This is a genomic window from Marinobacter oulmenensis, assembly GCF_014201735.1.
Taxonomy (GTDB): Bacteria; Pseudomonadota; Gammaproteobacteria; order Pseudomonadales; family Oleiphilaceae; genus Marinobacter; species Marinobacter oulmenensis.
The window spans coordinates 1-115,002 of sequence record NZ_JACHFE010000003.1 but is presented as its reverse complement, the minus strand read 5'-3'; the positions used below and the strand labels follow the sequence as shown (position 1 = coordinate 115,002).

Here is a 115,002-nt window from a genome sequence, read left to right as displayed (position 1 = left end):
CTGCAGACGATTGAGCTTTTCTGCACGGACCAGAGCTTCTGCCAGTGCTTCCCGCCGAACGGGTTTGAGCAGGTAGGCAATGGCGTTAACCTCGAATGCCTGCAGGGCATACTGATCGTATGCGGTGCAAAAGATCACGGCTGGCGGGTTGGTCAGGGTGGTCAGCCGGTTGGCGGCGGTCATACCATCCATTCCGGGCATCTGGATGTCCAGCAGGAGGATATCCGGCTCCAGCCGGGCGGCCAGGGCGAGGGTGTCGTCACCACAGCCGGCTTCAGCGCATACGCCATAGCCCGGCAATGCTTCCACCAACCGGCGCAGGCGTTCCCTGGCGAGGGGCTCGTCATCCGCGATCAGTACCTGTTTGAGTGCGCTATCCATGAGCCTGTGCTCCACCGTCAACTGATTTTCGGGGCAAACGCAGGGTCACCGTATAGGTTCCGTCGTGCCGGCTGTGTTTTAGCACGGCCTGATCGCCGAACAGCGCCTGCAGTCGGGCGCGGGTGTTGTCCAGAGCCATGCGGTTGCCCTGGTGCGGGTGCCCGGCAGGTTCATGTTCCGGGTTATGCACCATCAAGTATACAAAATGACCGTGGCTGCTGACTTCTATGCCAATCCTGCCACCTTCCGGCCGCGACTGTATTCCATGATGAATGGCATTTTCCACCAGCGGCTGCAGGGTCAGGGGTGGAATGGCCTGGTGCCTTGTGTCGGGCTGGATCTGCCAGTCCATCTCCAGCCGATGCCCCAGTCGCAGCTTCTCCATCGCGAGGTACCGCTGGCAGAGATCCAGCTCCCGCTCAAGCGGGACCAGCGTTTCGCCGCTGCCCAGACTGGCCCGGAACAGTTCGGACAAGTCCAGTACGGCCTCTTCGGCCCGGTCCGGGTTGCTGGCGATCAGGCTGGCAATGGAGTTCATGCTGTTGAACAGGAAGTGAGGATGAATCCGCGACTGCAGGGCGATCAGTTGTGCCTGCATGCGGGATTCCCGCTGCTGTTGCCAGGAATGCTGGAGGTAGAAATAGCGCAGCAGCATGAGCAGGATCAGTAGTGCCACCAGCAGCTTGCGGGCAATGCCCTGCCAGCCAATGCCATCCGGGCCGGGGTGAAGCACCCGGTCTGCAAACAGGCTGAACGCGAGGACATCCAGTAGCACAATGACAACAATGATCAGTGTTGCCCGGGTGGTCGTCATCCGTGCCAGGCGGGGCCGAAGCGGACAGATCAGGGCGACGCTGGTGAGAGTGGTCCACTGCACGAAAAGTGACAGAAGCCCGAAGTAGCTCCAGTCAATCCATGTATCCTCCGCCTGTACCACCGCCAGCACCATCGCCAGCAGTTCACTGGTGAGGATCAACAGGAACAGGGGGCGGACACGACACAGGTCCGGTACATAGAACTCGGGGCTGTGGTTGCTTTGCTCGGCGTTCAGGGGGTGTCTCCTTAGCGGGGGCGGAATGCTATACTCAGGCCACTTTTTATCTGTCGGATGACCGATTCCATTTATCCCACACCGGCATGTTGATCATGCCGGGCTGTCAGCAGGAAAGATAGACCATGACGGATCAGAAAAAGTCTGACCAGACCACATCCTCGGAAAAACCCTGGGGTGGACGTTTCAGTGAACCCACCGATGCCTTTGTCGAGCGTTTTACCGCCTCGGTGGATTTTGACCAGCGCCTTTACCACCACGATATTACCGGTTCCATTGCCCATGCCACCATGCTGGCAAAAGTCGGCGTGCTCACCGACGATGAGCGTGACCAGATTATCGAGGGGCTCAAGGGCGTCAAAGCTGATATCGAGGCCGGTCGTTTTGAGTGGTCCGTCAGCCTGGAAGACGTGCACATGAACATTGAGGCGGCGTTAACCGACCGCATTGGCATTACCGGCAAAAAGCTGCACACCGGCCGCAGCCGCAACGATCAGGTGGCCACGGATATCCGCCTGTACCTGCGCGATGAAATTGACGTGATCGCCGAGGAGCTCAACCGTCTGCAGAACGGTCTGCTGGACCTGGCGGAGCGCGAAGCCGACACCATCATGCCGGGCTTTACCCACCTGCAGACCGCCCAGCCGGTCACCTTCGGCCACCATCTGCTGGCCTGGTACGAGATGCTGGTGCGCGACGGCGAGCGCCTGCAGGACTGCCGCAAACGGGTGAACGTCATGCCCCTGGGCGCCGCCGCTCTGGCCGGGACCACTTATCCCATCGACCGCAATCTGACCGCGGATCTGCTGGGCTTTGACCGGCCCACCGAGAATTCCCTGGATTCGGTCAGTGACCGGGATTTCGCCATCGAGTTCTGCAGTTCCGCCGCCCTTTTGATGACCCACCTGTCCCGCTTCAGTGAAGAGCTGGTGCTGTGGACTTCGGCCCAGTTTGACTTCATTGACCTGCCGGATCGTTTCTGCACCGGCTCCTCGATCATGCCGCAGAAGAAAAACCCGGACGTGCCGGAACTGGTGCGTGGTAAGACCGGCCGGGTGAACGGTCACCTGATCAGCCTGCTGACCCTGATGAAAAGCCAGCCACTGGCCTATAACAAGGATAACCAGGAGGACAAAGAGCCGCTGTTCGACACCGTCGATACCGTCAAGGGCAGCCTGAAAGCCTACGCGGATATGATCCCGGCCATCCGCTCTAAGTCCGCCAATATGCGGGTGGCGGCCAAGAACGGGTTCTCCACGGCGACCGATCTGGCCGATTATCTGGTCAAGAAGGGCGTGGCTTTCCGCGATGCCCATGAAATCGTGGGCAAATCCGTGGCCTTTGGTGTGGCTGAGGGGCGTGACCTCTCAGACATGACCCTTGAAGAGCTGCAGCAGTTTTCCGATTACATCACTGACGATGTCTTTGATGTGCTGACCCTGGAAGGCTCGGTTCAGGCCCGGGACCATCTGGGCGGAACGGCGCCCGATCAGGTGCGGGCCGCGGTGCAGCGTGCCCGGGCCGGCCGGAAATAACCGGCGGACGGAGGCCGTTTGAGCGTCCAGGCTGCGCCGATCGTCCTCGACTTTGAGGACGGCATTGATCGCAAGACCCTGCGCCGATTGCGGGATCGCTTCCTGCTGGTCAACCAGCAACGATGGGAGCGGGCCGCTTCGGCGCTGACCTGGCGTCAGCAGGTTGTCCTGGAAGTTCTGCCTCTGGTGTTTCACCTTAACCATCCGTCCCTGCCAGGCTACGTGGATGGTAATTGCCCCGTCGGGGTAAGTGGCTATACGCCCTCAGCTTCCACACTCAATGCCGCCCGGCGTCTGGCGCGCTCCTTCAACTACCGGGACAAAGGTGTTCGCAACCCGGACCTGGACGCCCTGTTTCTTATGGGCAGTCCCGGCACTCTGGGCCATTCCGTGGCCAGCGATCTGGATGTCTGGCTTTGCCATCGGGCGGACCTGCCCGAACAGGGCGTGCTCAGTCTTGAACGCAAGGCTGGCCGTTTGGCCGGGTGGGCAGCGACTTTGGGCGTGGAACTGCATGTCTTTGTATTCTCTGCGGCCGACTGGCGCGCGGGCCGGCAGAAAGCGGAGGTGACGGGAGAAAACTGCGGCAGCGCCCAGCACTACCTGCTGCTGGATGAGTTCTACCGTACCGGTATCCACCTGGCGGGGCAGTATCCGCTCTGGTGGCTGATCCCGGTCGACCAGGACCGGGCCTATGAGGACTGTCGGCGCCGCCTGGTCGAGTGCCGCTTCATCAAGCCCCGGGAGTACATCGACTTCGGGCCGGTGCCTGCTATCCCGCCCGAGGAATTCCCCGGGGCCGGTATCTGGCAGCTCTACAAGGGTATTGATGCGCCATGGAAAGCGATTCTCAAGCTGCTACTGATTGAATGCTACGCCACCGACGCCGATGGCCGTCTGCTGTCGGCGGATTTCAAACAGGCGGTGTACGAAGGGCGGCTGGATGCCGACCGTTTGGATCCTTATGTCATGCTTTACCGCCGTCTGGAGCGCTGGCTGCTGGCTCAGGATGCCTCTGACCGGCTGGATCTGGTGCGGCGCAGCCTCTATCTCAAATCCGGGCTGCCTTTGAGCCGTGCCGGCCTGGTGGGGGATCAATGGCGTACCGACCTCCTGCGACATCTGGTTGCAGACTGGCACTGGAGCCCTGAGCAGTTACAGAGGCTGGATGACCGCCAGCGCTGGCAGGCGGAGGAAGTCATCGGCCTGCGTCGCAGCGTCGTGACCGAACTGACTCACAGTTATCGGCTGCTGTCACGTATGGCCCGGGAGCAGGGCACCCAGGCCGCCATCAGTGACAACGACATCCATCTGCTGGGCCGCAAGCTGTACGCCGCCTTCCAGCGCAAGGCAGGCAAGGTGGAGCTGATCAATCCCGACCTGGTGGCGTCCCTGACGGAGGAAAACCTGTCGTTCCACCACCAGTCGGAACAGGGACGGGGTGGTGAAGGCTGGCTTTTGTACCGGGATCTGGAGGACCCGTCCGACGCCTTCTGGAAACCGGTCATCCGTCGTTCCGGCAATCTCGCCGAGCTGTTGGTCTGGTGTTACTGCAACGGACTGCTGGACCGGACCACCCGGCTCAATGTGCGGGCCGGGACCAGTGTCGCCACGGTCACCGAAGTCCGGGAGGTCCTGGAGACCTTGTCCACCTTTCTCCCCATGCCGATCAAGCCCGCTTCCCGCCAGGCGCTGTCAAAGGCGGTGCGACCTCTACAAAACCTGCTGCTGGTCAATATCGCCGTCGATCCGCTGCCACACCTCTCGGAGCGGGGGCTGCACAAACTCAGTTCCCGCAATGACTCCCTCGGGTTCAGCGGTGGCAGGGACAACCTGGTAGCCAGTGTTGATCAGGTGACGCTCAATAGCTGGCACGAAGTCAGCCTGCAGCATTACGCCGCCGGCGATACCCTGGTCCAGTGTCTGAAAAACATACTCGCCCAGATTGCCCTGAATCCGGGAGCGCTCCCGGATATTCGGGTCTTCGCTTCGGGCAGGGGGCATGGCAATGCCATCGCCCGGCGGGTGCAGGAACTGTTTGGCGACGTGCTCCGCCAGTTCTTCGCCGGAGGCCAGGGACCTCATGCGTTGCGTTATATCCTCGAGATGGATCGCCGCTACTTCCTGATGCAGTTCAATGGCCGCGAGCCGGGTTTTGTCGCGCTTGAGGACCGGGAGGCCCTGTTTGAGGCCCTGAATCAGCCAAAAGCTTATTACCTGCCGGTGGTGGCGGACCGTTATGCCCTGCGGGACGATCCCACCCTGCGGGCTGTGTGCGAAGCCTCGGAACCCGGCAATATCCAGCTGTTCTGGCGTCTCGCCGGTGACACCGGCACGCTCTGGGTGGTGGATGAGTGCGGCAGTGTCTGGACCCGGACCCAGCAGGTCGGACGCCGGCGCCACCTGCTCAGCCCCCTGCTGCGGTTTCTCGATAATCTGGTGGAGCGCCGCCTGTTGCGCCATCTGGACACCGCAGGGCCGGCAACCGACATCCGCTGTTATGAGCTGGTGCGCCAGGATGGTCAATGGCGGGCCCAGCCAAGGCCCGAACAGGAGCGGGGCTTCCCCCTGCCCGGGCTGGAGTTGCAGGCTGTGGGCTTCTACCGGGATGAGGCCCTGGCCTTTGACATCTACTGTCACGACCGGGAATTCACCGTGGATGAATACGGGGATCAGCTGATACCGGCTGTGGCCCATTACATCCGCTCCCTGCGCCGCACCAACGAGCCCTATCCCATCTACCTCAGCGACCTGCACCTGCCCCAGGAGCAAGAGTCCCAGCCACTCTGGCAGGAGGTCCGCACCTGCCAGTACCTGTACCACCGCAGCCGTCTGGAGGATGCCCTGAACCGCCACCTGCGTTAGCGATGGAGGCCGGGTGTCGGGTATACTTCGGCCAACAGTCACTCAGGGGTATGGGTATGCAGGTTGGACACAAGCGCCGGCCAGGATGGTTGGCACTGATCATGACGTTGATGCTCGTGGCGGGCTGCGGCCAGAAGGGGCCGCTATACCGTGACGGTGGCAACCCGGCTGCAGATACCCAGACCGGAAACACGACGGCCGCCGAGCAGCGCGCTGACTGACCGACGCCCCCGAATCTTTCAGGAACAGCATGGATCACTTCAATTACCGCAATGGCGAACTCTTTGCCGAGGACGTTCCAGTGGCGCGGATTGCCGAGCGTTTCGGAACGCCCGCCTATGTCTATTCCCGCGCCACCCTGGAGCGCCACTACCGGGCCTATGACAACGCGCTTGCCGGCCGGCCGCACCTGGTGTGCTATGCCGTCAAGGCGAACAGCAACCTGGCAGTGCTGAACGTTCTGGCCCGCCTGGGCGCGGGCTTCGATATCGTCTCTGCCGGTGAGCTGGAGCGGGTGCTGAAAGCCGGCGGCGATGCCGGCAAGGTGGTGTTTTCCGGGGTCGGCAAACAGGCCTGGGAAATGAAAAGGGCGCTGGAGGCCGGTGTCCGCTGTTTCAATGTGGAATCCGATACCGAACTGGATCGCCTGAACCAGGTGGCCGGTGAGCTGGGCGTGAAGGCGCCGATCTCCCTTCGGGTTAATCCGGATGTGGATGCGGGAACCCACCCGTATATTTCCACCGGACTGAAGGAAAACAAATTCGGCATCGACATTGCCGAAGCACCGCAGGTCTATGCCCGTGCTGCCAGCCTTCCGAATCTCGACATCCGGGGCGTGGATTGCCATATCGGCTCCCAACTGACCTCCGTGGCTCCCTTTCTGGATGCCCTGGACCGGGTGCTGGCCCTGATTGATACCCTCGCCGGGCAGGGCGTTGAAATACACCACCTGGACATCGGCGGTGGCCTGGGTGTCACTTACGAGGATGAGCAGCCGCCGCAGCCATCCGACTACGTGACGGCGCTGGCCGAACGTCTGGGCGACCGCCAGCTGGAACTGGTGATGGAACCGGGCCGTTCGATCGCCGCCAATGCCGGTATCCTGCTGACCCGGGTGGAACTGCTCAAATGCACGGAGCACCGTAACTTTGCCATCATCGACGCCGCGATGAATGACCTGATCCGACCGGCGCTGTACGGCGCCTGGCAGTCCATCATTCCCGTGCACCCTCACCAGGATGGCGACGAGAAGAACTGGGACCTAGTCGGCCCGATCTGCGAGACCGGGGATTTTCTCGGCAAGGACCGTCGTCTGCGCCTCAAGGCCGGTGATCTTCTAGCCGTGCGTTCCGCCGGTGCCTATGGCTTTGTGATGGCGTCCAACTACAACTCCCGTAACCGTCCGCCAGAGCTGATGGTGGACGGCGACCAGGTGCATGTGGTCCGCCGCCGGGAAACCCTGGACGATCAACTGGCACCAGAAAGCTGCCTGCCGGAATGACGGGGGAGGCGAACGTGAGTCAGCCAAGACGCAACCAGGGCCCGCTGCTTCGATTCACCAAGATGCAGGGGCTGGGAAATGATTTCATGGTGGTCGATGCGATCAGCCAGCCCTTCCGTCTGCGGCCGGACATGATCCGGGACCTGGCAGACCGGAATTTCGGTGTCGGCTTTGACCAGTTGCTGGTGGTGGAGCCGCCGGGGCTGCCGGATGTGGATTTCCGGTATCGCATCTTCAATGCGGACGGCTCCGAGGTGGAACAGTGCGGCAACGGTGCCCGCTGCTTCGCCCGCTTTGTCCGAGACCAGCGCCTGACCAACAAGCGGGTGATCCGGGTGCAGACGGCCAAAGGTGTTATTGAGCTGAAGGTGGGCCGGAACAACCTGGTGTCCGTCAACATGGGTGTTCCAGAGTTCAATCCGCCGGCCATCCCATTCGCTGCAGATTGCCGCAAGGAAGTCTATACCGTCGATGTGGGCGACCAGGTGGTCGAGCTTTCCGCGATTTCCATGGGCAACCCACACGGCGTGCTGCTGGTGGACGACGTTGATTCGGCGCCGGTGGCCAGTCTCGGCCCAATGCTTGAAAAGCACCCCAGGTTCCCGGCCCGGGCCAACATCGGGTTCCTGCAGATTCAGGACCGGGGACATGTCCGCCTCAGAGTCTTTGAACGCGGTTCCGGTGAAACCCTCGCCTGTGGCAGTGGTGCCTGTGCCGCGGTGGTGGCGGGTTGCCTGCGGGGCCTTCTCGACAATCGTGTTGAGGTGGAACTGCGAGGCGGCCGGCTGGTGATTGAATGGCAGGGTGATGGTACCCCTGTTATGATGGAAGGACCTGCAACCACGGTATTTGAGGGCCAGCTCAGGCTGCCGGCCGAGCCCCGTTCACGCCGTCGTAAAGGCCACGGAAAGTCCTGACACTCCAGGAGAGCACGATGACAGAACAAACGGCCCGGCAGAAGGCCGACGGACTCACCCGCGAGCAGGTCGCGGACTATCTTCGGGACAACCCCGACTTCTTTCTGGGGCAGGATGAGCTCTTGCGCAGCCTGACCCTTCCCCATGACAGCGGCCAGGCCATTTCGCTGGTGGAGCGTCAGGTGCACCTGTATCGCGAGCAGCGGGATACCCTGCGCCGGGAACTGGTGGAGCTGGTTTCCATTGCCCGCCACAACGACCGTCTGTTCGAGAAGAGCAAACGTCTGCTGTTGCAGGTCATCGAGACCAGGACTCTCAATGAGATGGCGGCTGCTGTCGACGACAGCATCCGGGGCGACTTCGGTCTGGATGCTGCCTCCATCCTGCTGTTCAGCGACACCGAGAACCCGGACCACGCCCAGGGTGCCCTGCACATCGTCAACGCCGACGAAGCGAGGGGACGCCTTGGCGGCCTGCTGGAAGGTGAACGGGCCGTCTGTGGCCAGTTCCGCGAGAGCGAGCGCCAGTTCCTGTTCCCGGACCGGGACGAGCCGATTGCCTCGGTTGCCCTGATGCCGCTGCGGCATCAGGGCCTGGTGGGTGTGTTCGCCGTGGGCAGTTGCCAGCCCGGTTACTTTGACCACAGCACAGGCTCTCTCTTCCTGGGGTATATCAGCGATACCCTGAGCCGTCTGTTGCCGCCCATGCTCCGTCAGCATGCCCGTACCGGCCCGACTTCCAGCATTGCTGTGGAGACCAGCCAGGGGTGACCATGTCCGGCCCGGAATTACCGGAGTCCCTGACCGGCCCACTGGCGGATTTTCTCCGTTACCTTGCCTCGGAGAAGCGCCACTCGGTTCATACCAGTGACAACTACCGGCGTGATCTCGAGCGGCTGGCTGCCTGGCTGGCTAGCCAGGACATCCATGCCTGGTCGGAACCGGGGATTCACCACATCCGTGGCCATGTGGCCAACCTGGCCCGTTCCGGTATGGGTTCCCGGAGCATTGCCCGTCATCTGTCCAGCATCCGCCGGTTCTATCAGTTTCTGTTACGTGAGGGCCTGGCTCGTGACAACCCGGCCCTGGATGTTCGGGCGCCCAAAACCGGCCGGCCCCTGCCCAAGGTGGCGGATGTGGATCAGGTTCAGCAGTTACTGGATACCCCGCCGGAGGATCCGCTTGAAGTTCGTGACCTGGCCATGCTGGAGTTGATGTACTCCTCCGGGCTGCGGCTGGCCGAACTGGCGGGGTTGGATCTGGAGGATCTGGACCTGCGAGCCGGAGAAGTCCGGGTACTGGGCAAGGGCAACAAGGAACGGTTGTTGCCGGTCGGCCGAAAAGCGCGCGAGGCCATTGAACGGTGGCTTGAAGTGCGCCGGCAATTGGCCCCGGAGCAGGAACCTGCAGCGTTCGTGGGCCAGCGTGGCAGGCGCCTGGGCCATCGCGGCATCCAGACCCGACTGGCTCGGTGGGGGCTGCGGGCAGGTGCTGACCAGCCTTTGCACCCACATCTGTTCCGCCACTCCTTTGCCAGCCATATGCTGGAATCCAGCGGTGACCTTCGGGCTGTCCAGGAGTTGCTGGGCCATTCGGACATAGCCACCACTCAAGTCTATACTCACCTTGACTTCCAGCATCTTGCCCGGGTTTATGACCGGAGTCACCCGAGGGCCAGGCGGCGAACTGGCAATATGAACGTGGATGACGACAATAACATGGACGATTTATAACGGAGCATTCCATGGCATCGGAAGAGTCCTGGAAGGATAAATACCTTCGGGAGATTGAGCAGTCAGAGCGGCAGGAAAAACAGTGGCAGGCAGAGCGTAATACCCTTGAACGTCTGTTGGTGCGCACCAGTCTGGCGTCGGAGGGGCAGTCAGAGCAGTTGGATGCGTTGCTTGCACAACTGCGTGAGGACCTCAGGAAGCGCAATGTGGATGTGGAAGCCTGGCGTAAGCTGCAGGAGGAGATTGACCTCCAGATTACCCTCTTGGACGAAAAATCCAGCAAGGATCATCGGGGAAAGCAACATGAAGCGCCTGATGATATGGAATTGGCTGATGCCGACGGCCAGCGCCTTCGGATTGCCCGACGGGTCGGCCAGTTACTCGGGCAGTTGCTGCGACAGGTGTCACTGGAAACGGAGGCCGAATCCCGGGCCCGGGGGCTTCAGAAAACGCTGATGTCCAGCAATGACTGGCCGGTCCTGCGTGAGGGGCTGGATCAGGTGGCGGATCTGGTGATTGAGACGGTGATCCGCAATCAGCGTGAGTTTGAGTCTTTTCTGAAGCGCCTGGACGATCGCCTGGAGGTCCTGCGCAAGCATTTTTCCGAGCAGTGCGATACGGTCGCCTCTCATCATGACGACACGGCAATCCTGGATCGGGAGATCCGGCAGGAATTGCAGCAGGTCAGTCAGGAAATCGCCGATAGTCAGGATCTGCAGGGGCTGAAGGCTTCGGTCAGCCGGCGCCTGGAGTTCATTGATAATGCGATGGAGCGTTTCCGTATCCGTGAGGAAGGCCGCGAGCAGTTCATCTCGAAGCAGGTGGATGCAATGCACGAAAAGCTGGCTGCTATGGAGGCACACTCCGAAAGCATGAAGGCCCAGATTCGCCAGGAGCGGGAACGGGCCATGACGGACCTGCTCACCCATCTGCCCAACCGTGAAGCCTGGCAGGAACGCCTGCTGTTTGAATACGAGCGCTGGCAGCGATATCAACAGCCACTGACGGTAGGGGTGATTGATATCGACCTGTTCAAAGTGGTCAACGATTCCTATGGACACAAAGCCGGTGACCGGGTGTTGCAACTGGTGGCGAGGGAATTACGCAGCCGGTTGCGCACGACGGATTTCGTCGCCCGGTACGGGGGGGAGGAGTTTGTGCTGCTGTTGCCCGAAACCACCCTGGAGTCCGCGCACGAGGTGATTGAACAGTTACGGGAGCATGTGGCCACACTGCCATTCCATTTCGGCGGGCAGCCGGTGAATATTACGTTCTCGGCAGGATTGACGGCCTTTCGGGAGGGCGACACTGAAGATTCGGTGTTCGACCGTGCGGACCGCGCCCTGTATCAGGCCAAGGACGCGGGCCGTAACTGCACGGCCATGGACTGATGGGGTCAGTGCCGCAGCAGGGCGTCGAGTTCGTCAATGAATTCGGCCCAGTCGCTGTCCTCCTCCAGACCCTCCTCCAGAAAGTGGGACTGGCCCTCGGACCAGAAAGGCGCATCCTGAATGGCCACCTCGCCGGGCAGGGGTGAATGCCGTGCCACGAAATCTTCGATACTGGCTTTGTCTGAAGGCAGGCCCAGTTGTTCGAACAAAGTGCTCAGATTGTGCTTGCTGGTATCCATGATCAACCCTCGTTTTAACGCTTTCGCTGAATGAAATCCCCGATCATTGCAGGTATGGTTTGCGGGATGCCGGACAACCTGCTGAGGATAACCCGTGACCTCTCGCTCACACCTACTGTATTGCCTGCTTTTGCTGCTTTTTCAAGGTCAGGTGCTGGCGGACCCTCCCCAGAGTTCGCCCGGACCTCAACTGAACGCCGATGATCTTGTCTGGCTGTCCGGTCAGGAAAGCTTCCGGGTGGACATCCAGCATAATCAGGTACCGCTGGTGTTCCAGGCCGGGGAGGAAGGGTTGGCCGGTATCTGGGTGGATTACCTGGATCGGCTTTCGGGCAAGCTTTCGGTTCCGGTCAATGCCTACCTCTCAGATGATACCCCGGAAACCGAAGGTGAACCGGATATTCTATTGACAACCCGGATCCCGGGGTCACCGGTTATTCCTGGCGTACGTCATACCGAACCGCTGATGACACTGACCTACGGAGTGTTTGTCAGCGCCGGCGATGTCGTCATCCGCAGTCTGTCGGACCTGGAGTCGATGAAGGTGGCCATTGTGGCCAATGACCCCAATCAGTTTCCCTTGCTTGATTCGGTGGAAAGCTTCACTCCGGTGACGGTGGACAGCCTGGGGGAGGCGGTCAGCCAGGTTCTTTCCGGCGAAGCGGATGCGTTCCTCGGGCCGGTTCCGGTGGTGTCTGATTATCTGGATTCGGCGATGATCAAGGGCATCGGGCTGGCGCTGGTTCTGGAGGATGAGCCTGTGGACGTGGTGCTTCAGGTGCCCACTGACAAAGAGCGGCTGTTCCGGGTCTTCGACCGGGCGGTTACCGCCCTCAGCCCCACGGAGCACCGCACGATCCGTCAGTCCTGGCTGGAAACCCGGCCGGTGGAGATGACCACCGACAGTCTGGAATTGAATGAGGCGGATCAGCAATGGCTGAAAAAACACCCCGGTCTTACCGTCGGGTTACGTCGCGACTGGCCGCCGTTCGAGTTTGAGCGGGATAACGGTCCTACCGGCTTGGTCTCTGACCTGCTGGACCGTCTGGAGCAGGATCTGGGCATCCGCTTCAACCGGATCGTGGTCAATGGCCGGGATTCGGCGGAGGAAATGCTGCAGAACGGGGAAATCGACATTATCCCCGGGATTTCCCGAACCCCGAGGAGTGAGCGGTCGTTCCTGTTCACCCGGCCCTATGTCACCGTACCCATTGCCCTGGTTATCCGTGATACCGGCCGGTTTATTGGTGACCTTCGGGAGTTACGCAATGAACGTGTCGGGGTCGTGAACCGCCACGCCAGTCATGACTACCTGCTGATCAATCATCCTGACCTGGATCTGTACCCACAACAGACGGTTGAGGATGGCCTTCTGGCCCTGTCCAATGGCGATCTGGATGCCATGGTGACCCATATACCGGCGGTGAGCTACACCGTGGCCCGGCTGGGTCTGTCGAACCTCCGGATTACCAGTATCACACCCTACGAATACGACCTGAGGCTGGCGGTGAGAACGTCCGACCGGGAACTGCACCGGATCCTGAACAAGGCCCTCAGTGGGCTGCGGCCGGAGGAGACTGAGGCCATCTACAACCGCTGGATTCATCTGGATATCGAGCAGGAAGCGGATTACACCGTTGTGCGCCGCATCATCATGATTGCCGTTCTGGTGGTGCTCATTTTCCTGTACTGGAACCGCAAGCTTTCACTGGAAGTGGATGAGCGCATCCGTTCGGAAAACGCGCTCCGCCGCAGTGAGGACGAACTTCGGGCCGCCAAGCTGGAAGCTGAACGGCTGGCCCGAGAGGCCGAAGGCGCCAGCCGAGCCAAGAGTGAGTTCCTGGCCAATATGTCGCACGAGATCCGCACCCCGATGAACGCCGTCATCGGCTACAGCGATCTGCTCTACAACTCGGTCACCGAGCCCCAGCAGCGCAACTACCTCAATGCCATCCGCGCCGGCAGCCGCAGTCTGCTGATGCTGATCAATGACATTCTGGATCTCTCGCGGATCGAGGCCGGCAAGATGCGTCTGGATTTTGCGCCGGTATCGGTGCGCCGGCTGCTCAGCGATGTCCGGCATATTTTCGATCTGCGGGCGACTGAGCAGGGGATTACCCTGGAAGTGAGCGTGGTTTCCGGTATGCCGGACGCGATGGTGCTGGATGAAACCCGGTTGCGCCAGGTTCTGTTCAATCTTGTCGGCAATGCCATCAAGTTCACCCATGAGGGGGGCGTGACGGTCCGTGCCAGGGCTACTGAGCTGGAGGAAGGTCGCACGGCAGATACCGACACCCGTTACTATCGGCTGGAGGTGACGGTCTCCGACACCGGTATTGGCATCCCGCCGGATCAGCAGGAACGTATTTTTGAGGCCTTTGAACAGCAGGAGGGGCAGAGTTCCCGTCGCTACGGTGGCACCGGGCTGGGGCTGGCGATCACCCGTAAACTGGTGGAAATGATGGGCGGACAGTTAACGGTGGAGAGCGAGCAGGAGGCGGGCTCCACCTTTACGGTCACCCTGCCAAGGGTGGAAGCTACAGTAGAACAGGCCCAGGACGACCAGGGTCCGCAGGAGTCGGAGCGCCTGCTGGCCCAGACCATGAGCATGCAGGAGCGGGGCTGGTTGCGCGAGCGTCTGGCGGATGACTTTGGCAACGAATGGCAGGACGTGCGTGAGAGTGGCGACCCGGAGCAGATGAAGGATTTCGCCCAGCGTGTACTGGCCTGGGGCGAGCACCACCGGTCATCCTCGGTGGTCAGTTATGCTGAAAAACTGCTGGCGGATATCGAGGCGTTCAATCTGGATGCGGTCAACAGTGCCCTGGACGCTTTCCCCCGACTGCTGGGTCGGGGGTAACCGGACAACAGACGGCGGGTGTCAGAGGCAGTCGAACTGGGAGCGACGGTCGAAGGCGACCGATACCATGTCGTAACCAGAATCCGACAGGCTACGGATTAGTTCACGGTTGCGCAGCAAGGCCATACAGGCTTTGTGTACGCTGGCCTGAAGCTGTTCGTTTTTGGGCTGTTCGTTGCGGAAACGGAAGTCCACAATCAGGTATTTCCGGTCCACAGTGGCGGCTTCGGGAATGTCCTGGCGTTCGACGCTTTCATAGCCGATATAGGTAACCTCGGCGCCTGCAAATACCTGGCTCATCAGTAGGTCGATGTTTTCCGCGCGTACCGGGCTGGCTGCAATCGCGGAGGTAATGGCGGTGATCAGGGCAAAGAATCGGATACGCATAGGCCTCTCCAGCGGGTCCGTCACTGGCTTCCGTTACATCCTGTAACGATTTATGTCGGAATTATGGCAGAGAGTGTCGCTCTGCGCTGCAGGTTTCAAGCTGTTTTTAAAATTTTTGCAATAATTGACGGTTCAAGGCCAAGCCAGTCCCTCGTTGCAGGGTCTGATCTGGTTGCGCTTTTCCGCTATGATGGATGCTGGAAATCGGAAAATGAGACGGGGAAATGGCATGTACCAGCTTGTGTTTAAAGGCGAGTGTACACCGGGGACCGATCCACAAGTGGCCAGGGACAACGCACGTAACCTGTTCAAGGCCAGTGTCGAGCAGATAGACCGGATGTTCAGCGGCCAGCCGGTGGTGATCCGCAACCGGCTTGAGCAGGTTCAGGCGGAAAAATACGAGGCGGTCATGCGCAAGCATGGCATGGTGGCCTATATCCAGCCGATGGCCGGAACCACGCCACCAAAACCGCCGCAAGCCCGTCCGGAAACGCCAACACAGCCGGCCTCCCAGAGCCGTCCCGCCGGAGATTCGGCCGGGTCTCCGGCTCCCTCTGAGACGACGTCCTCCTCTCAGCCGGTGGCCCGTGGCCAGGTACCCGACGTTGAGCCCGGCGACCGCCTGTCTCTGGCAGGTGAACGGGTGGACGATATTCTGGCCGGTTCCGGTCTTTCGCTGGACCCGGCGGGAGTGACGCTGGTGGAGCCGGAGGACGTGGCTGCCCCGGAATTCGAACATCTCGACGACTGGTCCCTGGCGCCTGCCGGTTCGGATATTGGTGTTGCGCGTGATCTGCCGCCACCGGCGGTGCCTGATGTGTCCCATCTTTCCCTGAAGGATGATGCCAACGACAACCAGAAGGAATCCTGACATCAATCGCCTGCCTCATACCCTTGTTCTTGCCCTGGCTTCCCTCCTGTTCTGTCTGCCGGGGCAGGCGGCTGAATCCCAGCGTCCCACGGTCGGTCTCGTGCTCAGTGGCGGTGGCGCCAAAGGTATGGCGCATGTGGGCGTCCTCCGGGTGCTTGAAGAGATGCGTATTCCGGTGGATCTGGTGGTCGGCACCAGCGCCGGCTCGGCGGTGGGCGCGCTCTATGCCACGGGGATGCCGGTGGAGGAGATCGAAGAGCGGTTTCTGGAACTGGACTGGCTGTCGAGCTTTCGTGACGATCCGGGCCGGGCTTTCAAACCGGTGCGCCGCAAACAGGATGACTGGCGGCTGCCGATGGTGCCGGGGCTGGGTGTGAGCAGCAACGGGTTTCACCTCGGAGGCGGCCTGATCGCTGGCCAGAACCTGGGGTTCATCCTCAATGAGCTGACCCGGAATGCTGCTCTGGTGGATGATTTTGACCGTTTGCCGATTCCTTTCCGGGCCGTTGCCACCGATCTGGAAACCGGCGAACCCGTGGTGATCGGGCAGGGCAATCTGTCAGAGGCGATCCGGGCCAGCATGAGCATTCCCGGCGTCTATGCCCCGGTGGAACGGGATGGTCACCTGCTGGTGGACGGGGGCGTTGCCAATAACCTGCCGGTCAGTGTGGCACAGTCCATGGGAGCCGATGTAGTGATTGCCGTGGACATCACCGATCCTTTGATGTCCAGTCAGGACATGCGTGAGGCCTTCACCGTCGTCGGCCAGCTCACCACCCTCCTGACGCGGCGCAACACAGAACGGCAACTGGAACTGCTCGATGAAGAGGATGTCCTGATCCGGCCGGACCTGGAGGGCTACTCCTCTGCCGATTTTTACGATGGGCCCGAGCTGTTTGAACTGGGTGCTTCTGCCACCAGGGATCATGCGGTCGCGATGAGCCATCTGGCGGTTTCCCGCGACGACTGGGACCAGTGGCGATCTGGTCTGGTCACCCGCAGTTGGGACAATCGACCGATCGCCCGGATCGAGTTGCGCCAGGATAACCAGTTGGCGAACAGGTTTCTCCGGGAACGTATCCGTCAGCGCGAGGGGCAGGTGCTCAATATTCTCCAACTGGAGGAGGACCTGAAACGGATCTATGGCCTGGGTTACTATGAAAATGTCTCCTGGTCAGTGGCCCCCTCGGATGAGGGGCCGGTACTGGTGATCCAGGCCCGGGAGAAAAGCTGGGGGCCCAACTATCTGGCGTTCGGTCTTAACTACGAGGACAACTTCGACGGCGACACCCGCCTGAATCTGGCTTCCGGTCTGCGCATGACCGAACTCAACAGCCTGGGGGCCGAGTGGCAGACCGGCCTGCAACTGGGCACCCAGCCGTGGGTGCGCAGCCAGTGGTACCAGCCGCTTGATTATGGCTATGACCGGTTTGCGGTTGCCGGTGTGGAATACCGACGCAACGATTACAGCCAGTACGAAAACGGCGAGCGGGTGGCCGAGATCGATGTCACCTATCGGCAGGTTGATCTGGCCCTGGGTATGGAACTGGGTGGCAGTGGCGAAGTGCGGCTGGGTTATGTCCGGGGCATTGCCACGGTGGACGATGCTCTGGGTGAGGCCGTGGTGCCGGACGATGATGTTCATCAGGGCTACCTCAAGCTGCAATTGGTGCACGATTCCCTGAGTGATGCTTTCTATCCCAAGCGGGGCGCATTCGCGGGTATTCGTGGGCGGATGGAGCGCGAGGGGCTAGGCTCGGACCGGGAGTTTGATGCCCTCAAAGGCATGCTGCTGGGAACCGGTAGCTGGCAACGCTTCAATTTCACCGGGCTTGCCTGGGCCCGCAAGGTGACCCGGGGGGAAGCCGGGATCGAAAATGCCGCCCGACTGGGTGGTTTCCGGCGTCTGTCAGCCTATGCGCCCGGGGCCATTACCGGTAACGATGCGGCCTTGATGTCGCTGTATGCCCGGCGTGAATTCGGAGGGCCAGTGATGCCCTGGTTTGCCGGCGTTGGTTTCGAAACCGGTAATGCCTGGGACAGTGTCGATGACGCCACCTGGTCCGGCCTGGTGCGCTCATGGAGCCTGTTTGCCGGTGTCGATACCTTCCTTGGCCCAGTCCAGCTCGCTGGGGCCTACAACAACGAGGACGACTGGGCGGCCTACGTGAATATTGGTTTCTCTTTCACCCAGCTGTTCTACTGATACGTCCGGACAAGGGTGTTGGTTACAGCAGGGGTGCCAACAGCCGGACCGCGCGGCAGCCAAGACGGAACGCCACCGAACGGTCCCTGTAATCGCTTTCGGTCATCAGTCGGGCGCTGCCGAAATCCTCTGTGAGCATGGTGTCCACCTGATTGATAAATCTCTGGCTGGTGTTGATGGCGCTGATCTCGAAATTCAGCCGCATGGAACGGTTGTCCATGTTGGCGGTGCCAATGGCTGCATAGCGGTTATCGACGAGGATGATCTTCTGGTGCATGAAGCCGGGTTGGTATCGATAGATGCCGACACCAGCCTGACAGGCCTGAACCAGATAGGAGTAGGCAGCCAGTCCGATCAGCCGGCTGTCGGATTTTTCGGGGATCATGATGCGCACGTCCACCCCCCGCAGGGCCGCCAGTTGCAGGGCATTCATTACCTGGAAATCCGGCACGAAATAGGGTGAGGCGACCCATATCCGGGTGTGGGCGTTGTTGATGCAGTTCAGGAAAAACAGCGTGCAGGTTTCCCAGGTGTCGGCCGGCCCCGTGGGCAGAATCAGAACCTCCTCGTCGCCTGGCGGCTCGGACACCGGAGACCAGTCCAGTTCCGGCTTGACGGCGCTGGCCCAGTTCCAGTCCTCCAGCCAGGCGAGCTGAAGGCCGGTCACTGCCGGACCTTCAACGCGACAGTGGGTGTCGCGCCAGGGTTCCTGGTCCATGGCCGTGCCCAGGTACTCATCCCCCAGATTGATGCCGCCGACAAAGCCCACGCGGCCGTCACAGATCAGGAGCTTACGGTGGTTGCGGAAGTTGATCTGGAAGCGTCGCCGGCGGATATTGCCGTTGCCAAACGAGGCCATGCGGGCACCGGCTTCAGACAGCTCCTTGCGCCAGCGCCTGGACAGCGCAACGCTGCCGATGTCGTCATACAGGAACCAGACCTGGACGCCCTGGGCCAGTTTGCGCTCGAGAATCGACTTGATCCGTTGGCCCACCCGGTCCGAGCGGACGATGTAGAATTCCAGCAGGATGTAGTGTGTGGCGTTTTCCATGGCATTGAACAAGGCTTCGAATGCCGCTTCACCATCCCGCAGCAGCGTGCAGTGGTTGCCGCCGGTAAAGGGCTGTCGGCCCAGGCGGGAAAGAACCTGCAGGTCGTTGTTGAAAGCCTCCTGTCCGGGGTGGGGAATGGAGGTGCTCTGGCTTTCAAAGCGGTCCAGCAGACTGGTTAACGCCCGGTTCCCCATTCGCCGGGCCTTGACGTAGCCGCCGAAACGGTGGCGTCCGAACAGCAGGAACAGGGGCACCGCCAGATACGGCAGCCCGATCAGGGCGATGATCCAGGCGATGGCTCCCTGTGCGGTCCGGTAGCTGAGCAGGATGCGGTAGATGCAGCCCGCTGCGGCCAGGTAGAGCAGGGCAAGGGGAATCGCCAGCAGGGTCAGGTTGCCGGTCATATGGGTAGGGCCCCGCAGTTATTTGCATGGATGGTTCCGTCTTTTTACCGGATCGCCCGGGCCAGCGCAAAACCTTGCCTCTATTACTGGGACTGGTACTGTAGCCGTTTTAACTGTCTGACCGGAGGCTTTCGGCCCATGAGTGTCGAACTGAATCATCGCGTCAGTGGTCACGGAGAACCACTGATCGTACTGCACGGACTTTTCGGTTCCCTGGATAATCTGGGAATCATCGCCCGGCAACTGGAGGACAGCTGGCAGATCCATGCGCTGGATCTCCGGAACCATGGCAGCTCACCTCACACCGATGACATGGATTATCCGTCGATGGCCTCGGACGTGGTGGCTTACATGGACAGTCAGGGCATCGACCGGGCCAGTATCCTTGGCCATTCCATGGGCGGCAAAGTGGCCCTCCAGGTGGCGCTGTCCTTTCCGGAGCGTGTGAGTGCCATCATTGCAGCGGATATTGCGCCGGTGACCTACCATCCCCGGCATGACAACGAGCTTGAGGGCATGAAAACCCTGGACCTGGCCGGGGTGAAGTCCCGCCGGGAAGCCGAACAGCAACTCTCCGAATACGTGCCGGAACCCGGCGTCCGCCAGTTTCTGCTTAAAAACCTTGAACGTATTCCCAAAGACCAGCAGACCGGAGACGGGCATCTGTTCCGCTGGCGCCTGAATCTGCCGGTTCTGGGCGGCTGTTACAACAATCTCGCTGCCGCTCCGGAGGGTGATGGGCCATTCGAAGGGCCGGTGCTGTTCATCAAGGGGGCGGACTCCGCCTATATCCAGGACAAACACAGGGACGCCATCAAGCGTCTGTTCCCGGCCGCCGAACTTGAGGTCCTGGAAGACACCAGTCACTGGCTGCACGCACAGAAGCCGGAAGCGTTCGCCGCTTTGTGCCGGCAGTTCCTTGAGGCATCCTGTCCCTAGGACGTTTCTGGTATGGTGAACAGACTCCGCAATGGAAGCGTACCCAACCCGCGAAAACGGATCTGGCGCTCATGATGAAATGGTTTCTGATGGCTTTGCTGGTGGTGTTTGTTCTGCTGGGGGGCTTTTTGCTCACACCATCACCGATTGACAGCAAGGCCTGGAAGACACCGGCACCGCCGGCAATGACCGGTACCCTGGCACCGAATGAGCGCCTGCGCCTGTCCGAGTTGCTGGCCCGGGGGCAGGTATCGGCTCCCGAGGATGTGGCCGTGGCGTCCGATGGCACGGTCTACACCGGTACCGCCGATGGCTGGATTGTACGGATCCTGCCGTCCGGTCAGACCGATCGCTGGCTGCAAACCGGTGGTCGCCCCCTGGGGCTGGTGTTTGATGGCCAGGGCAACCTGATCGTGGCGGATGCCGAACGGGGGCTGCTGTCTGTGACCCCGTCCGGTGATATCACCACGCTGACCCGGGAGGCCCGGGGCACCCTCTTCCGGCTGACCGACGATGTGGATGTGGCGTCGGATGGCCGGATCTATTTCACCGATGCCAGTTCCCGTTTTTCCCTGTCTGATTATACCTTTGACCTGCTGGAGATGCGCCCTCACGGTCGTCTTCTGCGCTACGATCCGGCCACGGGAAGAACCGAAGTGTTGCTCGGCAACCTGCATTTTGCCAATGGTGTGGTGGTCTCCCCCGATGGCAGCTACGCCCTGGTCAGCGAAACCTGGAAGTACCGTATTCTCAAATACTGGATCACCGGCCCGAGGGCCGGCCAGGCGGAGGTGTTCGCCGCCAACCTGGCCGGATTTCCGGACAATCTGTCAGTGGACAGCGACGGGCGTTACTGGGTAGCCTTTCCCGCGCTGCGGGACCGGAGCATTGATGCCATGCATGGAAGTCCCTGGCTCAAAGACCTGGTGGCGAAGCTGCCTGAGCGCCTGCGTCCGCAACCGAAAAGTTATGGCCTTGTGGTGGCCTACGACGACCAGGGCAAGGCACTGATCAGCCTGCAGGATACCCGGGGCAGCCACCTTGGGGCACTGACGTCGGTGACCCCGGTCCGGGATGGCCTGTATTTTGGCTCACTGCACAAGGACCGGATCGGCTGGCTGCCTTTCAAAGCCATCCCCGGCCTGGGAGAACAACCATGAGCGAACAGCCATCGCTGAACTGGGATCTGCCGGATCCTTTTACCATGACCATCACCGTTCGCCCGGACGATACCGATCGCCTGGGTCACGCCAACAACGTGGTTTATGTCCGCTGGCTGGAAGACGTCAGCTGGGCCCATATTGATTCGCTGGGCATGACCTGGGCACTGCACGAACAGACGGGCAAAGCCATGGCTATTACCCGCACCGAGGTGGATTACCTGATGGCGGCCAATGCCGGCGACGAGCTGGTGCTGGGGACCTGGCTGACGGACTGGGACGGGCGCTTCCGGTCTGCCCGCCAGTTCCAGCTGATACGGCCCGCGGATGGGCGCACGCTGCTGCGGGCCCTGTCCACCCACGCCTGTGTTGACCTCAGGTCCCAGCGCCCCTCGCGGGCGCCGGCGGAGTTCGCACGGATTCTGTCATCGGCCATGGTGACCGGCGGGCGAGGCTTTCCAGGCTGAGACGACCGCCCCCATTATCTGCTAGTCTGACCCATTGATGCCGGCCTCCTGGCCATCGCCCACACCTTCTGGAGAGACCCATGGAATCATCTGCTGCTAGCCAACCGAGCGTGATGCGTCACATTGAGTACGACCGCTTTGGCGACCGGGACGTGCTGACCCTGTCGGAATCTCCGATACCCCAGCCGGCGGAAGGGCAGGTGCTGGTGCGCCTGCATGGCGCGGGGCTGAATCCCATCGACTGGAAAACCCGCAAGGGGCTGGGCTTTGCCGCCCGGCAGATCGAGAGCCACCTGCCTTGGACCCCGGGTTACGACGCCGCCGGTGAGATTGTGGCTGTGGCCGAAGACGTCACCACCCTGGCCCCTGGTGACCGGGTGATGGGTATGATCGGCTTTCCGGCCGGCGGTGGCGCCTATGCCGAATACGCGGTGGCCGCGGCTGACGAACTGGCCATCGTGCCGGATGAGCTGGATCTGGTGACCGCCGCCGGCATTCCGCTGGCTGCGCTGACCGCATGGCAGGGGCTGTTTGAGGTGGCTCGCCTGGAGCCGGGTCAGAAAGTGCTGGTGCACGCCGGCGCTGGCGGAGTGGGGCATTTCGCCGTGCAGTTTGCCCTGGCCCGCGGTGCCCATGTGATTGCCACCGCCTCGGCGGCCAACCGCGACTTCCTGGCGGAACTGGGGGTTCATGAAGTCATCGACTACCACACCACGGATGTGGTGGATGAGTGTTACGGCCTGGATGTGGTCCTGGACCTGGTGGGTGGCGAGACCGGCAAACGTTCGCTGCACACCCTGGGCGAGACCGGCGTCCTGGTGACCATCCCCACAGTGACCGCCGACGACATCGTCAGCGAAGCCGAAGCCATGGGGCTGCGGGCCCACGGCATGACCGTCCGCCCGGATGCTTTTCATCTGGATGAGATCGCCGAGCTGATCGAAGGCGCCGAGGTCAAGGTCCACATCGACCAGAGCTTTCCTCTGGATCAGGCCAGTGCCGCCCATGAAAAGCTTGAGGGCGGCCATGTGCGTGGCAAGCTGGTACTCGACTGCCGCTGATCAACTGCTCTTCTGGGAGGCCTCCCGGGACTCCTGACTGACGCCCTCACGCTCTTTCTGGGGCTGGGGCGGCACCAGGCTGATCAGTTGCCAGTCGGGGCCGGGTTTCAGGTCTTCCATATCCCGGATCGGATGGATGTGCTCCCGGTCATCAATGGTGAACAGTACCAGGGCCTGGCCGTTGTGCCGTGCCAGAAACTGCTCGTAGCTGAATTCCTCGCGCAACTGGGTCGTCTTGATGGTATAGCCCTGGCTGACCAGGCTGGCCAGCTTGGCGTAGCTGACGCCATCAAACAGTCCGCGGGTGCGCTGAACCTTGCCCGCAGTCTGCAGACGTGCCCGCTGTTCCTGGTCTCCCTCGGCCAGGCTGAAGACCGAGCCTTCCCCGAACCAGTCCAGAAAGTGATAGGTCGCCAGTGAGTTGAGCTGCTTGTAAGGCGACAGCACCAGCAGATTGCCGATGCCTGTCAGGTCCATGTGAGTGGCGGCGTGTTCGGACACCGGGTTGCCGAAATAGACGCGCAGGTCTTCCATCCGGGCCTGGCGGGCGTTTTCCCAGTTGGTATCCGTCAGCATGACCGGGATGTCGTGTTTCTTCAGGGCCTGGGCAATGCGCCGGGCCACCTGATTGGCACCGAGAATCAGGAAGCCGTGAGCGGGCGGTTCCTGGACTCCCAGCAGGCGCGCCACCGGCCGTGCTGTCAGGCTCTGCAGGGTTACCGTGGTGATGATCAGCATGAACACCAGAGGTACCAGAATGCCCGCTTCCTCATAGCCGGCCCGTTCAAGCTGAAACGCGAACAGGGCCGACACCGCCGCGGCCACAATGCCCCTGGGCGCGATCCAGCTCAGGCAGAGCTTTTCCCGCCAGTTCAGGGAAGTGCCGATGGCCGACAGAAAGATGCTTGCCGGCCGGGCGATCAGCATCAGGCACGCCAGAACGCCCACCAGGCCCCAGCCCAGCTCGGCAATGGCGGTGAACTCGACCCGGGCTGCCAGAATGATGAACAGGGCGGAAATCAGCAGAACGCTCAGCGATTCCTTGAATTCCAGGATGCTGTCGATGGGCACCTGTTTCATGTTGGCCATCCAGATGCCCATGACAGTGACCGTCAGCAGTCCGGACTCATGGGCCAGTTCGTTGGACAGAGCGTAGACCCCGAGCATGAATGTCAGGGTGCCGGCGTTGTGCAGGTACTGGGGTATCCAGTGCTTGCGCAGGGCCAGGCCGTTCAGGTAACCCGCTCCCGCACCGACCAGGAAGCCAACCAGAACCGTCTTGAGGAAGATATAGACGGCGTGCCCGAAAACGTTGCCCTGGCCCCAGGACAGGATGCCCTCAAAGACGAGGACCGCGAGCAGGGCGCCCAGAGGGTCAATGATGATGCCTTCCCAGCGCAGGATGTTGGCAATGGTGGAGGTAGGGCGGACGGCGCGAAGCAGAGGGGCGATCACCGTCGGCCCCGTAACCACCGAAATGGCACCGAACAGCAGCGCGACTTCCCAGGAGGTATCCAGAATCCAGCGGGCCGCCAGGGTGCCGACCAGGCAGGTTACAACGGTGCCGACCGGGATCAGATTGCGCACCATGCGGCCATGGGCCCGGATTTCTTCGGCGCGCAGGGTCAGGCTGCCTTCAAACAGGATAATGGCTACGGCCAGGGATACCACCGGGAACAGCAGGTCTCCGAAAACCGCCTCAGGCTGCAGGAAGCCGGTGACCGGGCCAGCGACGATGCCGCCAGCCAGCAGAAACAGAATGGCCGGCATGCGCCAGCGCCAGGCCAGCCACTGACAGAAAAGAGAAATGACACCGATACTGGCCAGGATCAAGGCAATGCTTGCGGGCATGAAGAGTTTCCGTGTCGTTGATTACGGGTTGGCGCGCCGGGCAATGCGGTTGAGCAGCCGGGCGGCGGCGAAAAATCCGAAACTGGCGGTTACCGGACTGGCGGCCCCAAAGCCGGAGGCGCAGTCCAGCCGGACCGGGCCATCGGTGGCCGGTTTCTGCTGACAGACCCCACCATCGGCGTCGGGGTAGGTCAGCTGCTCCAGAGAGTATACCGCTTCCACACCAAAGCGCCTTTTGGGGTTGCGGGAAAAACCGTAGTGACGGCGCAGCATGTTACGCAGTTTTGCCAGAAGCGGGTCCTGGGTGGTCTTGCTGAGATCGGCCACACGGATCTGCGTGGGGTCCATCTGGCCGCCGGCGCCGCCGGCGCATACCACCGCGATTTTCTGCCGCTGGCAGTGGGCGATCAGTGCAGCCTTGGCCTTAACGCTGTCGATGGCGTCCACCACGCCGGTCATTTCGGGGGGGATCAGTTCCTGAACGTTGCGAGGGGTCAGAAACTCGAAATGCACCCGGATATCCGCTGACGGATTGATGGCCCGCAGGCGCTCGGCCATGGCGTCTGTCTTGGTACGGCCATACTGCCCCTCAAGGGCATGCAACTGACGATTGGTATTGGACACGCAGATGTCATCCATATCGATCAGGGTCAGCGTGCCCACACCACTTCGGGCCAGGGCCTCGGCAGCCCAGGAGCCGACACCGCCAAGGCCGACGATGGCAACATGGGCCTGCCGGAAGGCTGCAAGCCCCTCGCGGCCATAAAGCCGCTCGATACCCCCGAAGCGGAAACTGAAATCATCGTTGGCCTGATCGGGTGTCGTCATGGGTGTGCATTCGCCGGTCATGGATAAAAGAATTCAAAGGGGAATTTTACCTGACTCACCCCGCGCCCGGCCAAGGTTTGGCAAATAAAGTGTGGCTAAAGCAGAACTACGGTCTCCCGGTTGCCCGCTTCCCGGCGGGCAACCGGCCGCAGTTTGTTGAGCCAGATGGCCGGGTTGCCTGTATGAGGCAGGCCGTCATGTAACGGGAGGGATAGGAATGATCACGGCGATCACCGGATAAACGGATTCAGAAACCGGGTAAAGGTGCCGGTCAGCTTCAGCGGGGCGCTCAACACCGACAGGGTGATGCAGTCCTCGTGTCCGACCGCAACCGGGCGGTGTTCATCGTTGTGATCCAGGCAGACGAAGTCCCACTGGTTGAACACGCCGTTCTGATCGCTGAACGCGCCCTGAAGGATAATCGTGGTTTCGTCACCCCGGTGGGTGTGGGCTGGCGCCTTGCCACCGGCCGACAGTTTCTGCAGCACAACCTGTTCACTGCGGTCGCCGAATTTGGCAGTGATGTCCAGCACGCTGACATCGCCCAGCTGTCGCTTCCACGGCAGGTCATTGATGTCCTGTCCCAGCAGTTTCTGCAGCGGGTTCTGGCGCGGTTTGTAAGCCACCGGGGATGCCATCTCGGGGCCGGCATCAATGCGGGCCATCAGTTGTTCGAAGCTGCCGTCGTCCACGGAGACAGTTGGCTGGTGATCCATCATCACGGCGCCGAGGCTGTCCAGGGTATCCACCCGGCTGCGGCAGTGGGGGCACTGGTCCAGGTGCAGACGGATACACAGGGCACGGGCCTCACTGAGATTACCTGCGCTGTACTCCATCAGAGTTAGGCTGTCAGGATGGTGCCTTGTCATACGTTCTGATCCTGCAAAATCACTTTCAGTTTGTTCAGTGCCAGGCGAACCCGGCTTTTGACGGTACCCAGAGGAATGCCCAGCTCGTCCGCGACCATCTGGTGCGACTTGTGTTCCATGTAGACCTTGGCGATCACGGTGATCTGCTCTTCCGGCAGGTGGCTCAGTGACTCCCGGATACGACGCTCGGACATCAGACGGTGCAGGGAGGTGACCGGATCGTTCTCATTGTCACCGGGAATCTGCCACAGATCCTCGGTTTCGACGTTCATCTCGGCACTGCTCCGCTGCATCTTGCGCAGCATGTCGATGCGCTGGTTACGGGCGATGGTGAAAATCCACGTGGAAGCCGCTGCCTTGCGCCAGTCATAGAGACAGGAACGGCGCCAGATCGAGATGAACACCTCCTGCACCAGTTCCTCGGCATGGCTCGCCAGTCCGTTGGAAATGGCGTAATACTTGATCTGTGGTGCAAACTGCTTGAACAGGGCCTGGTAGGCCTCTCTGTCCTGATGTTTGCCGACGCGTTCCAGCAGGGCGCCCCAGGGGTCTTTTCGACCCTCGGACTTTGCCGGTTGCTGATCCAGTGTGGTCACCGGACGCTCCTTGACAGTCACGTGATGTGAGCGGGTTTTTGTGGCAATCATTCTAGGCACTCATCGCTGTTTTGTCAGTTAAGTCGATTACGTGCCTCTGCAATAAGTGGATCGCTCCGGAATGAAAAAAGTTCCCGAAACGCTGTCAGTCTTCCAGGTAGGTATACCCTTCCAGGCCTGCTGCCAGTTCTGCCAGTAGCTGTTGCTGGCGGGGGCCATCGAGGCTACTGGCGGCAAACTTCCGGCGGTAGGATTCCAGCAGAGCGGCGGGCTGGAAGTTGACGTACTGGAGTACCCGGGCAACGGTATCGCCGGTAAAACTCTCGCTGATGTCGTAATCACCCTGATCGTTGGTTCGGACATCCACCGAGTGGGTGTCGCCGAACAGGTTGTGCATGTCGCCGAGGATTTCCTGATAGGCGCCGGTCATGAAGAAGCCCATCAGCAGGGGCTGATCCGGCCGGTGCTCCGGCAATGGCAGCGTGGTTTCGATGCCCTGTCCATCCACGTAGTGATCAATCCGGCCATCGGAATCGCAGGTGATGTCCTGGATCACCGCGCGCCGGGTCAGGGGGCGGTTCAGTCCGTTGATGGGCATGACCGGAAAAATCTGGTCAATGCCCCAGACATCAGGCAGGGACTGGAACAGGGAAAAATTGACGAACAGTTTTTCGGCCAGCTTTTCGTTGAGCTCGTCAATGATTTCCCGGTGGGCCCGGTTACTGGCATCCAGCTGCCCGCGGAGCTGACGGCAGCAGTTCATGTAGAGGGTTTCGGCGTGTGCCCGGTGGGACAATGACAGCAAACCGTGGGCAAACTGGGCATGGACATCCGCCATAGCGTGAAGTACGTCATGGTGGATTTCGACCAGCGAACGCCCGGAGCTCATGTCGTCCAGGTTGGCCAAATCCCGCCAGAGGTCTTTCAGTGGCGCCGGGGCGTCCTCATCCGGTTCGACCGGTTGCTGCCGGACCGGCGTTTCCCGGTCAATGACATTGGTGATCAGAACCGAGTGATGGGCTGTCAGCGCACGGCCGGATTCGCTGATCAGATTCGGGTGGGGGGCGCCCAGCCGGTCGCACTCCGCCTGCATGACATGAACCACGTTGTAAGCGTATTCCGCCACGCTGTAGTTCATCGAGCAGCTGCTGCGGGAGCGGGTCCCTTCGTAGTCCACGCCCAGACCACCGCCAATGTCGACGGTGCCCACCGGGGCGCCGAGGGCGTGCAGTTCGGTGTAGAAGCGGGCACATTCGCGCAAGCCGGTCTGGATGTCGCGGATATTGGCGATCTGGGAGCCGAGGTGGAAGTGCAGCAGTTGCAGGCAATTCAGGGCGCCGGCGTTTTCCAGTGTCCGGACCACATCCAGCACCTGGCTGGCAGACAGGCCAAACTTCGACTTTTCCCCGCCGGTGTTCTGCCAGTTACCCTTGCCGATGGTTGCCAGGCGCGCCCGCACGCCAATCAGCGGGGATACACCCAGTTTGCTGGCTTCTTCAAGAATCAGGGGCAGCTCGGACTGTTTCTCCACCACGATGAATACTCGCAGGCCCAGGGACTGGCCGATCAGGGCCAGGCGGATGTATTCCCGGTCCTTGTAGCCGTTACAGACGACCACCGACCCCGCCTGGGGCGCCATGGCCAACACCGCCATCAGTTCCGGCTTGCTGCCGGCCTCAAGCCCGACCTGACCGCGGGCGCCGGCCGGCTCTGCAGCCAGCAGTTCTTCCACAACCCGGCGCTGCTGATTCACTTTGATCGGGTAGACGGCGGTGTAGTGGCCGGTATAGCCCTGTTCGTCGAGCACGCGGTTGAACGCGTTGCACAGGGTGTTGACCCGGTCGTGAAGGATGTCCGTGAAACGCACCAGTACCGGCAGGGCGATGCCCTCCCGGTGCAGGCGGGCCGCCAGATCCGGCAGGCTGATCCGGGCCGGGCCCTGTCCGCGGTCTGGGCGGATTTCCACGTCGCCGTCGGGGGTGACCGAGACGTAGCCATCGCTCCAGTGAGCGATGTTGTAGACCTTGTGGGCAGCGGGCACGGACTCTGGCATTGTTGCTATCCTGAAAAATAGGCGGGCAGGGTACAGGCGCATTGTAGGAGGTGACCGGTGACCCTACAATACGGGCCTTTCAACAGGCCGGTCACCGCCATTCAGGCAACCATTGGGAGACAGAGATGACGGCATTGAACGAAGGCTGGTTCACTGAGGTGTTTCAGGATCAGGGTACGGCTTTTTCCCTCCAGGTAAAGCGCAAGCTCCATGAGGAACAGACCCCGTTCCAGAAGCTTGAAATCTATGAAACCGAGACCTTCGGCAACCTGATGGTGCTCGACGGCTGTGTCATGCTCACATCCCGTGACATTTTCCTGTACCACGAAATGATGACGCACCCGGCACTGTTCACCCATCGCCAGCCCCGCAAGGTGGTCGTCATCGGTGGTGGTGACTGCGGTACCCTGCGCGAGGTACTCCGGCATCCCGACGTGGAGGAGGCCTGGCAGATCGAGATCGACGAACGGGTCACCCGCGCTTCCGAGAAGTACTTTCCGGAGCTGTGCGAGGCCAACGACGACCCCCGGGCCAACTTCTTTTTCGGCGACGGTGTCCAGTGGATCCGGGATATCGAGCCTGACAGCGTGGATGTGATCATCGTCGACAGTACCGACCCGGTTGGCGCCGCTGAAGGTCTGTTCGCACTGGATTTCTATCGCGACGCCATGCTGGCCCTCAGGGAAGGCGGCATCATCGTCCAGCAGAGTGAATCGCCCCTGCTGCATACCGACACCATCATCCGGGATATTCATACCGATATGCGAAAGGCGGGCCTGACCCAGGTACGCACCCTGCCGTTCCCGCAACCGGTCTATCCCACTGGCTGGTGGAGTTGCACCCTGGGCAGCAAGGAAAACCCGCTGATGTATTTCCGTGAGGAGGACGCCGACAACCGCGCGTTTGTCACCCGCTACTACAACAGTGGGGTTCACAACGGCGCCCTGGCGATGCCGCAGTTCATGGTGGATGCCCTGGAGGATGAGGTGCGGCCGGAGGAAGGCTGAAGGTCGGGGTGGGTCACAGCCCCGGCCTGACAGAAAGGTGATAAAAAAGGGGTGCCGTTGCCGGCACCCCTTTTTTGTTTCCCGGTTTTTGTTGGGGCTTATTTGCCGCCAACAAACTCCGGATAGGCTTCCATACCACACTCGGACAGGTCGACGCCTTCGTACTCGTCTTCCTCGGATACCCGAATGCCCATGACGGCCTTGAGGATCGCCCAGACAACCAGGCTGGCAACGAATACCCAGATGAAGATGGTCAGGGCACCGATGATCTGGCCACTGAAGGTTGCGCCGTCGTTGGTGAACGGTACCAGCAGCAGACCCAGCAGACCGCAGACGCCGTGAGCAGAGATGGCACCGACCGGATCATCGATACGCAGCTTGTCCAGGGTAACGATGCTCAGAACAACCAGGATACCGCCCAGGGCGCCCCAGATGGTGGCTGTCAGCGCGCTCGGTGTGGACGGCTCAGCAGTAATGACCACCAGACCGGCAATGGCGCCGTTCAGCAGCATGGTCAGGTCGGCCTTGCCAAACATGGCGCGGGCAGTGATCAGGGCAGCGATGGCACCGCCGGCTGCAGCTGTGTTGGTGTTCAGGAACACCATGGCAACAGAGTTGGCGCTGGCAACGTCGCCCAGTTTCAGGACGGAGCCACCGTTGAAGCCGAACCAGCCCATCCACAGGATGAAGGTACCCAGAGCCGCGAGCGGCATGTTGGCACCCGGGAAGGCGCGGATTTCACCGTTCGGGCCATATTTGCCTTTACGGGCACCCAGCAGCAGGACACCTGCCAGGGCGGCAGCAGCGCCGGCCATGTGTACGATGCCGGAACCGGCGAAGTCACTGAAGCCAAGGTCGCCCAGGTTGTACATGCCGAACACGTCAGCACCACCCCAGGTCCAGGCGCCTTCGAGCGGGTAGATGAAACCGGTCATGACAACCGCAAAGACCAGGAATGCCCAGAGCTTCATGCGCTCGGCCACGGCACCGGAGACGATGGACATGGCGGTCGCAACGAAGACAACCTGGAAGAAGAAGTCGGAAGCTGCAGAGTAGATGGAACCACCCTCGAAGCCGCCTTCACGGCTGGCGAAATCGCCCAGAACGCCGCCAACATCAACGTCAGCAATGCCGGACAGGAAGAAACCACCGCCGTACATGATGGCGTAACCGCACACCAGGTACATGATGCAGGCAATGGCAAAGAGCGCTACGTTTTTAGTCAGGATTTCGGTGGTGTTCTTGGCTCGCACCAGGCCGGATTCGAGCATGGCAAAACCTGCTGCCATCCACATGACCAATGCGCCGCACACCAGGAAATAGAAGGTGTCTATCGCGTACTGCAGGTGAAAAAGATTGCTTTCCATGGGAAGCCCTCCGCACAAGGCTTTTGAATTATAGAATTTTTGCGTTGGCCGGTTTCAGTTCAGCCTGTGATCAGACCGCTTCCTCGCCGGTCTCGCCGGTCCGGATGCGAATGGCCTGGGCCAGTTCTGTCACGAAGATCTTGCCGTCACCGATCTTGCCGGTGTTGGCTGCTTTGGTGATGGCCTCGATGACCTGGTCCAGGAGGTTGTCGCCGATGGCAACTTCAACCTTGACCTTGGGCAGGAAATCCACCACGTATTCCGCGCCACGGTAGAGTTCTGTATGACCTTTCTGCCGACCGAAGCCTTTGACTTCAGTGACGGTCACGCCTTGTACGCCAATCTCGGAAAGTGCCTCGCGGACATCATCCAATTTGAAAGGCTTGATGATTGCTGTCACAAGTTTCATTGCTTTCTCCTTATTAAGCCGTCCCAATTTGGGGGCCCGGCGGCCCGTTGTTGGGGTCGGGATGCTGCCACCTCGCACATCAATTGTGCGGATTGCGTACGAGGGCTATAGCATCGTATATGCCAACGCAAAAAAAGACTTCAAAAACAATTTGTTAGTATTTTTCTGTCCCATCTTGGCGCACTCATTCGCACCAGTTTGGGGCATTGCCGCGGATGCTGGCTCAAAACAGAGCAGCGCTGTTTTTCCGTCGCGCCATTATAGGCTGGACAGCGACAGTATGGCAGGGACAACACTGTGATACACTGATTTCTCAGGTGTTATCGTTTGGCCAATGGTCTGATAACAGTGAAACCGGATCCCGTCGATCAATAGAGGTGCTCAATGAAGGGGCCACAGGACATTTTTGCCCAGCTACAGGGCCAGTTTGGCCAGTTCGTTCCGGATATGGCCCGAGCGGCCCGGGACGACTTTGAGGCGCAGGCCCGTGCTGCCGCCATGACCATGCTGTCTCGCCTGGAACTGGTGACCCGGGAGGAATTCGACGCCCAGCAGGCCGTGCTGGAGAAAACCCGGGAAAAAGTGGATGCCCTCGAAAAGCGCGTAGCCGAACTGGAAGCCCAGCGCGAGTCGTAATGCATCCTGCCCTGCCACAGGACGTGGCGGGCCCAGCGACTGTTGCCACGGAAGGTTGTCATGTTTGCCACTGTTCATTCCCGCGCCGTTCTTGGCGTGTCTGCTCCCCCGGTCACCGTCGAGGTGCACCTGTCAGGCGGTTTGCCCGCCCTGTCCATCGTTGGTCTGCCGGAAACCGGTGTGCGCGAAAGCAAGGATCGGGTGCGCAGTGCCCTGCTCAATGCCGGTTTTGAATTTCCTGCCCGACGCATCACCATCAATCTGGCGCCCGCCGACCTGCCGAAGGAGGGTGGCCGCTTTGATCTGCCCATCGCGCTCGGCATTCTGGCAGCGTCCGGCCAGATCCCGGCGCAAGCTCTGGAAAACACGGAGTTTCTCGGGGAGCTGTCCCTGGACGGCGGGTTGCGACCGATCAAGGGAGCGTTGCCTGCCATACTGGCGGCCCGTGAGGCAGGCCGTGCTCTGATGGTGCCCCAGGACAATGCGGCCGAGGCTGCTCTGATCAGTGACGGGGATGTTCTGGCGGCCAGCCATATTCTGGCGGTTTGTGAGCACCTTCACGGTCGCGCCCGCCTGGTGCCTTTGGCGCGTTCTGAGCCGGGAGCGGCCCAGGGCGACCCGGGCGCCATGCCGGATCTGGCGGACGTGCGGGGGCAGCAGGTGCCCCGCCGGGCGCTGGAGGTGGCGGCGGCTGGAGCTCATAACCTTCTGTTTTTCGGCACTCCGGGCACCGGCAAAAGCATGCTGGCCAGCCGGTTGCCGGGTATCCTGCCGGCCCTGGATGACGCCGCCGCGATGGAAGTGGCCAGTGTCCACTCGGTTGCAGGCCAGTCTCTTCAGTCCGGGGGCTGGCGCCAGCCACCTTTCCGTTCCCCTCATCATACTGCCTCGGCCGTGGCCCTGGTGGGTGGTGGCAGCAGCCCCAGACCCGGCGAGATTTCCCTGGCTCATCGTGGCGTGCTGTTTCTGGATGAATTGCCGGAGTTTGAGCGACGGGTTCTGGAGGTGCTGCGGGAGCCAATGGAAAGCGGTGAAATCGTCATTAGCCGGGCCGCCCGGCAGGTGACTTTCCCGGCCCGGTTCCAGGTGGTGGCAGCCATGAATCCCTGCCCCTGTGGTTACAGTGGCCACCCCAGTATTGAGTGTCAGTGTACGCCCACCCAGGTGATGCGCTATCGGGCCCGGATATCGGGGCCGCTACTGGACCGGTTTGATCTGCATGTGGAGGTACCCGTGCAGACCGGGGACGTACTGCTCGGCCCGGGGGAGCCCGGGGAAACAACGGCCCGGGTCCGGGAACGGGTGTTGGCGGCCAGAGCCAGGCAGAACCGGCGCGGTGTGCTGAATGCGTTTCTCGCCGGCCGCAGACTCGAGGACGCCTGCCGTCTGGACGCCGGGAGTGAGCAGTTGCTCACCAGCGCCATGGAGCGTCTGGGGCTGTCCGCCCGGGCCCTGCACCGGATTCTGAGGGTGGCTCGCACCCTGGCAGACCTGGATGGCTCGGATCATCTCCGGCGGCAGCACCTGGTGGAAGCGCTGGGGTACCGGCAGCTTGATCGTCAGCAGGGGCAGGGCGCCAACGTTTCCGCCTGACTCTTTCCGGGACTCTGGTAGACTATCGGTAAATTCCAGCAGATCAGATCCGCTGTCGCGGTTAAGGGTAAAGTATGACTGACGAGAAAGAGACCGGTGACAATCCGGTGACCACTCGCCGAGGGGTACGGAGTTTTGTCCTGCGTCAGGGCCGGATGACCGAGGGCCAGAAGAAAGCCTATGACCGGAACTGGCAGAAGTACGGACTGTCCCGCGAGAACGGCATGATCGACCCGCGCCAGGTGTTTGGCCGTGACAACATGCTCAATCTGGAAATCGGTTTCGGCATGGGCCAGTCGCTGGTGGAAATGGCAGAGGCGGCGCCGGAGCAGGATTTTATCGGTGTCGAGGTTCATCTGCCCGGCGTCGGGGCGCTGCTCAAGGAGGTGGATGAGCGCGGCCTGGACAATGTCCGGGTTTACAACATCGATGCCAATGATGTCATCGACCTCTGCCTGCCGGACGCCTGTCTGGACCGGGTCATGATCTTTTTCCCGGACCCCTGGCCGAAGAAGAAGCACCACAAGCGCCGGCTGATTCAGGCCGAGTTTATCCAGCGCATCCGCCATAAACTGCGGGTGGGCGGCGTATTGCACCTGGCTACCGACTGGGAAAACTACGCCGAGCACATGATGGAAGTGATGAGTGAGTCGGAAGGCTTTGCCAATGTGCAGGAGAGCGGTGGTTATTCACCGCGCCCGGACGACCGGCCGATCACCAAGTTCGAGAAGCGGGGCGAAAATCTGGGCCACGGCGTCTGGGACCTGCTGTTCTACCGCACCAACTGATGCCGGCGCCTGGCATCGCCCGGCTCAGGCCGACGGGCTGAGCGGGTGACGCCGGGAGGCCCGGACGACGACCAGACCGGCAGCCCCGAGCATCAGGCCCGTGTACTTGGTCAGCGCCAGCAGAGAGGCGGTCAGGCTCATGGAGTCGGTGGCCGGCCCCAGGTTATTCAGCAGCGCGATATTCTCAGCAGCATCACTCAGGCCCGCGACCACAAACAGCACCCTGACGCCACGGGCGATCATCCGCTCCCGGACCCCGGGGCGGTCACGGGTGCACAGGCGCGTGAGCTGTAGCAGTGTAGCCAGGTAGGCAACGATAAAAAGGAAGTCCAGCCACAGCGCCATGCGGGCCAGGGTCAGCTCGCTGTCATTCCAGCCCCGCAGAATGGCGTGAGCCTGTTCAGCAGTGGCTGCCAGCTGGAAGCTGATCATGCCCTGAGGGGCTGCGGAAGAGTGCAGCGGCTGGTTCAATGCCAGAAGGATCAGCAGCAGCCCGGCGGACACCACCACGGATACCTTCATGGGCACTCCCATCGGGCGTTTGGGCAACAGGGTATGGTGGTGTTCTGTATCCATCAGAGAAAATGCTCCAGCACACTGTTCAGATAGCGCTGCCCCTGATCGGTCGCCTGAATGCGATGGTTGGTGAGCAGCCCCTGATTCCGCAGTTCTTCCAGTTTTACCGCAACTGATGACAGGGGTAAACCTGTACGGGCCCGGTACAGGCTCTCATCGACACCCTCGTGCAGGCGCAGCGCGTTCATCATGAACTCCAGCGGTCGTTCGTCAGGTGCGATGTCTTCGGTACCGGAGGTGCGTGAACCGATCCGGTTAAGGTAAGCGGCCGGCTGGCGGGTTTTCCAGTAGCGGAGAATGCGTCCGTCCTGCAGGCTGATTTTGCCGTGTCCGCCCGCGCCCAGCGCCAGGTAATCGCCAAACGTCCAGTAATTCAGGTTGTGCCGGCTCTCGTGGCCGGGCAGGCTCCAGGCTGACACCTCGTAATCCCGGAAGCCCGCGCGACGCAGTTCCTCCGCGCCCCGGCTGAAAATCTCCCACAATCCGTCGTCCTCGGGCAGTGCCGGTGGCCTCGAGTAGAACTCGGTGTTGGGCTCTATGGTCAACTGGTACCAGGACAGATGCGGCGGTTGGTGGGACAGGGCTGTGCGCAGGTCGCTTAGGGCCTGTTCCGGAGTCTGGCCGGGCAGGCCGTGCATCAGGTCAATATTGAAGTTGTCGAAGCCCGCGGCCTTTGCGGCTTCGATGGCCCGGCTGGCCGCCTCGGGATCATGGATGCGTCCGAGAGTCCGCAGATGGGCCGCGTTAAAGCTCTGTACGCCGATGGATAAGCGGTTGATACCGGCCTCCCGGAACTGCTCGAAACGGCCGGCTTCGAGTGTGCCCGGGTTGGCTTCCAGGGTGACTTCCGCTGTTGACGAAAACGCCAGTCGCTCCCTGAGTTGTGTGAACAGGCTCCGGTAGAAGTCACCACTGAGCAGCGACGGCGTGCCACCGCCAATGAAAACACTCTCGATCGGGCGGCCGTCTGCCAGCGCCAGGTCCTGATCGAGATCGTCCAGCAGCGCCTGCAGGTAGGCCTGTTCGGGAATCTCTCCGTCGGCTGCGTGGGAGTTGAAGTCGCAGTAAGGGCATTTGCGCACGCACCAGGGCACATGTACGTACAGGCTCAGCGGCGGTGACACCGCCGCCGGCCCGGCAGCGGCGTTCGGGTCAGCCATGGTGCCGGAGCTGCTCCAGAAGCCCGGCGAGCGCCCGGCCTCGATGGCTGGCCCGGCTTTTCTGTTCCCGGGTCAGTTGGGCGGCACTGCAGTCGGATTCCGGCACGTAGAACACCGGGTCGTAGCCAAAACCGCCGTCGCCCATGGGAACGGTCAGTATCCGGCCGGGCCATTGGCCATGGCAGATGATGGGCGTGGGGTCATCCGCGTGTCGCAGATACACCAGCACGCAGTGAAACTGAGCGCCCCGTTGTTCCTCGGGAAGGCCTTCAAGGGCCTCAAGCAGGGCCTGGACATTGTCTGCGTCGGTGGCATCGGGCCCGGCATAGCGTGCTGAACGCACGCCCGGCTGGCCGTCCAGGGCATCCACCGCCAGACCGCTGTCATCGGCAAGCGCGGGCAAGCCGGTATGGCGGGCGGCGTTGCGGGCCTTGAGCAGGGCATTTTCGACAAATGTGACCGCCGGCTCCTCGGCTTCCGGGACGCCCAGTTCGCCCTGGGCAACGGGGGCCAGGCCCAGAGGTTGCAGCAGGTCATGAAGTTCGGCAATCTTGCCCTGATTGTTGCTGGCGATAACGAGTTTCTGGCTCATGGCATCAGTCGCTGAACAGGGTGTGTGCAAAACGGATCGGGAGCTCTTTGTCAGCGCCGCTTGGGCGGGCTGTGATATTGAAGGTCATCAGCTCACCGGACTGGTAAGGGTACTGTGCAATGAAGTACACCGCGTCGCCTTCCTGGATCCGACGGAAGGCCATGAATTTCACTTGCTGGATATCATTGGAAACCTGGCCTTCCACCTGACCGCTGACCGGTTGGGGCTGGCCATTTTCGTCTTCCGTCATGATCGAGATGTTGACGATGCCGATGCCCTGGCTGCGCTGAAGGTTGTTGGCCTCGGCAACTTCCGGTGCCAGGAAAGTGCTTGGCAATACGCTCCAGTGAACCTGGTAGTCCCCGAAATCCTTGCGGTCCGCCTGGGCCGGCCCTGCGATCAACAGCAGTGCGGTTGTCAGCGTCAGTAGCAGGGTTCTGGCTTGTGTGATCATCATGATTCCTCCCGTGTAATGCGGTAAATGGCAATTTCGCCCAGCAGGTTTGGCCAGAGCCGAGCCAGCCAGCTGTTCTGGTGTTGGCCGTCCACCACCCGCCGGCTCTTGATCCGGATGCCTTTCTGTTTGCACAGCGCCTCAAAGTCCTTGAAGGTACACAGGCGGATGTTGGGGGTGTTGTACCACTTATACGGCAAGGCGTTGGATTCTGGCATCCGGCCGCTCAGGGTCAGCCCCCAGCGCAGTCGCCAGTGGGCAAAGTTGGGGAAGGTGACAATGCCTTCCCGGCCAACCCGCAGCATTTCCTCAATTACCCGGTCCGGCCGTCGGACCGCCTGCAGGGCCTGGGTCATCAGCACGACATCGAACATGCCGTCGTCAAAGTTATCGAGTCCCTGAGAGTCCAGGTTCTGTTCGATAACGCTGACCCCCCGACCCATGCAGGTGGTGATGTGTTCCGGGTTGATTTCCAGGCCGAAGCCACTGGCACCGCGTTCCCTTTGCAGGAAATCGAGCAGGGTGCCATCGCCGCAGCCCAGGTCCAGGACATGCTGGCCGCGCTGGACCCATTGCTGGATGATCTCAAGGTCCGGTCTCATGCGCCTGTCTCCCTTGCTACCCGGCCCATGTAGGCGGTGAAGATGTCGGTGTAACGCGGTGTCGGGATCAGGAAGGCGTCATGCCCCCAGGGCGCGTCCACTTCTGCGTAGCTGACTTTCTTGCGCGCGGAGATCATGGCGTTGACCATTTCCTCGGATCGGGCTGGCGAAAACCGCCAGTCTGTGCTGAACGACAGGACCAGGTACTCGCAGGTTGCCGGCGTCAGTGCCCGCGCCAGGTCCCCTTCGGTATGCCAGGCCGGGTCGAAGTAGTCCAGGGCCCGGGTCATCAGCAGGTAGGTGTTGGCATCAAAGGTTTCCGAGAAGCGTTCGCCCTGATAGCGCAGATAGCTCTCCACCTGGAATTCGGCGTCGTAGCCGAATTTGAAGGCCTCCTCACGCAGTTCCCGGCCGAATTTTTCGCCCATGGAGGCGTCGGAGAGGTAGGTGATGTGTCCGACCATCCGGGCCAGCATCAGCCCCCGGCGCGGTACGGTGTCGAAATCGTAGTAGCGGCCATCATGGAACTCGGTATCCGAGGTGATGGCCTGGCGGGCGACTTCATTGAACGCAATGTTCTGTGCGCTCAATTTGGGGGTGGAGGCAATAATGACCGCGTGGCGTAGCCGGTCCGGGTAACTCAGGCTCCACTGCATGGCCTGCATTCCGCCCAGGGAGCCGCCCACCACCGCAGCCCACTGCTGGATGCCAAGCCGGTCAGCCAGTCGGGCCTGGCTGTGGACCCAGTCGGTGACGGTAATCACCGGGAAATCCGGGCCGTAGGGTTTGCCTGTGGCCGGGTTGATCGACGAGGGGCCGGTACTACCATGGCAGCCGCCCAGGTTGTTCAGGCTGACCACGAAAAAGCGGTTGGTGTCGATGGGCTTGCCCGGGCCAATGCAGCTGTCCCACCAGCCGGGTTTGCGGTCATCCGCACAATGGTAACCTGCGGCATGGTGATGGCCGCTGAGCGCATGGCAGATCAGTACAGCGTTGCTGGCATCCTCATTCAGGGTGCCATAGGTTTCCACCACCAGCTCGTATTCCTCAAGCGTCTGGCCGCAAGCCAGTTCGAGTGGTGTGTTAAAGGCAATGGTCTGGGGGCTGACAATGCCCACAGAATCCGAGGGCACGGAATCTGGCATGGGTGTGATGAATTCCTGTCCGGTCCACAAGTGGCTGGCGCAAGCCATGGAGAGGGCGCTTTTGGGCGCCGGTCTGGCAGTTTAAATCCGGGACCAGGCGGCTGCAACCGGCCGACCGTACATGCGGGCCTATACGGCGCCGGACAGATTGACCACTTTCTGTTGAATCATGGAGGGTGCCGGCTTGCGGATCTGGCGACTCATGACGGTGATTATGGCAAGCTGTCGTTTGAGATCCGTGATGGTCTGATCCAGCCGCTCACGCTCAGCCCGGTTGTCGCGGTCGCTGCGGGCCACGTCCCGGAGGCGGCGGATCTGGTGTTCAAGCAGTTGCTTGTGCTCCAGTGTATTCTGCATGATAGGCAGCAGGGCCTGATGGGGCCAGCGTTCCACGTCGGCCCGAATGCGTGCGTGCAATGTGCGCGCCTCGCCAACCATCACGTTGAAGAAACGCCGGACCAGAACGGACTGTTCGGTCAGCAGGTTCTTCGGGCTGACGCGGAAACGCCGGGCTTTCCTGCGAAGTTCCCGGATGGCGATGACATGGCGACCGGCCCGCAGGGGCACAGGTTCCAGGTGGTGGACTCCATTCTCGCCGTTGTAGCGATTGTAGATGGCGGAAACCATTTTTTCGGCCAGGTGGCCTTCGCCCAGCAGGTTGGTCATATCGTTTTCCAGCCACTCGAAAAACTGCTCCATGGCGCGGTTCATGCCGGCAGTGGTCCAGCTTTTCGACATCGAGCGGCGGATTCGGGCGGCGTAGTCCTCAAAGCGTGCTTCGCTGACCATGTTGGTGAGCATCTCGCCCTGGGAATCCATCAGCCGCCGGGAAGAGCGCAGCGTGATCAGCTTGCGGTTGTAGAAGTCATAATCCTTCTGTGCCCGCTCGGCCAGGCGCGCCATTGCCGCTTTGTCAGTGGTGCTCCCGGAGCAGGCGTCGTACTCTTCTTCCAGGTTGCTCAGGCGGGACTCCAGGGTTGCCTGACTGTTCTGGAGCATGCCCAGCAGATCATTGATCAGATGCTGGGTGATCAGTTGTTCCTTGTAGGTCAGGATCCGTTTGATGATGACCTGCTCGAGCTGGTCGATGTTTGAACGCTCAAACAGCGACGGGTCACCGCGGACCTTGGACAGCAGACCCTGCTTGGCGGACAGCGGGATTACGTCCCGCCCGCGGATGCCCAGGTGATCAGCGGTATAGGCGCGCACGCGCTCGATGGCTTCCCGGGTGTGTTCTTCACCCTGCAGATCGTCCCACAGCACATCCACTTTGTTCAGCACTGCAAAGCGGCCGGCTCTGTGGTCGGCCTGGTCAATGTCGATGTGGTCTTTCCAGATGGCCATATCGCTGGCGGTGACGCCGGCGTCCGCGCTGAGTACGAAGATGATGGCGTGGGCGCGGGGCAGCATGCTGAAGGTGAGTTCGGGTTCCGAACCCAGGGCATTGAGGCCCGGGGTATCAAGGATTCTCAGGCCCTGCTCGAACAGCGGGTGCCGGATACTGATGCGGGCATGTCGCCACGCAGGGACCAGCACTTTGCCTGGGTTGCTACGGTCATGCTCCAGCATGGCCTCATCAAAGCCCAGATCCCGGGCGTACTCCGGGCTAACGCTCAGGGTGCGCGCCACTTCAGACAGAACATCCCGCATGGTATCCGGATGGTGGTCATCCAGGGGGTAGGTCTGCCACTGGTTTGCCTGGGTGCCCAGTTGCTGGAGTGACAGGTCGCCGGTGCGGGTTTCAATGGGGAGCAGGGCCAGATAGTTTTCGCCGCTTTCACGGTCAAAGAACAGGTCGGTCGGGCACATGGTGGTGCGGCCGGCCTCCGAGGGCAGCATGCGCTGTCCATAGTCGGAGAAGAACAGCGCATTGATCAGCTCGGTTTTGCCCCGGGAGTATTCACCGACGAAGGCGATGGTCAGTTCATCCCGGGCCAGCAGCTCCAGGCCGTTGCGGATGCGGGCGCCGATGTCGTCAGAGAACAGATCGTTGTTCTGCAGCCATAGCCGGTACCGGCCAATCTGCCGGGTCAGATCCTGTTTCCAGCGATCATACGCCTCCACCTGCTGTGACAGTGTTCCCTGCTGCTTCATCGGAGCGTCCTTTTGCCCGGTTTCCGGCTACATTCCCAACCCGATCGATCCGAGGCCGGCAGCCACTTTCATGTGGTCGATGACTACGGATATCACGTTCAGGATCAGGAAAACAATGATCGGTGACAAATCCAGGCCGCCCATGGACGGCATGATGTTGCGCACCGGGCGCATGACCGGCTCGGTAATCTGGGCTACCAACTGGATCGCCGGGTGGCCGCTCTGGGGGGCAATCCAACTGACAATGACCACCGCAATCACGGACCAGAAGTAGATCTTCACGATCAGGCTGAGCACGTTCAGCACCGCCCAGACCAGCAGAGTGATCGGGTTAATGGCCGGAATACCACCATTGAGTGCGATCAGGATCAGGAAAAAGGTAATGGCCTGGATGATGATGGCCAGCACCAGCGAGGCACCGTCAATACCGCCAAGGCCCGGAATGATGCGCCGGAGCGGCCGCAACGGAGGGTTGGTGGCCTTGACCACAAACTGCGAAATCGGGTTGTAGAAATCCGCCCGGGCCAGCTGAAGCAGAAAGCGCAACAGCACGATGGTCATGTAGAAAGTGGACGCGATCAGCAGGATCGTAATCACTATGTCTGCCAGCATGAAGCCGTGTCTCCGTTATCGGTTACTGTTTGTCCGCAAGCTCTTTGGCCATTTCCCCGGAACGGGTAAAGGCAGCACCATAAGCCTTTTTCACCAGCTCTCTCAGGCCGCCTTCCTCGAAGGTGTTGATGGCCTGTTCCGTGGTGCCGCCGGGTGACATGACATTACGCTTGAGCTGGCCCGGGTCGTGTTCACTGCGCCCGGCCATCTCTGCAGCGCCGGCCATGGTCTGGATGGCCAGCTCCCGGGCGGTTTCCGGGGCGATGCCTGCCTCTGTGGCGGCCGATTCCAGGGCTTCCAGCATCAGGAAGAAATAGGCAGGGCCGCTGCCGGAAAGGGCGGTCACCGCGTGCAGCAGGTTTTCGTCGTCAACCCAAAGTGCCGAACCGATGCTCTCGAAGACCGACTGGATCATGGTCTTCTGTTCTTCGCTCACCCGGTCATTGGCAAACAGCCCCGCAGCGCCTTTGCCAACCAGTGAGGGGGTATTGGGCATAACCCGAACCATCGGCAGCCCGCCACCGAGCCACTGATCAATGGTGTCGGCGGTCAGGCCGGCGGCGATTGAGACCATCAGGGGGCGGGTGTTCTGGACCACCGGAGCAATGTCCCGGCAGACGTCCGCCATCACCTGGGGTTTGACGGCGAGCACGATCATGTCGGCCTGCTGGGCGCAGTGGCGGTTGTCGGTGGTCACACTGACGCCAAAGCGTTTGCGTATCGACTGCAGGTGGTTGTCATCCGGGGCGCTGACCCAGATATCGCCGCCCTGGTAGCCATTTTCCAGCATGCCGCCGATGATGGCGCTGGCCATGTTGCCGGCGCCGATGAACGAGATGGTGGGAGATTTGCTCAAGATTCACTCCAGGGCTTGTTCAATGAATTCGTCAGGTCCTGCATCATAGCAGGAAGCGCTTGTCTCATTCCTGTTTCCGTGGCCGGGGGCCAAAAAGCGCCGAGCCAACCCGCACCCAGGTGGCTCCCTCGGCAATCGCCAGTTCCAGATCACCGGACATCCCCATTGAGAGGGTGTCCAGGGGGCCGGCGTCCGGGTGTGCCAGGCGCAGGTCCTCAAGGGCTGACGCCAGCCGGTGGAAGCTCTGGCGCAATGGGCCTTCCGGTCGTGCCGGATCGGGAATGGCCATCAGGCCCCGCAGGCTCAGATTATCGAGTTTGCCAATCGCCTCTGCCAGCGTGGGGAGTTCCGCCACGGAACAGCCGGATTTGCTCGGCTCCCCGTCAATATTCACCTGCAGGCAGATGTTCAGGGCCGGCAGGTGCTCCGGGCGTTGGTCGCTCAGGCGGCGGGCAATTTTCAACCGGTCCACGCTGTGAACCCAGGCAAAGGATTCGGCGATGGCTCGGGTCTTGTTGGACTGGATGGGGCCGATAAAGTGCCACTCCAGGCCTTCCAGATCGGCCAGTGCTTCGATCTTGTCGAGTGCTTCCTGAAGGTAGTTCTCGCCAAAGGCCGTCTGCCCGGCGTCGGCCGCAGCGCGCAGATCTTCCGGTGGGCGGGTCTTGCTGACTGCCAACAGGCGCACACTGTCGGGCGCTCGCCCGGCAAGCTCTGTTGCTTTTTGTATGCGTCGGGTTACGCTCCCGATGTTGTCTGCTATGCTGCTCATACGGTGAGTTTGCCGCTTCTGGACCAAAAGAAAAAGCCCTCCGAGGAATCCTATGGATATTACTGAACTGCTTGCCTTTTCGGTGAAACAGGGTGCGTCTGATTTGCACCTGTCCGCCGGCTTGCCCCCGATGATTCGTGTTGATGGTGATGTGCGTCGCATCAACCTGCCGCCCATGGAGCACAAGGAAGTCCACGGGCTGATGTACGACATCATGAACGACAAGCAGCGCAAGGATTTCGAGGAGTTCCTGGAAACCGACTTTTCCTTTGAGGTGCCGGGCGTCGCCCGCTTCCGTGTTAACGCCTTCAACCAGAACCGCGGCGCCGGCGCCGTGTTCCGGACCATCCCCTCGAAAGTCCTGACCATGGATGATCTGGGCATGGGCCAGGTTTTCAAGGACATCTCCTCGGTGCCCCGGGGCCTGGTGCTGGTTACCGGCCCGACCGGTTCGGGTAAGTCCACTACGCTGGCGGCGATGATGGACTACATCAACGACACCCGTTACGAGCATATCCTCACCATTGAGGACCCCATCGAATTCGTGCACGACTCCAAGAAATGCCTGGTCAACCAGCGTGAGGTGCACCGGGACACCCTGGGCTTCAACGAAGCGCTGCGTTCGGCACTGCGGGAAGACCCTGACATCATCCTGGTCGGCGAGCTGCGGGATCTGGAAACCATCCGCCTGGCGCTGACCGCGGCGGAAACCGGCCACCTTGTGTTCGGCACCCTGCACACCACCTCGGCGGCCAAGACCATTGACCGGGTAGTGGATGTCTTCCCGGCCGAAGAGAAGTCCATGGTCCGTTCCATGCTGTCGGAATCCCTGCAGGCGGTTATCTCCCAGTCCCTGATGAAGAAAATGGGCGGCGGCCGGATTGCCGCCCACGAAATCATGCTCGGAACCCCGGCCATCCGGAACCTGATCCGGGAAGACAAGATTGCCCAGATGTACTCGTCCATCCAGACCGGCGGCTCACTGGGTATGCAGACGCTGGACCAATGCCTGGAGCGGCTGCTGCAGAAAGGCCTGATTTCCCGTGACGCGGCGCGGGCGAAGGCGAAGATGCCGGATAATTTCTAAAATGGGTTAGGCTGCTGACTTGGAGCCAACCGCGCCTGTAAGCCTTGGCGTTTGCCGGCTCCATAATGGTGAGCAAAGGCGGCTTCATTCATCTTTGCATCCGGCTTGGAAAACAATGTAGGTAAACCAAATGGAATTCGAAAAACTGTTGCGGCTGATGGTGGAAAAGGGTGGTTCGGACCTGTTTATCACGGCAGGTGTGCCGCCCAGCATGAAGGTTCACGGCAAGGTGCTCCCGATTACCAAGAGCGCGCTGACTCCGGAGCAGACCCGGGAGTTGGTCTATGGGGCCATGAACGAGCGACAGCGGGAAGAATTTGACACCTCTCACGAGTGCAACTTCGCCATCAGCGCAAGGGGCATCGGCCGGTTCCGGGTGTCGGCCTTCTTCCAGCGCAACCTGTGCGGCATGGTCTTGCGCCGTATCGAAGTGAAGATTCCGCAGATCGATGATCTGTCGCTGCCGGAAATCATCAAGGATCTGGCCATGACCAAGCGGGGTCTGGTGATGTTTGTGGGCGCCACCGGTACCGGTAAGTCGACCTCGCTGGCTGCCATGCTTGGCCACCGCAATCGCAACAGCCGTGGCCATATCATTTCCATCGAGGACCCGATCGAATTTGTCCATCAGCACCAGGGCTGCATCGTGACCCAGCGGGAAGTGGGCATCGACACCGAGAGTTTTGAGGTGGCCCTGAAAAACACCCTTCGTCAGGCGCCTGACGTCATCCTGATCGGCGAGGTGCGCACCAAGCAGACCATGGAGTATTCCGTGCAGTTTGCCGAAACCGGCCACCTGTGTCTGGCCACCCTGCACGCCAACAACGCCAACCAGGCGCTGGACCGGATCATCCAGTTCTTCCCGCCGGAGCAGCACAACCAGTTATGGATGGATCTGTCACTGAACCTCAAGGCCATCGTGGCCCAGCAGTTGATCCCCACACCGGATGGTCAGGGCCGCAAGGCAGTGATTGAGGTGCTGATCAATACTCCTCTGGCCGCGGACATTATCCGCAAGGGGGAGGTGCACAAGCTCAAAGAGCTGATGGCCAAGTCCAACGAAGCGGGCATGCAGACCTTTGACCAGGCTCTGTACAAGCTCTACGCCGAGGGCTCGATCACCTACGAGGATGCCCTGGCGCATGCGGACTCCGCGAACGATCTGCGCCTGATGATCAAACTGGGGGCCGATGCCCAGGGCGCGGATCAGTTGGCATCGTCGGTGGACAAGTTGTCGATACAGGATGATTGAATGGCGGCAGCCGTTGGCCAAGCCATTGATACAAAAAGTTACATAATAGCATTCAAACGTTTGTTTTATGCAGTTGAGGTGCTCTCTTTGTACTGCGATACTCCCGCCCGTGACTGATAAAGGAGATAGCATGTACAAGAATACCAATACCCTCGCAAAAGCAGTCCGTCTGGCAACGCTGGCCGCCGTAGCAGCGCCAGCCAGCGTCATGGCGGGTGGTTTCTCTCTGAACGAACAGAGCGCCAGCACCATGGGCTACGCCAATGCTGGCTCCGCCGCCTATGCTGCAGATGCCAGTACCGTAATTTTCAACCCCGCAGGCATGAGCAAGCTGTCTGGTACCAACTTGTCGTTTGGTGCGTCTGTGCTGGACATTGATGCTGAAGCCAAGGGCGACACCATCGAAGCGACCAATCAGTTGGGCCAGCCTGTCAGTGGATCTGATGGTGGCGACATTGCGGACCCCGCCGTGCTGCCGAGCGTTTTCTTCACCCATGAAGTGAGCGACTCAGTGGATGTTGGTTTTGCTCTGCACGCCCCTTATGGGCTGGCAGCGGACTACGACAATGATTTCGCTGGCCGCTTCTATGCCGATGAAACTGAGCTGTCTGTGATTTCGTTTGCCCCGTCTTTCTCCATCAATAATGGGCAGGGGCTGTCCATGGGTGTGGGAATGAATATCATGTATGCCGAAGGTACGCTTTCCCGGTACATGGACAACTCCGGAACTAACTTCAACGCTCCTTCAGGCACTGGCCCAGGGGCTACCTCGGAAGGCTATGCCAATATTGAGGGTGATGATGTCGGTGTTACCTTCCAGGTTGGCTTCCTTTATGATCTGAGCCAGCGCACTCAGCTCGGGTTGACTTTCCAGACAGGTACGGAGTTGGAGCTTGAGGGGGATGCCGAATTCACTAATGTCTCCGTGGCCAATGCCCAGACTGGTGGCTTTGCCGTGCCTCTGAATTCCAAAGAGCCGGTTCGGGTTCCTCTCAACATTCCGGAAAGTATTTCAGCGGGCTTTAGTCATAAGCTGACTGATGACATCACCCTGCTGGCAGGCGCAACCTACGCCAAATGGAGCCGCTTCGAAGCTCTGGATATCTATGGCCGCGATTCCAGTGAGCCACTGACTTCTCAGAGCCCGGGTGGCCAGCCGGGGCAACTGACTCACATCCCGGAAGAGTGGGAAGATACCTGGCAGTACAATGTGGGGGCGATCTGGCAGGCGACGCCTGCGTGGCAGTTGAAGGCCGGCTATGCTTACGACGAGTCACCGGTTGATGAAATTCTGACGGCCCGTATTCCTTCCGCTGATCGTCACTGGCTGACGCTTGGGACCCAGTGGAAAGATGCTAACAGCGGGTGGACCGTGGATGCGGCCGTGGGCACCCTCATCTTCGACGAGGATCCTGAAGTCAGCGACCGTACGTACGTCCTGACCTCCAATGGCTCCGAGCGCAATCCGCAGGATCCGAACTCAGGCTACGATGCCGAGTACGACCTCAGCGCCTGGAGTGCTTCCGTTCAGGTCAGCAAGGCCTTCTAAAGCCCTGTTGATTGTTGGAGTGGCTGAGTCCGCCTAGCGGGCTCAGCCGACCACTCGTCCCCGGTAAATCACCTTGTTGTGCCGGGGACGGCTGGCATCCTCTTCCTCGCTTGCCCTCTTCTGTGCCGGTTCCTCGGCAATCGGCTGTCCACGATAGGTTTTCAGGGTCTCGTCCTCGTCGGGCGCTTCCAGTTCCGGTACGCGCTGCTTGAGCACTTCCCAGGTATGTACCAGGTGCCTGGAGCGGGTCTTGGCGGCATACTCCGCCAGTTTCTCTTCCAGGTTGGCCTCGTTGAGGTGAAGCTTTACCCCGAATTCCGACTGGATTAACCGCCGGCACTGGTGTACGAGCTTCAATAGCGCCGGGTCAAACAGCCAGCTGCGTTCACTCGTTGCAGTATTCATGACAGGCCTCGCATTGCGTTTGCTACCGAGGGGATAAATCCCCGCATAGGCAGGCCAAAGCATCTTTCGTGCCGTTGTCGGAATTCTGGCTAAATCAGTGTCGGGGCGATGATCGGAAGGGGGGTGGCCGCCCTGTTTCCGTGCATGGTCGCGGACCACGGACAGAAAAAGGGCGGTTGCGGTGGTTCAGTGGGCCTGATCCCAGTTGTCGCCTACGCCGGCTTCAACCAGCAGGGGCACATCGAGTTCGGCTGCCGCCGACATGCGTTGGATCAGTCCTTCCCGGACTTTATCCAGAGCAGACTCTTCCACTTCGATAATCAGTTCGTCGTGGACCTGCATGGTCATGATCGCGTCGTCCGGGTGCTCCTGGCGCAGCCAGTTATCCACTTCAATCATCGCGCGCTTGATGATGTCCGCCGCGGTTCCCTGCATGGGGGCATTGATGGCCGTTCTTTCGGCGGCCTGCTGCATCTGTTTGTTGCGGGCATTGATGTCCGGCAGGTACAGGCGCCGGCCAAACAGGGTTTCCACGAAGCCATCTTCATGGGCCTGTTTGCGGATGTTGTCCATATAGGTCAGCACGCCCGGGTAGCGTTCGAAGTAGCGGTCAATGTAGTGCTGGGCAGTCTTGCGGTCCACCTCCAGTTGCCGGGACAGCCCGAACGCGGACATGCCATAGATCAGGCCGAAGTTAATGGCCTTGGCGCTGCGGCGCTGGTCACTGCTCACCTCCTCCAGGCTGACGTTGAAGACTTCCGCAGCTGTCGCGCGGTGAATGTCCTCGCCGTGGGCAAAGGCGTTCAGCAGGCCCTTGTCGCCGGACAGGTGCGCCATGATGCGCAGTTCGATCTGGGAGTAGTCCGCAGCCACCAGCTTGCGGCCTTCCGGCGCGGTGAAGGCCTGGCGGATGCGCCGGCCTTCTTCGGTACGGATCGGGATGTTCTGCAGGTTCGGTTCCGACGACGACAACCGGCCGGTGGCCGTCACTGCCTGATGATAGGAGGTGTGGACCCGCCCGGTGCGGTGATGAATCAGCTCCGGCAGGGTGTCGGTATAGGTGGACTTGAGCTTGCTGAGGCTTCGGTGCTCGACGATCAGCCGGGGCAGTTCGTGCTCGTGAGCGAGTTCCTGCAGGACCGGCTCCGCGGTGGACGGGGCGCCTTTGGGCGTCTTCTTGATTACCCGCAGTCCGAATTTATCGTACAGGATGGCCTGCAACTGTTTGGTGGAGCCCAGGTTGAAGGCCTCACCGGCCACTTCGTGGGCGGCCTCTTCAAGCTGTGACATGCGCTCGGCCAGTTCCTGGCTGTGTTGGCGCAGGGTGCTGGCATTGATCAGGGTGCCGCGCTGTTCCATGCGGGACAGTACCGGTACCAGTGGCAGGTCGATCTCCCGGTACACGGCTTCCAGCCGGCCGGTAGTCTTCAGTTTCGGGCTCAGTGTCTGATGCAGGCGCAGGGTGATGTCGGCGTCTTCCGCGGCATAGGGGGCCGCCTGTTCCAGGTCGATCTGGTTGAAGCTCAGTTGCTTGGCGCCTTTGCCGGCGATGGCTTCGTAGGTGATGGTGTTTTCGTTCAGGTATTCCCGGGCCAGTGTATCCATGTCGTGGCGGCTGCCCACGGAGTTGTAGACATAGGATTCCAGCATCGTATCTTCGGCAATGCCCTCAAGATTGATGCCATGGTTGGCCAGCACGTTCTTGTCGTACTTCAGATTCTGGCCCACCTTTTTCCGGGTCGGATCCTCAAGCAGTGGCCGGAACTGCCCAAGCACGGAGTCCCGGTCCAGTTGTTCCGGGGCGCCCATGTAGTCGTGTCCCAGTGGCACATACACGGCTTCGCCTGGTTCGATGGCGAAGGACAGTCCGACAATTTCTGCGTCCATGTAGCGCAGGCTGGTGGTTTCTGTGTCGAAGGCGAACAGTTCGGCCTGTTTCAGGCGCTCCAGCCACTGGTCTAGTTCGCCCTGGTCGGTGACCATGCTGTAGCGCTTCTCCGGCTTTTCAACCGGCGCCGGGTCTGTTGTGTCGGGGGATTTGCTGTCGGCGTTTTCCAGTTCCGCGATCCAGTTGCGGAATTCATACTCACGGAACAGCCCCAGCAGGGCCTCGTCGTCCTGCCTGCGATCGGTCAGGTCCTCCAGGCCGAAGTCCAGCTCAACGTCCGTACGGATGGTCGCCAGTTCGCGGCTCAACGGCAGGGTGTCGGTGGCTTCCCGGAGGTATTCGCCGATCTTGCCCTTGATTTCGCTGGAATGCTCAATCAGGTTGCTGAGGTTCTCGTAGGTCTGCAGCCACTTGACTGCGGTTTTCGGTCCACATTTGTTGACGCCGGGTATGTTATCCACCTTGTCGCCGACCAGTGCCAGGTAATCCACAATCTGCTCTGGAGCCACACCGAATTTGTCGGACACGCCGTCCCGGTCCATGGCGGTTTCGGTCATGGTGTTGATCAGGGTGACATGGTCACTGACCAGTTGGGCCATGTCCTTGTCGCCGGTGGACACCACCACGTCAATGCCTTTGCTCGTGGCTTCGTGGGCGAGGGTGCCGATGACATCGTCCGCTTCGACACCGGGGACAATCAGCAACGGTAGCCCCATGGCCTTTACGATGTTGTGGATGGGTTCGATCTGAACCGCCAGATCCTCCGGCATGGGTGGACGATTGGCCTTGTATTCCTCGTACATCTCGTGCCGGAAGGTTTTGCCTTTGGCGTCAAACACCACCACGACCTTGGAGCCGGGGTAATCCTGCTCCAGCCGCCGGAGCATACTGGTTACGCCCTTGATGGCTCCGGTAGGCAGGTTGTTGCTGGTGGTCAGTGGCGGTAACGCATGGTAGGCCCGGAACAGATAGGAGGAGCCGTCCACAAGTACCACAGGTGGGGTGCTGTTCTCAGTCATAACAAGGCAGATCCGGATTTGATTGAAGCGTGGGTTGGCTTGTGCAACTCTGTAACCAGAAAGATGACGCAAAGGGTACCATGAATATGAAACGAATCGTCTGTTCCGCCTTTCTACTTGGGCTTTTGCCGTTCCAGGTGCTGGCTCAGGAGACAGGATCACTTGATGACTCACAGGTACAGGCTCCCGATGAGCCGGTGGTTACCTCCGACTACCAGACTTCGGAAGAGGGGCCGCAGATCGTGATCCGCCCGGGAGATAACAAGGTGTTCTATGAATACCGGGTGAACGGCGAGCTGCGCGAAATCAAGGTTGTCCCGGAAACCGGGCCCGCCTATTACCTGGTGCCGGCAGACGGCGGGGGCTGGATTCGTGAAGATGAGACGGACATGCTGATCCCTAGCTGGGTGCTGTTCCGCTGGTAGGTTGATGTGCTAACGGGCCCGTCGACTGACGGGCCTACTGGTCTTCCTTTCGATCCAGCGGCAGAGTCCGTTTTCGATCGGTGATCACCTCCAGGCGCTCGATGTCCTGGATGAACTGTTCCCGCATGTCGTTGATGTTTTGCCGCTGGAGTTCGATCTCCTTTTCAATATCCTCGATCTGGGATTCCAGTCGCCGGATCTTCTCCAGAGAACTTTCCGGAACCTCCCGGCCTGCCCGCTCCATATCCGCAGCGCGACTCTGTTCATTGTCAAGCTGGCTGGACACCACGGAAATGTTGCCCCGCTTCAGTTGGATGATGCTTTGCATCTCCTCGGTTTTACGATGCAGGGCGCGGACCGCCTGGTCCGGGTTGCTGTAGCGTTCCAGTAGTTTCAGGTCCTGCTGGTGCTGGCGTTCCTGCTGGCGCTGGCGCTCCTTTTCTGCCTCCCGGGCCGCGATTTCCTCTTCGGTGGGGGCTGGTGGCACGGTTTCCACCACGCGGCCGTTACTGCCCAGAATCTCGTAACCACGCTGGGTGGCTTCCTGTGGAATGGTGTTGCTGATAACCATCCGACCGTTTTCATCTTTATAGCGGTACATGCCTGCGTGGCTGACGGAGGCCGTCATCAGGCCGACAGCGGCGATAACGGCCAGAACCGGTGAAAGGGTCGGGCGGTATAGCATGCTCATACTCCGTAGCGGTCCCGGTAATCAGCCACCTGGTCTGCGTGGCCGGAGAATTCCGGGTGGGATTTCAGGTAGTCCAGGACCTGTTGCAGGCGGATGATGCTGACAACGGGGATGCCGAACTCCTGTTCCACTTCCTGGATTGCGGACAATTCGCCGTTGCCACGTTCCTGGCGGTCCAGGGCAATCAGCACGCCAGCGGGTTCCGCGCCGGCTTCACGAATGAGGTCGATTGATTCCCGAATGGCCGTGCCGGCGGTAATGACATCATCGACAATCAGCACCTTGCCCTGCAATGGAGCACCGACAATATTGCCGCCCTCACCGTGATCCTTTTTTTCCTTGCGGTTGAAGGCAAACGGTTTATTGCTGCCGCTCTCCGCGAGTGCCATGGCGGTCACGGTGGCCAAGGGAATGCCCTTATAGGCAGGTCCGAAAATGATGTCATAATTCAGACCACTACGTTCTATAGCGGCGGCATAGGCTTTGCTTAGCTGCAGCAGGTCATTTCCAGTATTGAACAGCCCGGCATTAAAAAAATACGGGCTGGTGCGTCCGGATTTAAGGGTGAATTCTCCGAAACGCAGAACGTTCCGCTGGATGGCAAACTCAATAAATTTTTGCTGATAGTCGTGCATGGCAAGGCTTCTGGCGGGGTTGCAACTTTCATTAATGCTTGAAAACGGTATCATACACTCAAACCGAATCAGGGAACACGTATGCGGGTAGTATCAATCAGTGTGAACGGTCTTGCCCGGGCCGTTGAAAACGGTTTTTTTGACTGGCTGGCCGAGCAGGACGCTGACGTTGTCTGTGTCCAGGACCACCGCATGCGGGCGTACGAGATTGAGGACCGGAACCTGATTCCACAGGGGTACGAGGCCTACTTCATTGACGGCGAACTCAATGAGCACGGCGGTGTGGGCATCTACACCCGGCACTTCCCGAAAGCGATCATGTACGGGTTCGCCAATGAGCAGGCGGACCGCGAGGGGCGCTTCATTCAGGCGGATTTCGACAAGGTTTCAGTGGCGTCTGTGCTGGCACCGTGTGCCCTGGGCCGGGAAGAGGAACCGATCGGCGAGGACGACCTGACCGTGCTCGATCACAAGGACGAATTCATGGATGCGTTTGGCGTCCATATGCACAAGACCCTGCGTAAGCGTCGGCAGTTCATCTTCTGTGCCAACCTGCAGACAGCCCACCACGTCACCGACGCCAGCCCGCTGTATCACCGCATGGATTTCTCCGGCTTCCTGCCCCATGAGCGTGCATGGTTGGACCGTTTGTTCGATGAAATGGGCTGTATTGATGCATTCCGGGAAATCAACAAGCAGGGCGATCAGTTCACCTGGTGGCCAGAGCAGGTAGAAGGGGCGAAGAGAGCCGCTGGTATCCGGGTGGATTATCAACTGCTGACGCCGGGTATTCGCAAGACTATCCAGGATGGCTGGATTGACCCGTCGGCGCGGTTCTCCGACCATGCGCCGGTGGTGATGGACTACGACATCGAAATCGGGTTCTGATTCCCTTCTGCCTTGATGCCTGCCTATCCTTGGGGAAGGCATTTCGCAATAGCTATTTCGTCGCCGTGCAGGCACCAGAGTGTATGGTCTTAAGCGTGGGATAAAGTAGCGGAACCGGGTGGGGAAGCCTGTCCGAGACCGTCTCCGGCCAGGCTTCCCCATCCGGGTTCGCGGGCGTTAACTCCAAACCAGTCAACTCCCAGCTACAGAAATCAGCCCTCCAGAGCTTCCTTCTGCACAGCAAACAGCGTGTCGCTGGCATTACGAGCCAGGGCCAGCATGGCGTCGAGTTCGTCCTGCTGGAACGGCGCGCCTTCGGCTGTGCCCTGGATCTCGATGAAGCCGCCTTCATCGGTCATGATCACGTTCAGGTCGGTGTCGGCCTCGGAGTCTTCCGGGTAGTCCAGGTCGGCCACCGGTGTGCCCTTGTAGATACCGACCGAGATGGCTGAAATCATCCGCTTGAGCGGGGATTTCTTCAGGCGGCCTTCGGCCACCAGGTAATTCAGGGCATCCACCAGCGCCACGCAGCCACCAGTGATAGATGCTGTGCGGGTGCCGCCGTCGGCCTGGATGACATCGCAGTCGATGGTAATGGTGTGCTCTCCCAGGGCTTTCATGTCGACAGCAGCACGCAGGCTGCGGCCGATCAGCCGCTGGATTTCCACGGTGCGCCCACCCTGTTTGCCGCGGGCGGCTTCGCGGCCCATACGGCTGCCGGTGGAGCGGGGCAGCATGCCGTATTCGGCGGTGATCCAGCCTTTGCCTTCGCCGCGCAGGAAAGGCGGTACCTTGTTTTCGACGGAGGCAGTGCAGATCACTTTGGTGTCACCGAATTCGACCAGAACCGAGCCTTCGGCGTGGCGGGTGAAGTTGCGGGTGATGCGAACGTCTCTGGGTTGTTCGGGTGTTCTGCCGCTAGGTCGCATAAAGTGTTTCCTGTCTCTGGGAGTGGGTCGCCGGCTCGTTGGCCGGTCAGTCTGCTGAAAACCGCACAGTGTAACATGGGCCTGGCCCCTCGGGGCCGGTCGGCATCAGCAAGGGTCGCCGAGCTGTTTAAGGCACTGCTAGAATCAGGCTCTACCTCACCAGACATGGAGTATTTATGATCCGCAGCATGACCGCCTTTGCCCGCAAGGAAGCCCGGGGTGACTGGGGAACCCTGACCTGTGAAATCCGTACGGTAAACCACCGGTATCTGGAGCCTTCCTTCCGTTTGCCGGATCCCCTCCGTGAGCTGGAGGCGGGGTTCCGGGATACCCTGCGCAAGCAGATCAAGCGGGGCAAGGTGGATGTGTCACTGCGCCTCCAGTCGTCAGAGTCGGCGGGCCAGGGATTTGAGGTTAACGATGACATCGTCGGTGCCGTCAATGAAGCGGCTAATCACGTCAACAAGATCCTGGATAACCCCGCCCATATCAGTGCCCTGGATATCCTGCGCTGGCCTGGTGTGCTGGCGGCCCCGGAGCAGGATTATACCGAGGCGAAGGCGGCCGCTTCCGGTCTGTTCGAACAGACGGTATCTGAACTGGTTTCGGCCCGTGAACGTGAAGGCGAACGGCTTCGGCCACTGCTTGAAGATCGGCTGTCAGCGATCAATGAACGGGTCGCCGAGGTCCGCGGGCGCATGCCGGAACTTCTGGAGAAGCAGGCGGAGAACCTGCGTGACCGTTTTGCCCGTGCTCAGGTCGATCTGGATGAGGATCGCCTGGCTCAGGAAATGGTGATGCTGGCCCAGAAAAGTGACGTAGCTGAAGAACTGGACCGGCTGGAAGCTCATGTAAAGGAAGTGCTGGAAACACTGAATCAGGAGGAGGCCATCGGTCGCCGACTGGATTTCCTGATGCAGGAACTCAACCGGGAAGCCAACACATTGAGCAGCAAAAGCATTGATGCCGAGGTAACCCGCCAGGCGGTGGACCTGAAAGTCCTGATTGAGCAGATGCGTGAGCAGATCCAGAACGTTGAGTAAGCCCTGGCGACAGGAACAGGGCAGGATGAATTGAGTTCATAGGTCCAATCAGATCTTCTCTTTACTGAGTTGGTAGTGGTCTGCTGAAGTCGTGACTAGACTTGCAATATATGACCCTGCCAAGTGGTCGTGTACCAATAAGAAAGGGGAGAACCATGATAAGTCTGACCGTGAACGGGCAGGAGCACGAACTGGATGTGCCCGACGATATGCCTCTGCTCTGGGTTATCCGGGATGTTCTGGGGCTGACCGGTACCAAGTTTGGTTGTGGTATCGCCCAGTGCGGAACCTGCACTGTACATATGAATGGTGTGGCAACCCGGGCCTGCGTGACACCTGTCTCGGCTGTCACCGGTGAAGTCACCACCATTGAAGCCATGGCAGACGATGCCGTAGGCCAGAAGGTTCAGCAGGCCTGGCTGGACCTGGGCGTTCCCCAGTGCGGCTTCTGCCAGTGTGGCCAGATCATGAGCGCCACCCAGTTGCTGAAGGACAATCCGCAACCCAATCGCCAGGATATCGTGAACGCCCTGACCGGTAACCTGTGCCGCTGCGGTACCTACAACCGTATTGTGGCAGCGGTTGAGCGGGCCTCCGGCCAGGAGGTGACCTCATGAGCCGCCAGGATGACAGCTTGATGCTGGCCAATGTCAGCCGTCGGGGTCTGCTCAAGGGGATGGCGGGGGCCTCCGCCCTGCTTCTGGCCGCCCGCTGGGATTCCGGGCTGGCCAATGAGAAGGCTCAGTTTGGCGCCGGCGCCATGCCCGGTGGCTGGGTCGATAATCCGAATGTCTTCATCCAGATCGCGGCCGATGGTCAGGTCACTTTCATCAATAACCGTGCCGAAATGGGGCAGGGCATCCGGACCAGTCTTGCCATGGTCGCGGCCGACGAACTGGGCGCGGACTGGAAGCGGGTCCGGGCCGAACAGGCCCCGGCGGATCAGGACAAGTACGGTAACCAGAATACCGACGGCTCGCGCAGCATGCGTCACTGGTACGAGCCGATGCGCCGAGCCGGGGCTGCTGCCCGGCTGATGCTGGAGCAGGCGGCCGCCAATCAGTGGGGTGTACCGGTATCGGAAGTGCGCACCGGCGTGCACAAGGTGATGCATCCGGCCACGGGGCGTGAACTCGGGTTTGGCGAGCTGGCTCAGGCCGCGCGCGAGCTGGAAGTGCCGGGGCGGAACGCCTTGATTCTGAAATCCCCCAGCGAACTCCGTTATATCGGGAAGGAATCAGGCCTGATCAACGGTGAGCTGAAATCGGCTTATCCCAAAGCGGTGGATGGCGAAGACATTGTCACCGGCAAAGCCATCTATGGTGCCGATGTTGAGCTTGATGGCACCGTCTATGCGGTCATTGCGCGCCCGCCGGTCTACGGCGCCAGGATACGCAGCGTCGATGACAGCAAGGCCCTCGAGGTGCCCGGGGTTCAGAGAACCATCCGTATTGAAACGGCCAGCCAGCCGGCCGCTTTCAACCCCCTTGGGGGGGTGGCGGTGGTGGCGTCCAATACCTGGGCGGCCCTGGAGGGGCGTAAGGCGTTGAACATCGAGTGGGACCTCGGGCCCGCCGGTGATAATGCCGGTTACGACTCCGAGCAATACCGGCAGTCGCTGGAGGAGGCCGCACAATCTCCGGGCCGGGTCATACGCCAGTCCGGGGATGTGGCGTCGGCTCTTGAAAGTGCCGATTCGCGGGTCGCGGCGACCTATTACATGCCCCATATGGCGCAGGCGCCAATGGAGCCTCCGGTTGCGGTGGTGCGGGTATCCAACGGCAAGGCGGAAGCCTGGGCCCCGGTGCAGAATCCCCGGGCCACCCGCGACGGCATTGCCGGTGTGTTGGGGCTGGACCGGGAAAACGTGACCGTTCACCAGACCCTGTTGGGCGGTGGCTTTGGCCGAAAATCCAAGCCTGACTTTGTCGCGGAAGCCGCCCGGATCGCCCGGGAAATGAACGGCACGCCGGTCAAGCTGCAATGGTCACGGGAAGATGACATCCAGCATGCCTACTTCCATACCGTGTCGGTGGACCATCTCGAGGCCGGGCTGAATGCCGACGGCAAGGCCACCGGCTGGCGCCACCGGACCCTCTCTCCGAGCATTACCTCGCTGTTTGCCCCGGATCCGGAGCACAAGGGCGAGTTTGAGCTGGGTATGGGCTTTAACACCCTGCCGTTCGACATTCCGTCAATACGGCTGGAAAACCCGCCAGCGCCCGCTCATGTCCGGATTGGCTGGTTCCGCTCGGTCTACAACCTGCCTCATGCCTGGGCCATCCAGAGCTTTGCCCACGAGCTGTCGGTGGCGGCCGGCAGGGATCATCGTGACTACCTGCTGGACCTTCTGGGGCCGGACCGGGAAGTGCACAACCTGGAAGTGGGCGACGGCTGGAATTACGGTGAGGATCCGAACCTGTATCCGATTGATACCGGGCGTATGCGCCGGGTGATTGAGCGGGCAACCGAAGAGGCCGGCTGGGGCCGGGAAACCGGTGACCGCCGGGGGCTCGGCCTGGCTTTCCACTACAGCTTCCTGTCCTACACAGCGATTGTGTTCGATGTGGAAGTGAGCGATGACGGTGATCTGACGATCCACCGCGCCGATATCGCTTTTGACTGCGGCCCGCAGGCCAACCCGGAACGCATCCGTTCCCAGTTGGAAGGGGCGTGCGTGATGGGGATTGGCGTTGCCCTTAAAAGCGAGGTGACCTTCCAGGACGGGGTGGCCCAGCAAAGCAACTTCAATAACTACCTGATCCCCCGCATCGCGGATGCACCGGAAGTGGTCCGTGTCCATTTGATCGACAATCCGGACGATGCCATGGGCGGCGTCGGCGAGCCGGGGCTTCCGCCCGTGGCGCCGGCCCTGTGCAACGCGATCTATGCGGCCACCGGCAAGCGGATCCGCAGCCTGCCGGTTGGCGACCAGTTGCGGTCCTCCTGATGCAGAGTCTGGATTACCGGGTGGTTGAACAGGCCGCGCAGTGGCTGGCGGATGGCCAGACGGTCTGGCTCTGTACGGTGCTGGGCACTTTCGGATCATCGCCCCGGGAACCGGGGTCGATGATGGTGGCGCAGGCAGGGGGCGATTACCTGGGCTCGCTGTCCGGCGGCTGTGTGGAAGAGGACTTCCTGGAAAGGCTGGTCGCCGGTGAGTATGAACAGCCAGCGGTTATCGTCCACTATGGCGGCTCGGCGGCGGGCGATGCGGACCCCCGGGTGCGTCTGCCCTGTGGTGGCCGCCTGGAGGTGCTGGTCGAGCGTCTTCGGCCAGGGGGCGACACTCTCGGGCATCTTGAACAGCTGCGCTCGGCGTTGGGGGGCGAGCAGGAATTGCTTCGTCGTGTCCGCCTGGCCGATGGCCTGCATTCGCTGGAGCCGGCAGGACCGGCCGGACCGAGAGTGGTTCTGGACGCCGACGGCGAACGGGTCCATATCCGGGTGGGGCCGGTGGCAAAGCTGATTCTGGCGGGGTACTCCTCGGTTGCCGAAAGCTGTGCCAGTTTTGCCGTCAGCCTCGGGTATCAGGTGGTGCTGTGTGATCCACGCGAAGAAGTCGCGGCTGAGGCCGCCGCACTGCCCGGGGTCGAGTTCGTGCCCCAGCTTCCCTCTCTTTACATCGCCGCGCCCGGGGCCTGCTCGGCCTCGACAGCCGTGGTGGCGGTGACGCATGACCCGCGTATTGATGACCTGGCCATGATGGCCGCGGTCAAGACCGATGCCAGTTACATCGGGGCCATGGGCTCCCGGAAGACCTCCCGGGCCCGCGCGGAACGTCTGGTGCGCACCGGAGGCCTGAGTCAGGCCGAACTGGAGCGGATCCAGATGCCGATCGGACTCGATATCGGCAGCAAGACGCCAGCGGAAATCGCGCTATCCATCATGGCGGACGTGGTCCGGGTCAGGAGGGGGAAAAACCTGCAGTCCCGGCCAGCGGTGTCCGGCGCTGCATGAGGCTGGCTGTCCTGATCTTGGCGGCAGGTGCCAGCACCCGTTTCGGTGGGTGCAAACTGCTCGCGGACGTTGGCGGGCGTCCCCTGCTGCAGAACAGCATTGACCTGGCATCCAGTGTTGCCCCGGATGACGTCCACGTTGTGTCGGGTGCCTGGCACCAGGCGTTGCTTGATGCAACCAGCGCCGGGGAGCTCACTGGCGCACGGCTTGTGTACTCGGAACGCTGGCGGGAGGGGCTGTCAGCCTCCCTGGAGGCCGGCATCCGGCATTTGGAACCGGACTATGAGGCGGTTCTGGTGCTGCTGGCAGATCAGGTGGCGCTGACCCGCGATGACCTGACGGCCCTGCTGGACGCGTTTGATGGGGGCGGTATCTGCTGCGGTTTCTACCGTGGCCGGCGGGGCGTCCCCGCGATTTTCCCCCGTGCTGTGTTCCCGGGCCTCAAAGCGCTTCAAGGGGATCAGGGTGCCAAGCAACTGCTGTACGACAATCTGCTTCCGGTGCGGGAGTGTCCGATGCCCAATGCGGCGATGGACATCGATACCCCGGACCAACTCGCCCGGTGGCTCTCCTGACGCCTATTCGTCAGGCCGAAGCGTCAGCAGGTCCGTTCGAAGATGGCTGAGCACCTTCTCGGCGGTGTTGCCGATGACCTTTGCCGCCAGGCCGGTTTTACCGGTCGTGCCAATCACCACCATGTCCGCTTTGATCCGGTTCGCCACCCTGGGAATGACCTTGTGCGCGGGGCCGGCTGCCAGGTGGACCTGTTCCCGGCTCAGGTGCCAGGTGTTGCACAGGTGATCAACGGCTGGCTGCAGGGCCTGCTCCCGCTGTCGGGTGTGTGCTGGCAGGTCAATGATTTCCAGGTCGGCGAGTACCTCTGAAACGTGCAGTGCGTGTACCAGATGGAGTTCAGTATCCAGAGCTTTGGCCAGGTGCCAGGCTTTGTCGATGATCTTTACGTTCAGGGCTTTCTTGGCCGGTTTGTCCGAGCTCAGGTCCACGGCTGCCAGAATCGGATGGGCCCTGCGCCATTTATGGTCGGAAACCAGCATGACTGGTGCCGGGCATTCCCGGATCAGGTGCCAGTCGGTCGGCGTGTAAAGGAATGTCTCTGACCGGTGTCCGGTCTTGACCACCGTATCGATCCGTTGCTGCTGGCAGTGCTGGTTGATCCAGTGGTGAATCCGCTTTTCCCAGACGGTGTGGGCCTGTATGTCCAGGTCTGTGCAGTCGGCGAGAGCCAGCATCTGCTCGAGCCATTTCTGCCGGTGCTCAATCAGTGTCTGTCGGGCGTTGTCCCGAACCACTTTGTCCCCTGGAAGGCTGTCCAGATACTCGTGGGCGAAGGCCACCACTTCCAGACGGGCGCCGGTGGTTCTTGCCAGTTCGATGCCCCGCATCAGCGCCACCTGTTCCTGGTGTGCGGGGTCCATGATAATGAGGATCCTGTTCATGGTTGCGATCTTGTTTCCCTGGAATGACCGGGCCATGGTAGCAGGTGTTCCGTCGCCGGGATGCGGAGGTAAGTCAAAACCCGTATAATCCAGCGCTCTCAGGGTTGGACGTGCCGGTCCCCCGTTACCTTCAGTTGTCAGGATGAGTCAGCCATGAATCAGGCCACAGAGCAGGGCACCCTGTTTGTGATCTCCGCACCCTCCGGGGCGGGCAAAACCAGCCTGGTTTCGGAAATGCTCCGGAACGATTCCCGCCTGGGCGTCTCGATTTCCCACACCACCCGCGCCATGCGCGAGGGTGAACAGGATGGCGTTAACTATCACTTTGTCAGCCGGGATTCCTTCGAGGCCATGATTGCCCGCGGGGACTTTCTGGAACACGCGGATGTGTTCGGCAATTACTATGGCACTTCCCAGGTCTGGGTGCGGGAAACTCTGGCGAAAGGGCAGGATGTCATCCTGGAGATCGACTGGCAGGGCGCTCAGCAGGTTCGCCGGCTGATGCCTGACTGCGTAGGGATTTTTATTGTTCCGCCTTCGGCAGAGATACTGCGTGAACGCCTGACCGGGCGTGGTACCGATGCCCCGGAAGTGGTCGAGCGCCGACTGCTGGAAGCGCGTGAAGAATGCCGGCACGCGGTGGAATTTGACTATCTTGTGGTCAATGACGTGTTTGAAAACGCGCTGACGGACCTGCTGGCGATTGTCCGCAGTCAGCGCCTGTCCATGAACCGCCAGCGGAACCGGCATGGTGAGTTGCTGTCAGGGCTGATGGCTGCGGACTGATTACGGTTTTCCCTGTATACAAAGTGTACCGGGGGCAGTAAACTACACGGTCTTTCAACTGCATCAGAGATTTTCGGGGAATAGAATGGCACGAGTTACCGTTGAAGATTGTCTGGAAAACGTAGACAACCGCTTCCAGCTGGTGATGCTGGCGACCAAGCGTGCACGCCAGATTTCCACCCGGGGCGCCGATCCCATGGTGGCGGAAGAAAACGACAAGCCGACGGTGATTGCCCTGCGTGAAATTGCCGAGGGCAAAGTGACCCGTGATCTGCTCACCCAGGAAGAAGAGGATTAATCCTGGGTTGGGGCGGTGATCCCGGTCATAGCCAACCGTTGAAATCTGTCCCCGCGGTTATATAGTGTATCTATAGAAATCCGCCGATGGGACAAGGAAGCCCGGATGCTTGCATTCGGGCTTTTTTGTCTCCGGTGTTCAGTCAATATGGGAGGCGCGGTGTCGGCAGAGGCAACGGTAGAAGGTCTGGCCAGCGAACTTGGCTCTTACCTGGATATCAGTCGTATCAATCAGGTACGGAGGGCCTACTATTACGCCGAACAGGCCCATGAAGGGCAGATGCGCAAAAGCGGCGACCGCTACATTACCCACCCACTTGCGGTTGCCCGGATTCTGGCGAACCTGAGGCTGGATCACCAGAGCCTGATGGCGGCCATGCTGCACGATGTTATCGAAGATACCGGTATTCCCAAGGACGCCCTGTCCGAGCAGTTCGGGGAGGACGTGGCGGAACTGGTGGACGGTGTCTCCAAGCTGACCCAGATCGAGTTCCGTTCCCGGGCGGAAGCCCAGGCCGAGAACTTCCAGAAAATGACACTGGCCATGGCCCGGGACATCCGGGTGATTCTGGTCAAGCTGGCGGACCGCCTCCATAACATGCGCACGCTCGGGCCCATGCCCTACGAGAAACGCCAGCGCATTGCCACCGAAACCCTCGATATCTATGCGCCCATCGCCAACCGGCTGGGCATGCACGCCATCAGTACCGAGCTTGAGGATCTGGGTTTTTCATCCCTGCACCCGATGCGGGCCCGTTACATCTCCAAGGCAGTGGACAAGCTGCGAGGCAGTCACCGGGAGATCATCGAGGAAATCCGTGGAAAGTTGCAGCAGAAGCTGGAAGAGCGGGAGCTGCCCGGCAAGATACAGGGCCGGGAAAAACACCTGAATTCCATCTACAACAAGATGAAATTCAAGCACAAGTCCTTCCATGAAATCATGGATGTCTACGCTTTCCGGATTATTACCGAAACCGAGGACGACTGCTATCGCATCCTGGGGGCCGTGCACAGCCTCTACAAACCGCTGCCGGGCCGTTTCAAGGACTACATTGCCATGCCCAAGGCCAATGGCTACCAGTCCCTGCATACAACGCTGTTTGGCATGCACGTCAACATCGAGATCCAGATCCGCACCGAGGAGATGGAGAACATCGCCAACAACGGCATCGCAGCCCACTGGATGTACAAGAATGAGTCGTCTGGCGTGATTGCGGTTAACCAGGCCAGGGTGGATCGCTGGGTTAAGGGGCTGATGGAAATCCAGGAACGTGCCGACGATTCCATGGAGTTCATTGAGCATGTGAAGGTGGACCTGTTCCCCGATGAGGTCTACGTATTCACGCCCAGGGGGCGGATCATGGAGCTGCCCAGTGGTGCGACCCCGGTGGATTTCGCCTACGCCATTCATACCGACATCGGTAATGCCGCGGTGGCCTGCCGGATCAACCGTAATCTGGCCTCCCTGAGCCAGCCCCTGCAGAGTGGCCAGACGGTGGAAATCATCACGGCACCGGGTGCCAAGCCGAATCCGGCATGGTTGAGTTTCGTGGTGACCGGCAAGGCCCGAAGCAGCATCCGCCACGTGCTGAAGACCCGCAAGCGTGCGGAATCACTGGAGTTGGGGCGCACACTTCTCAAACGCTCACTGAAAGGCTTTGGCGCCCAGCTCTCGGATATCAGTGAGGCCCAGAAACAGCTGGTGGTGAACCACAATCAGGTCAACAGTTTCGATGATCTGGTCAGTGACATTGGCCTGGGTAACCGCATGGCATATCTGGTGGCCCGGCAACTGGTCAGTGGCGGTACGGATGACGCCGGGGAGGGCCAGAGCAACATCGGCAATATTGAAGACGGTAAATATGGTGCGGTCACCATCCGTGGCACGGAAGGCCTGCTGGTCAAATTTGCCTCCTGCTGCAAGCCTATTCCCGGCGATCCGGTAGTGGGCATCATGGATGAAGGTAACGGCATGGTGATCCATTCCGATACCTGCGACCGTCTGCCGGAAGACGATGCTGGCCGGGCCCGGCTGACGCACCTGAAGTGGGCCAAGGATATTACCGACGAGTTCTCGGTGGAACTTCGGGTCGAGCTGGAGCGCCAGCGCGGGGTGATCGCCGAGGTGGCCAATGCCGTGGCCATGGCTGACGGAAATATCGAACGTATCAGCGTGGAAGACCAGAATGCCCGGTTCGGTGTGGTCAGCCTGGTGGTGCATGTTCACGGTCGCCGTCACCTGGCCCGTGTGATGCGCCGTGTGCGCAACATTCGGGCGGTAACTCACATCAGCCGGGTGCGGTACTGACGCGCCCTCAGCCGTAGTTGACAGGTGCCTCGTGGAAAGGTGAGGATTGGCGTTTTGCTAAGAGGACACTGCCGATCATGAGCAACAAATCTGTTATCCAGACCGAAAACGCCCCTCAGGCGATTGGTCCCTATTCCCAGGCGGTCAAAGCCGGGGATACCGTGTACCTGTCTGGCCAGATTCCCCTGGATCCGGAAACCATGGACGTGGTGCCGGGTGACTTCTCGGCCAAGACCCGTCAGGTTTTCGAGAACCTGAAGGCGGTGTGTGAAGCAGCCGGTGGTGAGCTCAAGGACATCGTCAAGCTGAACATCTACATGACCGATCTGTCCAACTTCACCACCGTGAACGAAATCATGGCAACCTACTTCCAGGAGCCGTACCCGGCGCGCGCCGCAGTGGGTGTGGCGGCACTGCCGAAAGACGTACCGGTGGAAATGGAAGCTGTGATGGTGCTCAGCTAAGGCTGTCGATCATCTCCCGGTACCCTGTGCGAAAATCGGGGTACCGGAACTGAAACCCGCTATCCAGCAATCGCCGGTTACTGCAACGCTTGCTGCCTGCTCTCCCGCCCTTGCGTGCATCCGGTACCGGCTCGGCACAGGGCACCTGCTCACGCACCCACTCGACGACTTCATCCAGCCGCACCGGTTCACAATCGCTTGCCAGATACAGGTTATCGATGACCTCCCCATCCAGGGCTTTTTCAGCCAGCCAGGCCATGGCGTTGGCGGCGTCCACTTCGTGAATTCGGTTGCTGAAGGGGGCGGGTGTTACCGGGTTCATGCGCCCGGCTATGACTTCCTCAAGAAAGCGCCGGCGGGATGGGCCATAGATTCCGCTATATCGAACCACCGTCGCCGGGTAGCTGCTGTTCAGGGCTGTGGCCTCCCCCTGGAGAATCTGACGGCCGCTGAAGCGCGTTGGCTGGGCGGCGCTGTCTTCATTGACCCAACTGTCATCGTCCTGGGCATAGACGCTGGAGCTGCTGACGAAGAAAAGCCGGGTAAGTGACGACTCGGGAAGGGCTTCCAGAAGATTTTTCAGTCCGGTGACATAGGCCGCGTGATAACCCTGTTCATCATAGCTGGAAGGGGTCAGACAGTAGATCACCACGTCGAGCTTTTCCGGTAACTGGCCTTTGAGTGTTTCCGGACAGCTCAGATCGGCGCCGATGCCGTGCACGCCTTCCGGTACCTGGTCAGGGTTTCGGCGCAGTCCGTACACGGTAGCGGCCCGTGTCAGCCTGGAGGCGATGGCGCCGCCGAGCTTTCCGCAGCCGGCTACCAGAATTTGTGACCTCGGTTTCTGTTTCTGCATTGCCATAGACAATTTCAATCCTTATTCTTTGCCTGATAAAGTATGGAAAACTCTGACGCATAAATTCCGGAACGGAGCTCACCATGACCCTAACCGAGTTACGATACGTGGTCACCCTCGCACGGGAAAGGCATTTTGGCCGCGCAGCGGAACGGTGCCATGTCAGTCAGCCTACCCTGAGTGTGGCGGTCAAGAAGCTCGAAGATGAGCTCGGCATCCCGCTGTTTGAGCGTTCCAAGAGTAATATCCGGGTCACCGAAACTGGTAAACGGATCATCGAACAGGCCCAGCGGGTTCTGGATCAGGTGGGCGTCATCCGGGACATGGCCCAGGATGGCAAGAATCAGTTGAATTCGCCGCTCAAGGTGGGTGCCATCTACACGATCGGACCCTACCTGTTCCCACACCTGTTGCCTGAGCTGCGCAGGGCGGCGCCGGAAATGCCCCTCTACATCGAGGAAAACTATACCGCAAACCTGCGCCAGAAGCTGCGGCACTCTGAACTGGATGCCATCATCGTGGCGCTGCCGTTCGAGGAACCCGAGGTGGTGACACTGCCACTCTACGACGAGCCGTTTGTGGTATTGCTGCCTGCGGGTCACCCGCTGGCGGAGAAGGAAGAAATCACTCCCGAGGAAATGGCCCACGAGCAGTTGCTGCTGCTTGGCCCTGGCCACTGTTTCCGGGACCAGGTGCTGGAGTCCTGCCCACCGCTGGTGGAGGCCATTACCAGCCGGGTTGATCGAGACCAGCCGGATCTGGTGACCGAGGGCAGTTCCCTGGAAACCATCCGGCACATGGTGGCTTCCGGCCTGGGGATCACGGTACTGCCGATGTCGGCGGCAACAGCGATGAATTATCAGGAAGACATACTCGCGGTTCGACCGTTTGCGGCGCCGGTGCCTTATCGCACGGTAGCACTGGCATGGCGGGTGACCTTCCCGAGGCCCAAGGCCATCGACATGCTGTCATTGGCTGCCAGCCAGTGCCGGGTGATCGAAAAAGCCCGCACCGAAACGCCGGCGGTTGCCGATAGCGCCTGAGTCCTGCCATGACCTCCCTGGGCGATATCGAGGTAACCCGGCTCAAGGGCGTGGGTGCGGCCCTTGCCGACAAGCTGGCCAAACTGGGCATCCAGTCCATACAGGACCTGCTGTTCCATCTGCCCTACCGGTATGAGGACCGCACCCGGATTATCCCCATGGGCAGCCTCAGAGTCGGGGATGTTGCGGTGGTGGAAGGCGAGGTCATGAAGACCGACGTGGTCATGGGCCGGCGCCGGAGCATGCAGGTCACCCTGCGGGATGACTCCGGCTTTCTGGTGATGCGCTTTTTCCATTTCAGTGCGGGCCAGAAAAACCAGTTGACCGAAGGGGCGCGAGTCCGGTGTTTTGGGGAAGTCCGCCCGGGCCGGGCCGGGTATGAGTTCTATCATCCGGAATACCAGGTCAACCCGCCGCCCATGCCTTCGGCCGAACAGGCAACCCTAACGCCGGTCTATCCCCTTACCGAAGGTATCCAGCAGCCCCGGGTGCGCGCTCTTTGCCAGCAGGCTCTGGGCTATCTCGACCGTTTTCCGATCAAGGACTGGCTACCGCCGGAACTGCTGGCAGACTACCAGCTCCCTGGTATTACCGAAGCCGTGCGACTGGTGCATTCTCCTCCTGCTAGCGCCCCGGTACCCCTATTGGTGGAAGGGCGGCACCCGGCCCAGCAGCGGTTGGTGATGGAAGAGCTGCTGGCACACCAGCTCAGTCTGCTGCAGGTGCGCCAGCAGATCCAGGCCAGAGAAGCCTTGCCATTGTTACCGGGTGGGGATCTGATTGAGCGTTTTCTGGACCAGTTGCCTTTCAAGCTCACGGGTGCCCAGCGGCAGGTGGTGGCTGACGTTCGCCAGGATCTGAGTCAGCCGATTCCCATGCTGCGACTGGTTCAGGGTGACGTAGGCTCCGGCAAAACCGTGGTCGCCGCCCTGGCCGCGCTTCAGGCCATCGGAGCTGGCGCTCAGGTGGCCCTGATGGCGCCTACGGAAATCCTTGCCGAACAGCATTACCAGAATTTTCAGGCCTGGCTGGAGCCGCTGGGTATCCGTCTGGCCTGGCTGTCCGGCAAGGTGAAGGGGCGGCAGCGGGAAGAAGCGCTTGCCCAGGTTGCCGACGGCAGTGCGGCGGTGGTGATCGGCACCCACGCCCTGTTCCAGGAGGATGTGCAGTTCCACCGCCTGGCTCTGGTGATTGTTGATGAGCAGCATCGCTTCGGGGTCCACCAGCGTCTGGCGCTCCGGGAGAAAGGCGTAGGCGGCACCCTGGCGCCCCATCAGTTAATCATGACGGCAACGCCTATTCCCCGTACCCTGGCCATGAGTGCCTATGCGGACCTCGACACCTCGGTGATTGATGAGTTGCCACCAGGGCGGAAGGCGATAGAAACCATCGCCCTGCCGGATAGCCGCCGGGATGATGTGGTTGAACGGGTCCGCAGCGCCTGCCGGGAAGGCCGGCAGGCTTACTGGGTTTGTACCCTGGTGGAGGAATCCGAAGCCTTGCAGTGCCAGGCGGCGGAAGTGACCGCTGCGGAACTGGCGGAACGATTGCCGGATCTGAAGGTCGGACTGGTGCATGGGCGCCTGAAGGCCAGTGAAAAAGCCGCGGTCATGGAAGATTTCAAGAGCGGTGACAGTGATCTGTTGGTCGCCACGACCGTAATAGAAGTGGGTGTGGATGTGCCCAACGCCTCGCTGATCATCATTGAAAATCCGGAACGGCTCGGGCTGGCCCAACTCCATCAATTGCGGGGCCGTGTTGGTCGGGGTGAACAAGCCAGTTTCTGTGTGCTGCTGTACCACCCACCTTTGTCGGCCAATGGCAAGTCCAGGCTACAGGCTCTGAGGGACAGTCAGGATGGCTTTTTCATAGCCGAAAAAGATCTGGAAATTCGAGGCCCGGGAGAGGTGCTAGGGACCCGACAAACTGGCATGATGCAGTTTCGTCTGGCAGATTTTGAACGAGACAAAGGCTGGATTGAACCGGTCCGGGAAATGGCTCCGTCACTGATGGAGCACCCGAAACGTGTGGAGGCTCTGATACGCCGATGGCTTGGAGAGCGGGTTCGCTACGGAGAGGTGTAATAGTTTTGATCAAGCGCTCAGTAGTGAGGAGGCACTAATGGAACTTCCAGTCCTGATTCAGCAGTCCCTGGGTGACATGGCGGTGGATGTATCGCTGCGGGAAAGTGACAGGGTCAGTGCTAGTCATGAGCTGCGCATGGTTCTGCTTAGCGACAGTGACGGCACCGTGCAGGCGATATGCCGGCGGGGTGACCTGCTCGACCTGGAAGCCCTGAATAAACAGATGGGCCGAAACCTGACCATCATGCAACGCCGGGAACAGGTGCGGGTGCGCCAGCGCCTGGGGCTCTCCGAGTTGCCGGCACTGCCATCGCTCACTGGCTGGCCTTCGGTTGTTGACACCAGCGTTGATGAACTCAATTTTGTGGCCCTGGCACTGGCGGATGAGAAAATGTCCATCGTGTTGCCGGGCTCGGATTTCCGGCAACTGACGGTCAAGGCGCCAAGACACAGTTTCGCCCGGACGGTGGCGTCTGTACCGGTCAATCTGGACGACCCCGCGTCCGACCGGGAACAGTTGCACTCTGCGATCAACCGGTTTACCAGTCTGCGCATCCAGAAACGCCTGGAAGACACCCTGGAATTGCCTCCGCTGCCGGAAACGGCGCAGCGAATCATTCATCTGCGAGTGAACCCGAACGCTGTCATGGGTGACCTTGTGGATATCGTGGAGAGTGGTCCCAGCCTGGCTGCACAGGTGGTTAGCTGGGCGTCCTCATCTTTCTACGCCGCAGCCGGCCAGGTGCGCTCGGTGCACGACGCCGTCTCCCGGGTCCTGGGTTTCGATCTGGTGATGAACCTGGCCATGGGGCTGTCCCTGGGGCGCTCTCTGCGCCATCCACAGGACCACCCGGATGGGTTTGTGGACTACTGGCAGCAGGCTATCTGGCAGGCCCAGGCGGCGGGTGTGCTGGCAGGTATGATGCCTCCTGGTAAGCGCCCGATTTTCGGGCTGGCCTATCTCACCGGACTGCTGCACAACTTTGGCTACCTGGTGATGGCCCAGGTGTTTCCACCCCATTTCGGGCTGGTATGTCGGTCCCTGGAGGTGAACCCCCATATCGACTCTAGTGTGATCGAACACAACCTGCTGGGTATCACACGGGAGCAGATGGCCTCCCAACTGATGGAAAACTGGGGCATGCCGGAAGAAGTGGTTACAGGCATTCGGTACCAGAAGAATCCCGACTATGATCAGGATAGCAGCGACTATTCCCGGCTCCTTTGGTTGGGCCGTCAGTTACTCACCGCTGAAGGGATCGCCATGGGCGCTGGTGAGCCGGTACCGGACTGGCTGTACGAAGAGCTGGGGTTGAACAGGGAGCGAGTGGAGTCGCGGTTTGCCGAGCTGGCGAGTCAGAAAGACAGCGTGATGGCCATTGCCGGCATGATGCATCATGGCGCCAGCTGACGGCATCAGACAAAATAAAAGGCCGGCCCTCAGGCCGGCCAGTGTCACCCACGGGTCCGCAGAATTATCCTGCTTGTCAGGAGAAAACAACGCGGGAAATGCCTCGTATTAGACGCACTTCCTAGCTTCAATCTAGTCAATGAGAGCGAAAAGAAAAGCGGAAATCCGAAGTCTGCTGCTGGTCTCCGACAAAAGTATGAGTCTTAGTCGATGCGTTGGTGCCGCAAAGCAATAGCCGCCTCGCGGATTTGCTCCGCAAACTCCTTCTCCACCGCAAAACGCTCTTCGTCCATGGCTTCGATGGTCTCGGGATCCGTCACCTTCCGTGCCCGATGGGTTGGCATGTGGCTTATCCGATCGTGCACCGTCTGGAAAACCTGAAATGGCGGCCGTTCCAGCAATTCCGGTGCGACATGCTCCAGTAGCCCTTTGATACGCAGACAGGCTTCGGAGTACTCCACCTGGTCCTCCTCAACCGCCAGGGCAATAATGCGCAGACTTTCGATCATGCCGTCCCGACGCTGGGCCTGGAACTCTTCGGTTTTGCGTTTGCGCTGCCGGTCTTCCGACAGCACACGGGACTGGCGCCAGATGTAAAACAACAGGGCACCGATCACCACCAGTCCGATGGCGATTGCGACCATTTGCAGCCCTCTGGGCATGGAACCTCCCGTCAATGTGGATTTTTCTATAGTGAAGAACTCTGACACCGACCCGGAGTGCTTTCAATATCCGGTGTCGGATAAATCCACCGTTGTGGGTCGACATCACCTGGCTGGCCGCTGTATTTAATCCGTTCCGGCAACGGGCGGATGCATAACAGCAGATACAGGACATGGTTTCCGGGCCCCTGGCGCAGATATGGCAGTGCCTCCTGCAAGGGCTGTATGAGACAGACAGAATCATTCCCTCTCATGGCGGAAGTACCTATTGCATAAGTAAGCGACAGGTGATTAGTCTGCTATTTAGTTAGGCAGGATTAGGGCGCTTCAACTGGGTCGGGTCCTGCAATTCCGGAAGCTATAACAGGAGGGAATCATGGAAAATCTGGAAAACAAGGTGGCGTTGGTTACCGGTGCGGGGCAGGGTATTGGCCGAGCGATTGCGTTGCGACTGGCTCGCGATGGCGCCGACATCGCCATTGTTGATCTTAATGACGAGAAAGTTCAGGCGGTTGCCGATGAGGTGCAGGCATTGGGTCGCAAAGCCACCACCTACAAGGCCGATGTGTCCAGGCGTGATGAGGTTTATGCCGCAATCAATCACGCGCAGAAGGAGCTCGGCGGCTTTGACATCATGGTCAATAATGCCGGTATCGCCAACGTTCAGCCCATCGCTGAGCTTACGCCTGAAGAAGTGGATAAAATTATCAAGGTAAACGTTGAGGGCGTTTTGTGGGGTATTCAGGCCGCAGCCGCCAAGTTCAGGGAGAACGGCACAAAAGGCAAAATCATTAATGCCTCGTCTATTGCCGGTCATGAAGGTTTTCCACTGTTGGGTATCTATTCAGCGACCAAGTTCGCTGTGAGGGCTCTGACCCAGTCATCAGCCAAAGAGTATGCGAGTGATGGCATCACGGTGAACGCCTATTGTCCCGGCGTGGTGGGTACCGACATGTGGGTTGAGATCGATAAGCGGATGGCCGAAATCACCGGCGCCGAAATCGGTGAAAGCTATGACAAATTTGTTGGTGGTATCGCGTTGGGACGGGCTCAGACACCCGAAGACGTGGCCTCGTTCGTCTCCTATCTGGCTGGCCCCGATTCCGACTACATGACAGGACAGGCTCCGTTGATTGATGGTGGCCTGGTTTATCGCTAGGTAACCTGGCACTTTTTATAACCCGCCCCGCAGATGGATGCCCCTTTCGGGCATCCATCTGTCCCGCTATCGGGAGGATGACGACTTCATTTACGGCAGAATCACCAGGTGATTTGGAAGTTCGTTGCGCTCATGGGTGGCGGGCACATGTTCTTTCAGGAGTCTGCCACAGGATGCAATGCAGTCCAGGAACCCCTGTTGCGTCTGGCCCTGGCGAACCTTGGTGGTAAAGTCGGCCACTATGCCTTCCCATACCTCGTTGTCGAGAACGTCGGCAATGCCCTGGTCCACCAGAATTTCCACATAGCGTTCCGCCTCTGAGACGAAAATCAGCATACCGGTACTGCCATTGGTATGGTGCAGTCTCTGCTCCAGGAACTGGCGTCGTGCCAGATTGGAGGCACGCCAGTAACGCACTTGCCGGGGAATCAGCCGGGTGTTGATGCTGGGCACCCGGAACAGGACGCTGAGAAGAATGAACGCTGCCCACTGCACCAGTAGCAGCACATCGGCATTAAACCAACCGCCGAAATAATTGGCGATACCGGGTATCAGCAGCGCCAGAATGCCGGCCCATACCAGAGGAATATAACTGTAATTGTCGGACTGTGCCGCCAATACGGTGACCAGTTCCGCATCGGTTTCCCGTTCCACGGCAGTGATGGCTGCGGTAACGGCTTTCTGATCGCTTTCGCTTAGTAGTGTCATGATTCTGTCGTTCTCTTGATCGGGAAAGGGGCTTCGTCGACTATGTGCCTGCATGGCTTTACCAGCCGCCGGAGGCCCCGCCACCGCCGAAGCCACCACCACCGCCGCTGAATCCGCCACCACCGCCGAAGCCGCCTCCGCCACGGCCGCCCATGGTGGCACCGAGCAGAGCCGCGCCCACCAGGGCAGCGCCACCGCGCGCACCACGGCCACCGCGACTACCAATAAAGAACACCACAGCCAGCATGCCGATCAGGATCAGCACGACGAGCCCGGCGTTGGGTTTTTCCTGGGTAACGCGGGGCGGCTGACTCTGGGGAGCCGCGGTGGGTTTGCCGCCGAGCACCTCGATCATGGCAGCGGCGCCGCTGATAATGCCGCCCTGAAAATCCCCCTGGCGGAACGCCGGGGTGATTACGCGATTGATAATGACCGACGAGTTGGCGTCGGTGAGCCGGCCTTCCAGCCCATAGCCCACTTCTATGCGGACTTTTCGTTCTTCCTTGGCCACGATCAGCAGAGCGCCGTTGTCCTTGCCTTCTTGGCCAATACCCCAGTGCCGGCCGAGCTGATACCCGAATTCCTCAATCGGATAGTCCTGAAGGTCCGGCAAAGTGACGACCACCACCTGTTCGGTGCTGGCCTGTTCATGGGTCTCCAGCATCTGGGTCAGTTGTTCTTCGGCTTCCGGCGAGAGCATCTCGGCCTGGTCAACCACACGGCCGGTCAATTCCGGGAAGTCGGGGGCGGATTGTGCCCAGACGCTCGCCGGCAGCAGTATCAGTAAGGCTAACAGCAGGCTCTTGTAGGTGCGTGCAATCATCAGAACTCCACCGCAGGTGCTTCGTCCGCATTGTCGGTGGTGGCTTCAAAGTTGGCGCGTGGCTCCAGATCGCTATAGAGGATGCTGTGCCATATTTTGCCCGGGAAGGTGCGCAGTTCGGTGTTGTAACGCTCTACGGCCTTGATGAAGTCGCGACGCGCCACCGCTATGCGGTTTTCAGTGCCTTCAAGCTGGGATTGTAGCGCCAGGAAGTTCTGGTTGGACTTAAGGTCCGGGTAACGCTCGGACACCGCCATCAGGCGGCTCAGTGCGCTGCTCAGCTCACCTTGTGCCTGCTGGAACTGCTGGAGCTTTTGGGGATTGTTGAGAATGCTGTCGTCTACCTGGATCGAGGTGGCCCTGGAGCGGGCCTCAATCACGGCGGTCAGGGTTTCCTGTTCCTGGGCGGCGAACCCCTTGACGGTCTCCACCAGATTGGGAATAAGGTCGGCGCGGCGCTGGTACTGATTCTCCACCTGAGCCCAGGCGGAGGTGACCTTCTCATCGTAGGTGGGAAGGTTGTTTATGCCACAGCCACTGAGCAACAGCATCAACGCCACCAGCGAGGTGATCTGCCAGACAGTACGCTGTTGAGAGGGTTTTCGAAGGCTTTCCATAGTGTTCGGTCCCGGAGATGGTTGCACAGATAAAAGAAGACGCCAGGCCCGCAGGCGAATCCCCAAACTGGGGTTTAGATGGGGGCGGAACGGCTGTTTTCAAGGCGGCGAAGATGCTTAATAGATAGTGCGAGCAGCTAAGGGCTGGGACATCGGGCTTTGCTTGCTTGCCTGACATCACCCACCTGGAACGGAGCCAGGGCGTGACTGATACGGACCGGGAAGGGAGTCTGAAGACTTCGATGAATGGTGGGCCCAGCTGGACTCGAACCAGCGACCAAAGGATTATGAGTCCTCTGCTCTAACCAACTGAGCTATAGGCCCAAAACGAAAAGCGGGCGCCATTATACCCATGAGGAATGGCGCCCGCTACTGTTACGGCTGACGTGGGGCTTAGCTGCTGCCCTGGTCGTCGATGAAGCCGCGCAGGTGATCGGAGCGTGAGGGATGACGCAGTTTGCGCAGCGCCTTGGCTTCGATCTGACGGATCCGCTCACGGGTCACGTCGAACTGCTTGCCCACTTCCTCAAGGGTGTGGTCGGTGTTCATCTCGATACCAAAGCGCATGCGCAGTACCTTGGATTCCCGTGCGGTCAGTCCACCCAGCACCGAGCGGGTCGCTTCGCGCAGGCCCTCGGCCGTGGCGGAATCCACTGGGGACAGGGCCTGGATGTCCTCGATAAAGTCGCCCAGGTGGCTGTCTTCATCGTCGCCGATCGGGGTTTCCATGGAGATCGGCTCTTTGGCGATCTTAAGCACCTTGCGGATCTTGTCCTCCGGCATTTCCATGCGCTCGCCCAGCTCTTCCGGGGTAGGCTCACGGCCCATCTCCTGCAGCATCTGACGGGAGATGCGGTTGAGCTTGTTGATCGTTTCGATCATGTGTACCGGAATACGGATGGTCCGGGCCTGGTCCGCGATGGAGCGGGTGATGGCCTGACGGATCCACCAGGTGGCGTAGGTGGAGAACTTGTAGCCACGGCGGTACTCGAACTTGTCCACGGCTTTCATCAGGCCGATGTTGCCTTCCTGAATCAGGTCCAGGAACTGCAGGCCGCGGTTGGTGTACTTCTTGGCGATGGAAATCACCAGGCGCAGGTTGGCCTCAACCATTTCTTTCTTGGCGCGACGGGCCTTGGCCTCACCGATGGAGACGCGACGGTTGATTTCCTTGATGTCGGCAACGTCCAGATCCACTTCGGTCTGCACGTTCTGGATGCGCTTCTGCAGACGCACGATCTCATCAACGCGCTCGCTCAGGGCCGCGGCGTAGGGTTTGTTGCTGTTGGCAACCTGCTGGGCCCAGTCCAGGTCAGTTTCGTTGCCCGGGAACTGCTTGATGAATTCTTTGCGCGGCATTTTGCACTCGCGCACACAGATTTCCATGATGGTCCGTTCGTTCTCGCGCACCAGATCGTTGGTGGAGCGAACCACGTTCACCAGTTCTTCAAACGCTTTGTTGGCCAGCTTGAAGGGGGCGAAGACCTGCCCCAGCTCGTTCAGGGCTTCCTGGGTCTTCTTGTGGCTGCGGCCATGTTTTTCGAGGCTCTTGTCGGCGGCGGCCAGTTTTTCCCGCAGCAGTTCGAAACGCAGGCGGGTTTCTTCCGGATCCGGGCCGTTGTCGTTATCGTCCTCGTTGGAATCGTCGTCATCGTCGCTGCTGTCACTGTCCGCACTGGAGTCTTCCGTCGGAGTGGGGTCTTCGGGCATGAACGGCTCGGCGCCGTCCGGATCCAGGAAACCGGTGACGATATCGCTGATGCGGCCTTCGTTCTCGATGATGCGGTCGTAGGCCTGGATAACGGTGCCGGCGGTACCCGGGAAATGGGCAACCGCGGCCATCACATCGCGGATTCCTTCCTCAATGCGCTTGGCGATGACGATTTCGCCTTCGCGGGTCAGCAGTTCCACGGTGCCCATTTCGCGCATGTACATGCGGACAGGGTCAGTGGTGCGGCCGGCATCGGTCTCTACTGCCGCCAGGGCAGCGGCGGCTTCTGCAGCAGCTGCCTCGTCGGCGGTGGAATCGCCTTCGGTCATCAGCAGGGTATCGGCGTCGGGGGTCTCCTCCGTCACCTGAATACCCATGTCATTGATCATCCGGATGATGTCTTCCACCTGATCGGGATCGGCGATATCCTCCGGTAGGTGATCGTTTACCTCGGCGTAAGTCAGGTAACCTTGTTCCTTGCCTCGTGCAATGAGGTCTTTCAAACGTGATTTCTGCGAATTGCCTGACATAGACACCTTGTGAACTCGCTTTTCAAGATAAAAAGATTAAACAGCCATTATAGCTGTCGCTCGGTTGCTCCGCCACTGAACGGTTAGATGGTGACCAGTGGGGCCGGTTTCAAGAGGCATCCCCGGTTTTGCCCAGGGTGAGTTGCCTTTTCAGTTCCTGGCGCTCTTGTGCCGACAGGCTGGCCAGGTCGATTTCGCCGCTGCGAACCAGGGCCAGCTTGCGCTGGATCCGCTGGGTCTCGTCTTCCGGGGAGAGGATCTCCCGCGCACTGGCCAGGGTTTTTTCCCGGGCCGGAATGTGCTCCATGCCATCAAACAGATGGTAGAAGCGATCCCGGGCCTGTGTGTCCAGAGCCAGCGCCCTGACCAGTCCCCGGCGGCCAGCGATCTCCCGCGCCTGGATCCATTCCGCCAGGCCCCGGGCCTGGTTATACTGCCGTGAGCTGGCCGCCAGATCGGTCACTTCCTTTGCCAGTTCCGGGGCTTCCAGCAGGGCCAGGCAGAGCAGACTGTCCTTGCTCAGCCTGACGCCGATCCGCTCTTCTGCCGGGCGCTCCCGGCGTTCACCGCGCCATCCCCGTGAGTCCCGGCCACGCCACTGATTGCCGGCGTTGCACAGGCGCTGCATCTCTTGCCAGAGCGCATTGCGCAGGGTGGTACGCTGCATCCGGTTGAGCAGTGGCTCGACCCGGGCTCGCAGTTCGCTGCGGTCCTCCGGCAGTTGCAGGTCGAGCCCTTCGCCCTGACGGTCAAACAGAAACCGTGACAGCGGCGTGGCGCCATCAACACGCTTCTGGAAGGCTTCCGGGCCCTCCTTGCGTACCAGGGTGTCCGGGTCCTCACCTTCCGGCAGCATCAGGAACTGCAGGTGCAGGCCGTCTACCATCAGTTCCAGGGCGTTTTCCATGGCTTTTTCGGCGGCACGGAACCCCGCCTGGTCGCCGTCAAAGCAGAAGACAATGTGCCTGACCTGTTTGAGCAGTGATGTCAGGCTGTCCTGGTTGGTCGCGGTGCCCAGTGTGGCGACAGCATAATGAATGCCGTGCTGGGCCAGTGCGATCACGTCCATGTAGCCTTCCACCACCAGCAGCCGGTCCAGTTGCCGGATCGCTTTGCGGGCCTCGTAAAGCCCGTAAATTTCCCGGCTCTTGTGGAAGACGTCGGATTCCGGCGAATTGATGTACTTCGCCTTGTCGTCACCCAGCGTTCGGCCGCCGAAGGCCACAGTGCGCCCCCGGGTGTTGCGGATCGGGAACATGACCCGGTTCCGGAACAGGTCACGGGGCCGCTCGTACTTGTTGGACACCGTGCCCGTCTCGATCAGAGGCTGCTTCAGATCCTGTGGTGCGGCATCGAACAGGGCGGTGCCGGTGCCCGGTGCAAAGCCCAACTGGTACTGCTCAATGATGGAACTGTCCAGGCCTCGTTGCTGCAGGTATTCCCGGGCATGGGTGCCCTGCTGGCTGGCCAGTGTCGAATGATAGAACCGGCCGGCGAAATCCAGGGCATCGCTCAAGGTGCGGGCCTGCTGCATTTCTTCCCGGGCGGCCTGGTCATAAGGCACTTCAACCCCGGCGCGCTTGGCCAGTTCCTCGACGGCTTCGGTGAAGCCCAGCCCTTCGAATTCACGGATGAAGCTGATGGCATCTCCGCTCGCACCACACCCGAAACAGTGGTAAAACCCCTTGTCGGGCCGGACGTTGAATGAGGGAGTCTTCTCGTCGTGGAACGGGCAGCAGGCCTTGTAGTTAGCGCCGGCTTTCTTGAGAGTGATGCGCGAGCCGATAAGTTCCGCAAGATCAATGCGATCAAGCAGATCCTCAATGAATCGTTGGGGGATCATTCCGCTCATGCTGGCTCACTCACCCGGATTGCCCCGGCGTACTGTTTTCGCCATAGCCAAAAATGCCGCCGAAGCCAGGCCCCGGCGGCATTTTCTGATTACCGGCTCTGACGTCAGTCAGTCCCGGCAGTCGGTCTGTGCAGTCGATGTCTGCTGAAACTTAGTACAGACGCTCGAACTTGCGTTGCTCGCGCTGAAGCTTCTTGAGATGACGCTTGACCGCTGCGGCTGCTTTGCGCTTGCGAACGGCAGTCGGCTTCTCGTAGTGCTCACGACGACGCACTTCCGACAGGACACCGGCCTTCTCGCAGGAGCGCTTGAAGCGACGCAGTGCTACGTCAAACGGTTCATTCTCTTTCACTTTAACAGCTGGCATTCGAAAATCACCTACCTGATAGATTCGGTTTCAAATTGTCTCCGACGGACGACTCCGTTCGGCTCGATCCCTGGTCAGATTGGCTAAAACTCGACCAGTGCACATCTAAGGGCGGCAATGATAGCCGCTGACCACGGGGAGGTCAATCATTGTTCAGCGAAACTGATGTAGGCTCTCGGGTTTCTGCTAGAATGGCCGCTTTCCTGAAACCCTCTTCCCGATACGGCGCTGATTATGCTGATTCTTGGTATCGAAACCTCCTGTGACGAAACCGGCGTGGCCCTGTTTGATGATGAGAAGGGCCTGCTGGCCCATGCCCTTTTCAGTCAGACCGACATGCACGCCGATTATGGGGGAGTGGTTCCGGAACTGGCGTCGCGGGATCACGTGCGCAAACTGTTGCCCCTGTGTGACCAGGTGCTGGCAGAAGCCGGCAAGCAGCGCCAGGATATTGAAGGCATTGCCTATACGGCCGGGCCGGGTCTGATCGGTGCCTTGATGGTGGGCGGCTCCGTCGCCCACGCCCTGGGCTTCGCCCTGGGGATTCCGGTACTGGGTGTTCATCACATGGAGGGTCACCTGCTGGCACCAATGCTGGAGGACAACCCGCCGGCCTTTCCGTTTGTGGCGCTACTGGTCTCCGGCGGGCACACCCAGCTGGTCCGGGTGGACGGCATTGGTGAATACCAGATGCTGGGCGAATCGGTGGACGACGCCGCTGGCGAGGCTTTCGACAAGACCGCCAAAATGCTGGGCCTGGATTATCCGGGTGGTCCGCGGGTGGCGGCACTGGCCGAGAAAGGTCGAGAGGGCCGTTACCGGTTCCCCCGGCCGATGACGGACCGGCCGGGGCTGGATTTCAGTTTCAGTGGGCTGAAGACCTTTACTCTCAATACGGTCAACCGGGCCCGCGAGGCGGGTGAGCTGGATGAGCAGGTGCGGGCGGATATCGCCCTGGCGTTTGAAGCCGCCGTGGTGGACACGCTGACAATAAAGTGCCGGCGTGCGCTCCAGGAAACCGGCTGCAAGCGGCTGGTGATTGCCGGGGGCGTAAGTGCCAATAAACGGTTGCGGGCAGGCCTTGAGGCCATGACGGCCAAGCTGTCCGGCTCGGTGTTCTATGCCCGTCCGGAATTCTGTACCGATAACGGCGCCATGATCGCCTACGCCGGTGCCCAACGCCTGAGGGCCGGGCAGCGCGATGGCGAGCGTATCGTCTCGGTGCCGCGCTGGCCGATGAATACACTGCCTCCGGTCAATGAACCGCGGGCGGAGGGTCTGGTCGGTTAGAGACCGGTTTCCCGGCCCTGCGCCAATCGGATCAGGTTGTTGCGGTGGCGCACCACAATCAGCAGTGTCAGCAGCCCGAACAGGGGCAGAGTATCCGGTTCCAGTAAAGCGCTGATCACCGGTCCGCTGACAATGGCGATCACTGAGGCCAGGGCGGATATCCGCCAGCGCCACATCGCCAGCAGCCAGAGCACGGCCATCAGCCCGGTGGTCAGCGGCGCCAGCGCCAGCCCAGCCCCCAGGCCCGTTGCCACGCCTTTGCCCCCCTTGAACCGGTAAAACACCGGAATCATGTGGCCGGTGACCGCGCACAGGGCAACCATCGCCTGCACAATGATGGAAAAGCCCGCCACGTTGGCCAGCCAGACCGGCAGCCAGCCCTTGAACGCATCCAGTAGCAGGGTGACCAGCGCGGGCTTCCAGCCGCCATTGCGGAACACGTTGGTGGCCCCGGGGTTGCCGGAGCCCAGCACCCGCGGGTCCGGCAGTTGCCATGCCCGGCACACGGGCATGGCAAACAGCACCGATCCGGCCAGATAGGCGGCAAAGCAGAGAGAGACAATGAGGATCGGGTTGCTGTTCACATCCATGGTTCCGCTGTCGGTGGCGCAGACGCCACCGGGTGTTCTGTGAGAAAATGCCGGGCTTCGGCGGATCACAGTATCCGCTGCCTGTGCATTATTCAATCAGCCATGAGTGGAACACAGCGGGAGTCGGGCTTGGCAGATATCGTTTTCATCGAAGGACTGGCGGTGGAGACCGTCATCGGTGTGTATGACTGGGAGCGGGACATTACCCAGCGCCTGCTGGTGGACCTGGAAATGGCCTGGGACAACCGTGCGCCCGGCGCCAGCGATGATGTTGCCGATGCTCTGGACTATGCCGCGGTGTCCGAATTCGTGTCGCGCTGTATTCGGCAGCTTGAACCCCAGCTGGTTGAGCGTGCAGCGGAAGTGCTCGCCGCCGGGCTTCAGTCACATTTCGGGATCAGCTGGCTGCGGCTGACTCTGCGCAAGCCCGGGGCGGTACCGGCGGCATCGGCGGTGGGCGTTCGCATTGAACGGGGAGAGCGGTCATGAGTCGCGTGTACATCAGTATCGGCAGCAACATTGACCGTTACCGGCACGTGGCCTCCGCCCTTGATGCCCTGGCGGACTGGTTTGGTGAGCTCTCCGTATCGCCGGTGTATGAGAGCGAATCGGTTGGTTTCGAGGGCTCCGATTTCCTGAACCTGGTGGTGGGGATCGATACCGAGCTGTCGCCAGGGGAGCTGTCCCGGCGTTTCAAACAGCTGGAGGCAGAAAACGGCCGCCGTGCCGGCGCCCCCAAATTCAGTCCGCGGACGCTGGACCTGGATATCCTGACCCACGACGATCGCGTGGGCACGGTGGATGGCATTGAACTGCCGCGGGCGGAAATCCTGAAAAATGCGTTTGTTCTCCGGCCCCTTGCCGACCTTGCCCCAGGCACTCCCCATCCCGCCTGTGGCAAAACCTACGGTGAGTTATGGCAGGACTACCGTCGTGATCAGAAACTGTGGCCGGTAGATTTCCGCTGGCGCGGCCAGCTGATTTCAGAGGCCGTTGGCGCGGCGGAATAGATCAATCATGTGGTCGGTGGCACTGTCGCCGGCCGTCCCTTCCGGGGCCCCCTCCAGCAGTCTGGGTAGGATGTGCTGGCCGATCTGCTTGCCCAGTTCCACACCCCACTGATCAAAACAGTCGATGCCCCAGATCACACTCTGGACGAAGGTTCGGTGTTCATACAGAGCAATCAGGGCCCCCAGAGTGGCCGGAGTGAGCTGATCCATGGTCAGCAGGTTGCACGGCCGGTTGCCGGGAATGGTCTTGTGCGGGGCCAGCCAGCGTGCCTCCTCTGCACTGAGGCCTGACGCCAGCAACTCCTGCTCTGCCTCCGCTTCCGTTTTGCCGGCCATCATGGCCCGGGCCTGGGCCAGACAGTTGGCATACAGGGCCGCGTGGTGGCTCGCTACCGGGTTATGGGAGCGCAGCGGAACGATGAAATCCGCCGGAATCAGTCGGGTGCCCTGATGAATCAACTGGTGGTAGGCGTGCTGCCCGTTGGCACCCACGCCACCCCAGAGTACCGGGCCGGTATCGACCGCCACCGGGCTGCCGTCCTGCTGCACCCGCTTGCCGTTACTTTCCATATCCAGTTGCTGCAGGTGCTCGGGCAGGAAGCGGAGATATTCGTCATAGGGGACTACCACATGGCTTTGGGCCCCCCAGAAATTGTTGTACCAGACACTGAGCATGGCCATCAGCACCGGCAGGTTCCGGTCGGATGGCGCCTCCCTGAAATGCTCATCCATGGCATGGGCTCCGGCCAGCAGTTCGCGGAACCGGGACATGCCGATAACAAACGCAATAGGCAGACCGATGGCAGACCACAGTGAGTAACGGCCGCCCACCCAGTCCCACATGGGAAACTGGTTATCAACCCTGATGCCGAAGTCGGCCGCCCCTTCGGTGTTGGTGGTCACGGCCAGGAAATGGCCTTCGGTGGCGGATTCATCGCCCAGGCCATCCACCAGCCAGTGTCTGGCTACCAGACTGTTTTCCCGGGTTTCCTGGGTCCGGAAGGATTTCGACTGGACCAGGAACAGGGTGGTTTCCGGGTTGAGGTCCGCCAGGGTGCGCTGGATATCCGTGCCGTCAATATTGGCCACGAAGTGGCAGCGAAGGCTGCCCTGATGAAAAGGAACCAGGGCTTCCGTGGCCAGTTTCGGGCCAAGGAAGGAACCGCCAATACCGATGCTCACCAGGTCGGTGAAGGCTTTACCGGTGTGGCCGGTTTTCCGGCCCTGCTGGACATCTTCGACCAGTTGCTCCATCCGGTCGAGCGTGGCGTGAACTTCCGGTAGAACGTCCTCGCCTTCCACTCGGACCGGGTCACTGTCTGTCGGCGCCCGCAGAGCGGTGTGCAGGGCCGGGCGCTGTTCTGTGAGGTTGACCCGAGCCCCGGAGAACAGCGCCTCGCGCTTTGCCTCCAGGCCGCAGGCATCTGCCAGATCGGTCAGGGCGCTGAGAATGTCATCGTTCAAGCGGTTGCGGGAGAAGTCCAGAGTGAGCCCAGCTGCCCGGACCAGATATCGGCTGGCACGTTCCGGGTCGCCGTCGAAAAGCGTCCTCATGGTGATGCCGGACAGCGGTTGTCGCAGTTGTTCCAGTCGTTGCCATTCCGGGCGCTGGGTCAGGGACGGGCTGTTCGGCATAGTGACATCCTTGCGTTGTCAGGCGGATTCCGGTGACTACCGCCTGACCGACAGATTGTCGATGAGCCGGGTCGTCCCGAGAAAGGCGGCGGCCAGAACCGTCAGCTCCGGATCCTCTGCGGTTGCCGGTTTGAGAGTCTGGCTGTTCACTATATTAAAATAGTCGGGTCTGAAGCCGGCGCCAGTCAGTGTCTGCTGAGCTTCGGTCTCCAGCGCCTCAAAATCGGTCCGGCCACTGGCCAGTTCGGCGACCGTTGTCTCCAGGGCTCTGTACAGTGTCGGGGCAATGGCCCGCTCCTCTTCCGACAGATAGCCGTTGCGGGAGCTTTTGGCCAGACCGTCAGCTTCGCGCACGGTGGGGGCGCCAATAACCTCCACCGGAATCAGCAGGTCACGGGCCATTTTCCGGATCACGGCCAGTTGCTGGAAATCCTTCTCGCCAAAAACGGCGAAGTCCGGCTGAACCATGTTGAACAGCATGCTCACTACCGTGGCCACGCCCTCGAAATGACCGGGGCGACTGGCGCCGCAGTGTCCTTCGCTGACCTCCGGCACCACCACGCGGGTCTGGCGGGCCAGCCCTTCCGGGTAGATCTCTTCCGCGGTGGGGGCAAAGACCAGCGTGTTTCCAGCCAGCCGCAGCTTTTCCTGGTCATCTGCCAGGGTGCGCGGGTAAGTGTCCAGGTCTTCGTTGGCGCCAAACTGCATCGGGTTCACGAAGATACTGGTGACCACCACGTCGGCCGCCTCGGTGGCCTTGCGGACCAGTGAGATGTGGCCGTCGTGCAGGTTGCCCATGGTGGGCACCAGGCCGATGGTTTTGCCCTGCTGGCGATAGCCACGCAGGATGGTGCGAAGTTCTTTGAGGGAGTGGACGGTTCTCATGCTTTGAACGTGTGCTCCTCGGCCGGGAATGTGCGTGCTTTGACGGCCTGATGGTAGGCCGCAATCGCTTCGGATATGGAGGCGTTCTCCGCCAGGAAATCCTTGACGAACCGGGGCTTGTGGCCGGTCGTCAGGCCCAGCATGTCGTGCACCACCAGTACCTGGCCATCGGTGCCGGAGCCGGCGCCAATGCCGATGACCGGGGCCTGAACTGCCTGGGTAATGCGGGCAGCCAGCGGTGCCGGTACGCATTCAAGCAGAATGGCATCCGCTCCCGCAGCCTCCAGTTCACAAGCATGCTCGATCATGGCTTCCGCCGCTTTTTCGTTGCGGCCCTGCACCTTGTAACCACCAAGTTTGTTCACAAACTGAGGTGTCAGCCCGAGGTGAGCACACACCGGCACACCCCGTTCGCTCAGGGCGTGGATGGTGTCTTTCATCCAGTCCGTGCCCTCAAGCTTGACCATGTGCGCGCCCGCGCGCATCAGTTCGGCGGCGTTATCCAGTGCATCGGGAATAGTGCCATAGGACATGAACGGCATATCGGCCATGACCAGGGAACCCCGGTTGCCCTTTGCCACACAACGGGTGTGGTAAACCAGTTCGTCCATGGTGACCGGCAGAGTGCTGTCGTTGCCCTGAAGCACCATGCCCAGGGAATCGCCGATCAGGATGACATCCACGCCGGCTTCGCTGACAACCTGAGCGAAGGTGGCATCATAGGAAGTCAGGGCCGAAAAGGCTTCGCCCTTCTGTTTGTATTCCCGCAGAGTATTGATGGTAACTGCCATAGGATCCTTGCCTTGTGGGTGGATGGGCATGTCATCGCCGGTGTCATCCGGCCGTTGGGACAGGTGTCTAGATTACTGTCCGGGTATGCCGTAGACAAGAGCCACGGCCGGCCGGGCAATGCTTCACCGGGGCAGCGGCGGGAGTTTGCGCAACTGGTTGTCCGGGCAGTCGCGGCGCAGGGCGGCGATGCTGCGACCGTCAGGGAGCGTCAGGTCAGCGGCCAGATCCAGCAGAGGCTGAAGCACGAAATCCCGGTTGGGGAGCTCGGGGTGCGGCACTGTCAGCCGGTCATCGTGGATCACTGCCTCGCCGAACAGCAAAAGGTCCAGATCCAGGGTCCGTGGCCCCCAGTGCTGAACGCGCACCCGGCCATGGGCCTGCTCAATCGCCTGCATCTGATCCAGCAGCTGATGAGCGTCCAGGTTGGTCGCCAGTCTGACCGCTCCGTTGATGAAGTCCGGTTGATCGGCCGGGCCCACTGGGCGGCTGGCGTAAAAGGGCGACTGGGCTTCCAGGACCGTGCCGGGCAGACCGGCCAGCTCGGCCACGGCGTGGGCCAGCTGGCTGGCCGGGTCGGCCAGATTGCTGCCCAGTCCGATGTAGGCCGTGGTGGTCATGAGGAGGGCTTGTTGGCCGGTTTGCGACGCTTGCGCCGTTTGCGTGGGCCGGCGGAGCCGAGCTGGGTCAGCATTTTTTCCTGACCCTGCTCATCCGCCTGCTGGAAGTCGGTCCACCATTGCCCGAGACCGGGCTCGATTTCCCCGGCGGCTTCCCGTACCAGCAGGAAATCGTAAGCGGCACGGAACCTGGGGTGAGTCAGGGTGCCGAAGGCCCGCTTGCCCTGGCGGCGGGGCAGACGCATCTGCATTTCCCAGATTTCCTTCATGGGCCCGGAGAAACGTTTGGGGATGGCGGTGGCCTGTACCTGGCGGCCGATGACCTTGCCTATGGCGCCGTGCAGTGCCGGCTGTACCGGATCGCCATTGTCCTGGCGGCGGCGCCACTCGACCTGCAGGGCCGGCCAGAGCATGGCGGCAAACATGAAGTAGGGGCTGACCGACTTGCCCCGGGCAATCCGGGCGTCGGTGTTGCGCAGTGCCTGGCGGATCAGTTCATCGGGTTCACCGGCCTCCAGGGCCCTGGCGGTTTCCGGAAACAGCGGTGACAGCAGCCCGTAGTCCAGCAGCAGGTCATAGGTGGCTTCGCCGTGGCCCGCCGAGAGCAGTTTGAGCACTTCGTCGAACAGACGGGCCGGCGGGATATGGGTCAGCAGCGGCGCCAGTTCCCGGATAGGAGCCTCGGTCTCCGGCTCGATATCAAAGCCGAGCTTGGCGGCAAACCGGATGGCCCGCAGCATTCGTACCGGGTCTTCCCGGTACCGGGTCTCAGGGTCCCCGATCAGACGGATCAGCCGGTTTTCCATATCCTCGACGCCACTGGTGAAATCAATCACCGTGAAATCGCGGATGCAGTAATAGAGGGCGTTGATGGTGAAGTCCCGGCGCAGGGCATCCTCTTCCTGGGTGCCGTAGACATTGTCCCTGAGCAGAAGACCATGCTCGCTGGTCTTGTGCTCATCCTCCGCGAGATCTTCCTCGGTATTGCGGGCGTTGCCGCGGAAGGTGGTCACCTCGATGATTTCGCGCCCGAACACCACGTGCACGATGCGGAATCGCCGGCCGATCAGGCGGGAGTTCCGGAACAGGTCGTGCACCTCTTCGGGGGTCGCGTCGGTGGCAATGTCGAAATCCTTGGGCTGTCCTCCCAGGAGGATATCCCTTACGCCGCCACCCACCAGGTAGGCTTCAAAGCCGGATTTGTTGAGCCGGTGCAGCACCTTCCGGGCCGCTTCACTGATCATGGAGCGGGAGAGGTTGTGCTGGTCCCGGGGAATTTCCTGACGCTGGTACTGTCGGGGCTTCTTTTTCCCGTTACCGGGGATAAAGGCACGGAGCTTGTCTACGAGTCGTTTTGGCATGTAATTCTGTGCTTGCAGTGTGCAAAAACGGCAAGTCTACCGGTTTGCGCAGGATTTGCCCATGTCTGAGGTGGCATGGAGGTGGCACAGGTGAGGCAGGGGCCAGAAAATCAAAAGGCGGACCCGTTTTCACGAATCCGCCCTGAAAGCGTTGACGATCTGCATTGTTTTTATTGTTGCCGGGATTCTTGTTGGTTGTTCTACTCCCACTGCGTCATCCCACGTTCGGGATATCAAGCAACGCAAACGGAAAGCTTTGAATACATAGAGTAGTCAGGGACATGGTGCGTGTTCACAGTAGCCGCGGTGCCGTCTGGAAGACGATTCTTCTCCACGTTTACAACTCGCACATGCCTTGGGACCACTAAAAAGCTCAGTACCCAAAACGCTCAGTTCGCTTGCGCCCTGTTTTTGTTGCCGGGCGCTTCCAGCAGCTTTTTGTTTTTGTTGTGGCGCTGCTTTGTCACTCTTGTTTTTGTTGTTGTGCGCTTAAGGTATTGCAGTGCTCGTGCCAGTTTTGGTTAATCCTTTATTAACAGTGGGTTATGGGGATCGTCTGTATAAGTGTTACCCCGTATTGGGGGTAAGTGTTACCACGGAGGCGGTGCCAGGAAAGGGAGTGTTACCGTGAGGAACAGGAAGGTAACAGGTGCGGCCTGTTACCTGGAGTGTGGTGGGTCAATCAACTGCCGGAGGTTTTCTTGCGGGGAATACCCAGCCGCTGGCGGCGTTCCCACAGGGACTTACGACTGATTCCCAGTTTCTGGGCCAGTTCGGTCTCGCTCATCCGGTCCTGGTTCTCCAGAACAAAGTGCTGGAAATAGTCCTCCAGCGACAGGTCGCTGGCAGAATCCGGTTCTCTCGGCGCCATCTGCTCGTGGTTGCCTTCGACCAGGGTATCGGGGATGTATTCGTCGTCGGTATCGCCGTCCAGGTCCAGTACCGAGGGCGGTATGACATCGCCGTCGGCCAGGATGGACGCCCGTTCGATGGCGTTTTCCAGTTCCCGGACGTTACCGGGCCACCGGTACCGCTGTAGCAACTGCATGGCTTCCGGGCTCAGTCGAAGGTCGCGGCGGCCCAGCTTTTCTGCCTGGCGGGCCAGAAAGCGGCGGGCCAGCCCGAGGATGTCGCCACGGCGTTCCCTAAGGGGGGGAAGGCGGATCTGCATCACGTTGAGGCGGTAGTATAGATCTTCCCGGAATTCGCCGGTCCGGGTCATCGCTTTGAGGTTCCGGTGGGTGGCGGCAATCATGCGCACATCCACCGTGCGGCTCTGGGTGGACCCCACCCGGCGGATCTCGCTTTCCTGCAGTACCCGCAGGAGGCGGGCCTGGGCTTCCGCCGGCAGTTCGCCGATCTCATCAAGGAACAGGCTGCCGCCGTCGGCTGCCTCAATCAGGCCGGTACGGGCGGAGACCGCGCCGGTGAATGCGCCCTTTTCGTGGCCGAACAGCTCTGATTCGATCAGGCTTTCCGGGATCGCGGCGCAGTTCACGGATATCAGCGGCTTGGAGGCCCTTGGGCTGAGCAGGTGCAGGGCCCGGGCGGCGAGCTCCTTGCCGGTACCGGATTCCCCGTGAATGAGCACGGTGGTTTCGGTCGGTGCCACCTTGCGAATCAGGGTGAAGACTTTCTGTATCGACTCGCATTCGCCATACATGATGTCGGAGGGATCGATCTCGTTGCCCGTGCCGCCGGCTTCATCACCCGTGGCGGGACTTTCAGGGGGGCTGCGCCGGGCCAGGATGTTTTCCACAGCCGCCAGCATTTCATCGTGATCAAACGGCTTGGCGATGTAGTCCACGGCACCCATCTTCATGGAGTCCACCGCCGACCGCAGGCTGGCATAGCTGGTCATGATCAGGACCGGGGTATTGGGTGCCCGGTTGATCATTTCCGTGCCCGCAGCTCCGGGGAGGCGAAGGTCCGTGATGATCAGATCGAAGCTGTCCGGGTCCCGCTCCACGGCTTCCTCCACGGAAACTGCATCGGTGACCTCGTAGCCGGCGTGCTGCAGCAGCTTGCGCACGGCTGAACGGATAATGTCTTCGTCTTCAACAATCAGGATTCGCGGCATAGATGTTCAGGACCTTTGGTTCGGGCTGAGATTACGACTGTCAGTGTCGGGCTCATAGGCCGGCAGACGCAACCTCACGCAGGTGCCCCGACCGGTTTCGCGATTCGCGGGGCTTTCCACCTGGACGTTGCCATAGTGCTCTTCGATGATGCTGTAGACCAGCGACAGTCCGAGCCCGGTCCCACTGTTGGGGCCTTTGGTGGTGTAAAAAGGCTCGAAGACATGATCAAGCTGATCGGCCGGAATCCCCGAGCCTTCATCGATGACCTCGATAATAGCGGAGTAGCCGTCGCGGTTTCCACTGATCCGGATGATACCGCCCTCCGGTGAGGCATCCCGGGCATTGGCCAGCAGATTGACGAAGACCTGCACCAGCCGTTGTTCGTCACCCAGAATCGCCAGATCCTCTGGGCAGTCATTGTGATACTCGATGCCCATGCCCTTGTCGCTCAGGGACAGCAAGTTGATGGATTCCTGCACGCACCGGCGCAGGCTGACCAGTTCGTAGCGGTTGGCCTGGGCGTGGTTGCCGGTGCGGGCGAAATTCATCAGGGACTGGAGAATGGCCGATACCCGCCGGGTCTGCTGCTGGATCTGGTCGGCCGTTTCCAGGATATCCTGGTCGTCGGTTTCCAGTTTCAGGTTCTGGGCCAGTGACGAAATTCCGGTGACCGGGTTGCCAATTTCATGGGCGACGCCGGCGGCCAGGCGACCGACCGATGCCAGCCGCTCGCTATGAATCAGCTCGTCTTCCAGCAGGCGGGTTTCGGTCTGATCTTCCACCAGAATGATGGAGCCGCCTTCCGGGTGATCGGGGCCGCTGAGGGCGGCCTTGTGAAGGTTCAGCCAGTGCGGGCGCCCCTGCAGGTCAAGCCGGTGCTTGTAACGGTGGAGGTCATCCCCCCGGTTGAAGTCGTCCAGCAGGGTCTGCCAGTGTCCGGGCAGCGCCAGCAGTTTCGCGCCCACCACTTCGTCGGCCGGAATATCCGTGAGGGTTTCCATGGCGTGGTTCCACATCAGTATCTCGCCGTCCTCACCGACGGAACAGGCCGGGATGGGCAGGTTCTGCAGCGTCTGGCGGTAGTGGCGACGCAGGTTATCCAGTTCACCGGCCAGCCCCGTGAGCTGGCTCTGGTAATCCCCCAGGGCCCGCTCCACGTAGCGGATATCCTGACCGGTGGTGCCCCGGGTCAACGGCTTGAAGCCGAGGTGGCGTTTGACAATGTCCCTCGCCACAGACGGCCCCATCAGACCGGACAGGTTAACCTCAACCTGGTCCCGAAGGCGGCGTAACTGGTAGGGGCGGAACTCCACCGCCGGCAGTTTTAACTGGTTCAGCGCCCGCTCAATCTCGCGTCGGGCGACGCTGACGCCCAGAGGCGCGGCCAACTGCTGGATGAATTCATTGGATGAGCCGGCAAGCAGTTCCCGCCGGCGAGGCCGGGACAGCGCCCCCAGCGAACAGGCCTGGGCCGCGCGGGTTTCCTCGGTGGAGGCCGGGCTGAGTACGGAGACGAGCACAAATACCGCCACATTGGCGCTCAGACTGGCGAAGGTAAACAGGTACCAGTTGTCACGGGAGGGCAGAACCGGCAGGTCCAGCCCATTCAGAAGATCCAGGGTGTAGGAGAAGGGCAGGACCAGGGTCACCAGCCAGATGGCCAGCCCGGTGATCAGTCCGGCGATGACGCCACGCCGGTTGCCTTCCGGCCAGTAGAGCACACCCAGGGCGCCGGGCAGTAGCTGCAGGGTGCCAGTCAGGGAAATGGCGCCAAGGATGGCCAGATCCAGCTGGCGGCCGATCAGCTCGTGGAACAGAAGGGCGAAGAAAAGGATCAGCGCAATCAGAAACCGTTTGACCCACTGCAGCCACCGGTAGATGTCGGTCTGGTCTCGCGGGGTCCGCAGCGGCAGCACCACATGGTTCAGTACCATGCCGGCCAGGGCCAGGGTGCTGACGATCATCAGGCCGCTGGCGGCGGAAAGGCCGGCGGTGTATACCAGCAGTGTCAGGGCCGGCTGGTCCAGCGCCCGGGCGACGCCGATGCTGAAAAATGCAGCGGGAGTGTCTACTGAAAGCGCCTGGCCGCCCCAGACAATCAGAGGTACCGGCAGTCCGATCAGCAGCAGGTACAGGGGCAGGCCCCAACTGGCCTTGGCCAGCGCCCGGGGCGAGGGGTTCTCACTGAACGTCATATGGTACATGTGCGGCAGGACCAGAGCGGCCGCAAACGACATCAGCAACAGTGCCCGCCAGCTGCCATCGTTGACGGCCGTGGCCATGTTGGTCTCATTCGCCGGTTGCTGGGCGAGCCACTGTTCGAGGCCGGCATTGCCTCCGAAAACAGAGAACAGAATGGTTGCTCCGAGGGCGAGCAGGGCGGCCAGTTTTACCAGCGAATCAAAGGCAATCGCCAGCACCAGGCCTTCGTGGTTTTCGGAACTCTGGTTCCGCCGTGAACCGAACAGGATGGTGAACAGCACCACCATCAGTCCGAACATCACCGCGATCACCTTGGGCGAGGTGTCGGGCGCCAACTGGCTGGCGGAGACAGACACAGCCTGGATCTGCATGCTCAGCAGCGACATGATGGCTGCGGCTGAGCACAGGGTGACCAATGTGCCGGCCCACTGACTGCGGTAGCGATAGGCGAACAGATCCGCCAGTGAGGTAAGCTGGTAGGCCCGGCCGATCCGGAGAATGGGGTTGAGTAGCACCGGTGCCAGCAGGAAGGCGCCACTGATGCCAAGATAATAGGCGAGAAAACCATAGCCGGATTCCGCCGCCAGCCCCACGGCCCCGTAGATGGCCCAGATCCCGGCATAAACGCCCAGGCTCAGGGTGTAGACCAGCGGATGCCGGACCCATCGGCGAAGCAGGGTGCTCTGCTCACTACCCCAGGCGATCCCAAAAAGTAACAAGAGGTACAGAAGGCTGGCCCCAAGCAGGCCGGTTGCGCTAAAACTCATTGGGATCCCGTCGCCATTCCAGCCAGAGTCCGATACCGATCAGGGCACTCCAGATAATGTAGGGGCTGTACCAGACGTTATCCGGAGACGTCCACCATTCAAGGATGTTCGGTGAGAAAATGTAGATGGCCAGTACCAGCAGAAAAACCAGGCGGTAGATGTACATCGGTCTAGTGATCCGAAGCCGAATGTGTCCCCGGGTTTATACCATGGGCCTGTCCGGATGTCAGGGGAATCGCGCTCCGGCGCCAGTGCCGCAGCGCCCAGTCAAGCACCGTGCCGGTCGTAGTATCGGCCAGACTTGCGGGGGGTTGCTGGCCGAGTGCGGTCAGGGCCCGGGTCAGGTTTCGCGCCGGCTGGCTGTCATCCAGCGCCGGGGCATGGGTCTGCTTGCTGAGTTTCTGGCCCTGGTCATTGAGGATGACTGGGATGTGTAGCCACCGGGGCGGCGTGGCACCCAGCGCGTGGTAAATCTGTTGCTGCTGTGCCGTGGTGTCCAGCAGATCTGATCCTCGCACCACGTCGGTGATCCCCTGGTCGATGTCGTCCAACACCACGGCCAGCTGGTAGGCATAGAAACCTTCCTTGCGCAGAATGACGGGGTCGTCGAGTTCCGCGCGGACCCGTTGCTCCTGTGGTCCCAGTAACTGATCCAGCCAGTGGCTGTTTTCGTCGGTCAGGGCGAAGCGTACGGCATGGGGCGCACCCTCGGGTACCGTAGGCGTGCTCCGACAGTGATTGGGGTGGTAGCCGCCATTGGCCCGAAGCTGCTTGCGGGAGCAGGCGCACCGATAGGCCCGGCCCTGTTGCAGCAACTGGTTGATCACCCTCTGGTAGGCCTCGTGACGCTCGGACTGGCATCGTACGGGCTCATCCGCCGACAGGCCATGACAGTCCAGGGAATGAAGGATCTGCTGCGCCGCCTCGGGTGGTTCGCGCATGGGGTCCAGGTCTTCAATCCGAACCAGCCAGTCACCACGGGCTGCTCTGGCTTCCAGCCAGCTGGCCAGGGCCGTGACCAGTGAACCGAAGTGCAGTGGGCCGGTGGGAGAGGGGGCAAACCGGCCGCGGTAGTGTTGTGATGCCATGGGGAAGGACAGGCGTCAGGCCGCTCGCCACGGAGCGGCCTGACGGAAATCAGATGCCGGTCTGGCGTTCCCGGATTTCTGCCAGGGTTTTGCAGTCAATGCACAGAGTGGCTGTCGGGCGAGCTTCCAGACGGCGGATGCCGATCTCAACACCACACTGTTCACAGAAACCGTAGTCGTCCTTGTCGATGTTATCGATGGTCTTGTCGATTTTCTTGATCAGCTTGCGCTCACGGTCCCGGGTGCGCAGTTCCAGGCTGAATTCCTCTTCCTGGCTGGCCCGGTCACTGGGATCAGCATAGTTGGCGGCATCTTCCTGCATGTGATGCATGGTACGATCCACTTCTTCCATGAGCGATTGCCGCCACTGCAGCAGCAGATTCTTGAAATGCTGCAGCATTTCCGGGCTCATGTACTCTTCACCCTTTTTCATCTCGTAAGGGGTGAAATTGGAGAAACCTTCGCTTGCGTTCTGTGCAGTATCTGCCATGGATCCTGGCCTCTTGTTTGTACTCTACAGGGACGCCATGTTCCGCCACACCAGCCCGGGCGGGCGGCTCGTCCCGGATAAAGCAATCGTCCTGAAAAAAGGAATCTGCGGAAAATAGCAGATAAGTAACAGGGGTACCAGCCTTGTGGTGCCAACTTTTTGGGGGAGTTTACATGAAGTTTTTACAACCCTTGCAAATGGGCCGTTTGATCCGCCGTTACAAGCGTTTCCTGGCCGATGTCCGCCTGCCGGACGGGGCGGAGGTTACCGCCCATTGCCCGAATACCGGCTCCATGCTCGGGTGTCAGCCAGACGACGCAAGAGTCTGGCTGAGTGCCAGCGACAACCCCAAACGCAAGTTGAAATACACCTGGGAGCTGGTAGAAACCGCGCCCGGCGTGCTTGCCTGTATCAACACCGCTCGGCCCAATCATCAGGCCCGGGAGGCAATCGAAGCCGGGCGTGTGCCGTCCCTGGCCGGTTATGCCGGCTGCCGGTCAGAGGTGCGCTACGGTGCAGAGAAAAGCCGGATTGATCTGCTGCTCTCCGGCCATCCGTCCCGGCCGGATGCCTGGGTGGAGGTGAAAAACGTGACCCTGGCAGAAGCGGGCACCGGTTTTTTCCCGGATGCCGTCACCGAGCGTGGCCAGAAGCACCTGCGCGAGCTGATGGCGCAGGTGGCTCAAGGTGATCGGGCCGTTCTGTTCTTTGTAGTCAATCATACCGGGATTGACGAGGTGAGGCCTGCAGATCACATCGATGCCCGATACGGCCAGTTACTGAGGCAGGCGGTCGAGGCCGGTGTTGAGGTGGTGGCCTGGCGAGCCGACCTGGCCGACGAAGAAGGGAACCCCAGCGGCGGCCTGTCGCTGACAGAGCCAGTGCCGGTGGTACTGGATGAGTGAGTGCTGGCCGGGCACCAGCCGCGCCCGGCCACGGGGTTATTTGGGCAGAATGGTGTAGCGCATGCGGGTGCCGTGGTTCAGGGACATGACGATCTCATCTGCGCACAGACGGTGCGGGAAATAACAGCCGGAGATCTTGGCGCTGGCAATGCTCGCTCCTTCCATCCGGGATTTGGAGAAGTCGATACCCCGTAGGTCCGCACCCCGGAAATAGGCGTGCCGAAAGTCCATGCCGGTGGCATCCAGCCCACGCAGATCCAGACCCCGGAAATCGCCATGGGCGAAGCTTGGCAGGTCATCCTTGAATTTGCCCTTTTCCTCATTGAAGGCCTTGACGTCCTCATCCCGCAGGGTTTCGTACAGCGGATGGTCAATCGGATGCGTTTCGTGCTCGTGATGGTCGTCCATATCTAACCCATGACTGTTTGCGTGATAAACCGGAGTTTAGCTGTTCTGGCCGGCATTGAAACCCACGGCGTTGCTCAGAGTTGCCCCAGGTGTTGCCGGATCCGGTCGGCTACGGCTTCGGCCACGTGGGCCTGTTCGGTGCGCAGGTGGATCGTGTGCTTCTTCTCTTCCGCCGAGAGCGGCTCAAACCAGCTCTGCTGGGCGTCCAGCAGTTCTTCGGTGGCTTCGGAAGCGTCGCCCTTGCGATCTCTTACCCACTGCCGGCGCATGTCCTCCGGGGCTTCACAGTGCACCAGCAGGAAGGGCGTGCCCCGTTCCTCTGCCACATCCGCGAACAGGGCCCGTTCGGTGTGTCGCAGGCAGGCCGCGTCGACAATGACGGACAGGCCGGCATCGAGCAGTTCACCGGCCCTCTGTGCCAGGTGCTGGTAGGTCTGCTCGGTGGCTTGCGGGCTGTACAGGTCGGTGCCGATCCCGGATTTGCTGTCCGCCAGTGGCCCCAGGCCGTGCAGGCGCTTGCGTTCGACATCCGAGCGCAGGCGGATCAGCCCCAGTTCGCCGGACAGCGCTGCGCTGACACAGGTTTTGCCGCTGGCGGACAGCCCGGTGGTCGCCAGCAGGTAGTTGTTGGGAATCTGCCCATAGTCTTCCGCCAGCTGGGCATAGGTGCGGTAGCTGGCCATCAGTTGATCGCGCTCGTCATCGCTCAGGCCGGAATTGCCCAGGGTAAACAGGGCAATCTTGGCTCGCACCATGGCCCGGTAGGCTTTGTACAGCGGCAGCAGGGCCAGTCCCTCGAAATCGCCCCGGTACTCGAGGTAGGTGTTGAGCACATGATTGGCCAGAGCCGGCTCCCGGCGGGATTCCAGATCCATAAGCAGGAAGGCCAGATCATTGATGACATCGATCCAGCGGAAAGGCTCGTTGAATTCGATGCAGTCGAAGACCGTCACCTCACCCTCAAACACCGTGATGTTGGCCAGGTGGAGGTCGCCATGGCATTCCCGGACCAGGCCATTGGCCCGGCGCCGGGCGATCAGGTCCCGGTGGCGCTCAAAGGTGGTGCGGGTCCACTCTTCCAGGTTGTCCAGTTGCTCCAGCAGAGCCTTGTCTTCCAGCAGGGGACGGGCCTGGTCAAAATTCTCCTGCATGGCGGCATGCACCGCTTCCGGCGTGCCCAGGGGCTTGTCGTCATCCACCGGTGGCAGACTGTCATGAAAACCGGCGGCCTGGCGGGCGAGGCTGGTAAGCAGTTCCGCTGGCAGATCACCCCGCTCCTGGCGCTTGTCGAACAGCTGTTGCTGGTCGAACTGGCGCATCCGGATGGCGTATTCGAAGGCGTCTCCTTCTCCGCCGAGTACCGGCTGTTCCGGTGAGCCGGTGATCGGCACGACCTCCAGGTAAAGGCCCGGAGCCAGGCGACGGTTCAGGCGAAGCTCCTCTTCGCAGAAATGTTTGCGCCGCTCAAGCGTGGAGAAGTCCAGGAAGCCAAAATCCATCGGCTTTTTGATTTTGTAGGCGTAATCGCCGGTCAGGATCACCACGGAGATATGGGTTTCAATGGTCTGGAAGCCGTCCACCGGATGGTCATACAGCTCCGGGTTCTGCAGTGCCTGAATCAGGGTATTCTCGGCGTTGGCGCTCACATTGTGCTCCTGGTTTCCTGAACCTGTTGATTTTTGAGCCCTACTATAACGGGGAGATTACAGAAATAACACAAGGCAGGGCTGCCTGTGGGTGCCCCGGCTTCGTTATAATCCGGCCATGAGTAAATCCCGACGCCCCCGTAAGAAAACATCCCGTTCCTCCCGCCTCTGGCGAGTCCTGTTCCGGCTGGCCCTGATTGGTCTGGTTCTGCTCGCTGGCTGGATGGTCTATCTTGATGCCCAGGTCACTTCCCGGTTTGAAGGGCGCCGTTTTGAGGTGCCGTCCCGGGTTTATGCCCGTCCGCTGGAACTCTACGATGGCGCGGCCGTCAGTGTGTCCGGTCTGCAGCGTGAGCTCTCTCTTGCCGGCTACCGCAAGGGCGATGGCGTGGATCCGGGCAGTTACCGCAGGAACGGCAGCCGCTTTGTCATCAGTACCCGTGGCTTTGAGTTTCCCGATGGCGACGAGCCCCGCCGCCGTCTGTCGCTGAGTATCAGTGGTGACCGGATTCGTGGCTTTTCTGTTCTGGCTGGCCCGGACACGGCCATCACCCGGCTGGAGCCCGCCCAGATTGCCGGTATCTATCCCGCCCACCGTGAGGACCGGGTGCTGGTCCAATTGGATGAGGTGCCGCCGGCATTGGTTGCCGGCCTGCTGGCGGTGGAAGACCGTGGCTTCTATGACCATTTCGGGGTGGCGCCCCTGTCGATTGCCCGGGCCATGATCGCCAACATCCGGGCCGGCCGCATCGTGCAGGGCGGCAGTACGCTCACCCAGCAACTGGTGAAGAACTTTTTCCTCACCCGCGACCAGACTCTGGTGCGCAAGGCCAATGAGGCGTTGATGTCTGTGCTGCTGGAGTGGCATTACAGCAAGGACGATATCCTGGAAACCTACCTGAACGAAGTCTATCTCGGCCAGGCCGGCAGGCGTTCGATCCATGGCTTCGGTCTGGCCAGCCAGTTCTTCTTCGGTGAGCCCCTGCGGGATCTGGATGTGCACCAGATGGCGCTGCTGATCGGCATGGTCAAAGGGCCGAGCTACTACAACCCCCGGCGGCACCCGGAGCGGGCGACGGAACGCCGCAATCTGGTGCTTGATGAAATGGCTGAAGCCGGCATCCTGTCAGCACAGGCGGCGCAGCAGGCGTCCCGCCAGCCCCTGGAACTCAGCGCCCGCCCGTCGTTTACCGATAACCGGTACCCCGCCTATATTGACCTGGTGCGTCGACACCTGTCCCGGGATTACCGGCAGGAGGACCTGCAGAGTGAGGGGCTGCGGATTTTCACTACCCTGGACCCGGCCATTCAGGACACCGCGGAAAACGCGGTCCGGGATACGCTGCCGAAGCTGGGCTACGGCAACAATCGGGAAGAGCTGGAATCAGCCCTGGTTGTGACCGCCAAGGACAGCGGCGAGGTCCTGGCCCTGGTCGGCGGCCGGGACCCGGACTTTGCCGGGTTCAACCGGGCGGTCGATGCCCAGCGTCCGATTGGCTCTCTGGTCAAACCGTTCATCTATCTGACGGCACTGGCCGATCCGGACCGGTACACCCTGATCTCACCGGTGATGGACAAATCATTCCGGCTGGAATTCGATGATGGTCGGAGTTGGCAGCCAGCGAATTTCGATCGGGAGGAACGCGGGGAAGTCCCGCTGCACCGGGCGTTGGCCCATTCATACAACCTGCCGGCGGTGCGGGTAGGGCTGGATATTGGTATTCCCACCGTGCAGGAGACGCTCACTTCCTTCGGTGCCGAGCAACCCCTGTCGGATTACCCGGCGATGCTGCTCGGGGCACTGTCCCTGAGCCCGGTGAAGGTGGCGCAGCTCTATCAGGGCCTGGCGACGTCGGGCTTCAACATGCCCCTGCGTACCATCCGGGAAGTGACGGATGCGGCCAACGAACCCCTTTCCCGTTACAGCCTGGAAGTGGAACAGGTGGCGGACCCGGCCGCCGTGCATCTGGTGCAGTATGCCATGCAAGAGATCATGCGCGAGGGCACCGGCAAGTCCGCTTATCGAACGTTGCCCCGGGAACTCAGCCTGGCGGGCAAAACCGGCACCACCGATGACGGTCGGGATGCCTGGTTTGCCGGATTCAGTGGCGACCTGCTTGCAGTGGCCTGGGTTGGGCGGGATGATAACGGCCCGACCCGCCTGACCGGGGCTTCCGGGGCACTGCCGGTATGGACGGCATTCATGGCCAACATGCCCCAGCATGGCTTTTCACCCGTGGTTCCGGACGGTGTTGGCTATCACTGGGTGAATGATCAGGCCCGGGCCCTGACCAGTGAAGGCTGCGACAATGCCCGCCTGATGCCGTTTATTGCGGGCAGTGAGCCTGAACGCCATACCGGCTGTCGCGGCGGCCTGGGCGGGCAGATTCAGAACTGGTTTGAAGGATTGTTTCGATGACAGACGTGGTTAGCAAGCGAGCCCTGTGCATGGCTCTGTTCCTGGGGCTCGCCGGTTGCGCCTCCGGTCCCGGTGGCGATTCCATCTACGTGCCGGCCGGCAGCAGTGACAGGCCTGAAGCACCGGAGCCACCCCGCGCCAGTGATACCGACTCCGGTCAGCAGGATAAGGTCTGGCGCAAGAGTGAACAGCCACCGGCTGAGGAGGCCGACAGCCATCAGCCCAGTTACCGGGAAGCGGGTGACGAACTTTCCGGTGCCGCGCTGGCGCTTATCCGGGAAGCCGAGCAGCGCCTGGACCGCGGTGATACCGCCGGCGCAATCGCCCGGCTGGAACGGGCCCAGCGCATCGCGCCACGCTCACCGGCGGTCTACTTCAAGCTGTCGGAGGCCTATGTGGCAGACGACAACCTGGGTGCTGCCGAACAGTTTACCCTCAAGGGGCTGTCTCTGGCAGGTGACAACAGCCGGATGCAGCGGTCGGGTTGGCTGTTGCTGGCGGATATCCGCCGGGCTCGGGGTAATGTGGCCGGGGCCGAGCAGGCAGAAGACCGGGCGTCAGAGCTTTTCTGAGGGCGTGTCGGCGCCATTCCGGCCGTCGTTGAGGGTCCTGGGAATCACGATATCGAATCGGGTTCCCTCGCCCTGAATGGAGTGGAACCGGATGCTGCCTTTCAGCGCCTGGACCACCCACTGGTGGACCAGGTGCAGGCCCAGCCCGGTGTTGCCCTGCTTGCGACCTGTGGTGAAGAACGGATCAAACAGCTTGTCCTCGGCACCGGGCGCCAGGCCCGCACCATCGTCCTGAACACTGATCAGGATACGGTTGCCCTGTTCCCGGGCAATGACTGAAATGCTCCCGCTCTGGCCTTCCTCGAACGCGTGACTCAGGGCATTCTCAATCAGGTTCTGCATGACCTGGGAGAGGATGCCCGGGAGGCCGAACATCTCCACATCCGGAACCGAAAAGCTCAGCGTCTGGCTGGCATTCTTGAACTGGGGGATCAGGGCCTGGTCCAGATCGTTCATACAGTGTTTGAGGTTGAACCAGCTGGGCTCGCTCTGCTGTCGGTCAATGGCAAGCCGTTTGAAGCTTCGGATCAACTCCGCGGTTCTTCGGGTATTGCGTTTGGCAAGGTCCAGCCCCTCCCGTTCCCGTTGCAGAAACTCCTGCATGTCATCCACGGTCAGGGTGCCGGCCTCGACTTTGCCGGACAGCTTTTCAAGCTGGGCGTCCATGGTGGTCAGTGCAACCTGGGTGCCGCCGGTCGGCGTGTTGAGTTCATGGGCAACACCGGCAACCATCAGACCCAGGGAGGACAGTTTCCGGGTTTCAACCAGTTCATCCTGTAGCGCCTGCTGGCGCTCCAGTGAGGCTTTCAGTTCCCGGTTGGTGGTCCGCAGTTCCTGCTCCTCCCGGCGTAACTCGGCCAACAGGGCTTTACGGGTCTGATCGCCCCGCAGGTACAGGTAAAGCCCGACTGCCAGCAGCAGATAGATCACGACGGCGACAATGACCACTGGCGCCAGTACTTGGCGTTTGACGCCGGCCAGTGTCTGTGCCGGCGTCTGGAGTACCACAAAAATCTCGCCCAGCCCCTGGGCCGCTGTGGTCTGGGCATACCGGGGAAGGAACCGCGCGTAGCTCCATAGGGCCCCATTCAGTTGAAGACCGTAACCGGCTGGCTGTGTTGTCATCTGTTGCCAGAGTTCCGGCAACTGTCCGGCCACGTTAAGGCCGGTGTGGCCGGTCATGAATCCCCACTCAAGGGACGGATCGGGGTGAAGCAGCCAGTAACCCTGCCGGTTAACAAGGCTCACATTGACGGATGTGCTGGCCATATTCCGGACATCGGCAAACAGGCGGCTGAGATCAAAGTTGACCACCAGGAACCCGGCCCTCATCTTGCCCTGGTCGCCGGTGCGAATGACGGTACGCAGGGTGGGGGTGCGAGGTTGCTGGATACGACCGTTCTCCATGTTCAGGTCAATCCGCGAATAGAACACCTCGTCAGGGCCGAGATCCCGGGCTTGCCGGATGTAATAGCGATCCCCTTTGTTCTGAAGCTCTTTGGCAGGGACAGCCACCGGCTGCTGGTCCCGGATATTGATGCGCGCCCGTTCCATGCCCTGGTTATCGAGCCACCGTACCTGGGAGATCAGGCTCGAGCTTTTGCTGAATAACGCGAACCGGTCATGAAGGTGAGAGATGCGGATTGGTCCTTCGGTGGGCAGCGCCCGAACAACTCCCTCCTCGTGGCGCAGGAGAAAGGTCAGCTCGGACAGGTGACTGATGGTCTGGCCCAGTTGCTGGATGAGGTCGGTGACCACGGCTTCCTGCTGCTCATTGACCGGGGTCATCCTGGCCTGATAACGGTCCTCGTAGACCAGCCAGGTGATCCAGGCAATCACCAGGGCGGCCAGGACCAGAGCGGTAATGCCCGCTCTGCCCATCCGGATTGGCGCATCGGTAATCTGGCGTGCCCGTTTCAGCATGTTCATGAAGAATGGTGCAGAGCCCAGTCCACGGCATCGTTTACCGGCAGTGGCGGTGAGAACAGGTAGCCCTGTCCGATACTGCAACCCAGTTCAAGGAGCAACTTGCGCTGGGTGTCCGTTTCAACACCTTCGGCGACAACCTTGAAGCTGAAACGTCGGCTGAGCCGGAGAATCATGTCCACCACATGCACGGCGTCGGTGGATTCCTCCATCCGGAACACGAAGCTGCGATCAATTTTCAAGGTGCTGGCGGCCAGATGCGTGATGTGACCGAGAGAGGAATAGCCGGTACCAAAGTCATCGATACTGACGCCTACGCCCATATCCATAAGCTGCTGCAGGCGTTCGGAAATCATGTCGTATTCCTCCATGGCCCGGCTTTCGGTGACCTCCAGTTCCAGCAGTGTGGGATTGATGCCGGAGTCCGAAATCATACGGAGCATGGTTTCAAAATGGCTCGGTTCAAACAGGTCCAGCGGTGAAGCGTTGAACGCGACGGGGGTATGGATGCCCTGTTCCTGCAGTAACTGGATGGTCTGAAGGGTCTTATCAAGAACCTGGAGGTCGAGTTCACCTATCAGCCCGCCGTGTTCGGCAATGGGGATAAACTGATCCGGTCGGATGTAGCTGCCATCGGCCTGGGGCCAGCGTACCAGGGCTTCAAAGCCGGCCAGCAGGCCGGTTTCCAGTTCCACTTTCGGCTGCAGAAAAATGTCCAGCGAATGGTCATCAAGCGCCTGGCGCAGGCGGGTCAACAGGGCGTAGCGTTCGAGGATGGGCGCCTGGTCGTAGTGGGAGAAAAACAGCGGGTTGCTGCGGTTTTCCCGGGCCTGTTCCATGGCGATCTCGGCCGTGTTCAGCAATGTCGATGTCTGCTCTTCCCCGAATTCCTCAAGGGGCAGGCAGACCGAACAGATGGATACGCGGTAGGAGCCGCCTTCAGTTTCGATCGGCTGGTTCAGGGCTTCGGCCAGCTCATGGCAGGCGGCTGGAGACTCCATCAGGGCGGCAAAGGAGCTGCGGTCAACCCGGGCGCATCCGTCCGGGTTGCTCAGGATATTGCGCAGTGTCTGGGCCACCCCTGACAGGATCTGGGACGCGAAGCGATCACCGAGCTGGAAGGCCATCTCGTTGAATTCGTAGAGCTGCAATACCATCAGGTGTCGTTTCCGGGCCTGGCTGCGCAGGTGCTGGCCGAGATACCTGAGAAACTGGTTCCGGTTGGGGAGGTCCAGTTCCGGGTCGCGGTAGGCCAGTTTGTGCAGCCGGCTGGCGAGCCGCAGGTTGGTCAGCCCGGCGCTGGCGTTTTCACAGAACACTTCCAGCAGATTGCTCTCCTGAATGCTCAGGGGGCGGGTGGTCTTAAGCACGGCCAGGTAATGCTCGCCGGCTTTTTCATTGCGGGAGAAATCAAACACCGACAGATCGCCCTCCGGCGTGGCATCCGGGCGGGCAAGATACTGCTGTATCGTGGATTTGAGTCGGCTGTCCGGTAACTCGTTTATACATCTGTGAGCGCATGCCTCAAAGCTGCCGCTGGCCTCGATGATGCTCGCCGCTTCCAGGTTTTCGCTCGGGTAGCGGACGCAGGCAACACCTTCGTTGGCAGCTCCGACAAGCCTGGCCAGGTGTTCCAGAACGTGACGGGTAAAGGCTCTTATATCCCTTTTCTGGCCCAGTACCCGGGAGGCTTCTGTGATGATCTGCAGCCCCTGGCGGGCGCGCTCGAGTTGCGAGCTGCGGTCCCAGGAACGGATGTTCCCGGTGATGATGGAAGCCAGGTGTTCGTGGGTCAGTTCCGCCTTGTTCCAGTAGTCATCGATGTCATACTCCCGCATGACATCCAGTCGCGGCGCCATGCCGGGCTGCCCGGTCAGCAGGACAATGCGCACCAGGGTATTGCCGATGACCTCTCGAATGGTCCGGACCAGCGACAGCCCGGCGTCGTCTGACTCCATCACCACGTCCAGCAGGATGACACTGATGTCCGGGTGTTCGGGGATCAGCCGCGCCGCCTCGAAGGCCGAGCCTGCCCGGAGTAGTCGTACCGGCCGACCGGCGACTTCCACGAACTCCAGAGCCATCGCCAGGGAGGCCTGGTAATCCGGGTCATCCTCGACGCTGAGTATCAGCCATGGGTCCGGGCTATGGTTTTCTGTAGTGGTGCTTCCACTCGCAAACGCAAAAAGGTTGTTGTTATTGGCCATAGGCGCTCCCCTGCCACCTTTGATACATCGATCATCCGTGAAACCTCATCGGCACGAGTGCTCCGGCACTGGCCGGAAGGTCCCTGTCCGATAACGTTGGCGTAAATTCGGGTACGTCTAGATGGCAATGTAGACCATAATTCTGTGCTCTGCGTCACAGGTTTGGTCTGGTGGGTCGGGGTGGTCGCGGAGGAACAGTGGAATCGCCATGGCCGTGCCGGCCATGGCGATTGTCGCCGGGGTCAGAGGGTGGCCATGACCTTGCGGGCGGAGGCGATGGTGTGCTCGATGTCCTCGTCGGACAGGGCGGCACTGACGAAGCCGGCCTCGAACGCGGAAGGTGCCAGGTAGACACCTTCATTGAGCATGCCCTGGAAGAAATGCTTGAAGCGTTCCGCGTCACAGGCCATGACCTGATCGAAACGGGTAACGGAAGGTTCCTCGGTGAAGAATACGCCGAACATGGCACCGGCGCTCTGCACGGTCAGGGGAATGCCAGCCTCTTTCGCGGCGACCCGGAAGCCTTCACAGATGCGTTCGGTCTTCTCGAACAGCCGGTCATGGAAACCGGGCTCGGAAATGGCATTCAGTGTGGTCAGTCCGGCCGTCATGGCCAGGGGATTGCCGCTCAGAGTGCCGGCCTGGTAAACCGGTCCCAGCGGTGAAATATGTTCCATGATTTCCCGTTTACCGCCAAAGGCGCCCACCGGCAGACCACCACCAATGACCTTGCCCAGCGCGGTCAGGTCCGGGGTAATGCCATAGTGGCCCTGGGCGCCGCCCAGGGAGACACGGAAACCGGTCATGACCTCATCGAAGATCAGCACTGTGCCGTGCTCGTCACAGACCTCGCGCAGACTTTCCAGGAAACCCGGTGCCGGGGGAATGCAGTTCATGTTCCCGGCGACGGGTTCGACGATGATGGCGGCGACCTGGTCGCCGATCTCTTCGAAAGTTTTGCGGACACCGTCGATGTCGTTATAGGTCAGGGTCAGGGTGTGTTCGGCGAGGCTAGCCGGAATCCCTGGCGAATTGGGCACACCCAGTGTCAGCGCGCCTGAGCCGGCTTTGACCAGCAGTGAATCCACATGGCCGTGGTAGCAGCCCTCGAATTTCACAATCTTGTCCCGGCCGGTGTAGCCCCGGGCCAGGCGAATGGCGCTCATGGTGGCCTCGGTGCCGGAATTGACCATGCGGACCATATCGATGGACGGCACCAGTTCACACACTTTCTTGGCCATCTCGGTCTCAATGGCTGTCGGGGCGCCGTAACCCACGCCCATATCCACCTGGGCGTGCAGGGCCTGCTTGATGCGAGGGTCGGAGTGACCCAGGATCATCGGGCCCCAGGAGCCGATGTAGTCGATGTAGCGGCGGTCGTCTTCGTCAAACAGATAGGCGCCTTCGGCGTGTTTGAAGAAAATCGGGGTGCCGCCGACGCCGCGAAACGCCCTGACGGGCGAGTTAACGCCTCCGGGAATGTATTTCTGGGCTTGTTCGAACAGCGTTTCAGAGTGGGTCACGTTCAGCTCCTGTCAAACGGATTGAAAAAAGGTTGGGTGGTGGCGGGCAAACAGCCGGCCAAAGTCCCTGGCCCGGTATTCTACCTGTTCCGGGCCACCGTCAAACAGACCGCCCACCACCGCAAGCAGATCGGCACCGGCCAGGATCAGTGGTTCGGCATTGTCGATGGTGATGCCCCCGATTGCGGTTATCGGCAGTCCCAGCTCCCGGGCTTCGGTGAGTACTGAGGGCTCTGCCGGCGGTGCACCCGGTTTGGTGCCGGAGTGATAAAACCGGCCAAAGGCGAGATAGTCTGCGCCGTTGTCCCTGGCGGTCCAGGCAAGATCCAGGCGATGGTGGCAGGTGATGCCGATGATGGCATCGGGGCCAAGCTGTTCCCGGGCGGCCTGGAGCGATCCATCCTCCTGACCCAGATGGACACCGGCCGCTCCCACCCGGGCTGCCAGTTCCGGGTCATCGTTGATCAGCAGCGGGACACCGGCCTGACGGCACAGGGTGTTCAGTTCAGACGCCTGGCGATGGCGGGTGGCAGAGGATGAGCGTTTGTCCCGGTACTGGACCAGTGTGGCCCCTCCTGCAAGGGCGGCGGCCACGGCCGATACCAGTTCGGCATCCGGTGTCAGCCGCTCGTCGGTAATGGCGTACAGTCCGGGTTTCAGTGCTCCCACAGGATGCCCCGGTCCGGAACGCGCTGACCCTTGCCGACGGTCAGGGCATGCAGAACTGTGTGACGTACATAGTTCTGGGCCTGGGAGATCGCTGCCCGGGCCGAAAGGCCGCAGCCGCGCCCTGCCGCAATGGCTGCCGCCAGGGTACACCCGGTGCCGTGAAACTCATGATCGTTTACCCGCTCAATTTCCCAGCGCATGGGCTCCGGAGCGTGGTTGTACAGGGTGTTGATGATGTGAAAGCCGATGCCATGGCCGCCGGTGGCCAGGACCGAGTCACAGCCCGCCTCCTGGAGATTGCGGGCCGCCGTGTCCGGGTCGTCACTGTTACCGAGCAGGGCCAGTTCCTCGCCGTTCGGGGTGATCATTTCCGCCAGCGGGAACAGCCGCTCCTTCATCGCCCGGATCAGTTCTTCGTCGGCCAGGTTGCCGCCGCCAGCGGCTTTCACCACCGGGTCAACAATCAGGGGAATGTCCGGCATTGTCCTGACGAAATCCACCAGCGTATCGAGGACCTGTGCGTTGCCCAGGGCACCGGTCTTGATGGCGTGGATGGGCACATCATTGGCGAGAGACTCAAGCTGTCGCCGGATAAGATCCGCATCAACGGCTTCAGCACCGTAAACATTACGGGTGTCCTGAACGGTCAGGCATGAAACCAACGGCAGCGGGTGGGCCCCCAATGAAGTGATTGCCTGGATGTCTGCCTGGATGCCAGCGCCTCCGGATGGGTCCAGTCCGGACAGCACCAGAACGTGGGGGCGTTTGTAGTTCTTGATAACGAGCCTCCTCAGAAGGGTTTGACGACGGCCAGGATAACCACGGCCAGAAGGATGAAGACGGGCAATTCGTTGAACCAGCGATAGAACACATGGCTGCGGGTGTTCCGGTCATCCCGGAATACCTTGACCAGATGCCCGCAGTAGAAGTGATAGCCGATCAGTATCGCCACCAGTACCAGCTTTGCATGCAGCCAGCCCTGGGCAAAGTAACCGGATAAGTTAAAGCTCAGCAGCCAGACGCCAAAGATTACCGTGGCGATCATCGACGGTGTGGTGATGCCCCGGTACAGCTTGCGTTCCATGATCTTGAAGCGCTCCTGGCCCTGGGTGTCCTCACAGGCGGCGTGATATACAAACAGCCGGGGCAGGTAGAAGATGCCGGCGAACCAGCACACCAGTGAAATGATATGGAAGGCTTTCACCCAAAGCATGCATCAGCTCCGTCGGTATTGGTAATAACTCTCGATGTCCGATTTCAGCACCACACCATAAACCCGCTGGATCATCGGGGCCACCTGGCGTTGTACGTACAGTGCCTCGGCCCGCCCCTTGTCGAAAGCGTGCAGGGCTTCTTCCAGAGTGGCCTGATACTGGACCGGGGCCAGATCGCGCCGGTTCGCAGGAATGGCCACCAGATCAATGGTCTCGGGCAGTTTACCGCCTTCCTCGGCGGCTTCCTCTTCTGCATCTTCCAGAAAACGCGCCAGGTCGACCGCCGGCAGCAGCGCCGTCGGCCCGTTACTGCCTTCAACCAGCAGCCATTTCGGCTCAGACTTCAGCGCCTTGCGTGCTTCCTCGATGGTCAGTTCCCGCTCTGTGCGCAGAATGCTGCGATCCATGATGGCCCCGACGGACACCCGCCTCAGGGCCTGGATGACCGGTGAATTCTGGTAGCTCAGCCCCTGGCTTTTCAGGATGGTAAGAAACAGGGACTTCTTGCCGAAGGCTTCACTGGTCACCAGGCTGGCAGTGGTGATGATCAGCATGCCCGGAAGAATGATGTTGGGATTGCGGGTCAGTTCCATCAGTGCCATAAGCGCCGCCAGAGGCGCCTGCAATACGGCCCCCATCATCGCCCCCATGCCCAGCATGGCGTAGAAACCGACAGAGGATGACTGTTCAGGCATCACCTGGGCGCCGATAAGGCCCATGGCGCCGCCGATGGTTGCCCCCATGAACACCGTGGGGCCAATAACGCCGCTGGGCATCCCCAGTCCCAGCGAAAGCCCGGTGACGACCAGTTTGGCAAGGCCAACGGACAACAGTATCCAGAACCCGAGATCACCATGAATGGTTTCGCTGACCGTGTCATAGCCGATGCCCATGGTTTCCGGAACCAGCATGGCAAAGGGCACCATCAGCAAGCCGGCCAGGATGATGCGCAGCAGTACCGGCTTGTGGTGGTAGCGGCCCATGGTATCCACCAGTTGAATGAAGCCGGCGGCGGCAATGCCGATGATCACGGCAATGGCCAGCACCCAGGGAATCTCCAGCAGGGAGTTCATGGTCAGCGGAGGTACACTGAACGCGGGCTCGGAACCATAAACCGCCTGGGTAACAATGGCGGCACTGACCGCGGCCAGGATGATCGGAGTAAACCCGGCAATGGTGTATTCCATCATCACCACTTCCATGGCGAAAATGACACCGGAGATCGGCGTGTTGAAGGAGGCCGCAATGGCGGCGGCGCAGCCGCAGGCTACCAGGGTCCGGATGCTGTTGTTGGGCAGTCGCATCCACTGGCCCAGCAGGCTGGAAAACGCGGCACCCAGATGAACCGCGGGCCCCTCCCGGCCAGCAGACTGGCCGGTGACAATGGTAGCCACCGCCGAGACGAACTGCACCGCTGCACTTTTCAGGGACATATACCCCTGGTGGTAGTTCAGGCGTTCCATGATGTGGACAATGCCCACCTTGCGGTCGTGTATTGCCAGGTGGTGCAGCATCAGGCCCAGACCGATGGCGCCAGCCAGTGGCAGAATGCCCCGGGTGACAATGTGGAGCTGCTCGAAGCTTTCAGAGCCGGTGCCCGGCAGGAAGTGTTCGAGAGGCCATTCAATGGCAAAACGAAACACCAGAATGACGCCGCCGGTCAGTATTCCGGACAGAAGGCCGAGAACGGCCAGTTGAGGTAGAGCGTCAACACCCGACAGCCGCCGCCGGAAAAGAGGGATCAGGTTGTCCGTGATCTTTTGCCTGAGCTTGCCCATGGGTGCCTTGTTGCGAAGAGTCGTGGCCGGACGGCCGGATTGCATTGCGACCACCATTGTAGCCGTGGGCCGGGCCGCTGCAATAAGTTGTTGGGTTATCGTGGTAGACTACAGACAAATTGTGATCAGAGCACGTTGGAGCAGAGAGTGATTAAAGTAGGCATTGTTGGGGGTACCGGATACACAGGTGTTGAACTGCTGAGAATTCTTGCCGTCCACCCGGACGTGCAAGTCGAGTGCATCACCTCCCGTTCGGAAGCCGGTATGCCGGTGGCGGACATATACCCGAACCTCCGAGGGCATTTTGACCTGGCGTTCTCCGAGCCGGAGCCGGAACGCCTCAAAGCCTGCGACATGGTGTTCTTTGCCACTCCCCACGGCGTGGCAATGCGCATGGTGCCGGAACTGATGGATGCCGGCGTGCGGGTGGTTGATCTGTCTGCCGACTTCCGGATCAAGGATTTGGATGTCTGGGCCAACTGGTACGGTATGCCCCATGAAAGCCCCGAGTGGGCGCAGAAAGCGGTTTACGGCCTGCCGGAAGTGGCCAGGGACGCCATCAGTGAGGCACAGCTTGTGGCCAACCCGGGCTGTTATCCCACCGCTGTCCAGTTGGGTTTCCTGCCGCTACTCGAACAGGGCCTGGTTAACCCTGACCGGTTGATCGCGGATGCCAAATCCGGCGCCAGCGGTGGCGGCCGGCAGGGCAAGATCGGCATGCTGCACGGCGAGGTCGGTGAAAGTTTCAAGGCCTATGGCGCGTCCGGGCATCGTCATCTTCCGGAAATCCGCCAGGGCCTGGTGCAGGCGGCGGGGCAGGCCTGTGGTGTCACTTTCGTGCCACACCTGGTGCCTATGGTCCGGGGGATCGAGGCCACACTGTATGCGGAGTTGAACAATGCTGGCGACTTTGACCGCCTGCAGGAAGTGTTTGAAAGCCGTTACCGCAGTGAGCCTTTTGTGGACGTGATGCCCTTTGGCAGCCATCCCGAAACCCGCAGTGTGCGGGGGGCGAATCAGTGCCGCATGGCCCTTCACCGCCAGGAACAGAGCAACATGGTTATTGTCTCGTCGGTGATCGATAACCTGGTCAAGGGGGCGGCCGGTCAGGCGGTCCAGAACATGAACATCATGTTCGGTCTGAACGAGGTTGCGGGCCTCGAAGCCCCTGCCTTGCTGCCTTGATAAGGCAGTTGGGGAAGGGTTGCTGAGAACGGTGAGGGAAAGTCCGAATAGTTGACTGTTTTACTGGGGAATACCATAATCCAGTCTGATCTGTATCCCGGAGGCCGACTTTGAGTGTAGTGCAGCAAATGGCGATGCCGCTGTTTTTCAGTGACAGTGCGGTTGCCAAAGTGAAAGAACTGATTGAGGAGGAGGAAAACCCCGGCCTCAAGCTGCGTGTGTTTGTCACCGGTGGTGGCTGCTCGGGGTTCCAGTACGGGTTTTCCTTCGATGAGAATCAGGACGACGAAGACACCGTGATCGAGCGGGATGGCGTCAAGTTGCTGGTGGACGAAATGAGTTACCAGTACCTGGTGGGCGCCACCATCGATTATCAGGAGGGGCTCCAGGGTTCCCAGTTTGTTGTCCAGAATCCCAATGCCACGTCCACCTGCGGCTGTGGTAGTTCCTTTACGATCTAGATCCTGTCCGCCCCGCCTATTGATTCAGGCGGGGTAGATCGCCCCCAGAATCCGCTCACCCGAGGCCCCGGTTACCGCCGGCAGGTTGCCGGGCAACCCTCTGATGGCCTGTTGTGCCAGCCAGCCAAATGCCACCGGTTCCACCCACAGCGGGTCGAGACCAATATCGGCCGTGGTGGTCAGCCGCGCCGGCCCAAGAGCGCTCCGCAACTCGTCCATGAGCAGCGGGTTCTGTGTTCCGCCACCGCAGGCATAGACGCTTAGCCGGTCTGAAATCTCGGGTATCTGGCGGGCCACGGTAAACACCGTCAGTTGCAGCAGGGTCCGCTGGACGTCTTCCGGTGGGATCTCGTCAAACAGTTGCAGGTGGGTGCGGGCCCAGTCCAGGTTGAAGCGTTCCTTGCCCGTGCTTTTCGGTGGTGCTCTGTCGAAATAGGCGTCGGAAAGCATGCTTTCCAGCAATCCCCCGTGAATACGGCCTTCCTGGGCCCATTGCCCGCTGGTGTCGTAATGGCGGCCGGTCTGATCCAGGCACCAGGCATCCATCAGTGCATTGGCTGGGCCGGTATCGAATCCGGTGACGGCCTGTGCCGGGTCAGCCGGCAGCCAGGTGATATTGGCGATACCGCCCAGGTTAAGGATGCAGCGTGTCTCGTGAGTGCTGGCGAACAGCCACCGGTGGAACGCCGGGACCAGAGGTGCGCCCTGTCCTCCGGCGGCCAGGTCCCGGTTTCTGAAATCCGAGACGGTGGTAATACCGGTCGATTCGGCGATGATGGCCGGGCTGCCAATCTGCAGGGAAAAGGGGGCGTTGCCGCCGGGTTGGTGGCGAATGGTCTGGCCATGGCTACCAATGGCCTGGATGCTGCTGCGATCAATACCGGTCTGCTCAATCAGCTGGTTCGCCGCCCGGGCAAAATGCTGCCCGACCAGAGTGCCGAGCTCACCAATTTCGTCGGGAGAGGCGTGATTGCGCGTGGCATTGAGAAGACGTCCCCGGAGTTGATCGGGGTAGGAAAGGGAGAGAGTGCCGTGAATCTGAACGTCCTGTTCGGAGAAGGACACCAGCACGGCGTCCACGGCGTCCATGCTGGTGCCTGACATCAGGCCAAGCCACAAGGGCATGGTCACTCGTCCGGTGAAGCCATGGCCAGTTGCTGCCCGGTGTTCACAAAGGCGTCAAACTGGGAGAGGCGCTGTTGGGTCACCTGCTTGAAGCGGGCCATTTCAGAGGCCGGAATCGGGCTGGCGTCCGGAAGATCGACGGTGCGGGAATTGCGCGGGGATCCGTTGATACGGAATTCGTAGTGCAGGTGTGGCCCAGTGACCATCCCGGAAGACCCGAGATAACCGATAGTGTCGCCCTGTTTCACGCGCTGGCCGTTCTTGATGCCCTTGGCAATGCCTCGCATATGGGCGTACAGCGTTGTGATGTTGTCACCGTGCTGCAGCACTACGGTGCGGCCATAGCCGCCTTTCCAGCCAGCAAACTTGACCCGGCCAGTGCCGGAGGCCTTGATCGGCGTGCCCGGAGGCGCTGCGTAATCGGTGCCTTCATGGGGCCGTACCACGTCCAGCACCGGGTGGCGGCGCTGAAGGTTAAACGGAGAGGAAACTCTGGCGTTGATCGGTACACGCAGAAACGCTTTGCGCATGCTGTCGCCTTCCGGCGTGTAATAGTCGCTCTCACCCTTGCTGTCGGTGTAAAGCAGTGCGACATGGTCGTCGCCGCGGTTGGTGAAGCGGGCCGACAGGATGCGGCCGGTATCGAAGTGCTTGCCGTCGAGATAGAGCTCTTCGTAGACCACTTCGAATCGGTCACCTTTGCGAACGTCGTACACAAAGTCGATATCCCAGCCAAAAATGCCCGAGAGTTCCATGGTCAGGCGATCATTAAGGCCGGCTTCGCGGGCAGAAAGGTAAAGTGAACCGTCGATGGTGCCGCTGGCAAACACCGGACGGGCTTCCGGCTCGCGGATTACTTTTTCGCCGGTGAAGCCATCATCGGTTTTGCTGATCTTCAGGGATTCAAGCAGACTGCGTTTGAGTTCAAGTGCCACCAGATTCTCGTCGGCGTCGGTGCCAAAGCGAATGGTTTCACCGGCGTAGAGCCTCTGGAGCTTTTCCGCTTCGCCTTCGCCGTGAATGACCGACAGCATGATGCCGTCATTGAAACCGGCTTTCTTGAACAGCGACGACAGGGTGTCGCCGGAACGAATGGTGAAGGTCTGCCAGTCAATTTCCGGCTTGGCCGGGGCGGTATCCGCCTTGGCGGTCTGCTTGAGCTCATTGTTGTCAGCCTTGCCGGAAGCCTTTGCCGGGGCATCGCTGTCGGCAGAGGTTGCGTCGGCGTCACTGGCTTCCGGTTGGGCGGAAATCAGGGTGGCGGATGTGGCCGATTCCTTGTCGAGGTCAATGGCGTAGGACATGCGCTTGGCTTCGACGTCGCTGCTGGGGCCCATCAGCGCGGCAGAGGTGATAACGGCGGTAGCAGCCGCAGCCAGCGTAATGTGTGTTTTGGAGAAGGTCTTAAGCACGTGACTCACCCATTTCAATCGCAATTCCAGCGGGTTGTATCTGCTTATTAAAGCGTCAAATCAAGTATTGTCCAACAGATTACCGTATCTGGCGGGCCTGGCATAGTCTCTAACATTACGGTGAGCCCGCGCAGTTGACGGACAACAAGGACTGTCGCTGATATAATGCCGCCCTTTATTTCGGAGCGGTCTGTTCAAAAATTAACCGCTTGGCACTTTACCAGACCGTTACCGGTTGCGCAGGCTTCTTTGTGTAAGGCTCTGCAACAAACCGTTATTGGTGGTCCAGAAAATTGAGGGACGAGGATTTATGGCATCGATAGATGAAGCGTTGGCGATTATCAAGCGTGGTATCGACGAACTGATTCCGGAAGAGGAAATGGTCGAGAAGCTCAAGCAAGGGCGCCCCCTCCGGATCAAGGCGGGTTTCGATCCCACGGCACCGGATCTTCATCTCGGGCACACCGTTCTTATTAACAAGCTGCGCCAGTTTCAGGATCTCGGCCATGAGGTGACGTTCCTGATCGGCGATTTCACTGGCATGATCGGTGATCCCACCGGCAAGAGCGCAACCCGTCCGCCTCTGACCGAAGAGCAGGTGCGGCAGAATGCCATTACCTATAAAGAGCAGGTCTTCAAGATACTCGACCCTGAGAAAACCCGGGTGGTGTTCAACTCGGAATGGATGGGTGAGATGACCGCCGCGGATATGATCCGTCTGGCGGGGCAGAGCACGGTTGCCCGGATGCTGGAGCGTGATGATTTTTCCAAACGGTACGACTCCAATCAGCCTATTGCCATCCACGAGTTTCTTTACCCGCTGGTACAGGGCTACGATTCAGTGGCACTGGAAGCGGACGTGGAGCTGGGTGGTACCGATCAGCGTTTCAACCTTGGTATGGGACGCACCATCCAGAGCCGATATGGCCAGGAGCCCCAGGTGATTCTGACGGTGCCCATCCTGGAGGGGCTGGATGGTGTTCAGAAAATGTCCAAATCCCTGAATAACTATGTAGGCGTGACCGACTCTCCCGGAGAAATGTTCACCAAGCTGCTGTCCATTCCGGACAATCTGATGTGGCGTTATTTCGAACTGCTGAGTTTTCGTCCGATGGCGGAAGTGGAAGAGTTCCGCAAGGCGGTTGACGGCGGTGCCAATCCTCAGGATTACAAGCGCCTGCTGGCCGAGGAGATTATCACCCGCTTCCACGACGAGGAAGCGGCAAAGAATGCTCACAAGTCTGCCGGTAATCAGGTGGCGCTGGGGGAGATTCCCGAGAATGTCCCGGAAGTCACGGTAGCCCTGGGTGATCGTGAAGAGGTTCATATCGTTTCCCTGCTGAAAGAGGCGGGACTGGCCCAAAACGGTAAGGCCGCCAAAGATGTGTTTGGTCGTGGTGCGGTTTATCTTAATGGGGAGCAGTTAAAGGACGAGCGGATGTTCGCGCCGGGTGACGATGTCATTCTCCAGGCGGGTAAAAAGAAGGTCGCCCGCGTGGTCATCGTGAAGTGATTCGGGGCGCGGTTTAATAATTTTGAAAAACGCGTTGACACCTCAGGAAAGGTCTGTAGAATGCGCATCTCTCTTGAGGCAACCGGCCGTAAGGCGGGGTTTTCGGAGGTGTAACCGCTTGAATCGCTTAGTAATTTTTTTGAGGTGATTCGCAAGAAAGTGGTTGACAAGGTGGCGATTCGCTGTAGAATGCGCCCCACTTCTGAAGACGCCGGGACGCACCGGGTTTTCAGGGAAGCAACTGCCTGAGGTTGCGGGAGAAAACGGTAACGGATTCTTTTGAAATCTCAGCAAAAAGCAGTTGACAGGGTCGCGAGGTGATGTAGAATACGCGGCCTTGATTGAGCAGAGGCTCAACGCTCTTTAACAAGTGGACCAAGTAATTCGTGTGGGCGCTGGCCGAGGTATGTCGGATACGAGATATCAAGGCAAGCGACCTGTCAGAG

General features: G+C 60.6%; 104 protein-coding genes and 1 tRNA gene (1 of these 105 only partly in view). 46 read left to right on the top strand and 59 right to left on the bottom strand.

What is annotated here, in order from left to right:
* Together HNR38_RS06775 and HNR38_RS06770 are read right to left on the bottom strand one after the other, a co-directional pair.
* Positions 1-381, bottom strand: the 5' portion of a protein-coding gene (locus HNR38_RS06775) for a LytR/AlgR family response regulator transcription factor (RefSeq protein WP_183701105.1). The gene continues 375 nt to the left of window position 1, outside the view; the window shows 381 of its 756 coding nt (coding positions 1-381); the start codon lies at positions 379-381; the stop codon falls past the left edge of the window.
* Positions 374-1,357 carry a sensor histidine kinase gene (locus HNR38_RS06770; RefSeq protein WP_246362518.1) on the bottom strand — a complete coding sequence of 328 codons (984 nt, stop codon included), beginning with the start codon at positions 1,355-1,357 and terminating at the stop codon, positions 374-376. The genes HNR38_RS06775 and HNR38_RS06770 overlap by 8 nt, the downstream gene beginning before the upstream one ends.
* A 200-nt stretch (positions 1,358-1,557) precedes the next feature.
* Here HNR38_RS06770 and argH point away from each other — a divergent pair, with 200 nt between their 5' ends.
* The 8 genes from argH to HNR38_RS06730 are packed head-to-tail and all read left to right on the top strand — an operon-like array spanning position 1,558 to position 11,373.
* Entirely contained in the window at positions 1,558-2,967 is a 1,410-nt protein-coding gene (gene argH, locus HNR38_RS06765; RefSeq protein ID WP_183701103.1) for an argininosuccinate lyase, read from the top strand.
* A gap of 18 nt (positions 2,968-2,985) precedes the next feature.
* The gene (locus tag HNR38_RS06760) at positions 2,986-5,832 is read left to right on the top strand and encodes a class I adenylate cyclase (RefSeq protein ID WP_183701101.1); all 2,847 of its coding nucleotides are present in this window, start codon (positions 2,986-2,988) and stop codon (positions 5,830-5,832) included.
* 56 nt (positions 5,833-5,888) lie between these two features.
* On the top strand, positions 5,889-6,053 hold the full coding sequence (gene lptM / locus HNR38_RS06755) for an LPS translocon maturation chaperone LptM (protein ID WP_246362516.1): 165 nt from the start codon (positions 5,889-5,891) through the stop codon (positions 6,051-6,053).
* A gap of 29 nt (positions 6,054-6,082) precedes the next feature.
* On the top strand, positions 6,083-7,333 hold the full coding sequence (gene lysA, locus HNR38_RS06750; protein WP_183701099.1) for a diaminopimelate decarboxylase: 1,251 nt from the start codon (positions 6,083-6,085) through the stop codon (positions 7,331-7,333).
* The gene (dapF, locus tag HNR38_RS06745) at positions 7,330-8,250 is read left to right on the top strand and encodes a diaminopimelate epimerase (RefSeq protein ID WP_183701097.1); all 921 of its coding nucleotides are present in this window, start codon (positions 7,330-7,332) and stop codon (positions 8,248-8,250) included. Before lysA ends, dapF begins: the two co-directional genes overlap by 4 nt.
* 17 nt (positions 8,251-8,267) lie before the next feature.
* Positions 8,268-9,020: a DUF484 family protein gene (locus HNR38_RS06740; protein WP_183701096.1), complete on the top strand. Its 753-nt coding sequence runs from the start codon at positions 8,268-8,270 to the stop codon at positions 9,018-9,020.
* A gap of 2 nt (positions 9,021-9,022) precedes the next feature.
* A complete protein-coding gene (gene xerC, locus HNR38_RS06735; RefSeq protein ID WP_183702009.1) occupies positions 9,023-9,982 on the top strand; it encodes a tyrosine recombinase XerC in 960 nt (319 codons plus the stop codon).
* 11 nt (positions 9,983-9,993) lie between these two features.
* Positions 9,994-11,373 (top strand): GGDEF domain-containing protein, encoded by a 1,380-nt coding sequence (locus HNR38_RS06730; RefSeq protein WP_183701095.1) that lies wholly within the window; start codon positions 9,994-9,996, stop codon positions 11,371-11,373.
* A gap of 5 nt (positions 11,374-11,378) precedes the next feature.
* Here HNR38_RS06730 and HNR38_RS06725 read toward each other — a convergent pair whose 3' ends face one another.
* Entirely contained in the window at positions 11,379-11,612 is a 234-nt protein-coding gene (locus HNR38_RS06725) for a DUF2789 domain-containing protein (protein ID WP_183701094.1), read from the bottom strand.
* A 94-nt stretch (positions 11,613-11,706) separates the two neighbouring features.
* Between HNR38_RS06725 and HNR38_RS06720 the strand changes: the two genes are divergently transcribed.
* Positions 11,707-14,472 carry an ATP-binding protein gene (locus HNR38_RS06720; protein WP_183701093.1) on the top strand — a complete coding sequence of 922 codons (2,766 nt, stop codon included), beginning with the start codon at positions 11,707-11,709 and terminating at the stop codon, positions 14,470-14,472.
* A gap of 21 nt (positions 14,473-14,493) precedes the next feature.
* Here HNR38_RS06720 and HNR38_RS06715 read toward each other — a convergent pair whose 3' ends face one another.
* Complete coding sequence (locus HNR38_RS06715) at positions 14,494-14,859, bottom strand: hypothetical protein (RefSeq protein WP_183701092.1); 366 nt, start codon at positions 14,857-14,859, stop codon at positions 14,494-14,496.
* A gap of 229 nt (positions 14,860-15,088) precedes the next feature.
* Here HNR38_RS06715 and HNR38_RS06710 point away from each other — a divergent pair, with 229 nt between their 5' ends.
* Together HNR38_RS06710 and HNR38_RS06705 are read left to right on the top strand one after the other, a co-directional pair.
* The gene (locus tag HNR38_RS06710; protein ID WP_183701091.1) at positions 15,089-15,730 is read left to right on the top strand and encodes a hypothetical protein; all 642 of its coding nucleotides are present in this window, start codon (positions 15,089-15,091) and stop codon (positions 15,728-15,730) included.
* The gene (locus HNR38_RS06705; RefSeq protein WP_183701090.1) at positions 15,702-17,936 is read left to right on the top strand and encodes a patatin-like phospholipase family protein; all 2,235 of its coding nucleotides are present in this window, start codon (positions 15,702-15,704) and stop codon (positions 17,934-17,936) included. Before HNR38_RS06710 ends, HNR38_RS06705 begins: the two co-directional genes overlap by 29 nt.
* 22 nt (positions 17,937-17,958) lie before the next feature.
* On the opposite strand, the gene cls is transcribed toward HNR38_RS06705, so the two are convergent.
* Positions 17,959-19,392: a cardiolipin synthase gene (gene cls, locus HNR38_RS06700; protein ID WP_183701089.1), complete on the bottom strand. Its 1,434-nt coding sequence runs from the start codon at positions 19,390-19,392 to the stop codon at positions 17,959-17,961.
* A 138-nt stretch (positions 19,393-19,530) separates the two neighbouring features.
* Here cls and HNR38_RS06695 point away from each other — a divergent pair, with 138 nt between their 5' ends.
* The 4 genes from HNR38_RS06695 to HNR38_RS06680 all read left to right on the top strand — a co-directional run bounded on the left by HNR38_RS06695 (position 19,531) and on the right by HNR38_RS06680 (position 23,019).
* A complete protein-coding gene (locus HNR38_RS06695; protein ID WP_183701088.1) occupies positions 19,531-20,331 on the top strand; it encodes an alpha/beta fold hydrolase in 801 nt (266 codons plus the stop codon).
* A gap of 74 nt (positions 20,332-20,405) precedes the next feature.
* Entirely contained in the window at positions 20,406-21,491 is a 1,086-nt protein-coding gene (locus HNR38_RS06690; RefSeq protein ID WP_183702007.1) for an SMP-30/gluconolactonase/LRE family protein, read from the top strand.
* Positions 21,488-21,958, top strand: a complete 471-nt coding sequence (locus HNR38_RS06685) for an acyl-CoA thioesterase (protein WP_183701087.1) — start codon at positions 21,488-21,490, stop codon at positions 21,956-21,958. Before HNR38_RS06690 ends, HNR38_RS06685 begins: the two co-directional genes overlap by 4 nt.
* Positions 21,959-22,038: 80 nt before the next feature.
* Entirely contained in the window at positions 22,039-23,019 is a 981-nt protein-coding gene (locus HNR38_RS06680) for an NADP-dependent oxidoreductase (RefSeq protein WP_183701086.1), read from the top strand.
* Here HNR38_RS06680 and HNR38_RS06675 read toward each other — a convergent pair whose 3' ends face one another.
* From HNR38_RS06675 to speA, 5 genes are all read right to left on the bottom strand, one after another.
* Entirely contained in the window at positions 23,020-24,870 is a 1,851-nt protein-coding gene (locus tag HNR38_RS06675; protein ID WP_183701084.1) for a cation:proton antiporter, read from the bottom strand.
* Positions 24,871-24,891: 21 nt separating this feature from the next.
* Complete coding sequence (tcdA, locus tag HNR38_RS06670) at positions 24,892-25,698, bottom strand: tRNA cyclic N6-threonylcarbamoyladenosine(37) synthase TcdA (RefSeq protein ID WP_183701082.1); 807 nt, start codon at positions 25,696-25,698, stop codon at positions 24,892-24,894.
* 230 nt (positions 25,699-25,928) lie between these two features.
* Positions 25,929-26,567 carry a ChrR family anti-sigma-E factor gene (locus tag HNR38_RS06665; RefSeq protein WP_183701080.1) on the bottom strand — a complete coding sequence of 213 codons (639 nt, stop codon included), beginning with the start codon at positions 26,565-26,567 and terminating at the stop codon, positions 25,929-25,931.
* Positions 26,564-27,163, bottom strand: a complete 600-nt coding sequence (locus HNR38_RS06660) for a sigma-70 family RNA polymerase sigma factor (RefSeq protein ID WP_183702005.1) — start codon at positions 27,161-27,163, stop codon at positions 26,564-26,566. Before HNR38_RS06660 ends, HNR38_RS06665 begins: the two co-directional genes overlap by 4 nt.
* Before the next feature lie 145 nt (positions 27,164-27,308).
* A complete protein-coding gene (gene speA, locus HNR38_RS06655) occupies positions 27,309-29,216 on the bottom strand; it encodes a biosynthetic arginine decarboxylase (RefSeq protein ID WP_183701078.1) in 1,908 nt (635 codons plus the stop codon).
* Positions 29,217-29,341: 125 nt separating this feature from the next.
* Between speA and speE the strand changes: the two genes are divergently transcribed.
* Positions 29,342-30,223, top strand: coding sequence for a polyamine aminopropyltransferase (gene speE, locus HNR38_RS06650; RefSeq protein WP_183701076.1), 882 nt, complete (start codon positions 29,342-29,344; stop codon positions 30,221-30,223).
* 98 nt (positions 30,224-30,321) lie between these two features.
* On the opposite strand, the gene HNR38_RS06645 is transcribed toward speE, so the two are convergent.
* A complete protein-coding gene (locus tag HNR38_RS06645) occupies positions 30,322-31,590 on the bottom strand; it encodes an ammonium transporter (RefSeq protein ID WP_183701074.1) in 1,269 nt (422 codons plus the stop codon).
* Between the two features lie 70 nt (positions 31,591-31,660).
* Positions 31,661-31,999 carry a P-II family nitrogen regulator gene (glnK, locus tag HNR38_RS06640; RefSeq protein ID WP_183701071.1) on the bottom strand — a complete coding sequence of 113 codons (339 nt, stop codon included), beginning with the start codon at positions 31,997-31,999 and terminating at the stop codon, positions 31,661-31,663.
* Positions 32,000-32,383: 384 nt separating this feature from the next.
* Between glnK and HNR38_RS06635 the strand changes: the two genes are divergently transcribed.
* From HNR38_RS06635 to trmB, 3 genes are all read left to right on the top strand, one after another.
* A complete protein-coding gene (locus tag HNR38_RS06635) occupies positions 32,384-32,635 on the top strand; it encodes an accessory factor UbiK family protein (protein WP_183701069.1) in 252 nt (83 codons plus the stop codon).
* A gap of 60 nt (positions 32,636-32,695) precedes the next feature.
* Positions 32,696-34,228: a YifB family Mg chelatase-like AAA ATPase gene (locus HNR38_RS06630; RefSeq protein ID WP_183701067.1), complete on the top strand. Its 1,533-nt coding sequence runs from the start codon at positions 32,696-32,698 to the stop codon at positions 34,226-34,228.
* A gap of 74 nt (positions 34,229-34,302) precedes the next feature.
* A complete protein-coding gene (trmB, locus tag HNR38_RS06625; protein ID WP_183701065.1) occupies positions 34,303-35,016 on the top strand; it encodes a tRNA (guanosine(46)-N7)-methyltransferase TrmB in 714 nt (237 codons plus the stop codon).
* A 24-nt stretch (positions 35,017-35,040) separates the two neighbouring features.
* On the opposite strand, the gene HNR38_RS06620 is transcribed toward trmB, so the two are convergent.
* The 10 genes from HNR38_RS06620 to HNR38_RS06575 all read right to left on the bottom strand — a co-directional run bounded on the left by HNR38_RS06620 (position 35,041) and on the right by HNR38_RS06575 (position 43,879).
* Positions 35,041-35,592: a hypothetical protein gene (locus HNR38_RS06620; RefSeq protein ID WP_183701063.1), complete on the bottom strand. Its 552-nt coding sequence runs from the start codon at positions 35,590-35,592 to the stop codon at positions 35,041-35,043.
* Complete coding sequence (hemW, locus tag HNR38_RS06615; RefSeq protein ID WP_183701061.1) at positions 35,592-36,752, bottom strand: radical SAM family heme chaperone HemW; 1,161 nt, start codon at positions 36,750-36,752, stop codon at positions 35,592-35,594. Before hemW ends, HNR38_RS06620 begins: the two co-directional genes overlap by 1 nt.
* Positions 36,745-37,344 carry an RdgB/HAM1 family non-canonical purine NTP pyrophosphatase gene (rdgB, locus tag HNR38_RS06610; protein WP_183701058.1) on the bottom strand — a complete coding sequence of 200 codons (600 nt, stop codon included), beginning with the start codon at positions 37,342-37,344 and terminating at the stop codon, positions 36,745-36,747. The genes hemW and rdgB overlap by 8 nt, the downstream gene beginning before the upstream one ends.
* Positions 37,345-37,348: 4 nt before the next feature.
* Positions 37,349-37,801 carry a DUF4426 domain-containing protein gene (locus HNR38_RS06605; RefSeq protein ID WP_183701056.1) on the bottom strand — a complete coding sequence of 151 codons (453 nt, stop codon included), beginning with the start codon at positions 37,799-37,801 and terminating at the stop codon, positions 37,349-37,351.
* On the bottom strand, positions 37,798-38,400 hold the full coding sequence (gene metW / locus HNR38_RS06600) for a methionine biosynthesis protein MetW (protein ID WP_183701054.1): 603 nt from the start codon (positions 38,398-38,400) through the stop codon (positions 37,798-37,800). Before metW ends, HNR38_RS06605 begins: the two co-directional genes overlap by 4 nt.
* Positions 38,397-39,545: a homoserine O-succinyltransferase MetX gene (metX, locus tag HNR38_RS06595; protein ID WP_183701052.1), complete on the bottom strand. Its 1,149-nt coding sequence runs from the start codon at positions 39,543-39,545 to the stop codon at positions 38,397-38,399. Before metX ends, metW begins: the two co-directional genes overlap by 4 nt.
* Before the next feature lie 129 nt (positions 39,546-39,674).
* Positions 39,675-41,639, bottom strand: coding sequence for a dynamin family protein (locus tag HNR38_RS06590; protein ID WP_183701050.1), 1,965 nt, complete (start codon positions 41,637-41,639; stop codon positions 39,675-39,677).
* 27 nt (positions 41,640-41,666) lie between these two features.
* Complete coding sequence (locus tag HNR38_RS06585) at positions 41,667-42,251, bottom strand: YggT family protein (RefSeq protein ID WP_183701048.1); 585 nt, start codon at positions 42,249-42,251, stop codon at positions 41,667-41,669.
* Positions 42,252-42,273: 22 nt separating this feature from the next.
* Positions 42,274-43,107, bottom strand: a complete 834-nt coding sequence (gene proC / locus HNR38_RS06580; RefSeq protein ID WP_183701046.1) for a pyrroline-5-carboxylate reductase — start codon at positions 43,105-43,107, stop codon at positions 42,274-42,276.
* 64 nt (positions 43,108-43,171) lie between these two features.
* The gene (locus HNR38_RS06575; RefSeq protein ID WP_183701044.1) at positions 43,172-43,879 is read right to left on the bottom strand and encodes a YggS family pyridoxal phosphate-dependent enzyme; all 708 of its coding nucleotides are present in this window, start codon (positions 43,877-43,879) and stop codon (positions 43,172-43,174) included.
* A gap of 52 nt (positions 43,880-43,931) precedes the next feature.
* Between HNR38_RS06575 and HNR38_RS06570 the strand changes: the two genes are divergently transcribed.
* From HNR38_RS06570 to HNR38_RS06560, 3 genes are all read left to right on the top strand, one after another.
* Entirely contained in the window at positions 43,932-44,966 is a 1,035-nt protein-coding gene (locus HNR38_RS06570; RefSeq protein WP_183701042.1) for a type IV pilus twitching motility protein PilT, read from the top strand.
* 130 nt (positions 44,967-45,096) lie between these two features.
* The gene (locus HNR38_RS06565; RefSeq protein WP_183701040.1) at positions 45,097-46,218 is read left to right on the top strand and encodes a PilT/PilU family type 4a pilus ATPase; all 1,122 of its coding nucleotides are present in this window, start codon (positions 45,097-45,099) and stop codon (positions 46,216-46,218) included.
* Between the two features lie 130 nt (positions 46,219-46,348).
* Complete coding sequence (locus HNR38_RS06560) at positions 46,349-47,767, top strand: OmpP1/FadL family transporter (RefSeq protein WP_183701038.1); 1,419 nt, start codon at positions 46,349-46,351, stop codon at positions 47,765-47,767.
* Positions 47,768-47,809: 42 nt separating this feature from the next.
* Here HNR38_RS06560 and HNR38_RS06555 read toward each other — a convergent pair whose 3' ends face one another.
* Both HNR38_RS06555 and polA read right to left on the bottom strand, forming a co-directional pair.
* Positions 47,810-48,172 (bottom strand): hypothetical protein, encoded by a 363-nt coding sequence (locus tag HNR38_RS06555; RefSeq protein WP_183701036.1) that lies wholly within the window; start codon positions 48,170-48,172, stop codon positions 47,810-47,812.
* Between the two features lie 186 nt (positions 48,173-48,358).
* Positions 48,359-51,079 (bottom strand): DNA polymerase I, encoded by a 2,721-nt coding sequence (gene polA, locus HNR38_RS06550; protein ID WP_183701034.1) that lies wholly within the window; start codon positions 51,077-51,079, stop codon positions 48,359-48,361.
* 86 nt (positions 51,080-51,165) lie between these two features.
* Between polA and HNR38_RS06545 the strand changes: the two genes are divergently transcribed.
* Positions 51,166-51,504, top strand: coding sequence for a DUF2782 domain-containing protein (locus HNR38_RS06545; RefSeq protein WP_183702003.1), 339 nt, complete (start codon positions 51,166-51,168; stop codon positions 51,502-51,504).
* A gap of 34 nt (positions 51,505-51,538) precedes the next feature.
* Here the strand turns inward: HNR38_RS06545 and HNR38_RS06540 are convergent, their stop codons facing one another.
* Both HNR38_RS06540 and pyrE read right to left on the bottom strand, forming a co-directional pair.
* Positions 51,539-52,189, bottom strand: a complete 651-nt coding sequence (locus HNR38_RS06540) for a DUF4124 domain-containing protein (protein WP_183701032.1) — start codon at positions 52,187-52,189, stop codon at positions 51,539-51,541.
* Between the two features lie 2 nt (positions 52,190-52,191).
* Positions 52,192-52,830, bottom strand: coding sequence for an orotate phosphoribosyltransferase (pyrE, locus tag HNR38_RS06535; RefSeq protein WP_183701030.1), 639 nt, complete (start codon positions 52,828-52,830; stop codon positions 52,192-52,194).
* An 81-nt stretch (positions 52,831-52,911) separates the two neighbouring features.
* On the opposite strand from pyrE, the gene HNR38_RS06530 reads away from it, so the two are divergent.
* Positions 52,912-53,718 (top strand): exodeoxyribonuclease III, encoded by an 807-nt coding sequence (locus tag HNR38_RS06530; RefSeq protein WP_183701028.1) that lies wholly within the window; start codon positions 52,912-52,914, stop codon positions 53,716-53,718.
* A gap of 212 nt (positions 53,719-53,930) precedes the next feature.
* On the opposite strand, the gene rph is transcribed toward HNR38_RS06530, so the two are convergent.
* The gene (gene rph / locus HNR38_RS06525; RefSeq protein ID WP_183701026.1) at positions 53,931-54,647 is read right to left on the bottom strand and encodes a ribonuclease PH; all 717 of its coding nucleotides are present in this window, start codon (positions 54,645-54,647) and stop codon (positions 53,931-53,933) included.
* Between the two features lie 176 nt (positions 54,648-54,823).
* Here rph and HNR38_RS06520 point away from each other — a divergent pair, with 176 nt between their 5' ends.
* The 5 genes from HNR38_RS06520 (at position 54,824) to HNR38_RS06500 (ending at position 60,225) form a co-directional block, all read left to right on the top strand.
* On the top strand, positions 54,824-55,690 hold the full coding sequence (locus HNR38_RS06520) for a YicC/YloC family endoribonuclease (protein ID WP_183701024.1): 867 nt from the start codon (positions 54,824-54,826) through the stop codon (positions 55,688-55,690).
* 155 nt (positions 55,691-55,845) lie between these two features.
* Entirely contained in the window at positions 55,846-56,307 is a 462-nt protein-coding gene (locus HNR38_RS06515) for a (2Fe-2S)-binding protein (protein WP_183701022.1), read from the top strand.
* Positions 56,304-58,640: a xanthine dehydrogenase family protein molybdopterin-binding subunit gene (locus HNR38_RS06510; RefSeq protein ID WP_183701020.1), complete on the top strand. Its 2,337-nt coding sequence runs from the start codon at positions 56,304-56,306 to the stop codon at positions 58,638-58,640. The genes HNR38_RS06515 and HNR38_RS06510 overlap by 4 nt, the downstream gene beginning before the upstream one ends.
* Positions 58,640-59,650 carry an XdhC family protein gene (locus HNR38_RS06505; protein ID WP_183701018.1) on the top strand — a complete coding sequence of 337 codons (1,011 nt, stop codon included), beginning with the start codon at positions 58,640-58,642 and terminating at the stop codon, positions 59,648-59,650. Before HNR38_RS06510 ends, HNR38_RS06505 begins: the two co-directional genes overlap by 1 nt.
* Positions 59,647-60,225 (top strand): nucleotidyltransferase family protein, encoded by a 579-nt coding sequence (locus HNR38_RS06500; RefSeq protein ID WP_183701016.1) that lies wholly within the window; start codon positions 59,647-59,649, stop codon positions 60,223-60,225. Before HNR38_RS06505 ends, HNR38_RS06500 begins: the two co-directional genes overlap by 4 nt.
* A 3-nt stretch (positions 60,226-60,228) precedes the next feature.
* On the opposite strand, the gene HNR38_RS06495 is transcribed toward HNR38_RS06500, so the two are convergent.
* Positions 60,229-61,107, bottom strand: a complete 879-nt coding sequence (locus HNR38_RS06495) for a universal stress protein (protein WP_183701014.1) — start codon at positions 61,105-61,107, stop codon at positions 60,229-60,231.
* Positions 61,108-61,260: 153 nt separating this feature from the next.
* Between HNR38_RS06495 and gmk the strand changes: the two genes are divergently transcribed.
* The 4 genes from gmk to HNR38_RS06475 all read left to right on the top strand — a co-directional run bounded on the left by gmk (position 61,261) and on the right by HNR38_RS06475 (position 64,962).
* Positions 61,261-61,893: a guanylate kinase gene (gene gmk, locus HNR38_RS06490; protein ID WP_183701012.1), complete on the top strand. Its 633-nt coding sequence runs from the start codon at positions 61,261-61,263 to the stop codon at positions 61,891-61,893.
* 85 nt (positions 61,894-61,978) lie between these two features.
* The gene (gene rpoZ, locus HNR38_RS06485; protein WP_183701010.1) at positions 61,979-62,191 is read left to right on the top strand and encodes a DNA-directed RNA polymerase subunit omega; all 213 of its coding nucleotides are present in this window, start codon (positions 61,979-61,981) and stop codon (positions 62,189-62,191) included.
* Positions 62,192-62,350: 159 nt separating this feature from the next.
* Positions 62,351-64,498, top strand: coding sequence for a RelA/SpoT family protein (locus HNR38_RS06480; protein ID WP_425488693.1), 2,148 nt, complete (start codon positions 62,351-62,353; stop codon positions 64,496-64,498).
* A 77-nt stretch (positions 64,499-64,575) separates the two neighbouring features.
* Complete coding sequence (locus HNR38_RS06475; protein WP_183701006.1) at positions 64,576-64,962, top strand: RidA family protein; 387 nt, start codon at positions 64,576-64,578, stop codon at positions 64,960-64,962.
* On the opposite strand, the gene HNR38_RS06470 is transcribed toward HNR38_RS06475, so the two are convergent.
* Entirely contained in the window at positions 64,955-65,824 is an 870-nt protein-coding gene (locus HNR38_RS06470) for an NAD-dependent epimerase/dehydratase family protein (RefSeq protein WP_183701005.1), read from the bottom strand. The genes HNR38_RS06475 and HNR38_RS06470 overlap by 8 nt on opposite strands.
* 77 nt (positions 65,825-65,901) lie before the next feature.
* Here HNR38_RS06470 and HNR38_RS06465 point away from each other — a divergent pair, with 77 nt between their 5' ends.
* Genes HNR38_RS06465 through HNR38_RS06455 form a run of 3 tightly spaced genes read left to right on the top strand, consistent with a single transcriptional unit; the run spans position 65,902 to position 70,356 of the window.
* On the top strand, positions 65,902-66,861 hold the full coding sequence (locus HNR38_RS06465) for a hydrogen peroxide-inducible genes activator (protein WP_183701003.1): 960 nt from the start codon (positions 65,902-65,904) through the stop codon (positions 66,859-66,861).
* An 8-nt stretch (positions 66,862-66,869) separates the two neighbouring features.
* Positions 66,870-68,945, top strand: coding sequence for an ATP-dependent DNA helicase RecG (recG, locus tag HNR38_RS06460; RefSeq protein WP_183701001.1), 2,076 nt, complete (start codon positions 66,870-66,872; stop codon positions 68,943-68,945).
* 37 nt (positions 68,946-68,982) lie between these two features.
* On the top strand, positions 68,983-70,356 hold the full coding sequence (locus tag HNR38_RS06455; protein WP_183700999.1) for an HDOD domain-containing protein: 1,374 nt from the start codon (positions 68,983-68,985) through the stop codon (positions 70,354-70,356).
* 203 nt (positions 70,357-70,559) lie between these two features.
* On the opposite strand, the gene HNR38_RS06450 is transcribed toward HNR38_RS06455, so the two are convergent.
* Complete coding sequence (locus tag HNR38_RS06450) at positions 70,560-71,018, bottom strand: DUF2489 domain-containing protein (protein ID WP_183700997.1); 459 nt, start codon at positions 71,016-71,018, stop codon at positions 70,560-70,562.
* 376 nt (positions 71,019-71,394) lie between these two features.
* Here HNR38_RS06450 and HNR38_RS06445 point away from each other — a divergent pair, with 376 nt between their 5' ends.
* Positions 71,395-72,177: an acetoin reductase gene (locus tag HNR38_RS06445; protein WP_183700995.1), complete on the top strand. Its 783-nt coding sequence runs from the start codon at positions 71,395-71,397 to the stop codon at positions 72,175-72,177.
* A gap of 90 nt (positions 72,178-72,267) precedes the next feature.
* Here the strand turns inward: HNR38_RS06445 and HNR38_RS06440 are convergent, their stop codons facing one another.
* The 7 genes from HNR38_RS06440 to rpsU all read right to left on the bottom strand — a co-directional run bounded on the left by HNR38_RS06440 (position 72,268) and on the right by rpsU (position 78,785).
* Complete coding sequence (locus tag HNR38_RS06440; RefSeq protein ID WP_183700993.1) at positions 72,268-72,885, bottom strand: TPM domain-containing protein; 618 nt, start codon at positions 72,883-72,885, stop codon at positions 72,268-72,270.
* Positions 72,886-72,943: 58 nt separating this feature from the next.
* Positions 72,944-73,708, bottom strand: coding sequence for a TPM domain-containing protein (locus HNR38_RS06435; RefSeq protein ID WP_183700991.1), 765 nt, complete (start codon positions 73,706-73,708; stop codon positions 72,944-72,946).
* Positions 73,708-74,259: a LemA family protein gene (locus HNR38_RS06430; RefSeq protein WP_379919079.1), complete on the bottom strand. Its 552-nt coding sequence runs from the start codon at positions 74,257-74,259 to the stop codon at positions 73,708-73,710. Before HNR38_RS06430 ends, HNR38_RS06435 begins: the two co-directional genes overlap by 1 nt.
* Positions 74,260-74,572: 313 nt before the next feature.
* Positions 74,573-74,649 (bottom strand) — tRNA-Ile (locus HNR38_RS06425).
* Positions 74,650-74,718: 69 nt separating this feature from the next.
* Positions 74,719-76,566, bottom strand: a complete 1,848-nt coding sequence (gene rpoD, locus HNR38_RS06420; protein ID WP_183700987.1) for an RNA polymerase sigma factor RpoD — start codon at positions 76,564-76,566, stop codon at positions 74,719-74,721.
* 109 nt (positions 76,567-76,675) lie between these two features.
* Entirely contained in the window at positions 76,676-78,418 is a 1,743-nt protein-coding gene (gene dnaG, locus HNR38_RS06415; RefSeq protein WP_183700985.1) for a DNA primase, read from the bottom strand.
* Between the two features lie 151 nt (positions 78,419-78,569).
* Entirely contained in the window at positions 78,570-78,785 is a 216-nt protein-coding gene (gene rpsU, locus HNR38_RS06410) for a 30S ribosomal protein S21 (protein WP_007153483.1), read from the bottom strand.
* A gap of 234 nt (positions 78,786-79,019) precedes the next feature.
* Here rpsU and tsaD point away from each other — a divergent pair, with 234 nt between their 5' ends.
* Entirely contained in the window at positions 79,020-80,075 is a 1,056-nt protein-coding gene (gene tsaD, locus HNR38_RS06405; protein WP_183700983.1) for a tRNA (adenosine(37)-N6)-threonylcarbamoyltransferase complex transferase subunit TsaD, read from the top strand.
* On the opposite strand, the gene plsY is transcribed toward tsaD, so the two are convergent.
* Positions 80,072-80,665 (bottom strand): glycerol-3-phosphate 1-O-acyltransferase PlsY, encoded by a 594-nt coding sequence (gene plsY, locus HNR38_RS06400; protein WP_183702001.1) that lies wholly within the window; start codon positions 80,663-80,665, stop codon positions 80,072-80,074. The genes tsaD and plsY overlap by 4 nt on opposite strands.
* A gap of 129 nt (positions 80,666-80,794) precedes the next feature.
* Between plsY and folB the strand changes: the two genes are divergently transcribed.
* Together folB and folK (HNR38_RS06390) are read left to right on the top strand one after the other, a co-directional pair.
* Positions 80,795-81,154, top strand: a complete 360-nt coding sequence (gene folB, locus HNR38_RS06395) for a dihydroneopterin aldolase (protein ID WP_183700981.1) — start codon at positions 80,795-80,797, stop codon at positions 81,152-81,154.
* Positions 81,151-81,675 (top strand): 2-amino-4-hydroxy-6-hydroxymethyldihydropteridine diphosphokinase, encoded by a 525-nt coding sequence (folK, locus tag HNR38_RS06390; protein WP_183700979.1) that lies wholly within the window; start codon positions 81,151-81,153, stop codon positions 81,673-81,675. Before folB ends, folK (HNR38_RS06390) begins: the two co-directional genes overlap by 4 nt.
* Here folK (HNR38_RS06390) and pgi read toward each other — a convergent pair.
* The 10 genes from pgi to dksA form a co-directional block, all read right to left on the bottom strand.
* A complete protein-coding gene (pgi, locus tag HNR38_RS06385) occupies positions 81,649-83,310 on the bottom strand; it encodes a glucose-6-phosphate isomerase (protein WP_183700977.1) in 1,662 nt (553 codons plus the stop codon). The genes folK (HNR38_RS06390) and pgi overlap by 27 nt on opposite strands.
* Positions 83,311-83,346: 36 nt before the next feature.
* Entirely contained in the window at positions 83,347-84,195 is an 849-nt protein-coding gene (gene panC / locus HNR38_RS06380) for a pantoate--beta-alanine ligase (RefSeq protein ID WP_183700975.1), read from the bottom strand.
* Positions 84,192-84,986 carry a 3-methyl-2-oxobutanoate hydroxymethyltransferase gene (gene panB, locus HNR38_RS06375; RefSeq protein WP_183700973.1) on the bottom strand — a complete coding sequence of 265 codons (795 nt, stop codon included), beginning with the start codon at positions 84,984-84,986 and terminating at the stop codon, positions 84,192-84,194. The genes panC and panB overlap by 4 nt, the downstream gene beginning before the upstream one ends.
* A 123-nt stretch (positions 84,987-85,109) precedes the next feature.
* Positions 85,110-85,604, bottom strand: coding sequence for a 2-amino-4-hydroxy-6-hydroxymethyldihydropteridine diphosphokinase (gene folK / locus HNR38_RS06370; protein ID WP_183700971.1), 495 nt, complete (start codon positions 85,602-85,604; stop codon positions 85,110-85,112).
* Complete coding sequence (gene pcnB / locus HNR38_RS06365) at positions 85,601-86,965, bottom strand: polynucleotide adenylyltransferase PcnB (protein WP_183700969.1); 1,365 nt, start codon at positions 86,963-86,965, stop codon at positions 85,601-85,603. The genes folK (HNR38_RS06370) and pcnB overlap by 4 nt, the downstream gene beginning before the upstream one ends.
* Positions 86,966-87,647: 682 nt before the next feature.
* The gene (locus tag HNR38_RS06360) at positions 87,648-89,045 is read right to left on the bottom strand and encodes a sigma-54-dependent transcriptional regulator (RefSeq protein WP_183700967.1); all 1,398 of its coding nucleotides are present in this window, start codon (positions 89,043-89,045) and stop codon (positions 87,648-87,650) included.
* Between the two features lie 6 nt (positions 89,046-89,051).
* Positions 89,052-92,015: an ATP-binding protein gene (locus HNR38_RS06355; protein WP_183700965.1), complete on the bottom strand. Its 2,964-nt coding sequence runs from the start codon at positions 92,013-92,015 to the stop codon at positions 89,052-89,054.
* Positions 92,005-92,181, bottom strand: a complete 177-nt coding sequence (locus HNR38_RS06350; RefSeq protein ID WP_183700963.1) for a hypothetical protein — start codon at positions 92,179-92,181, stop codon at positions 92,005-92,007. Before HNR38_RS06350 ends, HNR38_RS06355 begins: the two co-directional genes overlap by 11 nt.
* Positions 92,182-92,185: 4 nt before the next feature.
* Positions 92,186-93,103 carry a tRNA glutamyl-Q(34) synthetase GluQRS gene (gluQRS, locus tag HNR38_RS06345; protein WP_183700961.1) on the bottom strand — a complete coding sequence of 306 codons (918 nt, stop codon included), beginning with the start codon at positions 93,101-93,103 and terminating at the stop codon, positions 92,186-92,188.
* 49 nt (positions 93,104-93,152) lie between these two features.
* On the bottom strand, positions 93,153-93,593 hold the full coding sequence (gene dksA / locus HNR38_RS06340) for an RNA polymerase-binding protein DksA (protein ID WP_183700959.1): 441 nt from the start codon (positions 93,591-93,593) through the stop codon (positions 93,153-93,155).
* 173 nt (positions 93,594-93,766) lie between these two features.
* Here dksA and sfsA point away from each other — a divergent pair, with 173 nt between their 5' ends.
* Entirely contained in the window at positions 93,767-94,498 is a 732-nt protein-coding gene (gene sfsA, locus HNR38_RS06335; RefSeq protein ID WP_183700957.1) for a DNA/RNA nuclease SfsA, read from the top strand.
* A 36-nt stretch (positions 94,499-94,534) separates the two neighbouring features.
* Here the strand turns inward: sfsA and HNR38_RS06330 are convergent, their stop codons facing one another.
* Positions 94,535-94,906, bottom strand: a complete 372-nt coding sequence (locus tag HNR38_RS06330; protein WP_183700955.1) for a pentapeptide repeat-containing protein — start codon at positions 94,904-94,906, stop codon at positions 94,535-94,537.
* A gap of 74 nt (positions 94,907-94,980) precedes the next feature.
* Positions 94,981-96,552, bottom strand: coding sequence for an AAA family ATPase (locus HNR38_RS06325; RefSeq protein ID WP_183700953.1), 1,572 nt, complete (start codon positions 96,550-96,552; stop codon positions 94,981-94,983).
* Positions 96,553-96,670: 118 nt separating this feature from the next.
* Here HNR38_RS06325 and mrcB point away from each other — a divergent pair, with 118 nt between their 5' ends.
* Together mrcB and HNR38_RS06315 are read left to right on the top strand one after the other, a co-directional pair.
* Entirely contained in the window at positions 96,671-98,971 is a 2,301-nt protein-coding gene (gene mrcB, locus HNR38_RS06320) for a penicillin-binding protein 1B (RefSeq protein ID WP_183700951.1), read from the top strand.
* Entirely contained in the window at positions 98,968-99,543 is a 576-nt protein-coding gene (locus tag HNR38_RS06315) for a tetratricopeptide repeat protein (RefSeq protein ID WP_183700949.1), read from the top strand. Before mrcB ends, HNR38_RS06315 begins: the two co-directional genes overlap by 4 nt.
* Here HNR38_RS06315 and HNR38_RS06310 read toward each other — a convergent pair.
* The 7 genes from HNR38_RS06310 to HNR38_RS06280 all read right to left on the bottom strand — a co-directional run bounded on the left by HNR38_RS06310 (position 99,529) and on the right by HNR38_RS06280 (position 108,860).
* Positions 99,529-101,472, bottom strand: a complete 1,944-nt coding sequence (locus tag HNR38_RS06310; protein ID WP_183700947.1) for a sensor histidine kinase — start codon at positions 101,470-101,472, stop codon at positions 99,529-99,531. The genes HNR38_RS06315 and HNR38_RS06310 overlap by 15 nt on opposite strands.
* Positions 101,469-103,676 carry an EAL domain-containing protein gene (locus HNR38_RS06305; RefSeq protein WP_183700945.1) on the bottom strand — a complete coding sequence of 736 codons (2,208 nt, stop codon included), beginning with the start codon at positions 103,674-103,676 and terminating at the stop codon, positions 101,469-101,471. The genes HNR38_RS06310 and HNR38_RS06305 overlap by 4 nt, the downstream gene beginning before the upstream one ends.
* Before the next feature lie 242 nt (positions 103,677-103,918).
* Positions 103,919-105,199 carry a glutamate-1-semialdehyde 2,1-aminomutase gene (gene hemL / locus HNR38_RS06300; RefSeq protein WP_183700944.1) on the bottom strand — a complete coding sequence of 427 codons (1,281 nt, stop codon included), beginning with the start codon at positions 105,197-105,199 and terminating at the stop codon, positions 103,919-103,921.
* Positions 105,200-105,211: 12 nt separating this feature from the next.
* Entirely contained in the window at positions 105,212-105,868 is a 657-nt protein-coding gene (gene thiE / locus HNR38_RS06295) for a thiamine phosphate synthase (protein WP_379919074.1), read from the bottom strand.
* A complete protein-coding gene (thiD, locus tag HNR38_RS06290) occupies positions 105,856-106,617 on the bottom strand; it encodes a bifunctional hydroxymethylpyrimidine kinase/phosphomethylpyrimidine kinase (protein ID WP_183700942.1) in 762 nt (253 codons plus the stop codon). The genes thiE and thiD overlap by 13 nt, the downstream gene beginning before the upstream one ends.
* 41 nt (positions 106,618-106,658) lie before the next feature.
* A complete protein-coding gene (gene hemJ, locus HNR38_RS06285; RefSeq protein WP_183700940.1) occupies positions 106,659-107,081 on the bottom strand; it encodes a protoporphyrinogen oxidase HemJ in 423 nt (140 codons plus the stop codon).
* A gap of 3 nt (positions 107,082-107,084) precedes the next feature.
* On the bottom strand, positions 107,085-108,860 hold the full coding sequence (locus tag HNR38_RS06280; protein ID WP_183701997.1) for a chloride channel protein: 1,776 nt from the start codon (positions 108,858-108,860) through the stop codon (positions 107,085-107,087).
* 147 nt (positions 108,861-109,007) lie between these two features.
* Between HNR38_RS06280 and argC the strand changes: the two genes are divergently transcribed.
* Entirely contained in the window at positions 109,008-110,045 is a 1,038-nt protein-coding gene (gene argC / locus HNR38_RS06275) for an N-acetyl-gamma-glutamyl-phosphate reductase (RefSeq protein WP_183700938.1), read from the top strand.
* Between the two features lie 110 nt (positions 110,046-110,155).
* A complete protein-coding gene (gene erpA / locus HNR38_RS06270) occupies positions 110,156-110,506 on the top strand; it encodes an iron-sulfur cluster insertion protein ErpA (protein ID WP_183700936.1) in 351 nt (116 codons plus the stop codon).
* Between the two features lie 24 nt (positions 110,507-110,530).
* Here the strand turns inward: erpA and HNR38_RS06265 are convergent, their stop codons facing one another.
* Positions 110,531-111,631: an anhydro-N-acetylmuramic acid kinase gene (locus HNR38_RS06265; RefSeq protein ID WP_183700934.1), complete on the bottom strand. Its 1,101-nt coding sequence runs from the start codon at positions 111,629-111,631 to the stop codon at positions 110,531-110,533.
* A gap of 2 nt (positions 111,632-111,633) precedes the next feature.
* Positions 111,634-113,043: a peptidoglycan DD-metalloendopeptidase family protein gene (locus tag HNR38_RS06260; RefSeq protein ID WP_183701995.1), complete on the bottom strand. Its 1,410-nt coding sequence runs from the start codon at positions 113,041-113,043 to the stop codon at positions 111,634-111,636.
* 310 nt (positions 113,044-113,353) lie between these two features.
* On the opposite strand from HNR38_RS06260, the gene tyrS reads away from it, so the two are divergent.
* Positions 113,354-114,556, top strand: a complete 1,203-nt coding sequence (gene tyrS / locus HNR38_RS06255; protein ID WP_183700932.1) for a tyrosine--tRNA ligase — start codon at positions 113,354-113,356, stop codon at positions 114,554-114,556.
* Positions 114,557-115,002: the final 446 nt, after the last annotated feature.

Coding starts and splice junctions, on each gene's coding strand:
- argH (WP_183701103.1), top strand. CDS start 1,558: ATGACGGATCAGAAAAAGTCTGACCAGACCACATCCTCGGAAAAACCC.
- lptM (WP_246362516.1), top strand. CDS start 5,889: ATGCAGGTTGGACACAAGCGCCGGCCAGGATGGTTGGCACTGATCATG.
- lysA (WP_183701099.1), top strand. CDS start 6,083: ATGGATCACTTCAATTACCGCAATGGCGAACTCTTTGCCGAGGACGTT.
- dapF (WP_183701097.1), top strand. CDS start 7,330: ATGACGGGGGAGGCGAACGTGAGTCAGCCAAGACGCAACCAGGGCCCG.
- HNR38_RS06740 (WP_183701096.1), top strand. CDS start 8,268: ATGACAGAACAAACGGCCCGGCAGAAGGCCGACGGACTCACCCGCGAG.
- xerC (WP_183702009.1), top strand. CDS start 9,023: ATGTCCGGCCCGGAATTACCGGAGTCCCTGACCGGCCCACTGGCGGAT.
- HNR38_RS06730 (WP_183701095.1), top strand. CDS start 9,994: ATGGCATCGGAAGAGTCCTGGAAGGATAAATACCTTCGGGAGATTGAG.
- HNR38_RS06725 (WP_183701094.1), bottom strand. CDS start 11,612: ATGGATACCAGCAAGCACAATCTGAGCACTTTGTTCGAACAACTGGGC.
- HNR38_RS06715 (WP_183701092.1), bottom strand. CDS start 14,859: ATGCGTATCCGATTCTTTGCCCTGATCACCGCCATTACCTCCGCGATT.
- HNR38_RS06710 (WP_183701091.1), top strand. CDS start 15,089: ATGTACCAGCTTGTGTTTAAAGGCGAGTGTACACCGGGGACCGATCCA.
- HNR38_RS06705 (WP_183701090.1), top strand. CDS start 15,702: ATGCCAACGACAACCAGAAGGAATCCTGACATCAATCGCCTGCCTCAT.
- cls (WP_183701089.1), bottom strand. CDS start 19,392: ATGACCGGCAACCTGACCCTGCTGGCGATTCCCCTTGCCCTGCTCTAC.
- HNR38_RS06695 (WP_183701088.1), top strand. CDS start 19,531: ATGAGTGTCGAACTGAATCATCGCGTCAGTGGTCACGGAGAACCACTG.
- HNR38_RS06690 (WP_183702007.1), top strand. CDS start 20,406: ATGAAATGGTTTCTGATGGCTTTGCTGGTGGTGTTTGTTCTGCTGGGG.
- HNR38_RS06685 (WP_183701087.1), top strand. CDS start 21,488: ATGAGCGAACAGCCATCGCTGAACTGGGATCTGCCGGATCCTTTTACC.
- HNR38_RS06680 (WP_183701086.1), top strand. CDS start 22,039: ATGGAATCATCTGCTGCTAGCCAACCGAGCGTGATGCGTCACATTGAG.
- HNR38_RS06675 (WP_183701084.1), bottom strand. CDS start 24,870: ATGCCCGCAAGCATTGCCTTGATCCTGGCCAGTATCGGTGTCATTTCT.
- tcdA (WP_183701082.1), bottom strand. CDS start 25,698: ATGACGACACCCGATCAGGCCAACGATGATTTCAGTTTCCGCTTCGGG.
- HNR38_RS06665 (WP_183701080.1), bottom strand. CDS start 26,567: ATGACAAGGCACCATCCTGACAGCCTAACTCTGATGGAGTACAGCGCA.
- speA (WP_183701078.1), bottom strand. CDS start 29,216: ATGCCAGAGTCCGTGCCCGCTGCCCACAAGGTCTACAACATCGCTCAC.
- speE (WP_183701076.1), top strand. CDS start 29,342: ATGACGGCATTGAACGAAGGCTGGTTCACTGAGGTGTTTCAGGATCAG.
- HNR38_RS06645 (WP_183701074.1), bottom strand. CDS start 31,590: ATGGAAAGCAATCTTTTTCACCTGCAGTACGCGATAGACACCTTCTAT.
- glnK (WP_183701071.1), bottom strand. CDS start 31,999: ATGAAACTTGTGACAGCAATCATCAAGCCTTTCAAATTGGATGATGTC.
- HNR38_RS06635 (WP_183701069.1), top strand. CDS start 32,384: ATGAAGGGGCCACAGGACATTTTTGCCCAGCTACAGGGCCAGTTTGGC.
- HNR38_RS06630 (WP_183701067.1), top strand. CDS start 32,696: ATGTTTGCCACTGTTCATTCCCGCGCCGTTCTTGGCGTGTCTGCTCCC.
- trmB (WP_183701065.1), top strand. CDS start 34,303: ATGACTGACGAGAAAGAGACCGGTGACAATCCGGTGACCACTCGCCGA.
- HNR38_RS06620 (WP_183701063.1), bottom strand. CDS start 35,592: ATGGATACAGAACACCACCATACCCTGTTGCCCAAACGCCCGATGGGA.
- hemW (WP_183701061.1), bottom strand. CDS start 36,752: ATGGCTGACCCGAACGCCGCTGCCGGGCCGGCGGCGGTGTCACCGCCG.
- rdgB (WP_183701058.1), bottom strand. CDS start 37,344: ATGAGCCAGAAACTCGTTATCGCCAGCAACAATCAGGGCAAGATTGCC.
- HNR38_RS06605 (WP_183701056.1), bottom strand. CDS start 37,801: ATGATGATCACACAAGCCAGAACCCTGCTACTGACGCTGACAACCGCA.
- metW (WP_183701054.1), bottom strand. CDS start 38,400: ATGAGACCGGACCTTGAGATCATCCAGCAATGGGTCCAGCGCGGCCAG.
- metX (WP_183701052.1), bottom strand. CDS start 39,545: ATGCCAGATTCCGTGCCCTCGGATTCTGTGGGCATTGTCAGCCCCCAG.
- HNR38_RS06590 (WP_183701050.1), bottom strand. CDS start 41,639: ATGAAGCAGCAGGGAACACTGTCACAGCAGGTGGAGGCGTATGATCGC.
- HNR38_RS06585 (WP_183701048.1), bottom strand. CDS start 42,251: ATGCTGGCAGACATAGTGATTACGATCCTGCTGATCGCGTCCACTTTC.
- HNR38_RS06575 (WP_183701044.1), bottom strand. CDS start 43,879: ATGAGCAGCATAGCAGACAACATCGGGAGCGTAACCCGACGCATACAA.
- HNR38_RS06570 (WP_183701042.1), top strand. CDS start 43,932: ATGGATATTACTGAACTGCTTGCCTTTTCGGTGAAACAGGGTGCGTCT.
- HNR38_RS06565 (WP_183701040.1), top strand. CDS start 45,097: ATGGAATTCGAAAAACTGTTGCGGCTGATGGTGGAAAAGGGTGGTTCG.
- HNR38_RS06560 (WP_183701038.1), top strand. CDS start 46,349: ATGTACAAGAATACCAATACCCTCGCAAAAGCAGTCCGTCTGGCAACG.
- HNR38_RS06555 (WP_183701036.1), bottom strand. CDS start 48,172: ATGAATACTGCAACGAGTGAACGCAGCTGGCTGTTTGACCCGGCGCTA.
- polA (WP_183701034.1), bottom strand. CDS start 51,079: ATGACTGAGAACAGCACCCCACCTGTGGTACTTGTGGACGGCTCCTCC.
- HNR38_RS06545 (WP_183702003.1), top strand. CDS start 51,166: ATGAAACGAATCGTCTGTTCCGCCTTTCTACTTGGGCTTTTGCCGTTC.
- HNR38_RS06540 (WP_183701032.1), bottom strand. CDS start 52,189: ATGCTATACCGCCCGACCCTTTCACCGGTTCTGGCCGTTATCGCCGCT.
- pyrE (WP_183701030.1), bottom strand. CDS start 52,830: ATGCACGACTATCAGCAAAAATTTATTGAGTTTGCCATCCAGCGGAAC.
- HNR38_RS06530 (WP_183701028.1), top strand. CDS start 52,912: ATGCGGGTAGTATCAATCAGTGTGAACGGTCTTGCCCGGGCCGTTGAA.
- rph (WP_183701026.1), bottom strand. CDS start 54,647: ATGCGACCTAGCGGCAGAACACCCGAACAACCCAGAGACGTTCGCATC.
- HNR38_RS06520 (WP_183701024.1), top strand. CDS start 54,824: ATGATCCGCAGCATGACCGCCTTTGCCCGCAAGGAAGCCCGGGGTGAC.
- HNR38_RS06515 (WP_183701022.1), top strand. CDS start 55,846: ATGATAAGTCTGACCGTGAACGGGCAGGAGCACGAACTGGATGTGCCC.
- HNR38_RS06510 (WP_183701020.1), top strand. CDS start 56,304: ATGAGCCGCCAGGATGACAGCTTGATGCTGGCCAATGTCAGCCGTCGG.
- HNR38_RS06505 (WP_183701018.1), top strand. CDS start 58,640: ATGCAGAGTCTGGATTACCGGGTGGTTGAACAGGCCGCGCAGTGGCTG.
- HNR38_RS06500 (WP_183701016.1), top strand. CDS start 59,647: ATGAGGCTGGCTGTCCTGATCTTGGCGGCAGGTGCCAGCACCCGTTTC.
- HNR38_RS06495 (WP_183701014.1), bottom strand. CDS start 61,107: ATGAACAGGATCCTCATTATCATGGACCCCGCACACCAGGAACAGGTG.
- gmk (WP_183701012.1), top strand. CDS start 61,261: ATGAATCAGGCCACAGAGCAGGGCACCCTGTTTGTGATCTCCGCACCC.
- rpoZ (WP_183701010.1), top strand. CDS start 61,979: ATGGCACGAGTTACCGTTGAAGATTGTCTGGAAAACGTAGACAACCGC.
- HNR38_RS06475 (WP_183701006.1), top strand. CDS start 64,576: ATGAGCAACAAATCTGTTATCCAGACCGAAAACGCCCCTCAGGCGATT.
- HNR38_RS06470 (WP_183701005.1), bottom strand. CDS start 65,824: ATGGCAATGCAGAAACAGAAACCGAGGTCACAAATTCTGGTAGCCGGC.
- HNR38_RS06465 (WP_183701003.1), top strand. CDS start 65,902: ATGACCCTAACCGAGTTACGATACGTGGTCACCCTCGCACGGGAAAGG.
- recG (WP_183701001.1), top strand. CDS start 66,870: ATGACCTCCCTGGGCGATATCGAGGTAACCCGGCTCAAGGGCGTGGGT.
- HNR38_RS06455 (WP_183700999.1), top strand. CDS start 68,983: ATGGAACTTCCAGTCCTGATTCAGCAGTCCCTGGGTGACATGGCGGTG.
- HNR38_RS06450 (WP_183700997.1), bottom strand. CDS start 71,018: ATGCCCAGAGGGCTGCAAATGGTCGCAATCGCCATCGGACTGGTGGTG.
- HNR38_RS06445 (WP_183700995.1), top strand. CDS start 71,395: ATGGAAAATCTGGAAAACAAGGTGGCGTTGGTTACCGGTGCGGGGCAG.
- HNR38_RS06440 (WP_183700993.1), bottom strand. CDS start 72,885: ATGACACTACTAAGCGAAAGCGATCAGAAAGCCGTTACCGCAGCCATC.
- HNR38_RS06435 (WP_183700991.1), bottom strand. CDS start 73,708: ATGATTGCACGCACCTACAAGAGCCTGCTGTTAGCCTTACTGATACTG.
- HNR38_RS06430 (WP_379919079.1), bottom strand. CDS start 74,259: ATGCTGTTGCTCAGTGGCTGTGGCATAAACAACCTTCCCACCTACGAT.
- rpoD (WP_183700987.1), bottom strand. CDS start 76,566: ATGTCAGGCAATTCGCAGAAATCACGTTTGAAAGACCTCATTGCACGA.
- dnaG (WP_183700985.1), bottom strand. CDS start 78,418: ATGAGCGGAATGATCCCCCAACGATTCATTGAGGATCTGCTTGATCGC.
- rpsU (WP_007153483.1), bottom strand. CDS start 78,785: ATGCCAGCTGTTAAAGTGAAAGAGAATGAACCGTTTGACGTAGCACTG.
- tsaD (WP_183700983.1), top strand. CDS start 79,020: ATGCTGATTCTTGGTATCGAAACCTCCTGTGACGAAACCGGCGTGGCC.
- plsY (WP_183702001.1), bottom strand. CDS start 80,665: ATGGATGTGAACAGCAACCCGATCCTCATTGTCTCTCTCTGCTTTGCC.
- folK (WP_183700979.1), top strand. CDS start 81,151: ATGAGTCGCGTGTACATCAGTATCGGCAGCAACATTGACCGTTACCGG.
- pgi (WP_183700977.1), bottom strand. CDS start 83,310: ATGCCGAACAGCCCGTCCCTGACCCAGCGCCCGGAATGGCAACGACTG.
- panC (WP_183700975.1), bottom strand. CDS start 84,195: ATGAGAACCGTCCACTCCCTCAAAGAACTTCGCACCATCCTGCGTGGC.
- panB (WP_183700973.1), bottom strand. CDS start 84,986: ATGGCAGTTACCATCAATACTCTGCGGGAATACAAACAGAAGGGCGAA.
- folK (WP_183700971.1), bottom strand. CDS start 85,604: ATGACCACCACGGCCTACATCGGACTGGGCAGCAATCTGGCCGACCCG.
- pcnB (WP_183700969.1), bottom strand. CDS start 86,965: ATGCCAAAACGACTCGTAGACAAGCTCCGTGCCTTTATCCCCGGTAAC.
- HNR38_RS06360 (WP_183700967.1), bottom strand. CDS start 89,045: ATGCCGCGAATCCTGATTGTTGAAGACGAAGACATTATCCGTTCAGCC.
- HNR38_RS06355 (WP_183700965.1), bottom strand. CDS start 92,015: ATGAGTTTTAGCGCAACCGGCCTGCTTGGGGCCAGCCTTCTGTACCTC.
- HNR38_RS06350 (WP_183700963.1), bottom strand. CDS start 92,181: ATGTACATCTACCGCCTGGTTTTTCTGCTGGTACTGGCCATCTACATT.
- gluQRS (WP_183700961.1), bottom strand. CDS start 93,103: ATGGCATCACAACACTACCGCGGCCGGTTTGCCCCCTCTCCCACCGGC.
- dksA (WP_183700959.1), bottom strand. CDS start 93,593: ATGGCAGATACTGCACAGAACGCAAGCGAAGGTTTCTCCAATTTCACC.
- sfsA (WP_183700957.1), top strand. CDS start 93,767: ATGAAGTTTTTACAACCCTTGCAAATGGGCCGTTTGATCCGCCGTTAC.
- HNR38_RS06330 (WP_183700955.1), bottom strand. CDS start 94,906: ATGGACGACCATCACGAGCACGAAACGCATCCGATTGACCATCCGCTG.
- mrcB (WP_183700951.1), top strand. CDS start 96,671: ATGAGTAAATCCCGACGCCCCCGTAAGAAAACATCCCGTTCCTCCCGC.
- HNR38_RS06315 (WP_183700949.1), top strand. CDS start 98,968: ATGACAGACGTGGTTAGCAAGCGAGCCCTGTGCATGGCTCTGTTCCTG.
- HNR38_RS06310 (WP_183700947.1), bottom strand. CDS start 101,472: ATGAACATGCTGAAACGGGCACGCCAGATTACCGATGCGCCAATCCGG.
- HNR38_RS06305 (WP_183700945.1), bottom strand. CDS start 103,676: ATGGCCAATAACAACAACCTTTTTGCGTTTGCGAGTGGAAGCACCACT.
- hemJ (WP_183700940.1), bottom strand. CDS start 107,081: ATGCTTTGGGTGAAAGCCTTCCATATCATTTCACTGGTGTGCTGGTTC.
- HNR38_RS06280 (WP_183701997.1), bottom strand. CDS start 108,860: ATGGGCAAGCTCAGGCAAAAGATCACGGACAACCTGATCCCTCTTTTC.
- HNR38_RS06265 (WP_183700934.1), bottom strand. CDS start 111,631: ATGCCCTTGTGGCTTGGCCTGATGTCAGGCACCAGCATGGACGCCGTG.
- tyrS (WP_183700932.1), top strand. CDS start 113,354: ATGGCATCGATAGATGAAGCGTTGGCGATTATCAAGCGTGGTATCGAC.